At 71.7% G+C, this 114,599-nt stretch carries 111 protein-coding genes (2 of these 111 cut by a window edge); 82 read left to right on the top strand and 29 right to left on the bottom strand.

The window, feature by feature from the left end; all coding sequences use genetic code 11:
- The 7 genes from metE to G6R20_RS10515 all read left to right on the top strand — a co-directional run.
- Positions 1-2,399 carry the 3' portion of a 5-methyltetrahydropteroyltriglutamate--homocysteine S-methyltransferase gene (gene metE / locus G6R20_RS10485; RefSeq protein WP_163376347.1) on the top strand. Its footprint begins 28 nt before the window's first position, so only the last 2,399 of its 2,427 coding nucleotides appear in the window; its start codon lies beyond the left edge, outside the window; it ends in the stop codon at positions 2,397-2,399.
- A 21-nt stretch (positions 2,400-2,420) separates the two neighbouring features.
- A complete protein-coding gene (locus tag G6R20_RS10490) occupies positions 2,421-2,729 on the top strand; it encodes a hypothetical protein (protein ID WP_096906770.1) in 309 nt (102 codons plus the stop codon).
- 89 nt (positions 2,730-2,818) lie between these two features.
- On the top strand, positions 2,819-4,027 hold the full coding sequence (locus tag G6R20_RS10495; protein WP_154829813.1) for a DUF445 family protein: 1,209 nt from the start codon (positions 2,819-2,821) through the stop codon (positions 4,025-4,027).
- 141 nt (positions 4,028-4,168) lie between these two features.
- Positions 4,169-4,690 (top strand): helix-turn-helix transcriptional regulator, encoded by a 522-nt coding sequence (locus G6R20_RS10500; RefSeq protein WP_163376348.1) that lies wholly within the window; start codon positions 4,169-4,171, stop codon positions 4,688-4,690.
- A gap of 79 nt (positions 4,691-4,769) precedes the next feature.
- Positions 4,770-5,984, top strand: coding sequence for a hypothetical protein (locus G6R20_RS10505; RefSeq protein ID WP_163376349.1), 1,215 nt, complete (start codon positions 4,770-4,772; stop codon positions 5,982-5,984).
- A 148-nt stretch (positions 5,985-6,132) separates the two neighbouring features.
- A complete protein-coding gene (locus G6R20_RS10510; protein ID WP_067717117.1) occupies positions 6,133-6,414 on the top strand; it encodes a DUF2516 family protein in 282 nt (93 codons plus the stop codon).
- Positions 6,411-7,121 carry a MerR family transcriptional regulator gene (locus G6R20_RS10515; RefSeq protein ID WP_096906774.1) on the top strand — a complete coding sequence of 237 codons (711 nt, stop codon included), beginning with the start codon at positions 6,411-6,413 and terminating at the stop codon, positions 7,119-7,121. Before G6R20_RS10510 ends, G6R20_RS10515 begins: the two co-directional genes overlap by 4 nt.
- 50 nt (positions 7,122-7,171) lie before the next feature.
- Here the strand turns inward: G6R20_RS10515 and purU are convergent, their stop codons facing one another.
- On the bottom strand, positions 7,172-8,038 hold the full coding sequence (gene purU, locus G6R20_RS10520) for a formyltetrahydrofolate deformylase (protein WP_163376350.1): 867 nt from the start codon (positions 8,036-8,038) through the stop codon (positions 7,172-7,174).
- 53 nt (positions 8,039-8,091) lie between these two features.
- Between purU and deoC the strand changes: the two genes are divergently transcribed.
- Positions 8,092-8,790, top strand: coding sequence for a deoxyribose-phosphate aldolase (gene deoC, locus G6R20_RS10525; RefSeq protein ID WP_069390408.1), 699 nt, complete (start codon positions 8,092-8,094; stop codon positions 8,788-8,790).
- 72 nt (positions 8,791-8,862) lie between these two features.
- Here deoC and G6R20_RS10530 read toward each other — a convergent pair whose 3' ends face one another.
- The 4 genes from G6R20_RS10530 to G6R20_RS10545 are packed head-to-tail and all read right to left on the bottom strand — an operon-like array spanning position 8,863 to position 11,961.
- Positions 8,863-9,813: an NADP-dependent oxidoreductase gene (locus G6R20_RS10530; RefSeq protein ID WP_163376351.1), complete on the bottom strand. Its 951-nt coding sequence runs from the start codon at positions 9,811-9,813 to the stop codon at positions 8,863-8,865.
- A 58-nt stretch (positions 9,814-9,871) separates the two neighbouring features.
- Positions 9,872-10,414, bottom strand: coding sequence for a metallophosphoesterase (locus tag G6R20_RS10535; protein ID WP_163376445.1), 543 nt, complete (start codon positions 10,412-10,414; stop codon positions 9,872-9,874).
- 59 nt (positions 10,415-10,473) lie between these two features.
- Positions 10,474-11,403 (bottom strand): DUF2993 domain-containing protein, encoded by a 930-nt coding sequence (locus tag G6R20_RS10540; RefSeq protein ID WP_163376352.1) that lies wholly within the window; start codon positions 11,401-11,403, stop codon positions 10,474-10,476.
- A 57-nt stretch (positions 11,404-11,460) separates the two neighbouring features.
- On the bottom strand, positions 11,461-11,961 hold the full coding sequence (locus G6R20_RS10545) for a DUF2505 domain-containing protein (protein WP_120286060.1): 501 nt from the start codon (positions 11,959-11,961) through the stop codon (positions 11,461-11,463).
- 135 nt (positions 11,962-12,096) lie between these two features.
- Between G6R20_RS10545 and G6R20_RS10550 the strand changes: the two genes are divergently transcribed.
- The 6 genes from G6R20_RS10550 to G6R20_RS10570 all read left to right on the top strand — a co-directional run bounded on the left by G6R20_RS10550 (position 12,097) and on the right by G6R20_RS10570 (position 17,545).
- Complete coding sequence (locus G6R20_RS10550; RefSeq protein ID WP_120286121.1) at positions 12,097-13,182, top strand: UDP-N-acetylmuramate dehydrogenase; 1,086 nt, start codon at positions 12,097-12,099, stop codon at positions 13,180-13,182.
- Positions 13,183-13,316: 134 nt separating this feature from the next.
- Positions 13,317-14,465, top strand: a complete 1,149-nt coding sequence (yidC, locus tag G6R20_RS10555; RefSeq protein ID WP_096907475.1) for a membrane protein insertase YidC — start codon at positions 13,317-13,319, stop codon at positions 14,463-14,465.
- Between the two features lie 108 nt (positions 14,466-14,573).
- On the top strand, positions 14,574-15,011 hold the full coding sequence (locus tag G6R20_RS10560) for a GNAT family N-acetyltransferase (RefSeq protein WP_205475816.1): 438 nt from the start codon (positions 14,574-14,576) through the stop codon (positions 15,009-15,011).
- A 232-nt stretch (positions 15,012-15,243) separates the two neighbouring features.
- Positions 15,244-15,465, top strand: a complete 222-nt coding sequence (locus G6R20_RS18730) for an ATP-binding cassette domain-containing protein (protein WP_240341391.1) — start codon at positions 15,244-15,246, stop codon at positions 15,463-15,465.
- A gap of 57 nt (positions 15,466-15,522) precedes the next feature.
- Positions 15,523-16,881: an ATP-binding cassette domain-containing protein gene (locus G6R20_RS10565; RefSeq protein ID WP_240341392.1), complete on the top strand. Its 1,359-nt coding sequence runs from the start codon at positions 15,523-15,525 to the stop codon at positions 16,879-16,881.
- A 58-nt stretch (positions 16,882-16,939) separates the two neighbouring features.
- On the top strand, positions 16,940-17,545 hold the full coding sequence (locus G6R20_RS10570) for a dihydrofolate reductase family protein (protein WP_067717091.1): 606 nt from the start codon (positions 16,940-16,942) through the stop codon (positions 17,543-17,545).
- A gap of 175 nt (positions 17,546-17,720) precedes the next feature.
- Here G6R20_RS10570 and G6R20_RS10575 read toward each other — a convergent pair whose 3' ends face one another.
- The 3 genes from G6R20_RS10575 to G6R20_RS10585 all read right to left on the bottom strand — a co-directional run bounded on the left by G6R20_RS10575 (position 17,721) and on the right by G6R20_RS10585 (position 19,654).
- Positions 17,721-18,257 (bottom strand): ferritin, encoded by a 537-nt coding sequence (locus G6R20_RS10575; RefSeq protein ID WP_067717088.1) that lies wholly within the window; start codon positions 18,255-18,257, stop codon positions 17,721-17,723.
- Between the two features lie 107 nt (positions 18,258-18,364).
- A complete protein-coding gene (locus G6R20_RS10580) occupies positions 18,365-19,144 on the bottom strand; it encodes an SDR family oxidoreductase (RefSeq protein WP_067717087.1) in 780 nt (259 codons plus the stop codon).
- 60 nt (positions 19,145-19,204) lie between these two features.
- Positions 19,205-19,654 (bottom strand): limonene-1,2-epoxide hydrolase family protein, encoded by a 450-nt coding sequence (locus G6R20_RS10585; protein WP_067717084.1) that lies wholly within the window; start codon positions 19,652-19,654, stop codon positions 19,205-19,207.
- Between the two features lie 73 nt (positions 19,655-19,727).
- Between G6R20_RS10585 and G6R20_RS10590 the strand changes: the two genes are divergently transcribed.
- From G6R20_RS10590 to G6R20_RS10600, 3 genes are all read left to right on the top strand, one after another.
- On the top strand, positions 19,728-20,639 hold the full coding sequence (locus G6R20_RS10590; protein ID WP_163376353.1) for an alpha/beta hydrolase: 912 nt from the start codon (positions 19,728-19,730) through the stop codon (positions 20,637-20,639).
- A gap of 115 nt (positions 20,640-20,754) precedes the next feature.
- Positions 20,755-22,065: a D-inositol-3-phosphate glycosyltransferase gene (mshA, locus tag G6R20_RS10595; protein WP_067717081.1), complete on the top strand. Its 1,311-nt coding sequence runs from the start codon at positions 20,755-20,757 to the stop codon at positions 22,063-22,065.
- A gap of 164 nt (positions 22,066-22,229) precedes the next feature.
- Complete coding sequence (locus tag G6R20_RS10600; RefSeq protein ID WP_163376447.1) at positions 22,230-22,766, top strand: YbjN domain-containing protein; 537 nt, start codon at positions 22,230-22,232, stop codon at positions 22,764-22,766.
- Between the two features lie 25 nt (positions 22,767-22,791).
- Here the strand turns inward: G6R20_RS10600 and G6R20_RS10605 are convergent, their stop codons facing one another.
- A complete protein-coding gene (locus tag G6R20_RS10605) occupies positions 22,792-24,315 on the bottom strand; it encodes an AMP-binding protein (protein WP_163376354.1) in 1,524 nt (507 codons plus the stop codon).
- A gap of 41 nt (positions 24,316-24,356) precedes the next feature.
- Here G6R20_RS10605 and G6R20_RS10610 point away from each other — a divergent pair, with 41 nt between their 5' ends.
- The 4 genes from G6R20_RS10610 (at position 24,357) to G6R20_RS10625 (ending at position 28,428) form a co-directional block, all read left to right on the top strand.
- On the top strand, positions 24,357-25,103 hold the full coding sequence (locus tag G6R20_RS10610; RefSeq protein ID WP_163376355.1) for a phosphoglyceromutase: 747 nt from the start codon (positions 24,357-24,359) through the stop codon (positions 25,101-25,103).
- 114 nt (positions 25,104-25,217) lie between these two features.
- Positions 25,218-26,414: an ATP-binding protein gene (locus tag G6R20_RS10615; RefSeq protein ID WP_163376356.1), complete on the top strand. Its 1,197-nt coding sequence runs from the start codon at positions 25,218-25,220 to the stop codon at positions 26,412-26,414.
- On the top strand, positions 26,411-27,100 hold the full coding sequence (locus tag G6R20_RS10620) for a response regulator transcription factor (RefSeq protein ID WP_067717069.1): 690 nt from the start codon (positions 26,411-26,413) through the stop codon (positions 27,098-27,100). The genes G6R20_RS10615 and G6R20_RS10620 overlap by 4 nt, the downstream gene beginning before the upstream one ends.
- A gap of 236 nt (positions 27,101-27,336) precedes the next feature.
- On the top strand, positions 27,337-28,428 hold the full coding sequence (locus G6R20_RS10625) for an IS110 family transposase (protein ID WP_205475836.1): 1,092 nt from the start codon (positions 27,337-27,339) through the stop codon (positions 28,426-28,428).
- 45 nt (positions 28,429-28,473) lie between these two features.
- Here G6R20_RS10625 and G6R20_RS10630 read toward each other — a convergent pair whose 3' ends face one another.
- Positions 28,474-29,334, bottom strand: coding sequence for a hypothetical protein (locus G6R20_RS10630; RefSeq protein WP_159147904.1), 861 nt, complete (start codon positions 29,332-29,334; stop codon positions 28,474-28,476).
- A 33-nt stretch (positions 29,335-29,367) separates the two neighbouring features.
- Between G6R20_RS10630 and G6R20_RS10635 the strand changes: the two genes are divergently transcribed.
- The 7 genes from G6R20_RS10635 to G6R20_RS10665 all read left to right on the top strand — a co-directional run bounded on the left by G6R20_RS10635 (position 29,368) and on the right by G6R20_RS10665 (position 36,646).
- Positions 29,368-30,315: a Ppx/GppA phosphatase family protein gene (locus G6R20_RS10635; RefSeq protein WP_172815755.1), complete on the top strand. Its 948-nt coding sequence runs from the start codon at positions 29,368-29,370 to the stop codon at positions 30,313-30,315.
- 2 nt (positions 30,316-30,317) lie between these two features.
- On the top strand, positions 30,318-32,183 hold the full coding sequence (locus G6R20_RS10640) for a hypothetical protein (protein WP_163376358.1): 1,866 nt from the start codon (positions 30,318-30,320) through the stop codon (positions 32,181-32,183).
- A gap of 300 nt (positions 32,184-32,483) precedes the next feature.
- A complete protein-coding gene (gene proC / locus G6R20_RS10645) occupies positions 32,484-33,326 on the top strand; it encodes a pyrroline-5-carboxylate reductase (protein ID WP_096906784.1) in 843 nt (280 codons plus the stop codon).
- A 284-nt stretch (positions 33,327-33,610) separates the two neighbouring features.
- Positions 33,611-33,832 carry a helix-turn-helix domain-containing protein gene (locus G6R20_RS10650; RefSeq protein ID WP_067718677.1) on the top strand — a complete coding sequence of 74 codons (222 nt, stop codon included), beginning with the start codon at positions 33,611-33,613 and terminating at the stop codon, positions 33,830-33,832.
- Between the two features lie 182 nt (positions 33,833-34,014).
- Entirely contained in the window at positions 34,015-34,116 is a 102-nt protein-coding gene (locus tag G6R20_RS10655; protein ID WP_003855542.1) for an AURKAIP1/COX24 domain-containing protein, read from the top strand.
- A 203-nt stretch (positions 34,117-34,319) separates the two neighbouring features.
- Positions 34,320-35,516 carry an NAD-dependent epimerase/dehydratase family protein gene (locus G6R20_RS10660; protein WP_163376359.1) on the top strand — a complete coding sequence of 399 codons (1,197 nt, stop codon included), beginning with the start codon at positions 34,320-34,322 and terminating at the stop codon, positions 35,514-35,516.
- Positions 35,513-36,646, top strand: coding sequence for a lysophospholipid acyltransferase family protein (locus tag G6R20_RS10665; protein ID WP_163376360.1), 1,134 nt, complete (start codon positions 35,513-35,515; stop codon positions 36,644-36,646). Before G6R20_RS10660 ends, G6R20_RS10665 begins: the two co-directional genes overlap by 4 nt.
- A 36-nt stretch (positions 36,647-36,682) precedes the next feature.
- Here the strand turns inward: G6R20_RS10665 and G6R20_RS10670 are convergent, their stop codons facing one another.
- Positions 36,683-37,828 (bottom strand): HAD-IB family hydrolase, encoded by a 1,146-nt coding sequence (locus tag G6R20_RS10670; RefSeq protein WP_240341413.1) that lies wholly within the window; start codon positions 37,826-37,828, stop codon positions 36,683-36,685.
- Positions 37,829-38,001: 173 nt separating this feature from the next.
- On the opposite strand from G6R20_RS10670, the gene G6R20_RS10680 reads away from it, so the two are divergent.
- Positions 38,002-38,271 (top strand): glutaredoxin family protein, encoded by a 270-nt coding sequence (locus G6R20_RS10680; protein ID WP_082923762.1) that lies wholly within the window; start codon positions 38,002-38,004, stop codon positions 38,269-38,271.
- A 63-nt stretch (positions 38,272-38,334) separates the two neighbouring features.
- Here the strand turns inward: G6R20_RS10680 and G6R20_RS10685 are convergent, their stop codons facing one another.
- The gene (locus tag G6R20_RS10685; protein WP_120286044.1) at positions 38,335-38,685 is read right to left on the bottom strand and encodes an HNH endonuclease signature motif containing protein; all 351 of its coding nucleotides are present in this window, start codon (positions 38,683-38,685) and stop codon (positions 38,335-38,337) included.
- 382 nt (positions 38,686-39,067) lie between these two features.
- Here G6R20_RS10685 and G6R20_RS10690 point away from each other — a divergent pair, with 382 nt between their 5' ends.
- The 12 genes from G6R20_RS10690 to G6R20_RS10745 all read left to right on the top strand — a co-directional run bounded on the left by G6R20_RS10690 (position 39,068) and on the right by G6R20_RS10745 (position 51,644).
- The gene (locus G6R20_RS10690) at positions 39,068-40,390 is read left to right on the top strand and encodes a glutamyl-tRNA reductase (RefSeq protein WP_205475817.1); all 1,323 of its coding nucleotides are present in this window, start codon (positions 39,068-39,070) and stop codon (positions 40,388-40,390) included.
- Positions 40,387-41,385, top strand: coding sequence for a hydroxymethylbilane synthase (hemC, locus tag G6R20_RS10695; protein WP_163376362.1), 999 nt, complete (start codon positions 40,387-40,389; stop codon positions 41,383-41,385). The genes G6R20_RS10690 and hemC overlap by 4 nt, the downstream gene beginning before the upstream one ends.
- A gap of 62 nt (positions 41,386-41,447) precedes the next feature.
- A complete protein-coding gene (locus G6R20_RS10700) occupies positions 41,448-43,091 on the top strand; it encodes a uroporphyrinogen-III synthase (protein ID WP_163376363.1) in 1,644 nt (547 codons plus the stop codon).
- Positions 43,092-43,259: 168 nt separating this feature from the next.
- Positions 43,260-44,300: a porphobilinogen synthase gene (gene hemB / locus G6R20_RS10705; RefSeq protein ID WP_163376364.1), complete on the top strand. Its 1,041-nt coding sequence runs from the start codon at positions 43,260-43,262 to the stop codon at positions 44,298-44,300.
- The gene (locus G6R20_RS10710) at positions 44,297-44,953 is read left to right on the top strand and encodes a hypothetical protein (RefSeq protein ID WP_163376365.1); all 657 of its coding nucleotides are present in this window, start codon (positions 44,297-44,299) and stop codon (positions 44,951-44,953) included. The genes hemB and G6R20_RS10710 overlap by 4 nt, the downstream gene beginning before the upstream one ends.
- On the top strand, positions 44,940-45,461 hold the full coding sequence (locus G6R20_RS10715; protein WP_163376366.1) for a hypothetical protein: 522 nt from the start codon (positions 44,940-44,942) through the stop codon (positions 45,459-45,461). The genes G6R20_RS10710 and G6R20_RS10715 overlap by 14 nt, the downstream gene beginning before the upstream one ends.
- Positions 45,458-45,700 (top strand): hypothetical protein, encoded by a 243-nt coding sequence (locus G6R20_RS10720; protein WP_163376367.1) that lies wholly within the window; start codon positions 45,458-45,460, stop codon positions 45,698-45,700. Before G6R20_RS10715 ends, G6R20_RS10720 begins: the two co-directional genes overlap by 4 nt.
- Positions 45,701-45,952: 252 nt before the next feature.
- On the top strand, positions 45,953-47,875 hold the full coding sequence (locus G6R20_RS10725; protein ID WP_240341393.1) for an alpha/beta fold hydrolase: 1,923 nt from the start codon (positions 45,953-45,955) through the stop codon (positions 47,873-47,875).
- A gap of 84 nt (positions 47,876-47,959) precedes the next feature.
- Positions 47,960-49,270, top strand: a complete 1,311-nt coding sequence (gene hemL / locus G6R20_RS10730; protein WP_163376449.1) for a glutamate-1-semialdehyde 2,1-aminomutase — start codon at positions 47,960-47,962, stop codon at positions 49,268-49,270.
- A 284-nt stretch (positions 49,271-49,554) separates the two neighbouring features.
- Positions 49,555-50,175: a histidine phosphatase family protein gene (locus G6R20_RS10735; RefSeq protein ID WP_163376450.1), complete on the top strand. Its 621-nt coding sequence runs from the start codon at positions 49,555-49,557 to the stop codon at positions 50,173-50,175.
- Positions 50,176-50,178: 3 nt separating this feature from the next.
- Positions 50,179-50,787: a TlpA disulfide reductase family protein gene (locus G6R20_RS10740; protein WP_159148824.1), complete on the top strand. Its 609-nt coding sequence runs from the start codon at positions 50,179-50,181 to the stop codon at positions 50,785-50,787.
- Positions 50,784-51,644 carry a cytochrome c biogenesis CcdA family protein gene (locus tag G6R20_RS10745; RefSeq protein ID WP_163376369.1) on the top strand — a complete coding sequence of 287 codons (861 nt, stop codon included), beginning with the start codon at positions 50,784-50,786 and terminating at the stop codon, positions 51,642-51,644. Before G6R20_RS10740 ends, G6R20_RS10745 begins: the two co-directional genes overlap by 4 nt.
- 20 nt (positions 51,645-51,664) lie before the next feature.
- Here G6R20_RS10745 and G6R20_RS10750 read toward each other — a convergent pair whose 3' ends face one another.
- Complete coding sequence (locus G6R20_RS10750) at positions 51,665-53,029, bottom strand: HNH endonuclease signature motif containing protein (RefSeq protein WP_163376370.1); 1,365 nt, start codon at positions 53,027-53,029, stop codon at positions 51,665-51,667.
- A gap of 205 nt (positions 53,030-53,234) precedes the next feature.
- Here G6R20_RS10750 and G6R20_RS10755 point away from each other — a divergent pair, with 205 nt between their 5' ends.
- Entirely contained in the window at positions 53,235-53,852 is a 618-nt protein-coding gene (locus G6R20_RS10755) for a hypothetical protein (RefSeq protein ID WP_163376371.1), read from the top strand.
- A 26-nt stretch (positions 53,853-53,878) separates the two neighbouring features.
- Here the strand turns inward: G6R20_RS10755 and G6R20_RS10760 are convergent, their stop codons facing one another.
- Together G6R20_RS10760 and G6R20_RS10765 are read right to left on the bottom strand one after the other, a co-directional pair.
- The gene (locus tag G6R20_RS10760; RefSeq protein ID WP_163376372.1) at positions 53,879-54,064 is read right to left on the bottom strand and encodes a hypothetical protein; all 186 of its coding nucleotides are present in this window, start codon (positions 54,062-54,064) and stop codon (positions 53,879-53,881) included.
- 14 nt (positions 54,065-54,078) lie between these two features.
- On the bottom strand, positions 54,079-54,900 hold the full coding sequence (locus G6R20_RS10765; protein ID WP_163376373.1) for a hypothetical protein: 822 nt from the start codon (positions 54,898-54,900) through the stop codon (positions 54,079-54,081).
- Positions 54,901-54,972: 72 nt separating this feature from the next.
- On the opposite strand from G6R20_RS10765, the gene G6R20_RS10770 reads away from it, so the two are divergent.
- Entirely contained in the window at positions 54,973-56,286 is a 1,314-nt protein-coding gene (locus G6R20_RS10770) for an ISL3 family transposase (protein ID WP_163376374.1), read from the top strand.
- Here G6R20_RS10770 and G6R20_RS10775 read toward each other — a convergent pair.
- On the bottom strand, positions 56,262-56,573 hold the full coding sequence (locus G6R20_RS10775; RefSeq protein WP_163376375.1) for a hypothetical protein: 312 nt from the start codon (positions 56,571-56,573) through the stop codon (positions 56,262-56,264). The two genes, G6R20_RS10770 and G6R20_RS10775, sit on opposite strands and share 25 nt — an antisense overlap.
- A 219-nt stretch (positions 56,574-56,792) precedes the next feature.
- On the opposite strand from G6R20_RS10775, the gene G6R20_RS10780 reads away from it, so the two are divergent.
- The 6 genes from G6R20_RS10780 to ccsB all read left to right on the top strand — a co-directional run bounded on the left by G6R20_RS10780 (position 56,793) and on the right by ccsB (position 63,847).
- Entirely contained in the window at positions 56,793-57,365 is a 573-nt protein-coding gene (locus G6R20_RS10780; protein ID WP_163376376.1) for a DUF3558 family protein, read from the top strand.
- Between the two features lie 203 nt (positions 57,366-57,568).
- A complete protein-coding gene (locus G6R20_RS10785) occupies positions 57,569-59,251 on the top strand; it encodes a hypothetical protein (protein WP_163376377.1) in 1,683 nt (560 codons plus the stop codon).
- Positions 59,252-59,471: 220 nt separating this feature from the next.
- On the top strand, positions 59,472-60,404 hold the full coding sequence (locus G6R20_RS10790; protein WP_240341395.1) for a formate/nitrite transporter family protein: 933 nt from the start codon (positions 59,472-59,474) through the stop codon (positions 60,402-60,404).
- A gap of 79 nt (positions 60,405-60,483) precedes the next feature.
- The gene (gene cynS, locus G6R20_RS10795) at positions 60,484-60,933 is read left to right on the top strand and encodes a cyanase (protein WP_163376378.1); all 450 of its coding nucleotides are present in this window, start codon (positions 60,484-60,486) and stop codon (positions 60,931-60,933) included.
- A gap of 257 nt (positions 60,934-61,190) precedes the next feature.
- Positions 61,191-62,852: a cytochrome c biogenesis protein ResB gene (locus G6R20_RS10800; RefSeq protein WP_240341396.1), complete on the top strand. Its 1,662-nt coding sequence runs from the start codon at positions 61,191-61,193 to the stop codon at positions 62,850-62,852.
- The gene (ccsB, locus tag G6R20_RS10805; RefSeq protein ID WP_163376380.1) at positions 62,849-63,847 is read left to right on the top strand and encodes a c-type cytochrome biogenesis protein CcsB; all 999 of its coding nucleotides are present in this window, start codon (positions 62,849-62,851) and stop codon (positions 63,845-63,847) included. Before G6R20_RS10800 ends, ccsB begins: the two co-directional genes overlap by 4 nt.
- Here the strand turns inward: ccsB and G6R20_RS10810 are convergent.
- From G6R20_RS10810 to G6R20_RS10825, 4 genes are read right to left on the bottom strand one after another with little or no spacing between them, the layout of a single operon-like run.
- Positions 63,844-64,515 carry an ATP-binding cassette domain-containing protein gene (locus G6R20_RS10810; RefSeq protein WP_163376381.1) on the bottom strand — a complete coding sequence of 224 codons (672 nt, stop codon included), beginning with the start codon at positions 64,513-64,515 and terminating at the stop codon, positions 63,844-63,846. The genes ccsB and G6R20_RS10810 overlap by 4 nt on opposite strands.
- Complete coding sequence (locus G6R20_RS10815) at positions 64,512-66,098, bottom strand: ATP-binding cassette domain-containing protein (protein WP_163376382.1); 1,587 nt, start codon at positions 66,096-66,098, stop codon at positions 64,512-64,514. Before G6R20_RS10815 ends, G6R20_RS10810 begins: the two co-directional genes overlap by 4 nt.
- Entirely contained in the window at positions 66,091-67,116 is a 1,026-nt protein-coding gene (locus G6R20_RS10820) for an ABC transporter permease (RefSeq protein ID WP_240341397.1), read from the bottom strand. The genes G6R20_RS10815 and G6R20_RS10820 overlap by 8 nt, the downstream gene beginning before the upstream one ends.
- Positions 67,083-68,735 carry an ABC transporter substrate-binding protein gene (locus tag G6R20_RS10825; protein ID WP_240341398.1) on the bottom strand — a complete coding sequence of 551 codons (1,653 nt, stop codon included), beginning with the start codon at positions 68,733-68,735 and terminating at the stop codon, positions 67,083-67,085. Before G6R20_RS10825 ends, G6R20_RS10820 begins: the two co-directional genes overlap by 34 nt.
- A gap of 109 nt (positions 68,736-68,844) precedes the next feature.
- Between G6R20_RS10825 and G6R20_RS10830 the strand changes: the two genes are divergently transcribed.
- The 8 genes from G6R20_RS10830 (at position 68,845) to G6R20_RS10865 (ending at position 78,023) form a co-directional block, all read left to right on the top strand.
- Positions 68,845-69,132: a metalloregulator ArsR/SmtB family transcription factor gene (locus G6R20_RS10830; protein WP_096906805.1), complete on the top strand. Its 288-nt coding sequence runs from the start codon at positions 68,845-68,847 to the stop codon at positions 69,130-69,132.
- Positions 69,133-69,179: 47 nt separating this feature from the next.
- A complete protein-coding gene (locus tag G6R20_RS10835; protein ID WP_163376383.1) occupies positions 69,180-70,343 on the top strand; it encodes an XdhC/CoxI family protein in 1,164 nt (387 codons plus the stop codon).
- Between the two features lie 129 nt (positions 70,344-70,472).
- Complete coding sequence (locus tag G6R20_RS10840) at positions 70,473-71,846, top strand: aldolase (RefSeq protein ID WP_163376384.1); 1,374 nt, start codon at positions 70,473-70,475, stop codon at positions 71,844-71,846.
- Positions 71,843-73,228 (top strand): allantoinase AllB, encoded by a 1,386-nt coding sequence (gene allB / locus G6R20_RS10845; protein ID WP_163376385.1) that lies wholly within the window; start codon positions 71,843-71,845, stop codon positions 73,226-73,228. Before G6R20_RS10840 ends, allB begins: the two co-directional genes overlap by 4 nt.
- A complete protein-coding gene (gene alc / locus G6R20_RS10850) occupies positions 73,225-74,280 on the top strand; it encodes an allantoicase (RefSeq protein ID WP_163376386.1) in 1,056 nt (351 codons plus the stop codon). The genes allB and alc overlap by 4 nt, the downstream gene beginning before the upstream one ends.
- Before the next feature lie 154 nt (positions 74,281-74,434).
- Positions 74,435-75,499, top strand: a complete 1,065-nt coding sequence (locus tag G6R20_RS10855; RefSeq protein WP_163376387.1) for an isopenicillin N synthase family oxygenase — start codon at positions 74,435-74,437, stop codon at positions 75,497-75,499.
- Positions 75,500-75,516: 17 nt separating this feature from the next.
- Positions 75,517-76,296: an alpha/beta fold hydrolase gene (locus tag G6R20_RS10860; protein ID WP_163376453.1), complete on the top strand. Its 780-nt coding sequence runs from the start codon at positions 75,517-75,519 to the stop codon at positions 76,294-76,296.
- 173 nt (positions 76,297-76,469) lie between these two features.
- Positions 76,470-78,023 carry an NAD(P)/FAD-dependent oxidoreductase gene (locus G6R20_RS10865; RefSeq protein ID WP_163376388.1) on the top strand — a complete coding sequence of 518 codons (1,554 nt, stop codon included), beginning with the start codon at positions 76,470-76,472 and terminating at the stop codon, positions 78,021-78,023.
- A gap of 11 nt (positions 78,024-78,034) precedes the next feature.
- On the opposite strand, the gene G6R20_RS10870 is transcribed toward G6R20_RS10865, so the two are convergent.
- A complete protein-coding gene (locus G6R20_RS10870; protein ID WP_163376389.1) occupies positions 78,035-79,699 on the bottom strand; it encodes an HNH endonuclease signature motif containing protein in 1,665 nt (554 codons plus the stop codon).
- A 413-nt stretch (positions 79,700-80,112) separates the two neighbouring features.
- The gene (locus G6R20_RS10875; protein WP_163376390.1) at positions 80,113-80,736 is read right to left on the bottom strand and encodes an XRE family transcriptional regulator; all 624 of its coding nucleotides are present in this window, start codon (positions 80,734-80,736) and stop codon (positions 80,113-80,115) included.
- A 297-nt stretch (positions 80,737-81,033) separates the two neighbouring features.
- On the opposite strand from G6R20_RS10875, the gene G6R20_RS10880 reads away from it, so the two are divergent.
- The 12 genes from G6R20_RS10880 to G6R20_RS10935 all read left to right on the top strand — a co-directional run bounded on the left by G6R20_RS10880 (position 81,034) and on the right by G6R20_RS10935 (position 95,998).
- The gene (locus tag G6R20_RS10880; RefSeq protein ID WP_240341399.1) at positions 81,034-82,419 is read left to right on the top strand and encodes an amidohydrolase family protein; all 1,386 of its coding nucleotides are present in this window, start codon (positions 81,034-81,036) and stop codon (positions 82,417-82,419) included.
- A complete protein-coding gene (locus G6R20_RS10885) occupies positions 82,416-83,192 on the top strand; it encodes an ABC transporter ATP-binding protein (protein WP_154829864.1) in 777 nt (258 codons plus the stop codon). The genes G6R20_RS10880 and G6R20_RS10885 overlap by 4 nt, the downstream gene beginning before the upstream one ends.
- The gene (locus tag G6R20_RS10890) at positions 83,192-84,139 is read left to right on the top strand and encodes an ABC transporter permease (protein ID WP_240341400.1); all 948 of its coding nucleotides are present in this window, start codon (positions 83,192-83,194) and stop codon (positions 84,137-84,139) included. The genes G6R20_RS10885 and G6R20_RS10890 overlap by 1 nt, the downstream gene beginning before the upstream one ends.
- 161 nt (positions 84,140-84,300) lie before the next feature.
- Complete coding sequence (locus G6R20_RS10895; RefSeq protein ID WP_154829866.1) at positions 84,301-85,476, top strand: ABC transporter substrate-binding protein; 1,176 nt, start codon at positions 84,301-84,303, stop codon at positions 85,474-85,476.
- 65 nt (positions 85,477-85,541) lie between these two features.
- Positions 85,542-86,894, top strand: coding sequence for an FAD-binding oxidoreductase (locus tag G6R20_RS10900; protein ID WP_163376391.1), 1,353 nt, complete (start codon positions 85,542-85,544; stop codon positions 86,892-86,894).
- Positions 86,891-87,712 (top strand): creatininase family protein, encoded by an 822-nt coding sequence (locus tag G6R20_RS10905; protein WP_163376392.1) that lies wholly within the window; start codon positions 86,891-86,893, stop codon positions 87,710-87,712. Before G6R20_RS10900 ends, G6R20_RS10905 begins: the two co-directional genes overlap by 4 nt.
- Positions 87,709-88,314 carry a pyridoxamine 5'-phosphate oxidase family protein gene (locus G6R20_RS10910; protein WP_163376393.1) on the top strand — a complete coding sequence of 202 codons (606 nt, stop codon included), beginning with the start codon at positions 87,709-87,711 and terminating at the stop codon, positions 88,312-88,314. The genes G6R20_RS10905 and G6R20_RS10910 overlap by 4 nt, the downstream gene beginning before the upstream one ends.
- A gap of 23 nt (positions 88,315-88,337) precedes the next feature.
- Complete coding sequence (locus G6R20_RS10915; protein WP_163376394.1) at positions 88,338-89,735, top strand: amidohydrolase family protein; 1,398 nt, start codon at positions 88,338-88,340, stop codon at positions 89,733-89,735.
- Entirely contained in the window at positions 89,732-91,144 is a 1,413-nt protein-coding gene (locus G6R20_RS10920; protein ID WP_163376395.1) for an 8-oxoguanine deaminase, read from the top strand. The genes G6R20_RS10915 and G6R20_RS10920 overlap by 4 nt, the downstream gene beginning before the upstream one ends.
- A 5-nt stretch (positions 91,145-91,149) precedes the next feature.
- Positions 91,150-92,019, top strand: a complete 870-nt coding sequence (locus tag G6R20_RS10925; RefSeq protein ID WP_067713669.1) for an FAD binding domain-containing protein — start codon at positions 91,150-91,152, stop codon at positions 92,017-92,019.
- Positions 92,013-94,655 (top strand): molybdopterin cofactor-binding domain-containing protein, encoded by a 2,643-nt coding sequence (locus tag G6R20_RS10930; protein ID WP_163376396.1) that lies wholly within the window; start codon positions 92,013-92,015, stop codon positions 94,653-94,655. The genes G6R20_RS10925 and G6R20_RS10930 overlap by 7 nt, the downstream gene beginning before the upstream one ends.
- Positions 94,652-95,998: an amidohydrolase family protein gene (locus G6R20_RS10935; RefSeq protein ID WP_205475819.1), complete on the top strand. Its 1,347-nt coding sequence runs from the start codon at positions 94,652-94,654 to the stop codon at positions 95,996-95,998. The genes G6R20_RS10930 and G6R20_RS10935 overlap by 4 nt, the downstream gene beginning before the upstream one ends.
- Before the next feature lie 74 nt (positions 95,999-96,072).
- On the opposite strand, the gene uraH is transcribed toward G6R20_RS10935, so the two are convergent.
- Positions 96,073-96,396, bottom strand: a complete 324-nt coding sequence (uraH, locus tag G6R20_RS10940; RefSeq protein WP_163376397.1) for a hydroxyisourate hydrolase — start codon at positions 96,394-96,396, stop codon at positions 96,073-96,075.
- Complete coding sequence (locus tag G6R20_RS10945; RefSeq protein ID WP_143337742.1) at positions 96,396-96,923, bottom strand: 2-oxo-4-hydroxy-4-carboxy-5-ureidoimidazoline decarboxylase; 528 nt, start codon at positions 96,921-96,923, stop codon at positions 96,396-96,398. Before G6R20_RS10945 ends, uraH begins: the two co-directional genes overlap by 1 nt.
- Before the next feature lie 328 nt (positions 96,924-97,251).
- On the opposite strand from G6R20_RS10945, the gene G6R20_RS10950 reads away from it, so the two are divergent.
- The 12 genes from G6R20_RS10950 to G6R20_RS11005 all read left to right on the top strand — a co-directional run bounded on the left by G6R20_RS10950 (position 97,252) and on the right by G6R20_RS11005 (position 109,908).
- Positions 97,252-97,572 (top strand): urease subunit gamma, encoded by a 321-nt coding sequence (locus G6R20_RS10950; protein WP_067713537.1) that lies wholly within the window; start codon positions 97,252-97,254, stop codon positions 97,570-97,572.
- Positions 97,569-98,444 (top strand): cobalamin biosynthesis protein CbiX, encoded by an 876-nt coding sequence (locus tag G6R20_RS10955; RefSeq protein ID WP_163376398.1) that lies wholly within the window; start codon positions 97,569-97,571, stop codon positions 98,442-98,444. Before G6R20_RS10950 ends, G6R20_RS10955 begins: the two co-directional genes overlap by 4 nt.
- Positions 98,445-98,501: 57 nt before the next feature.
- A complete protein-coding gene (ureC, locus tag G6R20_RS10960; RefSeq protein ID WP_163376399.1) occupies positions 98,502-100,697 on the top strand; it encodes an urease subunit alpha in 2,196 nt (731 codons plus the stop codon).
- On the top strand, positions 100,697-101,557 hold the full coding sequence (locus tag G6R20_RS10965) for an urease accessory UreF family protein (RefSeq protein ID WP_163376457.1): 861 nt from the start codon (positions 100,697-100,699) through the stop codon (positions 101,555-101,557). Before ureC ends, G6R20_RS10965 begins: the two co-directional genes overlap by 1 nt.
- A 175-nt stretch (positions 101,558-101,732) precedes the next feature.
- On the top strand, positions 101,733-102,368 hold the full coding sequence (gene ureG, locus G6R20_RS10970) for an urease accessory protein UreG (protein WP_061228858.1): 636 nt from the start codon (positions 101,733-101,735) through the stop codon (positions 102,366-102,368).
- Positions 102,365-103,321: an urease accessory protein UreD gene (locus G6R20_RS10975; protein ID WP_240341401.1), complete on the top strand. Its 957-nt coding sequence runs from the start codon at positions 102,365-102,367 to the stop codon at positions 103,319-103,321. Before ureG ends, G6R20_RS10975 begins: the two co-directional genes overlap by 4 nt.
- A 444-nt stretch (positions 103,322-103,765) precedes the next feature.
- A complete protein-coding gene (urtA, locus tag G6R20_RS10980; protein ID WP_205475837.1) occupies positions 103,766-104,995 on the top strand; it encodes an urea ABC transporter substrate-binding protein in 1,230 nt (409 codons plus the stop codon).
- 118 nt (positions 104,996-105,113) lie between these two features.
- Complete coding sequence (gene urtB / locus G6R20_RS10985) at positions 105,114-105,998, top strand: urea ABC transporter permease subunit UrtB (RefSeq protein WP_061228856.1); 885 nt, start codon at positions 105,114-105,116, stop codon at positions 105,996-105,998.
- A gap of 146 nt (positions 105,999-106,144) precedes the next feature.
- Positions 106,145-107,311, top strand: coding sequence for an urea ABC transporter permease subunit UrtC (urtC, locus tag G6R20_RS10990; RefSeq protein ID WP_163376460.1), 1,167 nt, complete (start codon positions 106,145-106,147; stop codon positions 107,309-107,311).
- Positions 107,308-108,210, top strand: a complete 903-nt coding sequence (gene urtD / locus G6R20_RS10995; RefSeq protein ID WP_132063624.1) for an urea ABC transporter ATP-binding protein UrtD — start codon at positions 107,308-107,310, stop codon at positions 108,208-108,210. Before urtC ends, urtD begins: the two co-directional genes overlap by 4 nt.
- A 5-nt stretch (positions 108,211-108,215) precedes the next feature.
- The gene (gene urtE / locus G6R20_RS11000; protein ID WP_205475839.1) at positions 108,216-108,908 is read left to right on the top strand and encodes an urea ABC transporter ATP-binding subunit UrtE; all 693 of its coding nucleotides are present in this window, start codon (positions 108,216-108,218) and stop codon (positions 108,906-108,908) included.
- A gap of 403 nt (positions 108,909-109,311) precedes the next feature.
- Entirely contained in the window at positions 109,312-109,908 is a 597-nt protein-coding gene (locus G6R20_RS11005) for an EcsC family protein (protein WP_163376401.1), read from the top strand.
- A 221-nt stretch (positions 109,909-110,129) separates the two neighbouring features.
- Here G6R20_RS11005 and G6R20_RS11010 read toward each other — a convergent pair whose 3' ends face one another.
- The 4 genes from G6R20_RS11010 to G6R20_RS11025 form a co-directional block, all read right to left on the bottom strand.
- Positions 110,130-110,555, bottom strand: a complete 426-nt coding sequence (locus tag G6R20_RS11010) for a DUF3039 domain-containing protein (RefSeq protein ID WP_083249764.1) — start codon at positions 110,553-110,555, stop codon at positions 110,130-110,132.
- Positions 110,556-110,754: 199 nt separating this feature from the next.
- Positions 110,755-111,153 carry a helix-turn-helix domain-containing protein gene (locus G6R20_RS11015; protein ID WP_159147733.1) on the bottom strand — a complete coding sequence of 133 codons (399 nt, stop codon included), beginning with the start codon at positions 111,151-111,153 and terminating at the stop codon, positions 110,755-110,757.
- Between the two features lie 188 nt (positions 111,154-111,341).
- Positions 111,342-111,692 carry a helix-turn-helix domain-containing protein gene (locus G6R20_RS11020; RefSeq protein WP_163376402.1) on the bottom strand — a complete coding sequence of 117 codons (351 nt, stop codon included), beginning with the start codon at positions 111,690-111,692 and terminating at the stop codon, positions 111,342-111,344.
- A 34-nt stretch (positions 111,693-111,726) separates the two neighbouring features.
- Positions 111,727-112,275, bottom strand: a complete 549-nt coding sequence (locus G6R20_RS11025; protein WP_163376403.1) for a hypothetical protein — start codon at positions 112,273-112,275, stop codon at positions 111,727-111,729.
- A gap of 224 nt (positions 112,276-112,499) precedes the next feature.
- On the opposite strand from G6R20_RS11025, the gene G6R20_RS11030 reads away from it, so the two are divergent.
- Positions 112,500-113,033 (top strand): DUF6328 family protein, encoded by a 534-nt coding sequence (locus G6R20_RS11030; protein ID WP_067713522.1) that lies wholly within the window; start codon positions 112,500-112,502, stop codon positions 113,031-113,033.
- Between the two features lie 279 nt (positions 113,034-113,312).
- On the opposite strand, the gene G6R20_RS11035 is transcribed toward G6R20_RS11030, so the two are convergent.
- Positions 113,313-114,599 carry the 3' portion of a hypothetical protein gene (locus G6R20_RS11035; RefSeq protein ID WP_163376404.1) on the bottom strand. It continues 426 nt past the right edge of the window, so the window shows 1,287 of its 1,713 coding nt (coding positions 427-1,713); the start codon falls outside the window, past its right edge; it ends in the stop codon at positions 113,313-113,315.

A 114,599-nucleotide genomic window follows, 5' to 3' on the forward strand; every position in this document is an offset into this window, starting at 1 on the left:
CGTCGTCGTCGTCACAGTCACCGCCGCCGCCGTCGTCTCAGCCACCGTCGTTGCCCACGCCGCCGCACCTCGAACCCACCCGCGCCTCGTCCGTCCTCGGGTACCCGCGCATCGGCCCGCGCCGCGAGCTCAAACGCGCCCTCGAGCGCTACTGGCACGGTGACGGGACCCGGGCCGAGCTGCTCGCGACCGGCCGCAGACTCCGCGACGCCACGTGGGACGATCTGCGCGCCACGGGCATCACGCAGATCCCCGGCAACACTTTCTCCTTCTACGACCACATCCTCGACGACGCCCTGCTCGTGGGCGCGGTCCCCGCGCGGTTCCGCGAGCTCGTCCGCGACCTCGGCCCCGTCGACACCGTCTTCGCGCTCGCCCGCGGCCGCGCCAACGTGCCGCCGCTCGAACTCGTCCCGCTGCAGGGCACCTCCTACCTGTACCGCCAGCCGGAGTTCGACGAGTCCTCCGAGCTGGGGCTGCGGCCGGACGAGCTGCTCGCGGAGGTGGCGCGGGCGCGGGAGCAGGGGTTCGAGATCAGGCCCGTCGTCACCGGCCCGGTCTCGCTGCTGCTGCTGAGCAAGGCGGCGCCCGACGCCGCGCCGGGATTCGCGCCGATCGACCTGCTCGACCGCCTGCTCACGGAGTACGAGGCGCTGCTGGGCGTCCTGGCCGGAGCCGGCGTGACGTGCGTGCAGTTCGACGAGCCGTGCATGACGATGGAACGCACCGCCGACGAGATCGCGGCGTTGCGCCGTGCCTACGACCGGCTGGCGGCCGTGACGACGCGACCGCGCATCCTGGTGACGGGGCAGTACGGCGACCTGGGGGAGGCGCTGTCGGCGCTGGCGGCCACCGGCATCGAGGCGATCGGCCTGGACCTCGTGTACGGGCGGCGGTCGGCGGCGGACCTCGCGGCCGTGCCGGGGCTGCGCGGCAAGCGTCTCTACGCCGGTGTCGTGGACGGCCAGAACGTGTGGCGCACCGACAAGTTCGCCACCCTGGACTACCTGCGTGACCTGAAGGCCGTCTTCCCGGACGTGGTGGTGTCGACCTCGTGCACGCTGCTGCACGTGCCGTACGACGTGGCCGCCGAGACCGACCTGCCCGCCGAGCTCGCGGACTCACTGGCGTTCGCCGAGCAGAAGGTCGCCGAGGTGGTCTCGCTCGCGCACGCCCTGGTCGACGGCCCCACACCGCGCTGGCGCCGGTTGCCGGTACTGCCCAGCGCGCGCCGCGACGACGTGCGGGCGAGGACCGCCCGGGTCGACGACGACGACAAGGTCCGCGTCCCCTACGCCGAGCGGGCTGCCCGGCAGGCCGACCGGCTCGGACTGCCCACGCTGCCGACAGCGACGCTGGGCTCGTTCCCGCAGACGCGGGAGATCCGGCGTGCCCGCAGGGACCTGGCGGACGGGCGGATCGACTACGACAGGTACTGCGACTACCTGCGCGCCGAGATCGCCTCGGTGATCCGGCTGCAGGAGGACATCGGCCTGGACGTGCTGGTGCACGGCGAGGTCGAGCGCAACGACATGGTGCAGTACTTCGCCGAACTCCTCGACGGGTTCGCCGCCACCCGCAGCGGCTGGGTGCAGTCCTACGGCTCGCGCTGTGTGCGGCCGCCGATCCTGTACGGCGACGTGGCCCGACCCGCGCCGATGACCGTGGAGTGGACCGGGTACGCGCAGTCGCTGACCGACCGGCCGGTGAAGGGGATGGTCACCGGCCCGGTGACGATGCTCGCGCGGTCCTTCTGCCGCACGGACCTGGCACTGCCCGAGGTCGCCACGCAGCTCGCGCTGGTGGTGCGCGACGAGGTGGCGGACCTGGAGGCGGCGGGGACGGCGATCATCCAGATCGACGAACCCGCCATCCGGGAACTCCTGCCGCGCCGCGGCGCGGACCGACGCGCGTACCTCGACTGGGCGGTGGGCACCTTCCGCCTGGCCTCGGCCGGGGCGCGACCGGACACCCAGATCCACACGCACCTCACCTACTCGTCTTTGCGGGAGATGAGGGCGGCGATCGAGGGGCTCGACGCCGACGTCACCGCGATCGTCGCGACGCGGTCGATCGAGTGGGTACTGGAGGCCCTGGAGGACCACACACTGACCCGTCAGGTCGCGCCCGGGGTGTACGAGTCACGGTCGGGGTTCGTCCCGGACATCGACCTGCTGCACTCGAGGCTGCTCCGGGCGGTGGACGCGGTGGGGGTGGACCGCGTGTGGGCGGTGCCGGACGGGGGGCTCAAGAGCCGTTACACCTGGCAGTTGGAGCCGAGCCTGCGCAATCTGGTCGCCGCCGCGCGGCGGATCCGACGGGCGGTTGCCCCGGATCCCCGGGGTTCCAATAAGATGGGACATAGAACGAGTCTCGGGTCACGGGCCCGGGATCGGTAGTGGAGAGAAGAGGACGACATCATGGCCGGTCAGACGCTCGAGCACACTGGTGCCGCCATCGTCGAGGAGTACTACCCGTCGTACGCGACGGAGGTCGCCCCCACGTACCCGCTGTACTCGACTACGATCTACCTGGGTTCGGTGATCATCCTGCTGAGCATGAGCATGCTGGGCCTGCCCATCACCGCCATCGGGTACTACACGGAGAACGCCGGGGTCTCCCTGGGGCTGGTCATCGCGGCGGTCGTGGCGACCACCGCCGTCTTCCTCCTCGGGCTGTTCATCTGCATGTACGGCTTCCGTAAGCACGGCCGCGAGGACGCACACTGACGGTCGACCCGGTCGTGGGTGCCGGCGCGCCCGCTCTCAGGGCGGGCGACCCGGCGACCGACGCCGAGCGGAGGTCAGCCCTCCGTCGTATGAAGATGGTCGCGACGGGGTTCCTCGTCGTGGCCGGTCTGGTCTATCTGGTCGCGGAGTACGCGCTACACAACGGTGCCGACCCCTGGGTGGGTTACGTCCGCGCCGCCGCCGAGGCGGGGATGGTCGGCGGGCTGGCCGACTGGTTCGCCGTCACCGCCCTGTTCAAGCACCCGCTGGGGATCCCCATCCCGCACACCGCGCTCATCCGCAAGAAGAAGGACCAGCTGGGCACCTCTCTCGGCGGGTTCGTGGGGGAGAACTTCCTCGACCCCGAGATGGTGAGCGAGAAGGTCCGCGGCGCCCGCATCCCCGAACGCGCCGGTGAGTGGCTGGCCGAGGACGACCACCGCGCGATGGCCTCGGACCAGGCCGCCAAGGCCATCCGTGCCGTTCTGGCCGTGCTCCGCGACGACGACGCCGTCGCGATCATCGAACGCACCATCGTCTCCCGCATCGCCGAGCCGGAATGGGGGCCGCCGGCCGGTCGGATCCTCGCCGAGCTCCTCGACGAGGGACGCCACCTGCCCCTGATGGACCTCATGGCCGACCGCGCCCACGGCTGGGTGGAGGCCAACCCCGAGACCATCGACCGCTGGGTCCGCGAGAAGGCCCCCACGTGGGCGCCCCAGTTCGTCAACGAACTGCTCTCCGAGCGTGCCTACCGCGAGCTGCGCGAGTGGACCTGGCAGATCAAGGTCGACAAGCAGCATCCCGTTCGGGTGGCGCTGATCGGGTTCGTCGAGGACTTCGCCCGCGACCTCCAGCACGACCCGTCCACCATGGCCAAGCTCGAGACGTTCAAGCACGAGGTCATGGGCCGCGACGAGGTGCGCCGCGCCGCCGGATCGGCGTGGGCGGCCGCCAAGCGCATGATCGTCGAGGCCACCGAGGACTCCTCGTCCACGCTGCGGGTGAAGATCGACGATCTCCTGGGCCGCCTGGCCGACATGCTCGTCGGGGACGAGAAGATGCGGGCGCGCCTCGACGACTACATGACCCGCACCGCTCGCTACGTCGCGGAGAACTACGCCGGCGAGGTCACCTCGATCATCTCCGAGACCGTCGAACGGTGGGACGCCGACGAGGCCTCCGACAAGATCGAGTTGCTCGCGGGCAAGGACCTGCAGTTCATCCGCATCAACGGCACGGTCGTGGGGGCCTTGGCGGGGCTCGTCATCCACACCACCACCGAGCTCATCTTCTGAACCCGGCCCGAGTCTGATCCCGACCGGCCTGTGTGACCCATCGCACCGCATCGCCGTACACATAGCGCTTGCTGTAGCAAGCACTCGTTGCTAGCGTTGGGGTCAGGCGATGAGAGACGGACGCCGGAGGGAGGTGACTCCATGGCCGCACAGAGTGGACACACACACGACGAGGCTGCGGAGAGCACCGGAGCACAGGTTGATGAACCGACCGCCGCAACCCTCGCGCGTCGCAACAAGCCGACGGGTGAGGTGCCGCGTCACAGCGACCTCACCTTGCACGGTGAGGACGACAAGCGTTCGTCCGAGTCGCAGGACATCGGGTCGTTCATCCGCGCCCAGCGGGAGGCCGCCGAGGTGTCCATCCGGCAGCTCGCGGAGCGTGCCGGCGTCTCCAACCCGTATCTGAGCCAGATCGAACGCGGGCTGCGCAAGCCGTCCGCCGAGGTCCTGGGTCAGATCGCCCGAGGTCTGAGGTTGTCCGCCGAGGTGCTCTACGCCCGCGCGGGGATCCTCGAACTCAAGCAGGGGAGTCCGGTGAGGGATGCGATCCTCACCGCCCCGGACCTCACAGAGCGACAGAGGGAGGTGCTCGTGGAGATCTACGAGTCGTTCCGAGCGAACAACGCAACGGCAGCCGCCCAGGTCGTCAACGTTCCCTGAGGGAACTCCAGACGACGGCCCGCAGGGCCACGTGACACCGCACAAGAGAACACCCGCACGACACCACCGAGGAGTCAAAATGGCCGACAAGAAGCCCACTTCCAAGAAGAGCGCCGCCGAGGCCGCCGAGCAGAAGGCCAAGGGCGAGGCCGTCAAGGAGCAGGCCCTGGAGGGCCCGCTCGGTCAGGCCATCGCCGCCGTGCGCACCCCGGTCTACGCCTACGTCGGGGTCAACGACCTCGCCATCCAGGCCGTCTCCGGCATGGTCGCGGACCTGCGCCGTCGCGCCGAGGAGGCCGTCACCGAAGCGCAGTCGAAGGTCACCGAGCGCGTGGCCGAGGCGCAGAACCGCATCAACGAGCGCGTGGCCGGGGCGCAGACCCGCGTCACCGAGGTCCAGCACCGCGTGAACGAGGTCCCCGAGCGCGTCCAGGCACTGCCGGCCGAGGTCGAGGAGCTCGTCACCCGGTTCCGCCCGGAGGAGCTGCGCAAGGTCGCCGACGCGTACGTCCAGGTGGCGGCCGGGATCTACGGTGGCCTCGCCGCCCGCGGTGAGGACGTCGTGAGCCGGCTCCGCGAGGAGAACCCGCAGCTCGAGGCCGGCCTGGCCCGCGTCAACGAGCAGGTGGCCCGCGCCGCCGGCGCCGTCGAGGAGCAGGTCGAACTGGGCGAGGACGCCCTCGGCACCGTCGCCCGCCAGACCCGCACGATCGGTGTGAAGGCGGCTGGCCGCGTCTCCAAGAGCGCCCGCCAGGCGGCCGAGACCGCCGGCGACGCCGCCGACTCGGCGGCCGAGCGGGTCGATGAGGTGGCCGAGCGCGTCGACAAGACGGCGGGCAAGGCCGCCGACAACGTCGACAAGGCCGCTGGCAAGGCCGCCGACCGCGTCGACGAGGCCGCCTCCAAGGCGTCCGCCGAGGTCGCTCGCGGCACCGCCGAGGTCGAGGCCCGCACGGCCAAGAAGGCCCCGGCAAAGAAGGCTGCCGCCAAGAAGGCCCCGGCCAAGAAGGCGCCCGCCAAGAAGGCCGCCGCGAAGTCGACGACCACCAAGGCCACGGCCACCCCGTCGTCGACGGGTGCGGCGACCGCCGACAAGCCGGCCGCGACCAAGCCGGCCGCCGGTAAGCCCGCGGCGTCCAAGCCCGCCGCCACCAAGTCGACAGCTGCCAAGCCGGCCGCCGCATCGGCCGGGGGCGATTCGGACGCCCCCACGCCGATGGAGCTCGCGGACAACGATCCCGCGCTGACCACCGCGGACACCCCGTTGCCCCCCGCCGGCACCGACCGCGTCTGATACCGCGGCACCCGACGCCCCGGCCCTCCTCCTCCGGAGGGGGCCGGGGCGTCGTGCGTTGCGGTCCGCCGCAGGGGCCGGGCCGGGATCTGGACGCCGTGAACATGGTCACACCGCGGTGACATGAGTGCCGACTACACTGGGCCGCGTGATTGACACTCTTCCCGGGACGTGGGGCATGGTCCAGCTGGCTATCCAGGGCGCGCTCGTCGTGTGGGCCCTGGCGGGACTGGTGCTGGCAGTCCTCCCGCCCGCGTCGGCGTACTCGATCGAGGGCAAGTGGCCCAAGCCCGCCTGGATCGGCATCTGCGCCGTGGCCGCCCTCATGTTCGCGATCCGGCCGTTCGGCTTCCTCAGCATCATCGCGATGGTGGCAGTGGGTGTGTTCTTCGCCGACGTCCGGCCCGCTGTCGGGGGACGGCGCAGGTGACACCACCGGAGGCCGACGGGTTCCAGCGGATCGAGGAGCTGGCCGAGGACTCCGGCACCACGGTGCGCAACATCCGCGTCTACCAGGAGCGGGGACTTCTCCCGGCCCCCGTCCGCAGGGGTCGCACCGCGTTCTACGGGCCCGACCACAAGAACCGACTGAACCAGATCCTCCGGCTGCTCGACCGCGGCTACACGTTCGCCACCATCGAGGAGCTGTTCATCGCGGAGCGCCACGGCTTCACGCTCTCCGAGCTGCTGAACTCGGACGCCGTCCTACCGGAGCGACGCTCGAGCGGCACCCGCCGCCGCCTCCCTCGTGGCGGCGTGGAGGCCGTCGCGGGTTTCGAGTTCGCGGAGGAACTCCTCGACCAGGGATCGGCCATCGGCCTGGTCAGTGAGCCGAGTGCGGCCGACCATTTCTTCGCGGACCGCTACATGTACGAGCTGTTCCGCGAACTCATCGTCCTCGGGGTCGGTGAGGAGGGGATCGACAAGATCGGTCGCCTGTTCCTCAAGGGGCAGAGTACGTCGGCCGAGGCGCTCGACATCCTGGTGGAGACGATGCGCGACGCCGGGATGGACCAGTCCGTCATCATCAAGAGGGTCACGGGGATCATGCCCCGGGCCGGCGCCGCCGCCCGCCTGATCTTCCTCTCGGCGGCCGAGACCCTGCTCAGCGAGCGGCACGGCTTCCCCAAGGGCTGACCTCCCCGGGAGCGGACCTCCCAGGGGAGCTGACTTTCCCGGGAGCGGACCTAGGTGAACACGACGGTGCGTCCGCCGTGGACCAGCACCCGGTCCTCGAGGTGCCAGCGCAGCCCCTTGGCCAGGACCAGCTTCTCGGCGTCGCGCCCCTGCCGGACCATGTCCTTCACCGTCGCCGTGTGGTCCACGCGGATGACGTCCTGCTCGATGATCGGCCCCTCGTCGAGGTCGGCGGTCACGTAGTGGCAGGTCGCCCCGATCAGTTTCACGCCGCGGACATGCGCCTGGTGGTAGGGGCGGGCGCCCACGAAGCTGGGCAGGAAGCTGTGGTGGATGTTGAGGGCACGCCCGGCCCACTTCGTGCAGAGCTCGTCCGGCAGGACCTGCATGAAGCGGGCCAGCACGATTCCGTGCGGGTCGATCTCGTCGACGATCGCGGCGACCTCCGCGAATGCCGGGCCCCGCTCGGCGGGGTCGGCCGGGAACGGCACGTGGTGGAAGGGCGCACCGTGCGACTCGGCCATGCCGCGCAGGTTTTCGTGGTTGCCGATCACGGCCCGGACCCGCGCAGGGTAGTCACCGCTCTCCACACGACCCAGCAGGTCGTGGAGGCAGTGCCCCTCCTTCGAGACCAGGATGACGACGTCCTTGGGCTCGGAGGAGTCCGAGATGTGCCAGTCGGTCTCCGGGCCCAGTTCGGCTGCAACCCGCTCGAAGCGGCGCCGCAGTTCGTCGATCTCCATGCCGATCGACTCGGCGCTCACGGACTGGCGGGTGAAGAACCAGTTCGAGTCCTCGTCCGCGTGGTAGGCCGCCTCCGTGATCGTCCCGCCCAGCTCGGCGAGGAAGGTGGCGATCCGGGCGACGATACCGATGCGGTCCGGGCAACCCAGGGTGAGGACGAAGCGACGTGACATGAGTGCCCATTGTGCCAGCAGGGATGCCGGGCGGCCCCGCTAGGCTGGCCGGCATGGACGCCACTGCGACGAACGAGCTGACCCGCGCCCGGGTCGCCGCCATGATCGACCACACCCTGCTCTCGCCCGACGCCTCCCGCGACGACGTCCGGGCCTGCGTCGACGAGGCCCGCGAGCTGGGTGTCAAGGCCGTGTGCGTGAGCCCGGCCATGCTCCCGGTGCGGGGTGAGGAGCTCGTCGTCGCCACGGTGGCCGGTTTCCCCTCCGGCAAGCACCACTCGCTGGTCAAGGCGATGGAGGGCCGGCTCGCGGTGGACCAGGGGGCCCGTGAGGTGGACATGGTGATCGACGTGGGCGCCGCCATCGCCGGACTGGTCGACGAGGTCATGGCCGATGTGCTGGCCATGCGGGATGCCGTGCCGCCGCCCGTGGTCATCAAGGTGATCCTCGAGACCGCGGCCATCCACAAGGCGCTGGGCGAGGAGGCGGGCGACGAACGAATCGAGGCCCTCTGCCATGCCGTCGCCCGGGCGGGGGCCGATTTCGTCAAGACCTCCACCGGTTTCCACCCCGCCGGCGGCGCCAGCGTGCGCGCGGTCGAGGCCATGCACCGGGCGGTGGGTGGCCGGCTGGGCATCAAGGCCTCGGGCGGGATCCGTGACGCGGATACCGCCCGCGCGATGATCGCCGCCGGCGCGACCCGCCTCGGGCTGTCGGGCTCCCGCGCGGTGCTGGAGGGCTTCCCCGAATAGCCGCGTCGCCCGTCGCCCGTCGCCCGTCGCCGTCGCCCGACTGCCGACCGTCCGACTGCCGACCGCCCGGGATCAGCCCGTGGTCAGCACCATCTTGCCGGCGGTCCGCCCGGTCTGGCCGCGGCGGTGCGCCTCGGCGGCCTGCTCCAACTGGAAGACCTCGGCGATCGTCGCCCGGAGTTCCCCCTGCTCGACGAGCTCGGTGATCGAGACCAGGTCGTGGCGCGAGGAATCCACGAGCATCCGGACCGCACGCACCCCCAGCTCCTCGGCCTCCCGGAAGAAGTCGCCGGACCCCACGGGCAGGATCGACACCACGATCCCGCCGGGGCGCAGCGTCCGCAGGGAGTCGAGGGACGTCTGACCGCCGATCGTGTCGAGCACGGCGTCCACGTCGCTGACCGCCTCGGCGATGTCGACGTCGTGGTAGTCGATCGCCTCGTCGACGCCGAGCTCGCGCAGGAAGTCGTGCTTGCCGGCGCTGGCGGTGCCGATCACGTACGCGCCGCGGGCCTTGGCGATCTGGACGGCCACATGCCCGACCCCGCCGGCGGCGGCGTGGATGAGCACCCGCTGGCCCGGCTGGATGTCGGCGTACTCGACGAGCGCCTGCCAGGCGGTGAGCGACACGAGCGGCAGGGCGGCGGCCCGCACGTGGTCGAGGGAGGCGGGCTTGGGGGCGAACCAGGCCGCGGGGGCGGCGACGTACTCTGCGTGGGCGCCGTGCCCGAACGGGTACGAGAGCATCCCGAACACCTCGTCACCGGGGGAGAAGCGCGCGACGCCGATGCCCACCTCCTCGACCACACCGGACAGGTCCCATCCGAGCACGAAGGGGGGCTTGCCGAGGAAGCCACCGTTCTCACGGTGCTTCCAGTCGGTGGGGTTGACGCTGGCGGCCTCGACGCGGACGAGGACCTCGTTGGTGCGCGGGGTGGGGCGGGGGAGGTCGACGACGGCGAGGACGTCCGGCTCCCCGAGGGTGTCCTGGTGCACGGCGCGCATGGTGGTGTCGTTGCTCATGGACCCAGGGTAGGCAGATTCCGCGGTCGCCGGTCGGGCGCGGAGCGGTGGGGAGTCGTCAGAGCCGGTGCAGCTCGACGTCACCCAGCGCGCCGCCGTCGATGGTCGCGGTCATGTAGGTGCAGTGCGGTTGGCGACGCCGGTCGGTCGGGGAGCCCGGGTTGAGCAGTCGCAGGCCGCCCTGGCCGGACGCCCTCGGCGCGGTGGTGTCCCACGGGATGTGCGAATGCCCGAACACCAGGACGTCGGTGTCCGGGTAGGCCTTGGCCATGCGGGTGTCGCGGCCCGCGGACGCGCCGGCCTCGTGCGTCACCACCAGGCGCACGCCGTCGATCGTCTCGCGGGCCACCTCGGGCAGGCGCTCGCGCAGTTCCGGGCCGTCGTTGTTGCCCCAGCAGGCGATGAGTCGAGCCGAGCGTTCCTGCAGCGAGTCGAGGAGTCCCACGTCCATCCAGTCGCCCGCGTGGATCACGATGTCCGCGGCGTCGACCTCGTCCCACACCCGGTCGGGCAGGTCGCGGGCCCGCGTCGGGACGTGGGTGTCGGCGATGAGCAGCAGGCGGGTGCCGCCGGCCTTGCTGCCAGCGCCCTGGCCGCCCACGGCCCCGCCGCCCGAGACCCGGCCGCCCGAGACCCTGCCGTCCGCATGAGGCGCAGGGGTCACTCGGTCGCCTCGAGCACCACATCCTGCCCGGCGATGTCGACGGTCATGCCGCCCGGCACCACCCGGACGCCGGTCAACTGGACCCCCTCGGGCAGTTCGGCCAGCGCCGAGTCCATCATCGAGACGGTCCCGCCGAGGAACTCGGAGGGCAGCGGGAAGCCGAGGATCGACGCCTGCTCCGGCTGCATCTCGAGGTCGCCACCGATGAGCCTCGGCGTCACGACCGCCTCGGCCAGGCCGCTGATCGAGACCCGCAGGGTGCCGGCGGCGGGGTCGGCGATGATCTCCTGGACCTGGATCAGCCCGCCGAGCAGGGTGTCGCCGGCCGCGCCCTCGGACTGGGCGGCGGCGGACATGGTCTGCTCGGAGACGAACGCGGTCCCGGTCAGCGAGTCCACGTAGGTCAGGTCGCCTTCGGTGCGCACGCCGTCGGCCCGGATGTCGATCTGCGGTGCCGGTCCGGTCGCGCCGTCGGCGGCCGAGCCGTCGGTGGTGATGCGCACGGAGCCGAGGTTGCCGTCGATGTAGGACAGGATCACCGGGCGCGCGCCGAGTTCGACCTGGGCGGGCGACCCCAGGCTGGCGGTCACCTCGTCACTCATGCGGTTCTTGATGGCGTTGCGCATGCCGAACTCGAGACCGACCAAGGCCGCGACGAGACCGACGGCGAGAAGCGCCGCGATGAGCGCGATCAGCGGCCCGCGTCCCCGCCGGCTCCCGCCCTCAGCGCCGGATCCGCCCGAACCGGGCCCGCCCGAGCCGGGCCCGCCCGGGCCGCGCTCGGCCGTCCAGGGTCCACCCGTGTCGGAGGCGCCGGGGCCCTGCGAGCCGGTTCCGGAGGCTGCGGCGAATTGCTGCGTCTCGGCGTGCTGGACGCCGGGTCGGTCGTAGGCGGGGAGGCGTTGGGTGTCGTGCGGCTGCTGCATTCGTCCGATTGTCACCGATCCGGGCCGGTCGTGCAGTGCCCACGTCCCCGCCGCAGGTCAGCGGGCGGCGGTCCAGCGGCGCAGGTGCTGGTACTCGGCCTCGAACAGTCGGTCCAGGTGCCCCACGACGAGCTTCTCGAGCTTGCCGCCGAGCAGCGGCACCGACACCTTGACCTGACCGGAGACGGATTCGTGGGCCGCCCCGTCCCGGTGGACGGCCTCGGCGCCGCCGTCGATCATCCCGAGCCCACCGGCGGCCTCGGCGCGGGCCGATCCGGTGAACCGCTCGCCGTCGAAGTCGCCGAAGGTGCTGGTCCGGACGATCACCAGCTGCCCGGGCAGGACCTTGCGCGCCAGGTCGGGGATGTCGGAGTCGGGGATGTGCTGGGTGACGGTCACGGTGATCGTGTCGCCGGTGGTGGAGAAGTCGTCGAGGGTGTCCTCGGGGCTACCGACGGCGGCGATGCGGTCGCGCCAGAAGGCCTCGTCGCCGTAGGAGGTGAACACGTTCTCGACGTGCGTGTCGATACGTGCCGTGTGGGAGAAGCGGGTCGCCATGGGGTCAGACCCTACAAGCCGCCGGTTACCCTCGGTCGTGTGAACCCGTCGTCGCCCGACCCCGCCGGCACCGCGCCGACCCCCGCGGGCACCCATCCGCACCCCGCCGACCCGGTCGTCGCCGAGCTGTCCCACATCAGCGGCATCGACGTGGCGCCCGGTGCCCGCCTCGCGGACCTGACCACCCTGCGCATCGGCGGCCGCCCCCGCGCGCTGCTGGAGTGTGCGACCCCGGACGCGGTCGTCGCGGCGGTCCGCGCCCTGGACGCCGCGGACGTGCCGGTGCTCGTGTTGGGGGGCGGTTCGAACCTGGTGGTGGCCGGCGGCGACCTCGACCTGGTGGCGGTGGCGGTGCGCAACCGGGAGATCGACTACCTCGCCGGCCCGACCGAGGACCAGCTCGTCGTCCGCGCGGGCGCGGGCCTGACCTGGGACGATCTGGTCGCCGACACGGTCGCGCGCGGGTACGGCGGCCTCGAGTGCCTGTCCGGCATCCCCGGATCCGTGGGCGCGACGCCCGTGCAGAACGTCGGCGCCTACGGGGTGGAGGTCGCCCAGATCCTGCACCGCGTGCGCTGGTTCGACCGCGCCACCGGCGTCGACGAATGGGTCACCCCCGACGCCCTCGGCCTCGAGTACCGCACGTCCATCCTGAAGAACACCGACCGCGCCGTGGTCCTCGAGGTGGAGTTCCGCCTCGATCCCGCCGGACGCAGCGAACCGATCCGCTACGCCGAACTCGCCGGCCGCCTCGGTGTCGCCCCTGGTGACCGGACCGACCCGGCCGTGGTGCGGCGCACGGTGCTCGACCTGCGCCGCGGCAAGGGGATGGTGCTCGACGACGACGACTCCGACACCTGGTCCGCGGGATCGTTCTTCACCAACCCGGTGATACCCCAGGACGAACTCCCCACGGTGCGATCCCGGGTGGCCGCCAGGCTCGGCACCGCGCAGTCCGAGCAGATGCCCGCCTTCTCCGCACCCGGGGGCGTCAAACTCTCGGCGGGATGGCTCATCGAGCGGGCCGGTTTCTCCAAGGGGCATCCCTCGTCGTCGTCACCCGCTCGTCTCTCCACCAAACACACGCTGGCGCTGACCAACAGGGGTCAGGCCACCGCGGACGACGTGATCGCGTTGGCGCGCGAGGTACGTGACGGGGTGCGGGAGGCGTTCGGCGTGGAGCTGCACCCCGAGCCGGTGTGGGTGGGCTGCCACATCTGACCCGGGCCGCCCGGCGCAGCCGCGCGACCCTGATTCCCCCCTGCGCCGCCCACCCTGGCACGCTGGAGCCCGACCTTCGTGGTCTGTCCCGCCCCGTGCGCCCGATCCGGCGCCGCTCGTCGTTGGAGAAGCCCGTGGACCTGTTCGCGTATCCGGTGTCACTCGTCATGAAGTTCTGGCACTGGGCGTTGAGCTTCGTCGTGGACCCCGACTCCGGCATCGCATGGGTCGGCTCGGTGTTGCTGCTGGTGGTGACCGTGCGGCTGCTGCTCATGCGGTCCATGTGGCGGCAGCAGTACTCGATGCGCAAGATGGCGCAGCTCGCTCCCAAGATGAAGGAGCTGCAGCTCAAGTACAAGGATCGCAAGTCCCCCGAGGACCGCCAGGCGCAGGCCAAGGAGATGCAGGAGCTGTACTCCGGCGCCGGCGTCAACCCCGCGGCCGGGTGCCTGCCGCTGCTGGTGCAGATCCCGGTGTTCCTCGGCCTGTACTACGTGCTGCTCAACTTCTCGCCTCCCGGCAAGTCCATCGAGGAGGCCTCGACCATGACCAACGGGGCGTTCCAGCCCGAGCAGGTCGCCTCCTTCCTCAACGCCGAGATCTTCGGGGTGCCCCTGGCGTCCTACATCCGGATGCCGCAGGAGGTCATGGACTCGCTGCACCCGGGGCTGCAGCAGAGCGACATCCTCATGCTGGCCGTGCCGCTGTTCGTCCTGGCCGGCATCGCCACGTTCATCAACATGTGGAACTCCTTCCGCCGCCAGAAGGCGGCCAAGGCGGCCGAGCAGGCGGCGATCGCGCAGGTCGAGGCCGAGGACCGCGCCGGCGGGCCGTTCGTCGACGGCGAAGTGGTGGAGATCGACGGTGAGAAGCCCGCCACCGCGGCCGACGCCGACGTCGGGTCGGAGGGCGGCTCCACTGCCGCCGACCGCCGCGATGGTACGGCCGGCACCCCGGGCACTCCCGCCACCGCGGGCGCTGCCGGCGCGGCCGGTCCGGGCGCTGGAGCAGGCGCTGATGCGGCGGCCAAGCCGCAGGACTTCCAGTCGATGGCCGAGTCCATGACCGAGTCGATGAACCAGTCGATGAAGATCATGATGTACCTGTTCCCGTTCTTCCCGATCGTGGGCGCGTACTTCTTCAACTTCCCCATCGCGATCGGCCTGTACTGGCTCACCAACAACATCTGGACCGCGGTGCAGTCGCACTTCTTCATGGAGCGGCTCGAGAAGGAACTGCCCATGAGCAGCCGCGAGGGCCTGCCGCCCAGCGCGTTCATGTAGCCCTCGCCGTCCCCCCTTCGCCGGCACACCCGCGCCGTCACACCCGCGCCGTCACACTCGCGCCGTCACACCCTCGGCAGGAGTCCCGGCCGGGTCTACGCTGGAGCCGTGGAGACCGCCGCTCCAGAGGTGAGGTTCCGTCCGCTGACCCGCGACGACCTGCCGACGCTCGCGCGCTGGCTGGCCGAGCCGCTCGTCGCACGATGGTGGTCGGAGAACTCGCCGGACCGGGTCGAACAGGACTTCGGCCCCTACCTCGATGACGCACAGACGGAATGCATCGCCGAACCGGCGGCACGCGGCAGGGGCGCCGGTGCGGCGATGGCGGCCCGGGCGGTCTCAGAGATCTGGGCTCACCACCCCGGCGCGAGCTGCGTGATCGTGCCCGTGAACATCGAGAACCCGCGATCCTGGGCTGCCCTGCTCCGGGCCGGGTTCCGGCGGTTGCCGGACGCGGAGCTCACACCCGACAACCCCGGTGACACGCCCCTCCACGCGATCTGCCGCATCGACCGTCCCGCCCGCGGAGACGCCGGAACTCCGTGAACGGGCGCAGGGTCGTGGTGAGCGGGCGCGGGTTCGTGCAGAATCCGGCTCTTGCCGCCGCCGGGACCGCGGTGTAGCTTCAGCGTGAACGTCGGTAGGGCGCACGGCGCGACTCCGGGGAGACCCGGGGCCGCGAGGGGCGCGGAGCCGAGGGGAATGAGACGAGGAGATCGAAGGACAGTGCTGAACCACAGGTGAGTCCCGGCCACACGCCACCTCTCCTGGAGCACGCATGTCTTTCCTCGTCCTGTCGGACGTCGCGTACGCGTTTCCCGACGACACCCCACTCTTCGACGGGCTCGACCTCGCCGTCGGTCCCGGCCTGACCTCCCTCGTCGGTCGCAACGGCGCCGGCAAGAGCACCCTGCTCCGCCTCATCGCGGGCGAACGTCGGCCGACGCACGGTTCGATCACCGTCGACGGCGATCCGGCGGGCCCGCCCACCGTGGGATAGCTGCCGCAACTGCTCGCCGACGCCCCGGCGGAGCACACCCTCGCCGATGAGCTCGGCGTGGGCGGGCGACTGGAGGCGCTGGCGCGGATCGAGGCGGGGGAGGGCGACGACGACGACTTCGAGCTCGTCGGCGATGACTGGGCCGTGGCCGAGCGCACGGTCGCGCTGCTCGACGACCTGGGCCTGCCGACCGAGTTGGACCGACCCGTGGTGGCGCTGTCCGGCGGGGAGCGCACTCTGGCCGCGGTGGCGGGTCGGCTGCTCGGGCGGCCCCGGGTCCTCCTGCTGGACGAACCCACCAACAATCTCGACGGGCGGGCTCGGGAGCGGCTGTTCGCGGCGATCGGCGGGTTCGTGGGCGGCGGCGATCGCGTGGTCCTGGTGGTGAGCCACGATCTCGAGCTGTTGGACCGTGCCGGCAGGACGGTCGAGCTGCGCGCCGGCCGCTGTCGGGTGTTCGGCGGGCCGTACGCGCACTATCGCGAGGTGATCGAGACCGAGCAGGCGGCCGCGGTGCAGTCGCTGGCCGGGGCGCGGAACGATCTGCGCGCCGAGAGGCGGGACAGGGTCGAGGGGGTCGAGAAGGCGAGCCGGCGGGTCGCGCAGGGGCGGCGGGTGCAGGCGGCGGGCGGAATGCCCAAGATCCTCATGAACGCCCGTCGCGCGTCGGCGCAGGAATCGGCCGGCAGGTTGCGCGCGGTCCACGACCAGGGCGTCGAGCAGGCGCGGGAGCGGATGCGCTCGGCCAATGCCGCGGTTCGGCGCGAGGAGCGGCTGCGGGTCGAGCTGCCCGACCCAGGGTTGCCGGCCGGCCGGGTGGTGCTGGACGTCGATGACCCCGTCGCGGGCCGGGTCCATCTCGCGGGGCCCGCGCGCGTGCGCCTGGCCGGGCCGAACGGCAGCGGCAAGACGACGCTGCTGCGACGCCTCCTCGGCGCTCGCGGTCCGGACCGCGCCGGCGGCGTCGACGAGGGGTTCGACGATGAGGGGTTCGTCGACGAGGGGTTCAACGACGAGGTGGTCCACGTCCCGTTTGCCCTGCTGCCGCAGGAGCTGCGCGTCGAGCATCCGGAGTGGTCGGTCATCGACGCGATCCTGGCCGTCCGCCCCGACGCGTCGGAGGAGGAGGCCCACGCCCACGCGGCGCGGCTGCTGTTCACCGGCGGCGCCGGGTTCCGCAGGCTCGCTGACCTCTCCGGTGGCGAGCGACTCCGTGCGGCGCTGGCGGCGCGGCTGTTCGCCCGCCCGGTCCCGCAGTTGCTGGTCCTGGACGAGCCGACCAACAACCTCGACCTCGACGGTGTAGAGGTGCTCGCCGACGCGCTCTCGCAGTGGCGCGGTGCGCTGCTGTTGATCAGTCACGACGACGGATTCTGCGATCGAGTGGGGGTGGACGACGTGATCACCCTCGGCTGACCCCGCTCCGGCGGGGTGGACGCACGCGAACACACCTATCCCCGAGAGAGGGCCCACCATGCGCAAGCTCATTTACTACGTGGCCGTGAGCGTTGACGGTGTCATCGCCGACCCCGACGGCGGCGTCGACGCCTTCCCCGTCGAGGGCGACCACATGCCCTGGATCATCGAGCACTATCCGGAGACGATCCCCGGCCACCTGCGCGAGCCGCTCGGGCTGGCGCGGACCCCGCACCGGGCATTCGACACCGTGATCATGGGCCGCACCACCCATCAGGTGGCCGTGGACGAGGGACTGGCCAGCGGGTACCCGCACCTGCGCCAGTACGTGGTGACCCACCGGCCGGACGAGCTGCCGGCCGAGGAGGGGCTGACGGCGTCCGACGAGGACCCGGTGACGCTGGTCCGCCGGCTCAAGGCCGAGGGCTCGCCGCTGGCCATCTGGCTGTGCGGGGGCGGGATGCTGGCCGGGCAGGTGGTCGACGAGATCGACGAGTTCCGCCTCAAGGTCAATCCCGTCGTCCTCGGCGCGGGCATCCCGCTGGTGGCGCGGGCGACGGGCGGGCCGGGCGCGGCTGGCGGGGCGCTCCCGCTGGCGCTGACCCGTCGGACGCGTCGAGACTTCGAGAGCGGGGTGAGCTACGTGGAGTTCTCCCGCGGCTGATCGCAACGCCCGCCGCGCCGCTGCCTCCCCGCCACCGCGCCTGCCACCGCGCCGCCGTCGAGAAGAGTGTTTCGCGCGTATCTGTCGAGTAGAGGCGCGCGAAACACTCTTCTCGACGGCGAGGTGGCCAGGTGGCGCGGTGGCCCGGCGGCGTGGCGGCGCAGCCGGCGCAGGGTCAGACGGCGCCGCCGGCCACGGAGGGCGGGGTGCCGGTGTTGGTGGAGGAGTCGGTCTCGCGGGCCAGGTACTCCTCGATGCGGAACCAGTCGTCGGCGGCGCGCTCGGCGATGGTCACCAGGGTGTTCATGTTGGCGACCTCCTCGACCTGCTCGCGGAGGAACCACAGCATGAACTGCTCGCCGAGCGGGTCGGATTCGGCGCGGGCGGCCTGGAACATCGCCTCGATCTGCCGGGTGACCTGCTTCTCCTGCTCCAGTGCGGCGCGCAGCGCATCGGCGGGACCGCGGAACTGGGCCTCCGGCGCGGGCACGGCCGGGATCGTCACGGCGATCTCCCGGTCGAGCATGTACTGGACCATCATCATCGCGTGGTTCCGCTCACCCAGGCTGTGCGAGTAGAAGCGCGACGCCAACTGCGGTAGGTCCTGCGCGTCCGCCCACACGGCGATCGCGATGTACTGCTGACTGGCGGCGAACTCGTGACCGACCTGAGCGGAGAGGAGTTCGACGAATGAGTTCTTGTTCCTGGCCATGGAGGAGGCCCCTTTCGGTAGGGGGCCAGCCTATGTTCGCCGGCGACGTTTCACCAGGTCAGTAAGCCTAACCTGGGTACACCATGGCCAGCCTCACCTACCGCACATCAGCCCCGGTGGGCGCGCATCGCGGAGTGCTGGTCCCGCGGCTTCACCACGATCTGGTCCAGGTTGACGTGCGAGGGCCGGCTCGCCACGAACCCGACGATCTCCGCCACGTCCTCGGCCACCATCGGGGTGAGCCCACGGTAGACGGCGGCCGCCTTGTCGTCGTCGCCGTCGAACCTCACGCGGGAGAACTCGGTATCGACCATGCCGGGCGCGATCTCGGTGAACCGCACCGGCTGGCCCAGGTGCTCCCCGCGCAACGTCCGGTGCAGGACCGCTTGAGCGTGCTTGGCCGAGGTGTAACCGGAGCCGTTGTCGTACGACTCGAGGGCCGCGATCGAGGTGATGGTGATGACCAGCCCGTCGCCCGTATCCACCAGCACCGGCATGAGACCGCGGACCATGCGCAGCGTGCCGATGACGTTGGTCTCCCACATCCAGCGCCACTGGTCCTCGTCGGCGTCCATCACACTGGTCGTGCCCTTGGCGCCGCCCGCATTGTTGACCAGCACGTTCAGCCGGGGGATGGCCGCGCAGAACGCCTCGCACGAGTCGGCGTCGGTGACGTCGAGGGGCAGGGCGGTGCCGCCGATGTCCGCCGCGAGCGCCTCCAGCCGGTCGACCCGCCGCGCCCCGACGACCACGTGGAACCCGAGGCCGGCCAGCTCGCGCGCGGACGCCTCACCGATCCCCGACGACGCCCCCGTCACCACCGCGATGCGGGTCTCGGCGGGCAGGGCGGCGAGCCGCTCACGGGCGGCGGAGTGGTCGATGCTCATGGCCTAGAGACTAGGCGGCGGGTCCGACACGGTCGATGGGGGAGGACGACAACGACGAGGTCAGCGACCCCGACCGGTGACCATCTCGACGAGTCCGCGCACCGCGCCCTTGGCCATGTCGGCCTTGGAGAAGTAGTCCTGCCAACCGCACACCCGGCCATCGCGGACCTCGAGGCGGCCGCACACCCAGAAGCCGACGCGGAACCGCCCCACCCCCAGGTAATCGGTGCGCTCGGTGAGCACCACGACGGGGGCCGCCGGGTCGGTCGGGTCCGCGGGCGCCGACACCGCGAGGTGGTGGATCTCCACGCCGAAGCGGATGCTGCGGTTCATCGAGGAGATCGCGCCGACTACCGCGCGCTTGCCCCGGATGGTCGGCAGGCCGATGTTGGCCCACCAGACGTCCTCGCTGAGCAGGTCCGCGGCGGAGGCGGTGGAGCCGGTCATCAGGGCGTCGAAGAACGTGCGGACCACGACATCGGGGTCGGTCCGGGTGCTGGTGGCTGCCATTGCGCAACGGTAACCGCCGCGGGCGGGGTCTGGGGGCCGGATCGCGGCGATCGGCTCTGGCACCATGAGGTTCATGACCTCAGCCTCCCCCTCCGCCTCGCCAACCGACGCCCGTACCGACGCCCCCGCCGCCTCGACGCCCGCGCCCACCCTCCCGTCGCCCGCCCTCGCCTCGGCCGTTTCGTCCGACGGCACCGCGATCGCCTACCGCGTGCTCGGTGACCCCGCCGCCCGGCCGCTCGTGCTCATCCACGGTTGGGCGCAGTCGAGCGCGAGCTGGGGGCAGGACGTGCTGAACGACCTGGCCCCGCGTTTCCGCGTGGTGGCGATCGACCTGCGCGGCCACGGGCATTCCGACGTCCCGGCCGGCGGCTACGACTCGGCACCGCAGTGGGCCGACGACGTCGAGGCCGTCCTCGACTCCGCCGGGATCACCGAGGGCTCGGGCGCGATCCTCCTGGGTTGGTCCTACGGCGGGGTCGTGGTCGCGGACTACCTGGCCGCCCGCGGTGAGGGCCGGGTCGGCGGGATCGTGCTGTGCGGTGCGGTCACCTCCCTCTCCCGCTCGGCGGGCGGCGCGATCGGCCCGGCCATGAAGGAGGTCACCTCGGGCGGGGCGTTCGACGAGAAGCCGTCGGTCGCGCTGGCGGCGTTCACCAGCTTCGGAGCAGCCATGATGCGCTCGGGATCGGGCTCGGACGGGCAGCGGATCCTGGGCCTGTCGCTGGCCACGCCGCCGACGGTCCGGCAGGCGCTGCTCACCCGCAAGGTGGACAACGACGACACCCTGCGCGGCCTGTCGATCCCCGCGCTGGTCATCCACGGCGCCCACGACGGGGTGGTGCTGCCGTCGGCCGGGCAGGCGAACGCCGAGATGATCCCCGGCGGCCGCTACGTCGAGTTCGCCGAGTCCGCGCACGCGCCGTTCCTCGAGGAGACGCCGCGCTTCCTCGCCGAGCTCGACGAGTTCGCCGCCTCCCTGTAGCCGTTCGTGGCGGGCGGGCCCGGCGCGCTGGAGCCCACCTCGTCGTCGTCACCTCAGGGCGGGCGGGGGCACGGGCGACGTGCACCCCGGCGCGGGCGGGGGCACAATCGGACGGGTGACCGTAACCGACCTCGACCCCGGCGCCGCGCACCCCCTGCCCCGGCGCATCGCGGTCCTGTCCTTCCACACCTCGCCGCTCGCCCAGCCGGGCACGGGCGACGCGGGTGGGCTCAACGTCTACGTCCTGCAGACCGCGCGCCGCCTGGCCCGCCGCGGGGTGGAGGTCGAGATCTTCACCCGCGCCACCCACTCGTCGCAGCCGTCGGTCGAGCAGGCGGGCGACGGCGTGCTGGTCCGCAACATCGTGGCCGGACCGTTCGAGGGCCTGCGCAAGGAGGACCTGCCCACGCAGCTGTGCCCGTTCGTCGCCGGCGTGATGCGGGCGGAGGCCGGGCAGGCGCCGGGCCACTACGACCTCATCCACTCCCACTACTGGCTCTCGGGCCAGGCCGGGCTCGTCGCGTCCGAGCACTGGGGGGTGCCACTGGTGCACACCGCGCACACCCTGGCGGCGGTGAAGAACGCGGTCCTCGCCGAGGGGGACACCCCCGAGCCCGAGTCCCGGCGGATCGGTGAACAGCAGATCGTGGACGCCGCCGACAGGCTCGTCGCCAATACCACCGACGAACTGCGCGAACTCGTCGACTACTACGACGCCGACCCCGCGCATGCCGACGTCGTCCCGCCCGGCGCCGACCTCGAGCAATACACCCCCGGCACCCAACGCGGGACCGAGCGGGCCCGCCGCGCGCTCGGGCTGGGGCAGCATTCCGAGGTGATCGCCTTCGTCGGCCGGATCCAACCGCTCAAGGCGCCCGACGTGATCGTGCGGGCGCTGGCCGAGATGGTGCGCGCCCAGCCCCGCCGCGATGTGCGTCTGATGGTCGTCGGTGGGCCCAGCGGGTCGGGGCTCGAAAGGCCGCGCTCGCTGATGGAGCTGGCCGAGGAGCTGGGTGTGGCCGACCGCGTGTGCTTCCTGGCGCCGCGCCCGCCGTCGGAGCTGGTGGACGTCTACCGGGCCGCCGACATCGTGGCGGTGCCGTCGTACTCGGAGTCGTTCGGGCTCGTGGCCCTCGAGGCGCAGGCGTGTGGGACCCCCGTCGTCGCGGCCGCGGTGGGCGGGTTGCCGACGGCCGTCGGCGACGGCCGGACCGGGATCACCGTCGACGGGCACGATCCGCGGGAGTGGGCGCGCGTGTTGTCGGGATTGTTGGACGACGACGAGCTGCGCCTGTCGATGTCGCGGGCCGCCCCGGTACACGCCTCCGGGTTTTCCTGGGACTCCACCGCCGACGGGCTGCTGTCCTCGTATGCGGGCACGATGGCCGCATACCGGGCCCGACGTGCGGAGGCCACCGCGTCCTGATCTCCCGTCCGCAGGAGCCGCCGCGTCGAATCGCCTACGAGGCCCGGCCGACGCCTGGCCCGGCCGACGACAAGTCTTTGCCGACGACAGGCCCCAGCCGACGAGAAGTCCCAGCCGACCACCCCGAAGGAGTCACGATGATCGACCCCACCGAGAGCAAGCGCATGGACGACGACGGGCCGGCCCCGCACCGGGACGATGTCGACGCCCCCACCGTCGAGCGGATCCGCACCTTCCTGGTGGAGCGGGAGATCGAGTCGACGCTGGCCGACGGACGGACCTTCGTCGTGATCCTGCCGGGGGAGAAGCGCCTCAAGACCGCGTGCCACCTGACGGTGAACCGGGAGAGCGTGCGCATCGAGGCGTTCGTGTGCCGCCGACCCGACGAGGACTTCGAGAAGGTCTACAACTACCTGCTGCGGCGCAACCGGCGGCTCTACCAGGTGGCCTACACGCTGGACAACAACAGCGACATCTACCTCGTCGGCCGGATGCCGCTGGTCGCGGTGACCGAGGAGGAGCTCGACCGCGTGCTGGGTCAGGTGCTCGAGGCCGCCGACCACGACTTCAACGTCCTCATCGAGCTGGGCTTCCACACCTCGATCCGCCGCGAGTGGGAGTGGCGGGTGTCCCGGGGCGAGCCGCTGCGCAACCTCGACGCGTTCCGCCACCTCACCGAGGACCTGCCCCAGCCCGAGTAGCCCGGGGGCCGGGACAACCCGCCGGTCAGGGGTTGATCTGCTGCGCGACCTTCTTGCGCAGGACCTTGCCCATCGGGTTGGTGGGCAGTTCGTCCAGTTCGACGAACTCGCGCGGGACCTTGTACCCGGCCAGCGAGCCCTTGCAGTGCGCGCGCAGGACGTCGGGGTCGAGTGAGGCGCCGGGTTCCGGCACGACCGCGGCGATGACCTTCTCGCCGCCGTCGGAGCTCGGGCGGCCCACCACGGCGCAGTCCGCGACGCCCGGGGCCGTGCGCAGCACCGCCTCGACCTCCGACGGGTAGACGTTGAACCCGCCGGTGACGATCATCTCCTTGATCCGGTCCACCACGTGCAGGAAGCCGTCGGAGTCCTGCACCACGACGTCGCCGGTGCGGATCCAGCCGTCGTGGAAGGTCTCGGCGGTCGCCTTCTCGTTGCGCCAGTAGCCCGGGAACACCTGCGGCCCCTTGACCAACAGTTCACCGGGCTCGCCGGCCGGTGCGTCGACCGAGGGGTCGTCCTTGTCCGCGACACGGATATCGGTGTCCGGGAACGGGACGCCGATGGAGCCGGCCCGCCTCGCCGTCGACATGGGGTTGCCCACGGTGATGGGGGAGGTCTCGGTCATCCCGTACCCCTCCACGAGCAGTCCACCGGTGGCGGACTCCCACCTCTCGATGAGCTCGGCGGGCAGGCTCATGGCGCCGGACAGCGAGTGCCTGATGCCGTGCAGGGAGATCTTCCGCCTGTCGGCCTCCTCGAGGATCTTGCTGTAGATCGGCGGGACGGCCGGGATGAAGGTCGGCAGGTCCTTCTTCAGGATCGGCATGATGAGGCCCATGTCGGGGGTCGGGACCAGCTGGAGCCGTGCGCCCTCGGCGATGCCGAACACCACGCACAGCGTGACGCCGTAGGCGTGGAACATCGGCAGCGAGGCGAGGAACTTCTCTTCGCCCGGCGTGAGTTCGGGCACCCACGCCCGGCCCATCTTCGCGTTGGCCACCAGGTTGGCGTGGGTGAGCACCGCGCCCTTCGGGGTGCCGGTCGTACCCGAGGTGTAGAGGATCAGTGCGATGATGTGCTCGATCGCGGTGCCGGGCCGGTCGGCGAGGTCCCGCACCACGGGCGCGACGACGTTCCAGGTCACGACCACTTTCGCCCCGTGGTCGGCGAAGGGGCCCTCGAGCTCGTCGGCGGTGTACAGGGGGTTGTGCTCCACGACGATCGCACCGATGCGCAGGGCCGCATAGAAGACCGCGACGCCCTGGGGACAGTTGGGCAGCAGCACGGCGACGCGGTCGCCACGGTCGACGCCCAGGCGCCGCAGGCCCTCGGCGGCGCGGCGCACCCGCCTGCCCAGGTCCGCGTAGGTCGTCAGGCGGCCGAAGAACTCGGTGGCGGGCCGGGACGAGTAGGTGCTCACGGCGTCGTCGAACTGGTCGATCAGCGTGGTGGTGCCGTAGTCGAGATCCTGCGTGGTCCCCGGCGTGTAGTGGACGGTCCACGGCCGCCCGGTCGATTCGGGGGTGTCTCCGGCGTGTGTGGTCATGTCTGCACCGTAGTCCTCCGCACGCGGGTCATAATGGCCTTATGGCTTACGGAACTCTCGTCCTCCTGCGTCACGGGCAGTCCACGTGGAACGCATCCAACCAGTTCACGGGCTGGGTCGACGTCGACCTCACCGATCTCGGGCGGGAGGAGGCGGTCCGCGGCGGAAAGCTCCTCGCCGAGGCGGGGATCCTGCCGGACATCCTGTACACCTCGCTGCTGCGTCGCGCGATCACCACCGCGAACATCGCGCTGGACGCCTGTGACCGTCACTGGGTGCCGGTGATCCGGCACTGGAAGCTCAACGAGCGCCACTACGGCAAGCTCCAGGGCCTGAACAAGGCGGAGATCAAGGACCAGTTCGGCGACGAACAGTTCATGCTCTGGCGCCGCAGCTACGACACCCCGCCGCCGCCGATCGACCCGGACAATGAGTACTCGCAGACCTCCGACACGCGCTACTCCGACCTGCCGGAGGTGCCGTTGACCGAGTGCCTCAAGGACGTCGTGGACCGGTTCATCCCGTACTACGCCGCCGAGATCGCCCCCAAGCTCGCGGAGGGCAAGACCGTGATGGTGGCCGCGCACGGCAACTCGCTGCGCGCCCTGGTCAAGCACCTCGACGGCATCTCCGACGAGGATATTGCCGGCCTGAACATCCCCACCGGGATCCCGCTGGTCTACCACTTCGACGAGACCGGGCTGGTCGCCAACCCGGGCGGCACCTACCTCGATCCGGAGGCCGCCGCCGCGGGCGCGGCCGCCGTGGCCAACCAGGGCGGCAAGTAGTAGGTGAAGGCCCGGTGAACGGGTCGCGAACCCCCGGCAGCCTGCGAACTTCGCGCAGGTGGCCGGGGGTTTGGCGATTCGGGCGCCGGAACGCCACACCGTAGGATCGGGGTCGTGCAGGTCAGTCTGGGGATCTTCCTCGCGATCGTCGCCGGGATCATCGGCTTCATCGTGGGCGGCTTCGTCGTCCCACTGATCCACCGACGCGGTGAGCGTCGGCGCGCGGAGCAGGCCGGACCCAGCCGGCTGGATGTCCTGCGGGGCGTCTATCAGCAGGCGCCGTACGCACTGGCGGTCGTGGATCGCCACCAGGACGTGGTCCTCTACAACCGTCGTGCGGCGGAGTTGGGGATCGTCGACGACCGCTTGCTGGTGGAACCGGTCTGGCGCGCGGCCCTGTCGACGTTCACGGACGGCCACCCCACCCGGTTCGACCTGCCCGCCAAGATGGCCCCCGGCCGCCGCCGCGTCCCGTCGGTGAGCGGGCGCGGGGAGATCCTCGAGGGCAACGGCGAGCAGTTCGTCGTGGTCTTCGCCGACGACGACTCCGAGCACCGTCGTATGGAGGCGGCCCGCCGCGACTTCGTCGCCAACGTCTCGCACGAGCTCAAGACCCCGGTCGGGGCGATGGCGGTGCTCGCCGAGGCGCTGCTGGAGTCCAAGGACGACCCGGACTCGGTCGAGTACTTCGGCGGACGCGTGGTGAGCGAGGCCCAGCGGCTCGGCAAGATGGTCTCCGAGCTCATCGAGCTCTCCCGACTGCAGGGCGCCGAACGGATCCGCGACCCGGAGCCGGTGGACGTGGACGACGTGGTGGCCGAGGCCCTGCGCCGGTCCGCGTCGGCGGCGGAGGCGGCCGGGATCGAGCTCATCACCGATGCGCCGTCCGGGCTGGAGGTCAAGGGGGACTGGACCCTCTTGGTCACGGCGGTGGCCAACCTCATCTCGAACGCCATCAACTACTCGCCCGACCACACCCCGGTGTCGATCACCCGGTCCGCGACCGGGGACACCGTGACGCTGCGGGTGACCGACCGCGGGATCGGCATCGCCCCCGAGCACCAGGCCCGCGTCTTCGAGCGGTTCTTCCGCGTCGACAAGGCCCGTTCCCGCGCCACCGGCGGGACCGGGCTGGGTCTGGCGATCGTCAAGCACGTCGCCCAGAACCACAACGGCGCCGTCAGCCTGTGGAGCCGCCCCGGTACGGGGTCGACCTTCACACTCGAACTTCCGGCTCATGTGGAGCCGGGTGGCGCCGGGGGGACCCCCGGCGCCGAGCACGCCGACCAAGGAGAGGACCAGGTGCCGTGACCAGGGTGCTGATCGTGGAGGACGAGGACTCGCTGGCGGATCCGCTGGCGTTCCTGCTCCGCAAGGAAGGCTTCGAGGTCACCGTCGCGGGGGACGGCCCGACCGCGCTGGAGAACTTCGAGTCCGAGGGCGCGGACATCGTGCTGCTGGACCTCATGCTCCCCGGGATGTCCGGCACCGATGTGTGCAAGCGACTGCGGACGACGTCGACCGTCCCGGTGATCATGGTGACCGCCCGCGACAGTGAGATCGACAAGGTCGTCGGCCTGGAGCTGGGCGCCGACGACTACGTGACCAAGCCCTATTCGGCCCGCGAACTCATCGCCCGCATCCGGGCGGTGCTGCGCCGCGGCGCCGAGGCCGAGGCGGAGCCGGTCAGCGACATCGGCGTCCTGGAGTCGGGGCCGGTGCGGATGGACATCGAGCGGCACACGGTGCTGGTCCGCGGCACGGCCGTCACGCTGCCGCTCAAGGAGTTCGACCTGCTGGAGTACCTGCTGCGCAACTCGGGCCGGGTCCTCACGCGCGGACAGCTCATCGACCGGGTGTGGGGGTCGGACTACGTCGGCGACACCAAGACCCTCGACGTCCACGTCAAGCGTCTGCGCTCGAAGATCGAGTCCGATCCCGGCAAGCCGGTGCACCTGGTGACCGTCCGCGGGCTGGGCTACAAGTTCGAGGGCTGACAGTGATGATGTGTGTAGTGGTTCTTCGGGCGGGTCTGACTCACGGGCTGACCGTCGCGGTGGCTGACTAGAAGCGGATTTGTCGGCCCGCTCGGGGGATCGCTACGCACGCGACCGGACGGGCGTTTGTGACCTCATAGGAGCTTGGTTCAGAAGCCCCGCCACTGTCTTGTCCGCCCGCCTGGCCGGCGCGTGCTGCCCCACCGGGATCAACGAGAAAGGCAGCAGTGACCATGATGTCCGATCAGCACGTGCATGTCATCGCCGGAGTGGATACGCATGGCCAGACCCATCACGCGGCGGTGATCGACTCCCTCGGGCGGCATCTGGCCGACCGAGAGTTCCCGGCCACGGGTTCCGGGTACCGGCAGCTACTTTCATGGCTCGGCGGCCACGGCTCCGTGCAGGCCGTTGGGGTCGAGGGCACCGGAGCCTACGGCGCCGAGCTGTCTCGGGTGCTGGCCCGGGCCGGACTACCGGTGGTCGAAGTCGACCGACCCGACCGCAAGACCCGGCGGATGAAGGGCAAGTCCGACCCGATAGACGCCTATGCCGCTGCTACCGCGGTCGCCTCCGGGCGTGCCACTGGCGTGCCGAAGACCCGCGACGGGATCGTGGAGGCCGTCCGGGCCTTGCGTGTGCCTCGGCGCTCCGCGGTCAAGGCCCGCACCCAAGCGATCAACCAGGCCAGGCAGCTGGTGATCACCGCTCCGGAGGAATTGCGAGCCCAGTTGCGTGGCCTGCCCGCCCGCGAGCTGGCCGCAGTCTGCGCCCGGTTCCGTCCCAGCGACCTCGCTAGTCCCCTCGGCGCGACCAAGGCGGCACTACGCATTCTGAGCCGCCGGATCCTGGCACTGAGTGAGGAGATCGCCGACCTCGACGTCGAGCTAAAAGCCCTGACCGCGCAGACGGCTCCGACCCTGATGAACCGCATGGGCGTGGGACCTGACGTCGCCGGGCAGCTTCTGGCCACCGCGGGCGACAACCCAGACAGGCTGCGCTCCGAAGCGGCGTTCGCGCACCTGTGCGGCGTGGCCCCGATCCCTGCCTCTTCAGGACGACGAGACCGACACCGACTCAACCGCGGTGGCGACCGGGCCGCGAACCACGCCCTGCATACCATCGCACTGAGCCGCATGCGATGGGACGAACGCACCCGCTCATACGTTCACCGACGAACCGCGCAAGGCCTGTCCAAGAAAGACATCATGCGCTGCCTCAAACGCCACATCGCGCGCGAGATCTACCATGCCCTGATCAACGACCTACAGGCTCGCGACCCCGCCACCAAAGCACCGACCACCGCCGACCTCGCCAAAGCCGCTTGACATCCATAGGAGCATCCGCCCCCGCTGGATTCCGGACTTTCCCGGTCAGGTCTCGCTGGCTCGTTCGGTCTGCGCCCGCTCGGTCGCCGGGTGCACGGCCACGATCCCGAGCTGCCGCCGACGCCGGCACGCCGCGGCGAGCACCTCGTAGCACTGCGCGCCCAGGAGCTCGACGAGTTCGTCGTGCAGGGAGATGTAGACGGGGTCGACGCCGACGTGAGCCTCGGGCGAGCCTGTGCAGTACCAGTCGAGGTCCAGCCCGCCCGGGCCCCAGCCGCGGCGGTCGTACTCGCCGACGCGGGTGTGGAGGATTTCCACCTCGTCGGGACGGGTCTCCCATTCGCGGGTCACGTGGATCGGCAGCTGCCAACACACGTCCGGCTTGGACTCGGGCAGGCTCCGCCCCGTCCGCCCGGCCAAGTGGTGCAGGGCGCAGCCCGACCCGGTCGGCCATCCGACGTCGTTGAAGAATACGCACCTCCCGCCCAGGCGGCGCGTCCTGAGAGCGGGCTCCATCTCGCCGTCGTCGCCGGTCAGTTCGTCCTCCTCCAGCCACGCCTCCTGCGCGGCCCCCTCCGCCGTCGCGGCGGCGTGGGCGGCCTCGCGGTGCTGCCATTCCTCCGGACGCAGCAGGGCGACGTTGGCCTCGAGCCGTTGCCGGTCGGAGTCGTCGGAGAGGAAGGCGCCGTGCGTGCAGCAGCCGGAGTCGGGCTGGTCGCGGTCGATGCCGTGGCAGGCGGGCGTGCCGAAGACGCACGTCCACGACGACAGCAGCCAGGTCATGTCGGCGGAGATCAGATGTTCGTCATTCGCGGGGTCGGGGAACGTGTACCACTCCCGCGGGAAGTCGAGGGGGACCTCGGGCTGAGGGGCGCCCGGGGTCGGGGGGCGTTCGGTGGCGGTCACAACCTGCGACCGTAGACCGTTTAGGGTGGTCGTGTGAGATTAGGTGTCCTGGACGTGGGAAGTAACACGGTCCACTTCGTGGTGGTCGATGCCCACCGGGGTGGTCATCCCACGCCCATGAACGATTCCAAGACCCGGCTACGCCTGATCGAGTACCTGGACGACGACAACAATATCTCCAAGACCGGCATCGCCCGGCTCATCGACGCGGTCAACGAGGCCGCCGAGCTCGCCGAGGCCACCAAGTGCCGCGAGGTCATGGCGTTGGCCACCTCCGCCGTGCGCGACGCGGCCAACTCGGACGACGTGTTGGCCAAGGTGGAGAAGGAGACCGGCATCGAGCTGCGGGTGCTCTCCGGTGAGGACGAGGCGCGCATGACGTTCCTCGCCGCGCGTCGGTGGTACGGCTGGAGCGCGGGGCGGATCATCAACCTCGACATCGGTGGTGGGTCGTTGGAAATGACCCACGGGGAGGACGAGCTGCCCGAGCAGGCGTTCAGTCTGCAGCTGGGCGCCGGCCGGCTCACCCACGACTGGTTCAAGACCGACCCGCCGGAGCGCAAGCGCATCAACCAGCTGCGTGACTACATCGACGCCGAGCTCGACGGGCCGGCCCGGGAACTCCGGGCGGCCGGTGAGCCCGACCTCGCGTGCGCCACCTCCAAGACGTTCCGTATGTTGGCCCGGCTCACGGGTGCGGCGCCGTCGTCGGAGGGCCCGCGCGTGGAGCGGGTCCTCACGGCCGCCGGTCTGCGGCAGGTGATCGCGTTTATCTCCCGCATGACGGCCGCCGACAGGGCAGAGTTGGAGGGCATCAGCTCCGACCGCTCGCATCAGGTGGTGGCGGGAGCGCTGGTGGCGGAGGCGTCCATGCGTGCGTTGGGTCTGGAAAGTGTGAAAATCTGTCCGTGGGCTCTGCGAGAGGGGCTCATCCTGCAGCGTCTCGACCGGGACGTGGGCGGCGACGGGAAGGGGAGCTGACGATGGCCGAGGATTCAGACGGTCAGCAGATCACCGTGGCGGAGTTGCTCAAGCGCATGGGCGCGGAGCAGCAGGACGCCCCGGCCGGGCGTCGGCGTCGCCGGGCCGACGAGGGCGGCGGACTCAGCGTCTCCGAGCTCACCGGTGAGATCCCCAAGATCACCGACGACACCGTGCTCGGTGGTCGCGCGGCGCGGCGTCGGGCGCGGGAGGCCGAAGAGGCCGCGGCCGCCGGTGGCGACGCCGAGCGGGACGCGGAGTCGGGTGCCGACGGTGGTGCCCCGACGGGCGCCGGGGAGACCCCGGGGACGACGACGAGGTCGTCCACCTCTGAGGCCCCGCAGACCCCGCGGCCCTCGGGACGGCGGCGGGCCCCGGAGGCAGGGGCGCCCGCGTCCACGCCGGCCGGGTCGGCCGAGAAGTCGTCCGCGGCGAAGGCCACCACGCCATCGGGCACCACCACGCCGCCGGCCTCGTCGACGGCCACCACGACGCCGTCCACCCCGCCGTCGGCAACCACACCGCCGGCTTCGCAGCAGGCCACCACGCGGATGCCGGCCGCCTCACCGCAGCAGGCCCCGACGTCGGCGACTCCGTCCGCGCCCGCCCCGTCGCGCTCCGCCTCCGATGACGCCGGCCAGCAGGGAAAGAAGGGCGGTCTGCGCGGGCTGTTCGGCCGCAAGCGCAAGGATGCGGAGCAGTCGGGGTCCGACGCTCCCGCCACCCGCCCGACGCCCGCTGATCGTGGGGGCGTGGGGCCCGCCGGCGCCGCGGCCGCAGGTGTTGCGGGCGCTGCTGCTGCCGGTGTCGCCGGCACCGCAGCCCCGGGCTCGGGCGACAAGTCAGCTCCGTCCGCAGCGGCCGGAACGGCAGACAAGGCCGCGCCGGCCTCGTCCACCGCCCCGGCGGTCAAGCCCGGCACCGACAAGCCCGCCACCGGCAAGTCCGGTACCGGCAAGTCCGGTACCGACAAGTCTGCCGCGACCTCCGGTTCTGCCGAGGTCGGCAAGGCTTCCGGGGCCACCGACACGGCCGTCACAGCAGACAAGCGCGTCACCGAGAAGTCCGCCGGGACCCCCGCCGCTCCGGCGGCCGACAAGCCCGCCGCCGCAGACAAGCCCGCCGCAGGGGCCGATGCCTCCGCATGGGGTGTGCCGTCGGGCAGTGGCTCGACCGCCCGCCGCGCCCCCGAGGCGACCGCCGAGCAGTCCGACGATTCCGACTCCGCCACGCGCGGGGGTGCCCTGGGTGCGGCGACCGCTGCCGCCGCCGGAGGTGCGGGAGTCGCGGGAATGGCCGCGGCAGTGGCCGGCGCGGGCACCGGAACCGAGCGGCCGAAGCTCGACGAGACGAAGTCCGGCGCGGCGCAGACCGACGCGGCGCAGACCGAGGCGACGAAGGCCGGCGCAACGACAGCGGACCAGCAGCCGGTCGCCCGGCCCGGGGCCGACGCCCCCGTCGCCGACCGGACGAGCACAGACCAACCCGGCGCCGACCGGGCCGACGCTCCGACCCCCGCGCCCGCGTCGCAGCAGACCCCGGCGGAGCCGGACAGCTCGCAGTACCGTGACATCGACGACGCCCCCGGCGGAGCCGAGCCCGAGCGGTCGCCGGCGTCGCAGTGGCTGATCCTCGTCGCGCAGGTGCTCGCCTCCGCGGTCGCGGGCGCGGCACTGTTCATCGGCTTCCAATTGCTCTGGCGCGACCTGCCGTGGGTGGCCTTTGCGCTGGCGATCGTCGTGATCGTCGGACTGGTGGCCATGGTCCGCGTCCTGCGCAGGAGCAACGACTCCGTCAGCATCGCCCTCGCGGTGATCGTCGGCCTGGGCGTGACGTGCGGGCCACTCCTGCTCAGACTCGTCTCCTAGCCGCATCCCGGCCACGACCCGCACCCCGCCCGCGCCTGCTCCAGGTGCGGGCGGGGCCGTTTCAGCCGCGGTGCGCGAGCGGGAACCGGCGACGGGCAACCGAATCCCTCCCGCCGCCCATCCGATGTCGCTCCACCCACCGGATGCGATAGGTGGAGCGACATCGAATAGGCGGCGGTGGCGGCGGGCGCGATTCGATGGGTGGCGCGAGCGGGCGGCCCCGTTCGACCGCGGCCGGCGGGCAGCCCCGTCCCCCGCGGCCGGCGGCCGGCCGCGCACGCGTGTGGCACTGTAAAGGGCATGACGAGAATCGCAGTGGTCGGTGGCGGACGCATCGGCGAGGCCCTCATCGCGGGACTCCGTGAGGCCGGGACCGAGCCGTCGGACATCGTGGTGATCGAGGCCGTGGAGGCCCGCGCCGAGCAGTTGGCCAAGAAATACAACATCCTGTCCACCAGCCTCGACATCGGCTGCGAGGGCGCCGACGTGATCGTGGTTGCCGTCAAGCCCCAGGACGTGCCGGCGGTGGTCGGCCGCATCGGCGACGCCATCTCCGACAGCGTCCACGAGTCGATCGTGGTCTCGCTCGCGGCCGGCGTGCCGACGACCGTGCTGGAGAACAAGCTCAGCGCCGGCTCGCCGGTCGTGCGGGTCATGCCCAACACGGCGATGCTCGTCGGGCACGGCGTCTCCGCGCTCTGCAAGGGCCGCTATGCGCGCGATGAGCATCTCGAGCAGGTGTCCACGATCATGGAGAGCGTGGGCCTCGTCGTCGTCGTCACCGAGGCCCAGATGGACGCGGTGACCGCGGTGTCCGGGTCCGGCCCCGCCTACTTCTTCCTCATGGCGGAGGCGATGGTCGACGCCGGCGTGGAGCGCGGGCTGCCGCGCGACGTGGCGCTGAAGCTGGCGGCCGGCACGGCGCTCGGCGCGGGCGCGATGCTCACCGGCGGCGGCGAGGGACCCGCCGAACTGCGCTACAACGTCAGCTCCCCGGGCGGCACCACCGCCGCGGCGATCCGCAGGCTGGAGGCCGGGGGACTGCGCTCGGCGGTGGCGGACGCGGTCGAGGCGGCGGCGTCGCGGTCGCGGGCGTTGGCACTGGCCTCCACCGATGGCGACGACGACGACGAGATCGACTGACCCCGCCACCCGGGCCCGTCGCCGAGGCGACCGAACGGGCCGGGTGTGCGCGTACCGAACCGGCCCGCCGGGTGAGATGTGACCCACCCGGCGGGTCGCTTATGTAGCACAAGCCCAGTTCAGGGCGGGTGAGGCGCGGATCGGGCGGCGTGTCGTCGATGTAATTCGCCCACTCCCGTCGCATTGATCACACCATTCACGCTAGGCTCATACCCAGCACGTGCGTGTCCGTACCGCAGGAGGGGAAGCCTGCGGCACGACGCGTGCCACGAAGGGTTGTGACGATGGCGACTACCGACAAGACCGATAGCGGCGCACAGGCGGCGGGGGGCTCGCAGTTCCTCACCGTGGCCGAGGTCGCCGCGCTGATGCGCGTGTCCAAGATGACGGTCTACAGGCTCGTCCACTCGGGCGAACTGCCCGCCGTGCGGGTGGGGCGGTCGTTCCGGGTCCACTCCAAGGCCGTGCACGAGTACCTCGACACGTCGTACTTCTCCGCGGGCTGACGCACTGAACCGCCCCGGCGGGGCGGTGTCCGGCCCGTTTTCGTGGCCGCGGGGAGCGAGAGGTAGTCTGGATGGGTTCCGTCCCGGCTTTCGAGCTCGCTCTCAGGCGCCGGAGCGCAAGTCAAGGCCCTTCGCGGGCTGTAAGGCCCCAGACCAGTAGTCGACAGGTAGGTGACCCCGATATGGGTTCTGTGATCAAGAAGCGCCGCAAGCGTATGTCCAAGAAGAAGCACCGCAAGATGCTCCGCCGTACCCGCGTGCAGCGTCGCAAACTCGGTAAGTGAGTCCGGCGGCGCCTCGGTAGCGCCCGGACTCACGCCTGTAGCGGATGCCCGTCACCCACAGTGGTGGCGGGCATCGGTGTATTTCGGGGCGGGGTGTCGACTCGGGGCAGGGCGGGGCAGGGCAGGGCGGGGCGCCGCTCGGCCGGCGTCGGCGGCGAGGTCCGCGCACATGGGCAGGGGGGTCCGCAGTTAGACTCGGCCGGGTGGACACCGAACTGCCAGCCCGTAGCCCGGCTCGCGCCGTCGCGGTCGTGGGCGGTAGCCGGTATCTCGGCGCCCACCTGGTCGGCATGCTGCTGCGCAACGACTCCGTCGAGCGCGTCCTGGCGATCGACTCGGTCAAGCCGTCGCCGCAGCACCGCCGACGGATGCGCGACGCCGAATTCGTCCGCCTCGACCCGCAGTCCCCGCGCCTGCAGGGGATTCTGCGTGAGGCCGGCATCGACACGGTCGTGCACGCCGGGCTGCACCACACCGACTTCGCCCCCGGCGGCCGCGCGGCCGTCAAGGAGGCCAACATCATGGGCTCCATGCACGTGATCGCCGCGTGCGGACGGGCCGCGACGGTCAAGCGATTCGTGCTCATCTCCTCGACCTCGGTGTACGGCTCCTCGGGCGTCGACCCGGCGATGTTCACCGAGGACATGGCCGCCCGGCGCCTGCCCAGCGGCGGCATCCCGCTCGACCACTCGTCGGTGGAGGGCTACGTGCGGGGGATGTCGCGCAAACGCCCGGACATCGACGTGACGATCCTGCGCATCCCCGCCATCCTCGGGCTGCCCGAGCCCACGGTGGTCGGCGAGCTGCTGCTGCCGTCGGTGGCGCCGGTGCTGGCCGGGTACGACCCGCGCATCCAGCTGCTGCACCCGCAGGACGCCCTGGACGCGCTGCTGCACGCCGCGACGGGCGCGCCCCCCGGGACGTACAACATCGCCGGTGACGGCATCCTCACCCTGACGCAGGCCATCCGCCGGGCCGGGCACATCCCGCTGCCGGTGATGCCGCAGACGTTCAAGCTGGCGGCCCGGTTGCTCTCCAGCCAGGGACTGCGCGACATCGGGCCCTCGCAGCTGCGCTACCTGCGGTACGGCCGCACCATGGACACCACCCGGATGCGTACCGTGTTCGGGTTCACGCCGCGGTACACCACCGAGGAGGCGCTGCACGCCTACCTCGTGGACTCCGGCGCCGAGCCGCTGATCACCCGCGCCTCGCTCGAGCGCAAGACCGCCAAGATCGCCAGCAGACTGCCCGGCCCGGTGGCCAGCCGACTGCGCGCGGGCGTGAACTCGACCATCGGCGAGCTCGAGTCGATAGGGGCCCTGCCGGAGCCGATCGAGCCCGACCCGAACCGGCCGGAGACGAACGAGCCCGACCCGATCGAGGAGGGGGCGCCGTGAAGGGCCCGGAATTCGACCTGTCCCAACCACTCGGCGGCCCCCGCTGGGGAGAGGGCCGACGCGACGCCCGCGGCGACCGCGCGGTCGGCGAGGGCTTCGTCGGGGAGACCACCAGCAGCGACGCCGCGGCCACCGAGCTCGGCAGGATCGTCGACCGGTTCCTCACCTCCCTGCGCAGCTCGCTCGGGCAGGTCGTCGACGCACTGCCCCTCGACGCCGAGGTGCTGGCGCCAGTCCGCGAACTGACCCGCGGTGTCGACACGATGCTCGCGACCGGCGACATCAGCGCCCTGTCCACCCTGGCGGACGCCGTCAACGCCGCCGGCGAGCTCCTGGCCTCCCGTGTCACCGGCGGGTACGAGGTCGACGAGTTCGGGTTCGACGAGCACTTCCACACCAACGTGTGGTTGCCCCTGTGGCGGCCGCTGTTCGAGCACTGGTTCCGGGTCGAGGTGATCGGTGCCGAGAACATCCCCGCCGACGGCGCCGGCCTGATCGTCTCCAACCACGCGGGCGTCCTGCCGCTCGACGGGATGATGACCACCGTCGCCGTCCACGACCACGCCGGACGCGCCCTGCGTCTGCTCGCCGCCGACCTGGCCATGTCGCTGCCGGTGTCCGCGCCGCTGGCCCGCCGGGCGGGGGCGACCCTGGCCTGTGCCGCCGACGCCGAGCGCCTGCTGGAGAGCGGTCACGTGGTGGCCGTGTGGCCGGAGGGCTTCAAGGGGCTCGGCAAGCCGTTCGCCGACCGCTACCGCCTGCAGCGTTTCGGCCGCGGCGGGTTCGTGGCCACCGCCCTGGCCGCCGGCGCGCCGATCATCCCGTGCTCGGTGGTCGGCTCCGAGGAGATCTACCCCAAGATCGGTGAGGTCCCGGCGCTCGCGCGGCTGCTCGGCCTGCCGTACATGCCCGTCACGCCCGCGTTCCCGCTCCTCGGCGCGCTCGGCGGCATCCCGCTGCCCACCAAGTGGACGATCGAGTTCGGCGAGCCGATCGAGACCTCGCACCTGGGGCCCGACGCCGCAGAGGACCCGATGGTGGTCTTCGAGATCACCGACCAGGTCCGGGAGACCATCCAGAACACGCTGTTCCGCAACCTCGCCCGCCGCGGCAGCGTCTTCTTCGGCTGAGCTGGCGGCGGGGGAGCGCCCCGGCGCGGACCCGCGTCAGAAGATGCGGCGCGCCCGGTCCATCGCGCGGCTGGCGTAATCCGAGCGCGCGGCCGCCCGGGCGCCCGCGAGCCCGCCGACGGCGAGAACACCCGGCATCGCCTTCTTCGCGGCCTTGCGGACGGTGCGGAAGTCCTTGATGTTCCAGCCGTTCTCCGAGGCGTACTTGCGCAGCTTCGAATCCGGGTTGATGGCGACCGGGTTGCCCACCATCGTGAGCATCGGCATGTCGTTGAAACTGTCCGAGTACGCGTAGCACTTGGCCAGGTCGAAGCCCTCGGCCTCGGCGAGCTTGGCGATCGCGTGCGCCTTGCCGGGCCCGTGCAGGATGTCGCCCACGAGCCGGCCGGTGTAGACGCCGTACTCCTCCTCCGCGACCGTGCCCAGCGCACCCGTCAGGCCCAACCGGGCGGCGATCACCCGCGCCAGCATCACCGGCGTCGCGGTGACCAGCCAGACCTGCTGCCCGGCGTCCAGGTGCATCTGCACCAGCGAGCGGGTGCCCGGCCAGACGCGGTCGAGCATCGAGGTGTCCACGACCTCCTCGCTCAATTCGGTCAGTTCGGCGACGGTGCGACCCTTGACGAAGCTCAGGGCCTTGTCGCGTCCGGCGGCGACGTCCTCGGCGTTCTCCTCCCCGGAGATCCGGAACTTGGCCTGCGACCACGCCAACCCGGCGACGTCGCGCGCGGTGAAGAAGCGATGCTTGGCCAGCCCGCGGGCCAGCAGGATGATCGACGCGCCCTGGATGAGGGTGTTGTCCACGTCGAAGAACGCCGCGACCCGCGGGTCCGGCACAAACGGCTCGAGCGACTCGTCGGTCTCGGCGGCGGCACGGTCGGCGGCGGCACGGTCGGTTGCCGCACGCTCTGCGACGGCGTCCGCGGGGCGGTCGGCGACGGCGGTCCCGGCACCCGCGCCCGCGCCGGACCCCTCGCCCTCGCCCTCGGCGGGGTCGTAGTCGGCCAGCGGCGGGCCGGGCTCGGCGCCGGGCTCGAGTTTGACGGCGTGCTGGGCAGAGGCCTCACCGGCGCGCCGCTGGATCCGCGCGTCGCGGCGCCGCCACAGCAGCCGACCCAGAGCCGAGCCGAGATCGGCACGACCGGGAAGCCGCGGGCCGGACCGGGAGCGGTGGGACTCCACCGGTTCGGCGGCGTCCTCGGAGGCCTCGCCGCCGGGGGTGGGCGCGTTGTCGTCGTCGTTGTCGTCGGCGTCGTCGTTCACCGAGCGGGAGTCGTTCACCGGGCGGGACCTCCTCAAGGGGCGCGGGGACCCCATCCTAGGGCAGCCCCGAGGGGGTGGTGCACTATCGAGCCATGGTGCACACGGTGACCCTGTTGACCCGCGAGGGCTGCGGCAGCTGCGTCCGCGTCCACGGCCAGTTGATCCCACTGTGCGAGGGTGCCGGCGCCCGGCTCGAGGTGACCGACGTCGACCACGCCGCGGACCGCGAACTCGCCGCCGAATACGGCGACCGCCTGCCGGTGGTGTTGGTCGACGGCGCGGAGCATTCGTGTTGGGAGGTCGACGACGACGAGCTGCTGGCCACCCTCGCCGGGGCCGGCCCGTTCCCGGGATGGGACTGAACCGGCCGACGGGCGCGGGCGGTGCCGGGGGGTGCGCGCGGCGGTGGCCGCGACGGTGGGCGGTCACTCCTCCCGCGGCGCGTCGCGCAGGTCCCGCAGGATGGTCGCGTGCCGGAGCAGGAACGCGCCCTCGTCGAGCTTCTTGCGCCGCAGCCACCCGGTGACCTCGCTGTTGTGCTTGCTCGCGTTGCACGACGCGCAGGCCGGGACCACGTTCTCCAGGGTGTAGCGCCCGCCGCGTGAGATGGGCTGGACGCAGTCCTTCTGCAGCGCGGGCCCGGTCGCGGAGCAGTAGGCGCAGGCTTTCCACGCGTCGAGGATCCGGGCCCACTGCGGGTCGGTGAGGTCGTTGTCGACGCGGGACAGACGCCGCTGACGACGCTTCGCGTATCGGGCGCGGGTCGCGGCGGACATGGTCGACGAGGACCTGCGGCGAGGGGGCACGGATGTCACCGTACTGCGGTCCGTGCTGTTCACGGTGCGCGCGGGAGGGCGGCCGGATATAGCATCCGCCCCTGTCACGGTTTTGTCCCGGGGTGTCAGGCGGGTTACGGTGGAGCCCGTTACGGGTCGTACGCAGGCTTGAGGCCACGGCCGTCCCGGCAGGGTGTTTCCGCCATGGGAGCGCCTTGTACGCAGCCGTGCACACCGACGGGAGACGACCGACTGTGGACCAGCGTTCCGCGAGTTCGTCCTGCGGGGCCCCGTCTGTTCTCCGACCGTCTCCTCGCCGAGTTGACGAGTCGGCATCCATTCTGGCATGGGCCCCCGAGGCCCTGGCGTCCGGGGGTCGGTTGTGAGCATTCTCCTGGTGGGGCTGTCCCATCACAGTGCGCCGGTGTCACTGCTCGAGGCGGTCGCCGTCTCCGAGTCCGAGCGCGACGGGCTCACCGAGGAACTCATCGCCGGCGAGAACGTCGACGAGGCGATGATCGTCACCACCTGCAACCGCGTCGAGGTCTACTCCGCCGTGGACGCGTTCCACCCGGCGCTCGACGACGTCGTGACCCTGCTCTCGCGCCACTCCGGCCTGGGCGCCGACGAACTGAGCCGCCACCTGTACGTGCGCTACTCGGAGTCTGCCGCCGAGCACCTGTTCTCCGTGGCCTCGGGCCTGGACTCGATGGTCGTGGGTGAGCAGCAGATCATCGGCCAGATCCGCACCGCCTACCAGTCGGCGTCCGAGATCGGCGCGGCCGGCACCACCCTGCACCGGCTCGCCCAGCAGGCGCTGCACGTGGGCAAGCGCGTGCACACCGAGACCGGCATCGACTCCGCCGGCGCGTCGGTCGTGTCCGTCGCGCTGGACCGCGCGGCGGAGATCCTCTCGGACGGCGCCAGCCGCAGTCTCGACGGACGCCGGGCGGTCGTGCTCGGGGCCGGCGCGATGGGCGGCCTGGCCGTCGCCCACCTCGGCCGCGGCGGGATCTCCCACATCGAGATCACCAACCGCACCCCGGAGCGCGCCGACCGGTTGGCCGAGATCGCCGGCGACTCCGGCACCCCGGCCACGGCCTTCCCCCTCGACGGGCTCGCCGAGGCCGTCGCCCGCGCCGACATCCTCTTCACCTGCACCGGGGCCGTCGGCACCGTCGTCACCCTGGGCGACGTACACACCGCGCTCGCGGGCCGCGGCGACCGCGGCCCGCTCGTCATCTGCGACCTCGGCATGCCGCGCGACGTCGACCCCGCCGTCGCCGGCCTGCCCGGCGTGACCGTCCTGGGAATCGAGGCGCTCAAGGCCGACCCCGCCACCTCCGCCGCCGCCGCGGACGCCGACGCCGCCCGCACCATCGTCGACGCCGAGCTCACCGCGTACACGCAGGCTGAGCGCATGGCCGGCGTCGGGCCGCTCATCGGGCAGCTGCGCGGGCGCGGTGGGCAGGTCGTCGCGGCCGAGATGCGCCGGCTCGAGTCCCGACTGCCCGACATGGACGAGAAGGTCCGCGACGAGGTCGCCAACACCGTCCGCCGGGTCGTCGACAAGCTTCTGCACCCGCCCACGGTGCGGTTCCGGGAACTCGCCGCCCAACCGGACGGCGAGAACTACGCGGCGGTCGTACGCACACTGTTCGACCTGGACAACACCGTGGACGGTAGAAGCGAGGAGGCGTCATGAGCAGGACCCTGAAGGTGGGCACGCGGGGCAGCACCCTGGCCACCACCCAGGCCGGGCACGTCCGCGACGCCCTCATCGCCGCCGGGTACCCCGCCGAACTGGTGATCGTGCGGACCCGCGGCGACGTGGTGATGGCCCCGGTCGAGCGCATCGGCGTGGGCGTGTTCACCCTCGAACTGCGCGCCGCCCTCGAGCGCGGGGACTGCGACATCGCCGTCCACTCGTACAAGGACCTGCCGACCGCGCCCGACGACCGGTTCGCCCCCATCGCCGTGCCGCCGCGCGTCGACCCGTCCGACGTGCTCATCGCCCGCGACGGGCTCACCATGGACACGCTGCCCGAGGGTGCCCGGGTCGGGACCTCCGCCCCGCGCCGGCGCTCCCAGCTCGCGGCCCTGCGCCCCGACCTCGACCTGCACCCCCTGCGCGGGAACATCGACACGCGGATGGGATACGTCACCAGTGGCGACCTCGACGCGGTCGTCCTGGCGGCGGCCGGCCTCGACCGCACCGGTGCGGGAGAGCGTGCCACCCACCGGTTCGGCATCGACGAGATGCTCCCCGCCCCCGCGCAGGGCGCCCTCGCCGTCGAATGTCGCGCCGACGACACCGAGGCCGCCGAGGCCCTCACCGTCGTCGACCACCTGCCCTCCCGGGTCCGGATCACCGCCGAGCGCAGGCTCCTGCGCGACCTCGAGGCCGGCTGCACCGCCCCCGTCGGCGCGCGCGCCGAACTGGAGGGGGGCGAACTGACGCTGCACGCGGTGGCGGCCGCCCACGACGGCTCCACCGTCCTGCGCACCCACGGCAACACCGCCACCGCAGACCACCCGGACGGACCGATCGCCGCCGCCGACGAGCTGGGCCGCCGACTCGCGGCCGAACTGCTCGACCGCGGCGCCCGTGACCTCATGGCCGGGGAATCGCCCGAGCAACGCGCCCCACTCGTACCGAGGGAATCCACGACGGCACCACCGACCGTCACCGATCCCTGATCCCCGAACTCCCATCTCGCGCGCAGCCAGCGCGCGGCACCCACCCCACGGAGAGACGAACAATGACTCGAGCACGCACCACCCGCCCCGGAACCGTCCGCTTCGTCGGCGGCGGTCCAGGCAACGCGGGGATGCTCACCTGCCGGGCCCAAGATGTCCTCACCGGCAACCCGCTGGTGTTCGCCGACGCCGACGTCTCGGCCGACGTGCTGGCGTTGGTCGCCACCGAGGTCCCGGTGCCGCAGGAACTGCTCGACGCGCGCCGGGCCGAGATGGACGCCGCCGTGGCCGCCGAGGACAAGGCCGAGATCAAGCGTCTCAAGGCCCTGCCCGCGCCCACCGCCGCCGACGTCCGCCCCGTGCTCGGTGAGCCCGCCGCCGTGGCCAAGCAGCTCGTCGCCGAGGCCAAGAAGGGTCGCGACGTGGTCCGTCTCGTCACCGGCGACCCCATGACCACCGACGCCACCGTCACCGAGATCGCCGCCGTCGGCCGCACCGTCGTGCCGTTCGAGGTCGTCCCCGGCGTCGCCGAGGCCACCGCCGTGCCCGCCTTCGCCGGCATCGCGCTCGGCTCCGGCTACGTGTTCGCCGACGGCCGCGGCAAGGTCGACTGGGCCGCCCTCGTCGGCTCGCCCGGCCCGATCGTCCTGCGCACCACCGGTCGGCACCTCGCCGAGGCCGCCTCCAGCCTCGCCGAGCAGGGCCTCGCCGCCGGCACCCCGGTGACCGTCACCTGCTCCGGTTCGCTCTGTGCCCAGAAGTCCGCCGACGGTACCCTGGCCACCATGGCCGAGGTCGGTCGAGACATGGACGGGGACCTGGTGGTCACCATCGGCAAGTCCGCCGGTGAGCGTCACCGCCACCAGTGGTGGGAGTCGCGCGCCATGTTCGGCTGGAACGTGCTCGTGCCCCGCACCAAGGCGCAGTCCGCCGAGATGAGCGACCGCATCGCCGAGCACGGCGCCGTGCCCGTCGAGGTGCCCACCATCGCCGTCGAGCCGCCCCGCAGCCCCGCCCAGATGGAGCGCGCCGTCAAGGGCCTCGTCGACGGCCGCTACCAGTGGGTCGTGTTCACCTCCTCCAACGCCGTGCGCGCCGTGTGGGAGAAGTTCGTCGAGTTCGGCCTCGACGCCCGCGCCTTCTCGGGCGTGAAGATCGCCTGCGTCGGCGAGGGCACCGCCGCCCGCGTCCGCGAACTGGGCATCCAGCCCGAGCTGCTGCCCAGCGGCGAGCAGTCCAGCCTCGGCCTGCTCGAGGTGTTCCCGCCCTACGACGACGTGCTCGACCCCGTCAACCGGGTCCTGCTGCCGCGCGCCGACATCGCCACCGAGACACTCGCCGAGGGCCTCATGGGCCGCGGCTGGGAGATCGAGGACGTCACCGCGTACCGCACCGTCCGCGCCGCCCCGCCGGCCGCCGAGATCCGCGAGATGATCAAGACCGGCGGGTTCGACGCGGTGTGCTTCACCAGCTCGTCCACCGTCCGCAACCTGGTCGGCATCGCCGGTAAGCCGCACGCGCGCACGCTCATCGCCTGCATCGGGCCGCGCACCGCCGAGACCGCGGCCGAGTTCGGCCTGCGCGTGGACGTCCAGCCCGAGAACGCGTCCGTGCTCGACCTGGTCGATGCCCTCGCCGCGCACGCCGACCACCTGCGCGCGGCCGGCGAACTGCCGCCCCCGCGCCGCCGCGCCCGGCGCCGCTGAGCCGCAGCCCCGCCGCCCGCACCGCCAGCACCGCCAGCACCGCCTGCCCCGCCCGGCCGACCAGCCGCGCGGGGCAGGCGCGTGTTCAGGGGTCGACGAGCCCGCGTCCCGGCGCAGCGCGGGTGAGCGCCGCGCCCGACCACCGGCGACTTTCGTACAGTGGGGGTCGTGACGACACCGCCTGACGAGACCACGTCCGTTCCCGCGCCGCTGGTGCGCCCGCGTCGACTCCGCTCGACGCCGGCCATGCGCAGGCTCGTCGCCGAGACCACGCTCGCCCCGCGACAGCTGGTGCTCCCCGCGTTCGTGGCCGACGGGATCGAGGCCCCGCGCGACATCTCGTCGCTGCCCGGGGTCGTCCAGCACACCGTCGACTCGCTGCGGCGCGAGGCCGTCGCCGCCGCCGAGGCGGGACTGGGCGGCATCATGCTGTTCGGCGTGCCCCTCGACGCGGACAAGGACGCCACCGGCAGCTGCGGCGCCGACCCCGGCGGCATCCTCAACCGCGCGCTGTCCGCCGTCCGCGCCGAGGTCGGCGACGACCTCGTGATCATGGCCGACACCTGCCTCGACGAGTTCACCGACCACGGCCACTGCGGTGTGCTCGGCACCGACCCGCGCGGCGAGCAGATCGTCGACAACGACGCCACGCTCGCCGCCTACAACGACCTCGCCGTCGCCCAGGCCGCCGCCGGAGCCCACGTCGTGGGGCCCAGCGGGATGATGGACGGCCAGATCGCCGCCATCCGCGAAGCCCTCGACCGCGAGGGGTACCAGGACGTCGCGGTGTTGGCCTACAGCGCCAAGTACGCCAGCGCCTTCTACGGCCCGTTCCGCGAGGCCGTCGGTTCGTCCCTGCGCGGCGACCGGCGCACCTACCAGCAGGACCCGGCCAACCTGCGCGAGTCGCTGCGCGAGGTGCAGCTCGACCTCGAGGAGGGCGCCGACATGGTCATGGTCAAGCCCGCCATGTCCTACCTCGACGTCCTGCGCCAGACCGCCGAGATCTCCGACGTGCCGGTGGCCGCCTACCAGGTCTCCGGCGAGTACGCGATGATCTCCGCCGCCGCCGAGCGCGGCTGGATCGACCACGACCCGGCCGTCATGGAATCGCTGACCTCCATCCGCCGCGCGGGCGCGGACATCGTCCTGACCTACTGGGCCCTGCACGCCGCGCGCCTCCTCGCCGACGGGTGGGGGACCCGGTGACGCGCCCCAGCGGGCCGTGGCACCCACCTGCCCGGACCGGACCGGGCCCCGAGGGGTCGGGAGACACCACGAGCGGAGACCACCCCGGCGACCCGCACGCCGACGCACCCGCCGAGCCACCCGTCGAGCCGGCCGGTCCGCCGCCGGAGGAGATCCACACCGCGTGGGTGCTGTGGCTGGCCGCCGCCGCGTTCGGACTGCTCGGCATGCTGATCAACTCCGCGACCGCCAGCTTCGGGGACCTGCCCACCGCCACGCGGGACGCCTTCCGCGACGCGGTCGCCAACACCGGGTCCGCTGACGTCTCCGTCGAGAGCATGTTCTCCATCGCCCTGGCGGCCGGGGCGGTGCTGGCGCTCATCGTCGCCGCCGTCACCGTGTGGCTGGCCTTCCGGCTGCGAGCGGGCAAGGGGTGGGCCCGCACGATGCTCGACATCGTCGCCATCTTCCTCGTCGTCGACGCCGTGTCCGTGGTGATCGGTGTGTTCGGCGGAGTCGCGACCGCGGGGGAGCGGGGAGACGTGGTCAGCTTCGTCGTCATCGCACTCCAGATCCTCGCCGGACTGTGCGCTGCAGCCGCCGTGTGGCGCCAGCACAAGGCCGAGGCCATCCAGTACACGACCCCTGGAGGCGGCGCGCGTGCCGGCAAGTGAACCCACCGCTGCCCGGCCGGGAATCGAACCCGAGGGACCGATCCTGTACGCCGAGGACGGTTGGAGCTGGGCCTGGATCCTCGCGGCGCCCGCGTTCTGCGCCGCCGCGGCAGGGTTCGAGCTCGCCACCGGCGCCCCGGTGCACTGGCTGATGCTCACCGTCTGCGCGATCGCGACCGCCCTCTGCCACGGCGTGATGATCGGCGCCACCCGCGTCCACGGTCGCGTCCGCCTGACCCCAGACGTGTACCTCCAGGGCACCGAGGAGCTCGAACTGCGCCGGATCGAGGAGGTGCTGCCCCTCCCCGCCGCCGACGATTCCGAGGCCTCGTGGGAGACGGCCCGACTCCTCGGCGAGCTGCGGGAGATGCCCCGCCGCCGGGCGGCCGTGGGCCTGCGACTCGACACCGGGGGCGAGGTCCGCGCCTGGTCCCGCAACCCCGCGGCCCTGCACGCCGCCCTGGCCGGCGCTGTCGCCGGTCTCCCGCGCGAGCCGGGACCCGAGTGAACTCGCGTCGCCTCGGCGTGGCCGCGGTCGCCTGCGCTGTACTCGCCGTGGTGCTGTGGTGGTTCGCCAGGGACATCGTGACGGGCGCGCCGCCGGTCATCGACCCGCCCGTCGAGGGCAGCATCGAACGCATCCACACCGATCCCCGGCTGCTCCTGGCCGCGACGGTCCTGGCGGGGTTGACGATGGTCCTGACCACCCTCGCGGTCCTCCGACGTGCCCCCCGGGTCAGATCCTGACAGATCTACTTCTGCCAGGGCTTTTGCGGGCGACGCGATCGCCGCGGTAACGATCGGATGACGGTTTTCTGAGTGTGCCCGGGGCGGTGTGTCGTGGCGCCGGCCACAGGCTACATTTGGGGCGGTTCGGACGCATGTGACGCTCGTAAAAATGAGTGGTCGATGCGTCCGATTCGCCGGAGTAACGCCTACAGCACAGGGAAACGGGGATCGGTGCAGCCTTCCAGCACTTTCGTTGGCACCACCGCGGTCGTGGGAGCGATCGCACTTCTGGGATCGGGAGTGGCCTCGGCCGCCCAGGTCGAATGGCAGGACTGTACCGAGATGCTCGGCATCGAGGCCGAGTACGTCCCCGCCGGTCTCGAGTGCGGAACCGTCGAGGTCCCCGTGGACTACACCGCGCCAGACGCCGCCAAGACCCAGATCGCGCTCACCCGCATCAAGGCCTCGTCCGGCCGGGCGCGCTCCACCGTGTTCGGCAACCCCGGCGGGCCCGGCAACTACGCCCTGAACTTCTGGAGCCCGGCCCTCGACGGCGCCAACCCGGCCGGCCTGTACGAGAACCACGACCTCGTGGCCGTCCAGCCCCGCGGGCTCTACGGCTCCAACCCCATGGTCTGCAACGTGGACTATGTGGGCCCGAACACGGTCAACCCGCTCCACGACGCGTGCTACGGAACCGACCCCGAGTACATGAAGTCCATGACCACCGAGAACGCCGCCCGCGACATGAACGCGGTCCGTGAGGCGCTCGAGCTCGCAGAGGTCGACTACGTGGGCGTGTCCTACGGCACCGCGATCGGCACCGACTTCGCCACCCTGTTCCCCGAGGCCACCGGCCGCATGGTGCTGGACTCCAACACCCACCCCGACTGGCGCTGGAACACGCAGGCGGAGCAGGGTGCGCTCGCCCAGGAGCAGCGGGTCAACGACATCTTCGCCTGGATCGCGGAGCGCGACGACTACTACGGCCTCGGGGACACCCCGCTGAAGGTCTTCCACTCCTGGAAGTGGGTCACCGACCAGGAGGTGGGCGGCCCCGCCAACCTCACCCCGCCGCCGGCACAGACCGGCGACCTGCCCGTCGAGCTCCGCGGCAGCGCCGTCGAGAAGCCCGCGCTCGACGTGATCAACGGAACCGCCCCCGCCCGCGCACGCGTCGAGGGTTTCGCCCGCGCCGCCGCGCTGCAGGGGCTGACGAACAACGCCACCACCGGGCTGTACGACGCCACGGTGGGCGCCACCTACTCCGAGCAGGCCTGGCCGATGCTCGCCCACATCCTCAAGTACTACAACGACGGCGGCACCATCGCGCGCGCCGACTACGAGACCGTGGGCCTGATCCTGGCCGCGCAGGAGAACCGCTCGCCGGTGTACCGCACCGACATCGAGATGAACTCGATCATCACCTGCAACGAGACCGCTGCCCCGGCTGACCAGCTGGGCGTCATCGCGGCCAAGGCCGACAAGTACACCGGCGGTAACCGCCTCACCGCCCGCGCCGCCGTCGAGGCCGCCGGCGACGACTGCGTGGGCTGGCAGCCGGTCGCCAGGACCATCAGCCCCAACGGTGACGCCCTCGACGAGAAGCCGCTGGTGCTGCACTCCGAGGACGACGCCATCACCCCCATCGCCGGCGCGCACCGCGTGGCCGAGGCCATGGGTGGCGCACTGGTCACCGTCGGCGGCGGCGACCACGGCACCTTCCGCATGGGCAACGAGGCCATCGACAAGCTCGTGATGGAGTTCCTGGAGACCGGGATCGCCGAGCCGGGCCACGTCGCGGGCAAGCCGTCGCCGGAGCCCCTGCCGAAGTGGGGCCAGGCCGAACGCATCGCCGCCGCCCAGCAGGGCATGTCCGCACCCGTCGACGGCGCTGACGACTGGTACGGCACCCACCGCGACGCCGGCACCGGCGCCGTGAACGCGGCCGGGACCGGGTCCGTCAGCGCCCCGGCGGTCGGCTCCGCGGCCGCGCCCGCCCCCGCCTCGGGGTCCGTCGCCGCGCCGACGCCCGCACCCGTACCGCTGCCCACGCCGCAGGAGCTGCAGCAGCAGGCGGAGACTGCAGTCGCCGACGCGGAGAAGGCGGTACACGAGTTCGCCGGACAGGTCGACGCCGCCGCGAAGTCGCTGTTCGCCCCCCTCGCCCCGCCGGCTCCGCCGCAGGGCTGAGACCGCGAGGGGGTGCTCGCGGCCGGACTTTGAGACACTGGTCCGGTGACCTCTTCGAGTGATGCCTTCAAGACCCCGTCCGGCATGTCCGGCACCACCCGATCGGCCGAGCTCTTCGCCGAGGCCCGCGAGCTGATCCCCGGCGGAGTCAACTCCCCGGTCCGTGCCTTCAACTCCGTCGGCGGAACCCCGCGTTTCATGCGTGAAGCGCGGGGTTCCCGCATGACGGACGTCGACGGCAACACCTACATCGACCTCGTCTGCTCCTGGGGCCCCATGATCCACGGGCACGCCCACCCCGAGATCGTCGACGCCGTCCGCGACGCCGCCACCCGCGGACTGAGCTTCGGTACCCCGACCGAGGGTGAGGTCGACCTCGCCCGCGAGATCGTCGCCCGCACCTCCGTCGACGAGGTGCGCCTGGTCAACTCCGGCACCGAGGCCACCATGAGCGCCGTGCGCCTGGCCCGCGGATTCACCGGCCGCTCCAAGATCGTCAAGTTCTCCGGGTGCTACCACGGACACGTCGACGCACTGCTCGCCGACGCCGGATCGGGCCTGGCCACGTTCGCGCTGCCGGACTCGCCCGGCGTCACCGGCGCGACCGCCCACGACACGATCGTCCTGCCGTACAACGACATCGACGCCGTCAGGCTGGTCTTCGCCAACCACGGCGACGAGATCGCCTGCGTGATCACGGAGGCCGCCGCCGGCAACATGGGCACCGTCCCGCCGCTGCCGGGCTTCAACGAGGAACTGCGCACCCTGTGCTCCGACAACGGGGCACTGCTCGTGATGGACGAGGTCATGACCGGATTCCGCGCCGGGGACCGCGGCTGGTGGGGGATCGACGGTGTCGCCGGCGACCTGACCACCTTCGGCAAGGTCATGTCCGGAGGACTGCCCGCCGCCGCGTTCGGTGGTCGCGCCGACGTCATGGCCGCCCTCGCCCCCGCCGGCCCCGTCTACCAGGCCGGCACCCTGTCCGGGAACCCCGTCGCCGTGGCGGCGGGCCTGACCTCCCTGCGGCTGGCCGACCACTCCTGCTACTACACGCTGCAGACCAACGCCGACCGGCTCGAGGCGCTGATCAGCAACGCTCTGCAGGCCGCGGGTGTCGCGCACACCATCCAGCGGGCGGGCACCATGCTCAGCGTGTTCTTCTCCGAGGGCCAGGTCACCGACTACGCCGGGGCCAAGGCCGCCGAGACCTTCCGCTACGCGCCGTTCTTCAACACGCTGCTCGACCGCGGCATCTACCCTCCGCCCAGCGCGTTCGAGACCTGGTTCGTTTCCACCGCGCTCACCGACGACGACTTCCAGCACATTTCCGACGCACTGCCGGTGGCCGCGGAAGCGGCCGCCGCGGCGTCCGCCCCGGAGACGAGCCGATGAGCAGCAACGGGCGAGGACTGCGCGGGCGGCTCGCCGTCCCGTCGACGGGACCCACCTCACTGCCGATCCCCCTCCGGGGAGATCATCCCGCCCCCGCCGTGGCGCCGCCGTCGCTGGGCGGGTCCGGGGCCACCGCGGTCCCGGCTGAGCCTCCCCTCGAGTCGCAGCCGGAGGGGTCCGCGGCCTACGGGGCCGAGCCGGGAACGATCGCCGCTCCGGGACAGCCGGTCTCGTCGTCGTCGACCCCTCGTGACACCTCGGCTCGCGCCGGCGAGACGCAGACGATCGTGCACCTGGTGCGTCACGGTGAGGTCCACAATCCCGAGGGCATCCTCTACGGGCGGCTGCCCGAGTTCCGACTGTCCGAGCTGGGGCGGAGCCAGGCCGAGACCGTCGGCCGGGTGCTGGGACAGGGGCACGACATCGTGTCGATCGTCGCCTCGCCGCTGCAGCGTGCGCAGGAGACCGCGGCCCCCCTCGCCGAGTCGCTGGGCCTTCCGGTGGGGATCGACGCCGACATCATCGAAGCAGACAACCGCTTCGAGGGGCGCAAGGTGGGCGGCCCCGGCGGCGCCCTGCGCGACCCGCAGTACTGGCCGATCCTGCTCAACCCGATGCGGCCGTCGTGGGGTGAGCCCTACCTGCAGATCGCGCACCGCATGATCGGCGCCGTGTACTCCACCCGCGACACCGCCCGCGGGCACGAAGCCGTGCTGGTGAGCCACCAGCTGCCGGTCTACACCACACGCCGCTTCCTCGAGGGGCGACGGCTCTGGCACGACCCGCGCAAGCGGCAGTGCTCGCTGGCCTCGATCACCTCGCTGGTGTTTGAGGGCACGACACTGCGCGACATCGTCTATTCGGAACCGGCGGGGGCATCCGACCCGTCGCAGACTGGAGCCTGAATCATGCGCAAGACCAAGGCTGCCCTTGGCGCGTTGCTGTTGACCGGCGCTCTCGTCGGCGGCTGTGCGACCGGCGACGACGCCGTGGTGGTGGGCCCGGAGACGTTCGAGTTCGTCAGCCCCGACGGGCAGATCGAGATCCACTACGACCCCCCGGCCGAGCGCAAGCCCGTCGCCACGCTCACCGGTCCCGACCTGCTCGACCCGGACCGCACCCTCACCGTGCAGGAGGACTTCGCCGGTGAGGTGGTGATCCTCAACCTGTGGGGCCAGTGGTGTGGACCGTGCCGGGCCGAGTCCGACGACCTGCAGCGCCTGCAGGAGGAATTCGAGCCCCAGGGTGCCACCGTGTTCGGCATCAACCTGCGCGACCCCAACCGGCAGAAGCCGGTGGACTTCGTCAAGGACAACGGCATCACGTTCCCCTCGATCTGGGATCCCAGTAACGCCGCGGTCGCCGCGCTGCGAGGCTTCCCGACGTCCGTGGTGCCGGCGACAATCATCCTCGACAAGCAGCACCGGGTGGCCGCCGTGTATCTGGCCGAGATCACCGACGACGAGCTGCGCGAGACCGTCAGCGAACTCCTCGCCGAGGAGGTCGACCAGACGTGAACCCGGAGACGATCCTGCTCGCGCAGAGCGTGGGGGAGACGTTCCAGCAGACCGTGGCCAGCGGCCCGATCCTGCTCGCATTGGGCGCGTGCATCCTGGCAGGACTCGTGTCGTTCGCCTCGCCGTGCGTCATCCCGCTGGTGCCCGGTTATCTGGCGTACCTCGCCAGCGTCGTGGGCGCCGAGCGTCCGCCGGCTACTGCTGCCGCCGCCGAACGCCAGCGGGCCGCCACCGCCACGCTGACGATGGAGGAGCGCCGCACCCGTCGATCCTCGCGGGCACGGGTGGTGGGCGCGTCGCTGTTGTTCGTTGGCGGATTCACCGTGGTCTTCGTGATGCTCAGCGCCATGGTGCTGGGCACCGTGCAGTACCTGGCACCCCAGCAGGAATTGCTGCAGCGTCTCGGGGGCGTGGTGACGATCCTCATGGGGCTCGTCTTCATCGGCCTCGTTCCCACTCTGCAGCGGGACACCCGCATGCAGCCCAAGTCGCTGTCCACCTGGATCGGCGCCCCGATGCTCGGCGCCGTGTTCGCCCTGGGCTGGACCCCGTGTCTGGGTCCGACCCTGGCTGCCGCGCTCTCGGTCGCTGCGGGCACCGGGGTCGACGCGGCGCGCGGAGTGCTGCTGATCGTCGCCTACTGCCTCGGCCTGGGCCTTCCGTTCATCATCGTGGCGTTCGGCTCCACCTGGGCGATGCGGACCGTCGGCTGGCTGCAGAAGCACACCCGGACCATTCAGGTGTTCGGCGGCGTCATGCTCATCATCGTGGGCCTGCTGCTGCTGTCCGGCGGGTGGGCGCTGTTCATCGACTGGCTGCGCGACTTCGCCATCTCGGACACCACGCTGCCCATCTGACCCACCCACGCCGGGCGTCATCACGCCGCCTCCCGGACTGCGTCGTGGCGTCGCGTGATCGCGGCGTCGAGGTCGTGGAGGAGCGCGAACGGGAGTATCGGCGCTTCCAGCGGTGTCGGTGGTGGTGGTCCGGGTTTGGGCCGTGGCGGGTCGGCCGCGCGGGGGGTTCCGGCGGGTGGGATCCACCTGACGCCCTGGGGCGCGCACGGGTCGGGGATGGTGGACCAGCCGGTGTCGTGGATCATCGCGTGGCAGTCGCCGCTGGCCAGGGCGAGTTCATCGATGTTGGTGAGGCCTCCGGCGGCCCAGGGTCTGCCCGCGTGGTGGGCTTCGCAGTGTCGGGCGTCCTGGTCGCAGTCGGGGTGTGTGCAGCCCCCATACGCGGCGAACAGGGCCAGGCGTTGGTAGCGGGACGCGGTGCGGCGACTGCGGAACAGTCGCAGGTCGATTTCCTTGTCGCACAGGGCCAGGAACCAGTGGTTGCCGCGGGCCATGGCCAGCGCCTGCGGCACGGGCACGCGGATCCCGCCGTCGGTCTCGCCGCAGCCGGCGAGCGTGGCGAGCTGGTCGAGGTCCACGCGGACCACGATCGCCGCCGGTGCGCCGGTCTTGGCGGCATCTGCGGACAGGGCCAGTTGTAGGGCGTGGACCATCGCGTCGTGCATGCGTTGACCGTCGGTGCGGGTGTCCTTCTCCTCGGGGTCGGGCCACAGGCGGCCGGGCTGGCCCCAGCGGGCGTGGACTTCGCGCATCAGCGCGGCCAGTTGTGGGTCCATGGTCATCGCCGCGCGGGCCATCAGGTCCAGTCCCTGGCCGCCGCACGTGACCGAGCGGCGGCGGGCCCGCTCTGCTGCGCCGCGCTCGGTGCGCCCCGGATCGACAGCGTCCAGGAGTAGGTGCGCGTGTTCCTGGAGGTGGCGGGTCGTGCACTGGTCGGCGGCCAGGGCGATCAGCTGCGCTTCCAGGTGTGCGCGCGCCTCGTCGTCGTAGTCGTCGGGCAGGGCTGCCAGGGCGGCGTTGATGATCCTGAGGTGCCCGGCGGACAGGGTGCCCTCGGCAGTGGCGCGCATGCGGGCGGTGTCGGCGATGGCGGAGTCGTCGAGTCGACTGCGCGCTTCCCCGGGGGCCAGGCCCAGGCCGCCGGTGAGCATCTGTCGCTCGTTGACGAACCCGATCTGCCGGGCGGTACCCGAGGTGCGGGCGGCGGCCAGGACACGGGCCTGCGTGGCCCGGATGCGGCGTTGTGCCTGCTCGAGGGCGACCAGCTCGGCATGCAGCTCCGCCGGTGACACTCCCGTCCAGTCGCGCTCAAGGTGGGAATCGAGCGCGGACATCATGGCGCTCAGCTCACTGCTGGCCGTGGCTCCCATCCCGGTGTCGCTCATGTGTTCGATTAGATCACCCGGGTACGACACGAACGCGTCGTCCCAGTTCGCGCCGGCGAAAGGGGAACGCCGATGCCATCACCGCCGAGTGCTCGCGGACTACTCGCCCGATTGCCTCCGGGCTCAGCTGGCCTTGCTAAGGGAGGGTGCGAACTGGTTTGTGCAAGAGGCCTCCCACCACGATGACGGTGTCAATACTGATCACATGAACGTGGCCGCGGAGCGAGTGAGAGTGACCGGTGTGCTGACGGCAGTGCTCATCGTTGTGTCCGGGTGCGGCGACTTCGGAGGAGGTGCCGATGATGCGCCGGGGCTGGCGCCCACATCCGCCACTTCGTCGGCATTTACTGTGACCACGGCCGAAAAGGCCACCTCGCAGGAGATCGCAACACCGACCTCCACACCGCTCTACGAGACACCCCACAGTCCTGCTGCGCCGACCCCGGCGATCGTGACCGAGGGTGCTGAGTGCGGGCCCCGCGGTGCGTTGGCCGTCTTCGCTGACGGCGTGACCGCCTACTGCGCCCGTTTGCAGTACACCGACGGTGCCGCGTGGTCGCGTGACCCGCAGTTGGCGCCGAATCCGGCAGTCGAGGAGGCGATGCGGCAGTCGGGGCCACGCCTCGGTGCGCAGTGCATGGGAGCGGATATCGGCCGCAGAGCGGTCGACGCGAGTGGCGTTGCGATCCTGTGCGACAACTACGTGTGGCGTCAGGATGTCGGACAGGAACCGCGGCATCCCTGGGTTGACGACCAGGTTCGGTGGATGGAGTGCCTCGAGCAATCGACCGAAGAGGAATGCAGAGAGCTTCTCGACGAGTGATACGAGCCTGCGCCGCTGGCCCCCAGTCAGGCGAAGAACTCGCCCCAGATGATCACCCCGCCGATAACCGCCAGACTTCCGAAAATTCGAACGAGGACCGAGGGGTCGTTATCTACTATTAGGCGGATGTTGTGTGTGAATGCAGCCCAGGTTGGCGGTCTTAGCCAGATCCAGCGAATTTTGTGTTCATCGGCAGGTTTGTCGTCGTCCATTCGGTTCCTCCTAGTCACGGGGTGAAGTAACGGTCGAACACCGCACTTCCCCCCTTCTTTCCCAAGTAGCTGCCGACCGCTGCGCCGACGCCAGCGCCGAGGATCGCGCCAAGTGGGCCGACAGCACCGCCCGTCATGGCCCCGAGCGCCGCACCGCTTGTGGCGCCACCGGCGAGAGCGCTTACTGTCTCCAGTGACGCTTCAGTAGCCGAGGTTTCGCCCCTTGCGTATCCCTCGACGCCGTCGTAGATGGTGACGGCTGCGCCGGCAGGGCCGGCCGCTCTGCCGAGGCCGCGTAGGACGCCAGCCCACGCCTTTCCGGGGGCGTCCGCAACAGGATTGAGCTTGTGTTTTCCACGAGTTTCGGGGTCCAGCTCGTCGGCCGCTATGGGGAACCCGTAGCCGGCCGCGCCGGTCACGGCGTCGACTGCGCCAAACCAACCGTTTCGTGACCCTCCCGGTATCGGTCGCCGGTCGACTTCTGGCGGGATCGCATCGTGGAGCCGGGTGGCCACGAGATCGATCTCGCGGCCGTAGTGCTCGTCGAGCGACTGCACGGTGTCCAGGGCCATGCGGATCGTTTCGGCATGGGCGTTGACGGTGTCCTGGGTGATGTCGTCGCGGCCGGGCCCGGGGCCGACGGAGTCTTGGCCCACCACCAGGCCGGCTCGGACGGCGTCCCGGACTCTGTCGCGTACCGATTGGACTGCGGGTTGCAGCGCTGCTTCGGCTCGGGTCAGGGCGTCGGTGAGGTCCTCGAGCCCGCCCACGAGCTTTGTGGGCTCTTCCGGATTCGGAGTGCGTAGCTGGGGTTCGCCGGTGATGCGGTGAGGCACAAGATGTAGGGGTCCTGGGGCGTGTGAAGATGCAGGTTCCTACGCCACGCATCGAACACCCCAGGACCCGCTTTGAACGCTACCGCCAGCCTGCTTGCCGACACCATCTGCCGCACCGTCGAGTTGGGGGTGACCATCGCCGACGCCGCCGTGGCCGACGAGCTCACGCACCTGTTCTGCGCCCCGGTCACACTGGACCCGATCTGCGCCGAGTGCGGGATGGCGGGGCGCCTGCGAGACCACGTCGAGCGGAAGGTGACCGATCTGCCGATCGTCGGGCATCCCACCAGGCTGCATGTGCGAGTACCGCGCTTCACCTGCGACAACATCGAATGCGAGACGCGCATCTTCCAGCAGCGGATGCCGGCGTTGGCTGAGCCGCGGGCCAAGACCACGCGTCGCTGCAGCCGCTGGATCCTGCAGCGTCTGGCGATCGACCGCACCAGCGTGTCCGCGGTCGCGAAGGCCCTCGGGCTGGGGTGGGATCTGGTCAACGATCTAGCACTGTCGGAGACTCGCACGATCGTCTACGACCAGCCCGGCCACTTCGACGGCGTCCGCATTCTCGGAGTCGACGAGCACAAATGGAAGCACGTGCGCGGTGACGGCAGCAGCTCATTCGTCACCGTGCTGGTGGACCTGACCCCGGTCGTGGACGGCACCGGCCCGTCTCGCCTGTTGGACATGGTCCCGGGGCGTTCGGCGAAGGTGCTCACCGAGTGGCTCGACGCCCGTGACCAGGTGTTTCGAGACCGAGTCAAGGTGGTCACGATGGACGGGTTCGCCGGCTACCACTCCGCCGCCGCCAAAGCCGTTCCCGCTGCCCGGACGGTGATGGACCCCTTCCACGTCGTGCACCTGGCCGCCGACAAGCTCACCGTGTGCCGCCAACGCATCCAGCAGGCCACCACCGGGCACCGGGGCCGCACGGGCGATCCGCTGTACGGCATCCGCCGGACCTTGAACACCCGAGCCGAGCTGCTCACCGACAAGCAGAAGGTGCGCCTGTTCAAAGCATTCACCGCCAACGATGCGCACGCGGCGGTCGAGGTCACCTACGGCGTCTACCAGCGACTCATCGCCGCCTACGACGCCGCCGGCAAGCGGGAGGGCAAGATCGCGATGTACAAGCTCCTGCGCTCGATCCGGACCGGTGTACCCGCAGAACTCCCGGAGCTCGCGCAGCTCGGCCGGTCATTGTGGAAGCGGCACCGCGAAATCCTCGCGTACTTCGACGTGGGCGCCTCCAACGGACCCGTCGAGGCCATCAACGGCCGACTGGAACACCTCCGCGGGATCGCCCTGGGCTTCCGCAACCTCAAGCACTACATCTTGCGGTCACTGATCCACTCCGGCCGGCTTCAGGATCGGATCAATGCACTCTGATTCCGGAAGAGCCGCTTTGTGACGTGTGACTTCTCGGTCTCTGCCGCGTCGAGGACCGCGTTTGCTGTGACGCCGGACCAGCCCTCGGCGAGCGTGTCCCGCCCGTCGGCCAAGGATGTCCGTAACCCTTCTGCAGTGGCACGACGGGTGGCAATGGCGTCCCCGGCGGCGGTCAGCGCGGTGGTGTCCCAGCGACCGATCTGCCCGATCGTGTAGCTCACGCCTCGCCCTTCCTGCAGGTTGTCCGTCACCAGGTACGACGTGGCGAGCCCGCCGTCCGGTTCCATACCCGGCACAGAAATCTCTGGGCCCGGCACTGTGATGACCCACCCGTCGGCCGGCGACGACTGCGATGATCTCTGATCGTGAGCGCCTACCGACCTGACGACGCCCCTTCCGACCTGCGGCGACGCGATTTGGCGCCGCGAACCTCAGGTCGGGGGAACCGTTCGACGGCTCGGCCCGTCGTACAGATTGTGGGGAAAAGTAGAGCGTTCGGAGCCGCGGTGGTGGCCGCCGGTGTGGTGCTGTCCGGGTGCGCGTCGGCTGACGGGGGAGAAGATACGTCGACGACGACGAGCCCAGCCGCTGCCGAGGAGCCGGGCAATCCCTGGGATCTGCCGATCGAGCAGAGGCCCGCCCTGTTCGACCCGTGTGCCGAGATTCCGGTGGAGGCCGTCGAGGAGGCGGTCGGTGCCGCTGTTCAACCGGACGATCTCGTCCACCATCACCGGCCGGATGAGCTATATGCCTGCGGATGGAAGAACGATGAAGTTCTTTTCGGGGTGGTGGGAACTTGGCAAGACCGACAGGGATTCTTGGACCACTCAAGACTCGTTCCCATCGATTCACAATCGATCGTTCAAGGAAGACCGAGTCTCCGGGCGGCGGAAGTTGGAGACCGTGGAGCTGAAAATTGCTACCAGGTGTTTTTTACCTCGCGAGGCGGAGTAGTACTGAACGTCGCACTGATGTCAGTGCTGCGCGAGTTTCGTGGCGAGCGGTCAGTGAACGCCTGCGATGTGCTCGATCAAATCATTGAACCCGTCATGCAGTATGTACCGGAGGGTGACTTCTGATGGTAGTAAACCTCGAGCCTGGGATGGCGGAAGCGTGTTCGGAGGCATGCAATCGCTTTGCGAACGTTGTAAGAAGCCTCGTTAAGCGACACGTCTATGAATCCTTTTCGGCGACCGGTATCTCGTTCCAGACTGCCCGTCAGATAGGGACTGTGTACTCGCTATTCGCCGACGAAGACCTTGCAACGCTGCTAGATGGCTTCGTGAGTCAAGCCGACGCCATGCGACTGCTCTTCGCCGCCGCCGGGGGGCTCATCGAGGCGCAGGATGAGGCGTTGGCGGGGGCGTTGTCGAAGGCGGCTGAGGAACCTGCCGGGCTGCAGAGCCTGGGGCTGATACACGCAAGCGAATCGGACGTCTTCGCACTCCAGGACATGTGCGTCATGGGCGCCTACGGGCGAGTGGGGCCGGAGGATGTGTCGGATTCGCCGCTGGAGCGCATCGCCCAGTGTGCTGAGGGACTGCAACCGAGCCAGTTCAGCGACATCGATGAGCGGGCCACCAGAGTCTCGGAGGCACTGAACTCAGCTGCGGAACAGCTCAACAGCGACCTCAACAACATCCTCGGTAGCAGCTGGCAGGGGCAGTTCGCATCGAGTGCGCAGGACTCGGTGACGGGCCTGGTCAACTCGGCGTTCGCTTTGTCAGGGGAGTTGGAGCAGGTCGCAGCCAAGGCCAGGCGCGCGCACGACGGGTTCGTCACCACCCGCACCAACGTCGCCGAGCAGGCAGCGCAAGCCAAGATCGCGCAGCTCTCCGGTCGGGAGCACGGACCTGCGGGGCTGACTGCCGCTGCGGAGTCGCGGGCCCGCATGGCGGCGGCGGAGGAGCAGGCCAGGGCGATCGTCAACACCGAGTACAGCCCCGCAGTCATGGACGCCAACCTCGATGACCTCGACTTCACCGCCGCGTACCGGGTGGTGTCGACCTCGGCGCTGGGCGGACAGAACGGCATCGACATGGCGCGCGTCTGGAACACCGAGGGCATCCCGCGGCCGGCCCAGCCGGCGGCGCCGAATGCTGCCGCAATCGCCGCCCTCACGGGTGGTGCGAGCGGAGCGGGCAACGAGGCGCAGGTGGCCGCCGGGACCGCGGGCGGCGCAGCGCCGGGGATGACGACGACGAGCACTCCCACCGCAGCCGTGGATGCCGCCACTGAGCAAGCTCTCCTGGCTGCGAGGGCAGGCGCCGCCGACGGGGGAGGAGCGGCAGCGCCGTCAGCGGGACAGGCAGGGGCGGGAAGTGGTGTCAACGCCACGACGACCGCAGCGGGGGCGCCGTTCGCGCCGATACCGGGCGCACACGGTCAGCAGACCGGCGCTGGCGCCGGAGCCGGCGGCGCGGCCGGAATCCGTGGGATCCGAGGCGGAACCGTCGGCGACAGCAACCGCAACCGGGATCGCGGGTTCGGCTCGACAGCCGGGCTGGTCGGCGGCGGCGGGGCTGCGGCCGCAGGTGCAGGAGCCTCACGCATGGGCGGCGCCGGCACCCTGGCCGGATTCGGTGGCGGCGGCCCGGCCGCAGGAGCTCCCGGGGCCGGTTCGGCAGGCGCAGGTGCCGCGGGACCGGGTGCAGGGGCGTTTTCGTCGTCGTCACCAAGTACGGCACACGCCGGGCGAGCTGGGGCAATGCCGATGGGTGGAGTGATGGGCGCGGCAGGGGCCGGGCAGAACAACGACCGCCGCGGCCACACCCCCGCGAGCTACCTGACCAACGCCACCAACACCACGGCGATCATCGGCGATCCGGTCAAGGTCGCGCCCGCGGTGCTGGGCCGCGCACCCGTGGAAGACGCAACCTCGGCCGTGCGGTCGGACCAGCCCGAACCGTTCCGGGGGCGCGTGATCGGCCGCGACTACACCGGCGGGGGTGCGGACCGGCACTAAGCAACGCGAGCGGCAGGCGAGGATGCGACCCAAGGCGCCGACCTGGGAACACCGGCGCTGCCGGCCCGCGTGTCCGCCCGAGCGGCGCCGGCCTCACGGGCGATCCCCCGCGCGGTGAGCAAAGGGTAACCAGCCCACACAACGAGGTCACTGCCCAGACACACAGACCTCCCAGACTTGGCGCGGTACGACCACCACCGCCGCACAGCTGGAGGCACCCGTGTCCTACGTCCAACCCCAGGACTTCACCCGCGCGATGATCGACGCCGGGGCGAAGAAGGTCCACATGTCCACCCGCGACACACTCATCCGCGGATTCATGGCCGGCGCGATCCTCGCGCTCGCGGCGGCATTCGCCGTCACCGTCACCGTCCAGACCGGCAGTGCACTCCTCGGAGCAGTGCTGTTCCCGGTCGGCTTCATCCTCCTGTACCTGCTGGGCTTCGACCTGCTCACAGGCGTGTTCACCCTCGTGCCACTGGCCCTGCTCGACAAGCGCCGCGGCGTCACGGTCGGGGGCATGCTGCGCAACTGGGGACTGGTCTTCGTCGGCAACTTCGCCGGCGCGCTGACCGTGGCGTTCCTCATCGCGTTCATCACCACCTACGGATTCAACGTCGCCCCGGACCAGGTGGGCCAGCGGCTCGGCGAGATCGGTGAATCCCGGACGCTGGGCTACGCCGAACACGGTGCAGCCGGGATGCTGACACTGTTCTTCCGCGGCGTGCTGTGCAACTGGATGGTCTCCACCGGCGTGGTCGCCGCCATGATGTCCACCAGCGTCAGCGGCAAGGCACTGACCATGTGGATGCCGGTGATGCTGTTCTTCTACATGGGCTTCGAGCACTCCGTCGTCAACATGTTCCTGTTCCCGACCGGACTGATGCTGGGCGGCGACTTCTCCCTCGGCGACTACCTCGTGTGGAACGAGATCCCGACCGTCGCCGGCAACCTCGTGGGCGGGCTGCTGTTCGTGGGACTGACCCTCTACGTCACCCACGCGCGCACCAAGGCCCGGCGGACGTCGTCCCCTGACACGGACACGGCAACGGTCGGTGCTCCGGACACCGACAGCGAGCCCGCCACCACCGAGCTTGTGACGACCGGAACCGCCAAAACTGAGCGCGCGACCACCGAGCCCGCCGCAGTCTGACCCCCGCACGCGCGCGAGTCCACCTGCCGATTCGCCCACCCGCCGACCAGCCCACTCGCCCACCGAGAGGATCCGTTCGATGACCCCCATCATGTCCAGGCACGAGGCCGCGGCGCTCGTGGACTCCGCCCGCATCCGCCAGGGCCGCACCTGGGCCGACCTGGCCGAGCATCTGGGGACCCCGCTGGTGTGGACGACCGCGGCGCTACTCGGCCAGCACCCGCTGTCGACCGAGCAGGCACGGTCGGTGTGCGACCTCCTCGGCCTCGACGACGCCGTGGCGGAGAGCCTCGCCCTGCAGCCGAGCCGCGGAACGCCGGCAGAGGTGATGGCCGATCCGACGATCTATCGGTTGACCGAGGCGATGTCGGTGTACGGCCCGGCGCTCAAGGCGCTGATCCACGAGGAGTTCGGAGACGGGATCATGAGCGCGATCAACTTCACGGTCGACATCAACCGTCGCGGCGACCCTGACGGGGACCGGGTGGTGATCACGCTGGACGGGAAGTTTCTCGACTATCGGTGGTGACGCCCCCGACCGAACCGGACCCCCGACCGAACAGGAACCTCCCGACCGAAGAGAGACCCCCGCGACCCCCAGGAACCCCCGCGGCGGGGGAGACCCCGGCGGCCGGCCCGAGACCCCCGCCACACCCGGCGCAACCTCCCCGCAGTTGGCCATACCCTGCCAGGATCCGCTCAGGTTCGCCCCACTAGCCTGGGTGCGACCGGCGCCGAGCCACGCCCCGAGCCGCCTCGGCGCGCCGCGACCCGCAGATGGACCCCATGCCCAGAACCGCTGCCGTCACCGCGTTCCTCCGCAACGCGTGGCGCACCCTCACCGCCATGCGCACGGCGCTGATCCTGCTGTTCCTGTTGGCCGTCGCCGCCATCCCGGGCGCGCTCCTGCCACAGCGCAGCCTCAACGAGGGCAACGTCAACGAGTACATCGCCGAGAACGGGTGGCTGGGCGAGACCTACGACAAGCTCCAACTGTTCGACGTCTTCAGCAGCTGGTGGTTCACCGCCATCTACGTCCTGCTGTTCGTCTCGCTGGTCGGCTGCCTCACCCCGCGCTGCTTCGAACTGGTCCGCCAGCTGCGCACGCCCCCGCCGCTGACCCCGCGCAACCTGTCCCGCCTGCCGCACCACGCCGCGTACCGGACCACGGCCACGCCGGAGCAGGCCGCGGACCAGATCCGCCGCGAGCTCAAGGGCCGGGTCCGCCGCAACGACGGCGACGGCCGCGTCCCCGGCACCATCGAACTGTCCACCGAGCGCGGCTACTCGCGGGAGGTCGGCAACATCGTCTTCCACTTCGGCCTGCTCGCGCTGCTCGTCATGTTCGCGGCCGGCAAGTTCGTCTACGCCGAGGGCATGCGCGTCATCGTCGCCAATGAGGAGTCCCCGGCGTTCTGCAACACCACGCCCAGCGCGTACGACTCGTTCCGCGCCGGGCTGCTGGTCGACGGCACGGACCTCGAGCAGTTCTGCATCAAGGTCGAGGACTTCCGCGCCGACTATCTGCCCAACGGGCAGGCCGAGATGTTCACCTCCAACGTGCGGTACACGGAGGAGGTCACCACGACCGACCCGGACACGTGGGAGCCGTTCGAGATGCGGGTCAACCACCCGCTGCGCATCGGTTCCACGCGCGTCTATCTGCAGGGTCACGGCTTCGCGCCGACGTTCACGGTGACGTACCCGAACGGCGAGACCCGCACGGACACCCAGCACTGGACGCCGACCGAGCTGCAGACGTTCCTGTCCTCGGGCATCATGCGCTTCGACCCGCCCGCTGGCATGTACCCCGATCTGGCCGAGCGGCGGACGCAGCAGATCGCCATCCAGGGCCTGTTCGCGCCGACCGCGCAGTTCGAGGGCACCCTGCTGAGCTCGCGGTTCCCGCGCATGGACGACCCGGCGGTGGCGATCGACGTCTACCGCGGGGACGCCGGCCTGGACACGGGCCGCCCGCAGTCGGTCTTCTCGCTCGAGCCGGACCTCATCGAGTCCGGCGCGCTCAACCGCGAGGCCCGCGTCAACCTCAAGCCCGGCGAATCCACGACCCTCCCCGACGGCACCGAGGTCCGCTTCGACGGCGCCGAGGAGTTCGTCAACATCCAGGTCTCCTCCGACCCCACGCAGATCTGGGTGGGGGTGTCGGCCGCCGTGATGATGGCGGGGTTGGTGCTCAGCCTGATGGTGCGGCGCCGGAGGATCTGGGCGCGGGTGAGTGTCGACGACGACGAGGTCACCCGTGTCGATCTGGGTGGCCTGGCCAAGACGGACCGATCGGGCTGGGGGAGCGAGTTCGACGAGCTCCGGGACCGGCTGGTCTCGGCGGCGGCTGCCACACCCGTGTTGCCGGGTGAGGCCGACACGGGCCACACTTCAACTAGTCGCGGTACCGCCGCCGACGCTGCGCGGAAGGACGACACCCGGTGATCACTTCGACCCTCGCACAGGGCCTGCCCATCGACGAGACGCTGGCCACCTACTCGGACCTGGCGTTCCGGACGGCCTTCGGGATCTACGTACTGGCGCTGATCGCGTCGCTGATCTACTACGCGGGTTTCCGCGTGGCCAAGGTCTCGGAGAAGGAGCTGGTCATGGCCGGCGGGACCGGGCTGACGGAGTCGCGGTCCCTCACCGACACCGGCGACGAGGAGCGGGCCTCGGCCGGCAACGTGCGCTGGGCGCGGATCGCGCAGCTGTTCGTGGTGCTCGGGTTCGTGTTCCACGCCGCGTCCCTCGTCCTGCGGGGGCTGTCCACGGAGCGGTTCCCGTGGGGCAACATGTACGAGTTCATCCTGGGCTCAACTCTGTTGGCGGTGGCGGCGGGGCTGATCTGGCTGCGCAAGCCCGCACTGCAGGTGGTGTGGCCGTATCTGCTGGTGCCGATCCTGGTGCTGCTGTTCGTCGGCGGGACCCACCTGTACTCGGACGCCGCGCCCGTGGTGCCGGCGCTGCGCTCGTACTGGCTGCCGATCCACGTGTCGATCATCGCGCTGGGCTCGGGCATCCTGCTCATCCCCGGTGTCGTGTCGATCATGTACCTCATCCGAGTGTGGCAGCCGCAGGGGCAGGAGCACGGGTGGGGCGCGCGCCTGGCCCGTCCACTGCCGGCCGCCGAGACCCTCGACCGCCTCGCGTACCGCACCACGGTCATCGGCTTCCCGGTCTTCGGCGTGGGCATCCTGCTCGGCGCCGTGTGGGCGGAGAGCGCGTGGGGCCGCTTCTGGGGCTGGGACCCCAAGGAGACGGTGTCGTTCATCTCCTGGGTGCTCTACGCGGGCTACCTGCACGCCCGCGCGACCAGCGGCTGGGGCCCCAAGAAGGCGGCGTGGATCAACATCGCCGGCTTCGCTGTGCTGGTGTTCAACCTGTTCTTCATCAACATCGTGGTCTCGGGCCTGCACTCCTACGCCGGGCTGAACTAGCTCCCGGCGGCGTCGCCCATCGTGTGGACGACGTCGGCCCAGTCGGCCGCGAGCCGCTGATCATGGGTGATCGCGAGGACGCCGAGCCCCCCGTCGGCGCGGGCCCGCAGGACGCCCGCGATCGCGTTCGTGCTCTCGGGGTCCAGATGCGCGGTGGCCTCGTCGGCGATCAGGTAACGCGGCCGCTGGGCCAGCGCCCGGGCGAGGCAGGCGCGGTGGAGTTGTCCGCCGGAGACCTGTTCGGGCCGTCGGTCGAGTAGGCCGGGATCCACACCGACCTCGAGGGCGAGCGCGCCCACGTCCACCGGTATCCCGCGCAGCCGTCCGGGAAGCGCGATGATCTGCCGGAGCGTCATCCGGGGGTCCGCCGACGCCATCGGGTCCTGATTCAGCAGCGCCGTGTGCCCGGGCAGTCGGCCGCGCCGGCGCCGCACCGCCCGCACACCCGGGCCGTTGGTCGGCGTCCCGGGCTCGTCGGTCACCGTCACCGCCCCGGCTGTGGGCGTCAGCAACCCGGCGAGCAGATGCGCGAGGGTGGTCTTCCCACTTCCGGAGGGACCCACGAGCGCGGTGATCCGGCCCCCGCGCACGGTCAGATCGGTCGGGGGCAACGTGAATCCGTCGGCCCCGGCGTGCCGGAAGGCGACCCCGCGTGCCGACAGCGTCATGGCGACACCAGCTCCGCGATCGGCCGGAGCCTACCGCCACGCATCTCGAGGACCTCGTCGGCGACGCCACTCTCCGCGAGCGCGGCGTGGTCGTGGGTCACGAGCAGCACTGCGAGCCCGGTGTCGTCGGCCAGTCGGCGGAGCGTCGTCAGGACGGCCCGGGCCAGGTCGGCATCCAGGCCGGTGGTGGGTTCGTCGGCGAGCAGGACGGTGGGGTTCGTGCTCAGCGCGGCCGCGATCGCCATCCGGCGCAGCTGCCCGCCCGAGAGCTGGTGCGGGTACCGGTCAGCCAGGGCGGGGTCGACCCTCGCGAGCCGGCAGAGGACGTCGACGTCACGGGTGCAGTGGTCACCGCGGTCACCGCGGCCACGGCGCCCGACGGCGAGTCCCTCCTCGAGCTGCCCTCGCAGGTGCCGGGTCGGGGTGAACGCGGCCGCCGCGGACTGGGGGACGTGTCCGGTCGACCCGCCGGGGCCCGCGTCCACGCGGCCTGCGGTGATCGCGCCCGCCGGGGTCAGCCCGGCGCAGGCGTCGAGCAGACTGGACTTGCCGGCGCCCGACGGCCCGATGATCGCCTCGACCCGGCCCGTCTCGATCCGCAGGGATGCCCCGTCGACCGCCCGCACCGAGCCCGGATCCCGGTGCGCCACCACGAGATCGTCCACCGTCAGGCTCGCCCGGCTGGCGCCCACCTCGTCGTCGTCGCGGTGGTGGTCGCCGGGGTTGTGGTCACCTACGGGGACCCCGCGTCGCACCGCCCCGCGTCGTGCCGCCCTGCGCCCCGGCGTCCCGGGCCCCAGCAGCGCCACCGCCACGGTCACCGCGATGAGCGCGGCGGTGGGGAAGGCCAGCGGCCACCACCGGCCGAGCAGGAGGCCGGGCTGGGACAGCGCGACGAGTGTGCCGAGGCTCGGCCGTTCGGGCGGCATGCCGATGCCGAGGAACGACAGGGTCGACTCGTGCCACACGGCGTGCGGGACCATGAGCACCGTCGCGAGGCCGGCCTGCCCGACCACGGCCGGCAGGACGTGCCACCGCGCGAGCTGCAGCGGGGACGCCCCGGCGACGCGGGACGCGGCGACGTACCGCGACGCCATGATCGTCTGCGCCTCGGCCCGCACCACCCGCGCGACCGCAGGCCAGTGGGTCAGCGCCAGGGCCACCACGATGGCGGCGAGCGACCCCCGGAACAGGGCCACCACCACCACCGTGGCGAGCAGGTGCGGCACGGCGGCGACGGCGTCGGTGCACCGCATGAGTGCCGCGTCGACCCGGCCACCGCACGCCGCCGCTCCGGCGCCCACCGCCACGCCGAGCACCCCGGCGAGCACCGCAGCGCCCGCGGCGACCGCCAGGGACACCCGCAGCGCCTGCGCCACCCGCACGGACAGGTCGTGCCCGAGCCCGTCGGTGCCCATCGGGTGCGCCCACGTCGGCGGCAGGTCGGCCGACAGGTACCCCGACGACACCATGCCCGCGGGCGCGATCACGGGCCACACCAGGGCGAACGCCACCACGGCCACGAGCATCACCCCGCCCGCCGCCCGCAGGCCAGCCACCCGCCCCACCGCCCGATCACGCATCGATCCGCACCCTCGGGTCGGCGACGAGCAGCAGGCAGTCGGCGAGCCACGTGCCGACCAGGACGGTGAGCGACGCGGCGACCGTCACCGCGGCGAGCAGCGCGAAGTCGGCCCCGAGCGCGGCGTCGACGGTCGCAGCCGCCACCCCGGGCCACGCGAAGACGGTCTCCACGACCAGCGATCCGACCATCACTTCGGGCACCCGCGAGCCGAGCAGCGCGATAAGCGGCGCCCACGCGACGGGTGCGACGTGCCTGCTCAGAACGGTCCATTCGCCCAGTCCACGGGCCCGCGCCTCGGCGACGGCCGGCGACGCCTCCGCGTCGAGCACCGCCCGCCGGAACGCGAGCAGCATCCACGGCACCTGCCCGGCGGCCAGCACGAGCGCGGGCAGCATGCCGTACCGCACCACGCCGCCCACCGTGGCCGCCTGCCCGGGCGGGGCCGCGCCGGAGACGGGCAGCCACCCCAACGCCACCGAGAACACCGCCACCGAGCCCAGGGCCAGCGCGAACGTCGGGATCGAACTCAGCGTGACCGCCGCCCCGGCGAGCGCCCGGTCGACCGCGCCGTGGGGGCGCGCCGCCGCGATGAGGCCGGAGAGGACGACGACGACGAGGGCGATCCCCAGCCCCACCGCCGACAGTCCCACGGTCCACGGAAGCCGCTCGGTGAGCACGTCGAGCACCGGTTGGCGGAAGGTGGGGGAGTAGCCGATATCGCCGGTCGCCAGTCCCGCGATCCACTGTGTCCAGGCCTGCCACCAAGGCCGATCGGTGCCGAGGGCGGTGGCGGAGGCCGAGCGTTCGGCGGCGGTCAGGCGTTCGTAGCCGTCGCCGAGGTGGGCGGCCAGCGGGTCGAGCGGTGAGGCGTCGGCCATGATGAACGCCGCCAGCGTCACGGCGAGCACGACGATCGGCGCGGCGAGCGCCCGGCGGACCGTGACGCGCGCGAGTTCGGCTCGTCGTTCACGCAGTCGCCGGATCACGGGCGGGCCGTCCAGTGCGCGATCGCCCACCACGGCCCCCAGGTCGTGCCGTGGGAGTGCGGTTCGAGGATCGGGGCGGGGCCGGTGTGGCCGGTGTCGCGGACGAGATAGGTGTGTTCGAGCGTCACGAGGAACAGGTGCCCGGGGTCGCGGTGGTACGCCCGGAGGGCCTGCCGGTAGAAGTGGGTCCGTTCGGCCGGGTCGGAGGCCCGGCGGGCGGCGTCGAGGGCGCGGTCGACGTCCGCGTTGCCGTAGCCACCGGGGTTGTCCAGCGGCCCGGACAGCGGGGTCCGCGAATGCAGGGTGCGGTAGGCCTGGGTGTCGACGGTGTACGGGTTGTCGCCGCCGCCGAGCAGGACCGCCACCTCGCCGGCGCGGGCCTCGATCTCGTCCCACGTCCCGCCCCACAGTTCCACGGCCACGCCCACCTCGCGCAGTTGGTCGGCCACCGCCGAGGCGAGTTCGCGGCGCAGCGAGTCGGCGACGGGATAGGCCAGCACGAACTCTGCCCTGTCGGCGGAGCCCCCGCGGACCAGCACCCCGTCCGGCCCCGGCCGCCACCCGGCCTCCGCGAGCCGGCCCCGCGCGTCGGCCCGGCGCACGGCCGGGTCCGCGTCGGGCTGCACGCCGGCTACGCCCACCGGTTCGAACTCCGGGTAGGCGTCGGTGATCGGGGAGGTGGCGGGCCGGCCGTGCCCGGCGAGGACGTGCTCGACCAGCGACTCGCGGTCCACGGCCAGCGTCAGCGCGCGCCGGACCGCGGGGTCGCCGGTGAAGGGGTGCGCGGTGGGCAGGGCCACGGCCCGCCAGTCCGCGGTGTTGACCGACACCAGCTCCAGCCCGTCGCGGTCGGCCAGCCCGGCAGCCAGGGCGGGCGGCAGGACGGTGCCGTCGACCTCGCCGGTGACGATCATCTGGGCGCGGGCGTTCTCATCGGGCACCGACCGCAGGACAAGGGTGTCGACGTCGGGGGCGCCGTCGCGGTGGTCGGGATCGCCCACCAGCACGGCCTCGCCGGGGGAGAGGCGCTGGAGCCGGTAGGGGCCGGTGCCGACGGGTGCGGTGTTGAGCGTCGATTCCGCGGCCGGCCCCGGCGCGAGCAGCTCGGACGGGGCGATGCCCAGCAGAAGTCGCGCGGGCATCCCCGGGTCCGCCGCGTCGAGCCCGAACTCCACGGTGAGCGGATCCGGCGTCCCGATCCGCGCGATCGACGTGTAGTCCGACGCGATCGGCGAGCCCGACACCGGATCGGCCACCGCCCGGTAGGTGGCCGCGACGTCCCCCGAATCCAGCGCGGTGCCGTCGTGGAACCGCACGCCCTCGCGCAGCCGAACGGTCCACGTGAGCCCGTCGTCGCTGACCTCCGGTTCGGCCGCGGCGAGCGCGGGCACGAGGTCGGGTAGCGACTCGTCGTCCGTGGCCGCCGGGCGCAGCAGCCCCTCGTACAGCGGCGAGACTCCGGTGGAGCCGTAGCCGGAGACCGGGTTGAACTCGTCCAACGGTGTGGAGTCGGCCAGCACGACCCGGCCGCCGGTATCGCCGCTGCCACCACCCTCCCCGCCGTCACCAGCGGCGGACGGCATCGCGCATCCCGACGCTGCCAGGGCCACTGCGAGGCCCACACCGGTGACGGCGTAGAACGGTCTCAAGGCGTCTCCTACCCACGGGAGATACGTGTCCGGTCGGACACCTAGTGCGCCCGAGCGTAGAGGCGGAATGTGTCGCGGCTGTTACGGAGGAACCGATGGACGTGAACCGATGGACGTGAACGACTGGGCCGCGCGCTTCGACCTCCTCGCCGACCCCACCCGCCTCGGCCTCCTGGCCCACATGCACCACGCCGGGCCGGGCGTCGCGACGGTCTCCGACCTGGCGGAATCCGTGGGCATCACCCGCAACGCGGCGTCCCAGGCGCTGCGGATCCTGCGCGACGAGGGCTGGGTCAGCGCGACCCGCGACGACGCCGACGGCCGCATCGTGCGCTACACGCTCGTCGACGACACCGTGCACCGGATCCTGCACCTCATGGGCGCGCGCCACGACTGAAGCCCGGCGGTAACACCTCGGCAATGTGACCTCGCCATCCTGAGCGCATGGACATCCCCGTCACCGAGACCCTGGCCCGCTGGCGCGCTGCCGGCGTCGCGTCTGCGCTGGCCCGGGTCGTCGCGACGGGCGGGTCGGCGCCGCTGGCCCCGGGCACCGCGATGGCGGTCTCCGCGACCGGCGAGGTGGTCGGTGGCGTCTCCGGCGGCTGCGTGGACGCGGCGGTGTACACGCTGTGCGAGCAGGTCATCGTCGACGGCGGCCCCGCCCTCGCGCGCTTCGGCCCCGACGGCGACGAACTCCCCGACCGACTCCTCGACGTGGGCCCGACCTGCGGCGGATCGCTCGAGGTGTTCGTCGAACCCCTCGCCCCCGCGCCACCGCCGGGCCCCGCGCACCCCGTTGACCGACTGCTCGCCGCCGCGCGCGAGGGCCACGCCGTGGTCGCGGCCACCGTTCTGGACGGCCCGTGCGCCGGGCAGTGGATGGTGGCGGGGGGAGACGGCGGCACAGGGGTCGACGACGACGAGGCCCCGCCCTGCGCCGGCGGGCCGGTGGCCGCGGCGATCGCCGAGGGGCGCGGAACCGGCGTCATCTTCGCCGACCCTGCCGCCGACCCTGCCGCCGACCCTGCCGCCGACCCTGCCGCCGACAGCACTGCATACGGCGCCACCCTGCCGACCCGCGTCTTCCTGCACCGGCTCGACCCGCCGCGGTTGCTGGTGTTCGGCGCGACCGCGTTTGCCGAGGCCCTCGTGCCGATCGGTGCGCAGCTCGGGTACCGGGTGACGGTGTGCGATGCCCGGCCGGTGTTCGCCGCGGCCGAGCGGTTCCCGGCGGCCGCCGAGGTGGTGCGGCGGTGGCCGCACCAGTACCTCGCCGGGACCCGCGTCGACGCCTCCACCGCGATCTGCGTCCTCACCCACGACCCGAGGTTCGACCTCCCGCTGCTGGTCGAAGCGCTGCGGACCCGCGCCGGGTACATCGGCGCGATGGGCAGCCGACGCACTCACACCCAGCGGATGACGGACCTGCGCGCGGAGGGGGTCCCCGAGGCGGGGCTGCAGCGCCTGCGCTCGCCGATCGGGCTGGACCTCGGCGCGCGGACTGCCGCGGAGACCGCGCTGTCGATCGCGGCCGAGCTCGTCGCCCATCGCCGGGGCGGGACCGGGGCACCGCTGGCGGGGATGGACGCCGCGATCCACCGGTGAGCGCCGTCGGACGCGTCCTCTCGCGGCGTAACACGGGGGACACGCGTGGGTGACCAAGGCGGAACCGGGCGTCGATAGACAGGTGTAGCGGGCGGGTCACGCCCACCCCCTCGTTCCCAGGAGTACCCCGTGAAGCCACCCCCCACACCGGTCACGGGCCCCGGCCCGGACCCAGACGTCGTCCTCGCCGGCGTCGACGCTCGCCTCGCGGCCCACGACACCGAGCTGGCCGAGCTGTTCCCCGGGCCGCCCACCGGTCGCCAACCCGTCCACACCCTGTACCTGCCCGCGGATGGCGTGCACGCCCGGATCGTCAGCGACGTGGGCGCGGTCGCCCTCGCCGCGTTCGACGAACACCTGCCGGACCCCGCTGCCCTGCAGAGGGTGTTCAGGGCAGCCCAGGTCAGCGGTGATTCCGGCGGCGGCGATCTGGTGGCCCCGGCGGACGCCCCCGCGATTCACGCGTTGGTCCGGGCAAAGCTCGAGGTCGAGCCGGTCGAGGACCTGCGCATCGACTTCGAGGACGGCTTCACCCAGCGGGATGTGCCCCCCGGGAGGCGGGACCGCGACGAGGACGGGCACGTGGACCGGGTGCTGGCCGAGGTGATCACCCGCTGGTCAGGGCGGTCGTCGTCGCCGCCGTTCTGGGGCGTGCGGTTCGGGTCCCTCGACCCGGCCACCCGCCGCCGGGGTGTCCTCACGTTCACCCGCGTGGTCGCCGGGCTGGCCGCCGCACCGGATCGCGACGCGCTGTTGGCGGGGTTCCGGCCCACCGTGCCCAAGGTGACGTCCGTCGACCAGGTGCGCGCGATGGTCGGGATCTGCCGCGACCTCGAAGCGGCGTGCAGCCTGCCGGAGCGCGCCCTGCGGTTCGAGATCCAGATCGAGACCCCGCAGTCGATCTGCGCCCCCGACGGTTCGGCACTGGTCGCCCGGCTGATCCACGCCGCCGACGGGCGCTGCATCGGCCTGCACTACGGCACCTACGACTACTCGGCCGCCTGCGGGATCGCCGCCGAGTACCAGGCCATGGACCACCCGGCCGCCGACCACGCCAAAGCCGTCATGCAGGTCGCGGCGGCGGGCACGGGCGTGGCGCTGTCGGACGGCTCGACCAACCGGCTGCCCGTCGGCGACGCGGAGGCCGTGCACGCGGCGTGGCGGCTGCACGCGCGGCTGGTCGACCGCTCCCTGCGCCGCGGCTTCTACCAGGGCTGGGACCTGCATCCCGCCCAGCTGGTGTCCCGGTACGCGGCGACGTACGCCTTCTACCGGCGTTCGTTGCCGGCCGCGTGCGAAAGGATCGCCGCCTACCTCGGCACCGGCCCGAACACCGGATACCTCGACGAACCCGCCACCACCCGCGCCCTGGCCGCGTTCTGCCAGCGCGCCCTGGACTGCGGGGCCGTCACCGCGGACGAGATCACCTCCCGCGCCGGCGTCGATCGCGCCGACTTGGCCGCGCTGACACACCCGAGAACCGACCACGAGGAGAGCAGATGACCCACCCCGACCTGGTGATCCGGGCCCACCGGGCGATCGTCGATGGTGCCGAGCGGGAGGCCCTCGTCGTCGTCGTCGACGGCACCATCACCACCGTCGACGTGGCCCCGGGCGCACTCGACCGGGCACCCACCGGCGCCCCCACGGTGACCCTGGCGCGCGACGTGGTCCTGTTGCCCGGCCTGGTCGACACCCACGTGCACGTCAACGAACCCGGCCGCACCGACTGGGAGGGCTTCGCCAGCGCCACGCGCGCCGCGGCCCGCGGAGGGGTGACCACCCTGATCGACATGCCCCTCAACTCCAGTCCCGTCACCACCGGCCCCGCCCCGCTCGACGCCAAACTCGCCAGCACGGTGGGCAAACTGCACGTCGACGCCGGCTTCTGGGGCGGCGCGGTGCCGGAGAACCTCGGCCGGCTGCGTGAACTGTGGGACCGCGGCGTGTTCGGGTTCAAGTGCTTCCTGCTGCACTCCGGGATCGACGAGTTCCCGCCGCTGGACCCGGCGCAGATGCTCGCGGCCATGGCGGAGATCGCGTCGTTCGACGGCCTGTTGATCGTCCACGCCGAGGACGCCGGGACCATCGACGCGCAGCCCGCGCCGTCCGGGCCTGCCTACACGGGATTCCTCGACTCGCGGCCCGTGACGGCGGAGGTCCGCGCGGTGGCGCAGGTGATCGACGGCGTCCGGCGCACCGGGTGCCGCGCGCACATCCTGCACCTGTCCGCCGCCGACGCACTGCCACTGATCCGCGCCGCCAAGGCCGAGGGGCTGCCGATCACCGTGGAGACGTGCCCGCACTACCTGTCGCTCTTCGCCGAGGAGATCCAACCCGGTGCCACCCACTACAAGTGTTGCCCGCCGATCCGGGAGGCCGGCAACCGCGAGGGACTGTGGGAGGGGCTGCGCGACGGGACCATCGATCTGGTGGTCTCCGACCACTCCCCGTGCGTGCCCGAGCTCAAGCGATTCGACACCGGCGACTTCGGTGAGGCGTGGGGCGGGATCGCCTCCGTCCAACTGGGCCTGCCGATCATGTGGTCCGAGGCCCGGCGCCGGGGGATGGGGCTGCCCGACGTGGTGCGTTGGATGGCCTCCGGGCCCGCCGCGTTCGCCGGCCTGCCCGATCGCGGGGCTATCCGCCCCGGCGCCCGCGCGGACCTGGTGGTCCTGGCCCCCGACGACGCCTTCGTGGTCCTGCCCGAGCGGCTGGAGCACAAGAACCCCGTGACCGCCTACGCCGAACGGGCCCTGGCCGGCGTCGTGCGCGAGGTCTACCTCGCCGGCCACCGCGTGGACCTGGACCGCCCGGCTGCGGGCCATCCGGTGCTCCGCCCCATCCCTTCCCTGGCCTCGTCCAGAATGGAGACCCCCGCATGACCGCGACCCCGTCCACCACGCCTGACTTCCTCACACTGCCGGATCTGGCCTCCCGCACCCTCGCGGGCGCGGTCGTCCACGCCGACGACGAGTTCTTCGCCGAGAAGGAGAATCTGCTCCTGCCCGGCGAGCCGGTCTTCGACCCGACCCTGTTCGGGCACAAGGGCAAGGTCTACGACGGTTGGGAGAGCCGTCGCCGTCGAACGCCGGGCGAGGACGCGGCGATCATCCGGCTCGGGGTGCCGGGCGTGGTCCGCGGCGTCGTGGTGGACACCGCCTTCTTCCGCGGCAACTACCCGCCGCAGGTCGCCCTCGACGGTGCGTGGGTCGAGGGCTACCCGGACGCCGAGCAGCTCGCCGCGGCATCGTGGCGGCCTCTGGTCCCGCCGTCCCCCGCGCAGGGCGACACCCGCAACGCCTACGCGGTGGCCGACGAGACGCCCGTGACCCACGTGCGGCTGCGGATGATCCCCGACGGGGGCATCGCCAGGCTGCGGGTGCACGGCGAACCCGCGCCGGACCCCCGGTTCCTGGCGGGCACAGTCGACCTGGCGGCGGCGGAGAACGGCGGGCGGATCGTCGACTGCTCCGACCTGTTCTACTCGTCACCGGCCAACATCATCGCCCCCGGCCGCTCCCGCCACATGGGCGAGGGCTGGGAGAACGCCCGCCGCCGCGACGACGGCAACGACCACGTCACCATTGCCCTGGCCGGCCCGGGCACGGTCGATCACGTGGAGATCGACACCTCCTATTACGTCGGCAACGCCCCCGGATCGGCGTCCCTGCACGGCATCCGCAGGGCCGAGGACCTCGACCGCCCCGAGACCTGGGTCGAGTTGGTCCCCCGCGCCCCACTGCAGCCCGATTGCCGCCACCGGTTCCTCGTCGGGGCCCCCGCCGGCCCCGACACGCCCGGCACAGACCCCGACCCCGTCCGGTTCGTCCGCATCGACGTCTTCCCCGACGGCGGCATCGCGCGACTCCGGGTGCACGGGCGGCTCACGGCGGACGCGCTCGAGGCGATGGCCGCCCGGCTCCCGCGGAGCTGACCGTTAATGCGGTGGTCACACGCGGGTGACGGCGACGGAACCCGCCCTCGGTAGACATGGTCGTGCACCGGCCCCCACCCCGCGTGGTGGGCGCCGCGGCCCGGCACACCGGCCCCCGTCACCTCGGCCGGCCACTCCGCCACAGGAGAAGCTCATGACCACTGATCACCCCGGTTTCCACGTCCCCACGGTGGACCTGTCTCCCTACGTCGTCGGCGGGTCCTCCGACGACCGCGCGCGGGTCGCCCGCGAGATCGACGAGGCCTGCTCGACCGTCGGGTTCATGCAGATCGTCGGACACGGCGTGGCACCCGCGGTCATCGACGGTCTGGCCGGCGCGATCGACGACTTCTTCGCACTGCCCCTCGAGGCCAAGAAGGCCTACCGCGTGGCCGATGCGAACCGCGGGTACAGCCCGCCCAGGAGCGAGTCGCTCAGTTTGAGCCTCGGGGTGGAGTCCGCGGGGCGGATGAACGACTTCTTCGAGGCGTTCAACGTGGGGGTCGAGGCACGCTCGTTCATCGGTCTGGACCTGTCGGAGGACGACTACGGGATCAACGTGTGGCCCGATCTCCCCGGTGGCCGGCGGCCCGGTTTCCGCGAGCGGGTCGATGCCTACTTCGCCGAGGCCTCCCGTGTCGCGCGCACGCTCACCCGCGTCTTCGCCGACGCCCTCGGCCAGCCCGCGGGGTATTTCGAGCAGCTCACCGACCACTCGATCGACGTTCTCCGCATGGTCAACTACGCCCTCGACGAGGGGCCCGTCTCGCTCGACGGCGAACTCAAGGGAATGGGCGAGCACACCGACTTCGGTCTGGTCACGGTCCTGTGGGCCGACCGGGTTGCCGGTCTCCAGGTCCTCGGCACCGACGGAGGCTGGCACGACGTCCAGCCCGTGGAGGACGGCCTGCTGGTCAACCTCGGCGACCTCACCGCGCGGCTGACCAACGACCGGTGGATGTCGACCCTGCACCGCGTGGCGCCACCGATCGTCGACGGCCGCATCGTCCGCCGCCGCTCTGCCGCGTTCTTTCACGACGGCAACGTCGACGCCGTGGTGGCCACCCTGCCCGAGTTCGTGGGCACCGACGGCGACGCCTACGAGTCCGTCACCGTCCGCGAACACATCGCAGCCAAGCTCGCCGGGTCCCGGCACGGCAAGGCCAATACCGCGGCGGTTCGCGAGGCGGCCCGGGTTCTGGCGGCGTCGGCTCAGTGACGGGGGGCGACACCGTGATGGACGTGGTGTTGGTCCACGGCGCGTGGGCCGGCGGCTGGGTGTGGGACACCGTCACCGGTCCGCTCCGTGCGGTCGGCCTCCGCCCCCTCGTGGTCGAGCTACCGGGCGTGGGTGGCGGCGACGACGACGAGGTGGTCGACCTCGACACCCTGGCCGACCATGTCTCAGCACTCGTGCGGCTTCTCGAACGACCTGCCGTTCTCGTGGGGCATTCCGGCGGCGGGGTCGTGGTGACCCGGGTCGCCGAACTGATTCCGGACCGGGTCGCCGGGGTCGCCTTCGTCGCCGGGATGATGTTGCCCTCGGGGGTGGACTTCGCGCAGCTCTGCGCCGGGATCGGCCTGCCCACGGACGTGGGGATCACGCGGTGGCTCGAGTCGAGTGCCGACGGCCGCACGACCTCGGTCCCACCCGAGGCCGCGGCGGCGGTGTTCTTCCACGATGCTCTGGCGGGGGAGGCGATCGCCGCCGCGCGACGGTTGCGGCCGCAGCGGGAGAGCGCCCGGTTGATCTCCGCCGCCTGGACCCCTGCGCGCTTCGGCGCCGTGCCGCGGTTGTACGTCGAAGCCACCGGGGATCGCACCGTGCCGATCATCGTGCAGCGCCGCATGCAGCAGGTCACCCCCGGTGCCCGGGTGGTCACGCTCCACACCGGCCACGTCCCGCAGCTGTCCGCACCGGGCCACTTGTGCGCAGTGCTGGCGGGTTTCGCCCGGGAGGTGGCCGCCGGAACCGACGAGCGGGCGGCGCGCCACACCGCCCTCACGTCTGCGTAACACGGCGGAAAAGCGCTGGTGCCAGACTCGGAGGCGACACCGCGACGGTGCGGTCGGCCCAGCCGACCCGGCCGCCGGGCGACCGACGCCCCGGCGGCCGAGTCATCAGTCAGGCAGCGGCGCGGTGTCCGCCCGGGCACAGGACCCGGGTCCCGATGCCGCAGGAGACGTCCATGACCTCCGTGATGCCCGACGCGCCCACGCTGCCCACTCCGGGCGACACCAGCCCCGCCACCGCGGGCCGCAGCCCCCGTCGTCTCGCAGACGCCGACGCCAGGCTGGCCGCGCTGACCGCGCGCGTCCGCGAGGACATCGCCACCACGAGCCATGCTCGCGACTGGATTCCGCGCGAACCCGGATGCGCGCAACTCGACGTGCTCGTCATCGGGGGCGGACAGGCCGGGCTCGGCACCGCCTTCGCCCTCGGCCGTCAACGGATCGACAGGGTCCTGGTGGTGGACGACGGGCCCGCCGACCGGGTGGGCTGCTGGGACCGCTATGCACGCATGCACACCCTGCGCAGCCCCAAACACATGCGCGGCATCGAGTTCGACGTCCCGTCGCTGCACGTTCGCCGCTGGTTCGAGGCGGTCTACGGCGAGCAGGCGTGGCAGGAGATCGACCTCGTTCCGCGCCTGGACTGGAACGACTACCTGCGCTGGTATCGCGAGGCAGCGGGGATCGAGGTCCGCCACGAGACGCGGGTGACCGCCGTGCACCGACCCGCCACGGCGGATGGCCCGTTCGTCGTGGAGGTGGCCGCCGCCGACGGGGCCACCACCCAGACCGTGACCGCCCGGCGGATCGTGTTCGCCCTCGGCCTCAGCGGCGGCGGCGGACAGCGAGTGCCGGAGATGGTTCGCGCGCTGCCGCGCGAGCGCTGGTTCCACACCGAGGACCCGATCGACTTCGAGGCCCTGCGCGGCCGGCGGGTCGCCGTCCTGGGCGGCGGAGCCTCCGGGTTCGACAACGCCGCCACCGCGCTCGACCACGGCGCCGCGCGAGCGGAGGTGTTCATGCAGCGGGACACCGTCCCGGACTCCAACCCGCTGCGGTGGATGGAGTTCCCCGGCATGCAGGAACGCTTCTACGACCTCGACGATCGCGCGAAGTGGGACTTCACCCTCCTCAGCGGGGGCTTGCCGCAGCCGCCGACCCAGCACACGGTGTGGCGGTGCTTCGCCCATCCCGACTTCGCACTGCGCACAGGCTGTGCCTGGGACTCGGTCGCGGTGGTCGACGACGGCGCGGGCGGGACCGAGCTCGCCATCGTCACCCCCGCCGGCCGGTTCCACGCCGATGTGGTGATCGCCGCGACCGGGTACGAGGTCGACCTGCGACTGCGCCCGGAGCTCGCGGAGTTCGTCGACGACATCGCCCTGTGGGCCGACGTGCACGACTTCGCCGCCGACCACCCGGCAGGACGCAACCCCTACCTCGGACCGGGTTTCGAGTTCACCGAACGCCGACCGGGCTCCGCGCCCTGGGTGACCAGGCTGCACCACTTCTCGACCGGCGCGCGCACGTCCATGGGCGTCACCGGAAACCAGCTGTCCGGCATCTACGGAGGTGTCGGTCGCATCGCGGGGGCGGTCACCACCGCGATCACTCGCGAGAACTGGGACCGCCTCGCGGACGACTTCGCGGGCTTCGAGTTCCGCGAGGTCCGGTCGATCGGCCCGCACCGCCCCGACGACGGCTGGTACCCGACGAGACCCCGCTACTGACGGCCCCGCCATCAGAACGGCGGCTCATCGTCGAACGCCGAGGACCGCGGCTGGTCCTGCTGGGGCCGGTCATCCTGCGGGGGAGCCGAGCGCTGCGGACGCCCTGACCGGGGTTCCTGTCGACGATGGTGCGCCTGGGCCCGCAGCCTGCTGCGCTCCGCCGCGCGGCGGTGACGCAGGTGGGGGCGCCTCCTCGACGCCGGTGAGCCGCTGCCGGTCCTGCCGGCTTCGGCCGCGTCCTGCTGCCGTCGGCTGGACTCCGGATGCCGCGGCGGGGCGAGCGCGGCCAGCGGTCCACCGGGGGCCGTCGTGATGCGCGTTCCCGGATCGGCCTCCGGGTGATTGGGGCCGTGGAGCCAGACGTAGGTTCCGTCGATGTCCCGGTAGTAAGCCCAGATTCCCTCGGTCTTGAGTCGGTGGTGGAAGCGGCAGAGGGAGCCGAGATCATCGGACGTGGTGTGCCCGCCGCACTCCGGGTTGTCATGGTCGAACGGGATGATGTGGTCGAGGTCGGTCTTCTCGGCCGGCGTCTGGCAACCGGGGAAGACACAGGTGCCGTCGCGGCCCTTGCAGAAGCGTGCCAACGCCTCGGAGGGCGTGTACCGCCGGGCCGCGTAGCAGTCGGGGTCCGCGAGATCTGCCAGTGAGTCGATCCGGCGACGAGCGCTGCGCTCCAGCTGGTCGGCGGTGTGACCGGTGATCGGCCCGTAGCCGGCCAGCGTGAGGCCACGGTTGTCCGGACTACCGTCGTCGTAGGCGTAGATGGTCACCCGCCGAGCGGCCGCCTGTCCGTCCGGGTCACCGGGGTGTTCGCCGTCGACGTCGGGCAGGCAGGCCCACCCGCGACTCAGCGCCAAGAGGCCCGCGGCACGCAACTCACCGAGAGAACGCGGGTCGTCCTCGGAGGCGGTGCGCGCGAGGGCCTCGATGCGGTCGGCGATCTCCACGGCGGTCTCTGCGGTGAGGTGCGCTGTGATGAGGGCCCTGTCGTCGGCCAGCGGCACCATCTCGACATCCTGGTCCCGCCGCGCCTCCCTCGCCCTGGCGTCGGCCCCGACCGGGTCGCACGCCGAGACGGCTTTGGTGAGCATCTTTCGTAGCGGACCGAGTCTCGGTGGGTGAGTGCGGCGTCTGGTGGGAGCCAGTGCCTCACTGATCCGCCTGTCGAGTTCGGGCATGAGTTCATCGGAGACCATCGCGGTCTCCTCGGCGATCGTGTGGGCGGCGAGGATGCCGATCCATCCGGTCGCGAGCAGGGCGGCGGTACGGGGGAGCCGCTCGGTCAACTCGACCGCGGTGGTGACCAGACGCGAGGCGCCGTGCCGGGACAACGCCATCGAGGCGCTGACCATCGAGGCGGCGGTCTCCCACGGGTCCCGGTGGCGGTCGCGCTGTCCCGCGACCCGGACGCAGTCATAGGCGAAGGCGACGGTGCGTCCCTCCGCCGCGTTGATCAGGCGTTGGGCGAGATATCCGCGCTGTTGATGTGGATCCCACCGGGCGTAGGCCTCTGGGACGATCACGTCGACGGCGGGACCCGTGGCGGTCGTGAACCCCTTCGGCGGCACGAGTGGGGCAGGCGCGGCGGGGGCTACGGGGTCGCCGGTTGCATCGGGGTCGCCGGAGGCGTCAGGGACGGTGGAATCGTGGGCGTCGGGCGTGGAGGTGGTGGTCATGATTCGACCGTATGTTCTAGGTACGACAGTGTGCGCATCACTCGTGTTATCGAAAGTGCTGTCGAGTACGACCGGCGTGGGAGGAGAGGGCCAAGCCAGTCGTCGTCGTTTCCTGACCGCCACGCCCGGCGCCCACTGACTGCGGTGCCCTCTGACCTGCGGTGCCCTGCGCGCCCCTCGCAGGGCACCGCAGGTGGGAGGTCTGCGCGAGCCGGCGCCGGCGAGCTCGGGCTGCCGGTGTCGTGGGGAATCGGGGGAGGTGAGTCGGACGCGGCGAATCGCGCGCGGAGGGGTCGGGTGGTCGACGCTGCGGTACTGGCAGGCGCGGTACTGGCAGGAGTGCACGCCGTCTGACCTGCGGTGCCCAGCTCGCCGTCTGCAGGGCGCCGCAGGTCAGCGCGTCGGGGCCGGTTTCAACCCGGTCGGGCGACGATGAGGCATGCCTCGCTGCCGTCGGGGACGTACCAGCGATGGGGGAGGGCGCCGTTGTACCTCGCGACGTCGCCCGCCTCGAGTCGGGTGAGCGAATCGCCGACCTCGAGCAGGACGGTGCCCCGGGTGACGTAGAGCCATTCCTGGCCGGGGTGTTCGAAGAACCGGCCCGGGACGTGGTTGGTCTCCACGAACTCGAGGAACTGCGTGCCCCCCGGGCCTCCGGGCAGGAGTCGGGTGTGACCGCCGACCGTGCCCTCCGCCCGGGTCAGGGTGGCGCCCTCGGTGGAGCGCTGGACGTCGACCCGGTCGGAATGGGCCGGGTCCTGGCCGGAGCCGCCGGAGCCGCCGGCGCCGCCGGGGTCGGAGGCCCCGCCTGTGTTGACCGCGTCGAGGAGGTGGGCCTGGGTCGTGCCCAGGGCGTGGGCGAGCCCCTCGAGCGTGGACATGCTCGGGGCCGCCTTGCCGCGCTCGATCTGGCTGAGGAAGGGCTGCGAGATCCCGGCCTGGTCGGCCACCTCAACGAGCGTCAGTCCGAGTTGGCGGCGGTGGTGCCGGATGCGCGCGCCGAGACGGTCCAGCGAGTCGCCTCGTGCGGTGGTCATGGGGCCTCCCGTGCGGTTGGGGCGGGTCGGGGTCTGGCGGGGCGGGATCTGGTGGGACGCGGTCTGCCGGGGTCAGTATTCGTGCAGGTAGTCGCGTCGGCGCGGAACTGGCGGACACCGGAACCACGCCGGAACAGCGGGGTAATGCCGCCGAAACACGGGGCCACCACACTCATCATTATTGATCCGATCAATACCCGGGGTCACTATCCCGCCCCGGGGTCGGATGCACAAGTGCCGCAGGCGATCAGGGAGACCGGGCCGGTGGGACGGAGCCGACGGCAGAGGAGGGGAACGATGGAACCACGACGAGCGACACAGCGCGATGCACAGCGCGGAGTCGGGGCCGAGCGAGCCGCGGCGCGCCACGTGGACCGCATCGCGGGGGCGCGACTGCAGGGCGGTCGGGTGGTCGACGTGGACATCGTCGACGGGGTGGTCGTGGCCGTGACGGACGCGGGGGCCACCCCGACGCGCGGTGGTCCTACCGGGGGCGAATCGGTGATCGACGCCCGCGGCTACATGGTGCTCACCGCGCCCGCGGAGCCGCACGCCCACCTCGACAAGGCCCTGAGCTGGGGCGCCACGCGGCCGCCGGGCTGCGATCTGGGCGCCGCGATCGACGCGTGGCGGGCCTACGCCGCGACGGTCGACGAGGACGAGATCCACGCCCGCGCCCTGGCCGCGGCGCGCAAGCTCGTGGCCAACGGGACGACCGCGGTGCGCAGCCACGTGGACCTGCACGACGACCACGACCCGCTGCGCGGCGTCCGCGCTCTCGTCCGCGTCCGCGACGAGCTGGCCGGCGTGATGGACCTGCAGATCTCGGTGATGGTCAACGAGGTCGACCCGGCGGACCGGGCGCGCGCCGCGATCGCGGCCGGCGCCGACCTCATCGGCGGGGCCCCGCACATCTCCACCGACCCGGTCTCCGAGACGCACCGGCTGGTGGACCTCGCCGAGGAGCTGGGCACCGGCATCGACCTGCACGTGGACGAGTTCCTCGACGGCGACCACGCCATGCTCGAGGTGTTCACCGAGCGCGTCGCGTCCTGGCCCGCGGGGCAGATCCGCACGGCCGGGCACTGCTGCCGGATCGGCTCGCTCGACGCGGCGGGCCAATCCCGCGCGGCCGGCGCGCTGGGCAGGGCGGACGTCGGGGTGGTGACGCTGCCGATCACCAACCTGTACCTGCAGGGCCGCACCGGCTGCACCTCGGTCCCGCGCGGCCTGCCCCCGGTGCGGGCCCTGCTCGAGACCGACGTGACCGTCGCCGCCGGCGCCGACAACGTGCGCGACCCGTTCAACCCGGTCGGCCGCTCCGACGCCACCGAGACGGCGATGCTGCTGATCGTGGCCGCCCACCTCGACATGGACACCGCCTGGCAGCTCGTCACGGGCGGCGCCCGCGAGGTCATGGGTCTGCCGCCCGCCGGCCCCTCGCCCGGCCTCCGGGCCGACCTGCTGCTGGTCCGGGCGGGCGGGCTCGACGACGTGATCGCCGACGCGCCACCCGACCGGATCGTGTTGCGCGCGGGCTGCGTGGTGGCGGCGAGGGAGGTCCTCGTCGTCGTCGACCCCGGTGTCGCGCCGTGCGGCGTCACCTCGCCCCGTGCCCAGCCGCCCGACGGCCGAACCCCCACCACCCACCGACCGACACCCACCTACGAGGAGACCCGATGACCACACCCACCGACATGCGGGCGGCGCAGGCCGCCCGGCCCGGCAGCGAGATCCTCGGATTCGACGGCGTCGGCGTGACCTACCCCAACGGTACCCGCGCTCTCGACGGCGTGGACCTGCGGATCCGCGCCGGCGAGTTCGTCAGCGTCGTGGGCCCGTCCGGCTGCGGCAAGTCCACGCTGCTCAGCCTCGCGTCCGGGCTCGCCACCCACACCGACGGCTACATGCAGACCGGCACCGACCGCATCGGCTACGTCTTCCAGGACGCCACCCTGCTGCCGTGGCGGACGGTCGAGCAGAACGTGGAGATGCTCGCCGAGCTCGACGGCATCGGCCGCACCGAACGCCGTGACCGCGCGGCGGCGGCGATCGAACTGGTGGGCCTGGCCGGGTTCGAGAAGTCGCTGCCGCGGGAGCTGTCGGGCGGCATGAAGATGCGTGTCTCGCTGGCCCGCTCGCTGACCCTCGACCCGGAGTTGTTCCTGTTCGACGAGCCGTTCGGCGCGCTGGACGAGATCACCCGGCAGCGCCTCGGCGACGAGCTGCTCGGGCTGTTCGCGGCCAAGCGGTTCGCCGGGCTGTTCATCACGCACTCGGTCGCCGAGGCGGTGTATCTGTCCACGCGCGTGGTGGTGATGTCCGGCCGGCCGGGGCGCATCACACATTCGGTGGACGTGCCGTTCGGTCCGGAGCGCGACCCCGAGATCCGCTACACGACGGACTACATGAACCTCGTCGGCGAGGTTTCCCAGGCACTCGAGGAGGCGCACTGATGAGAGGCACACTGATGAACGGAATCACCGCCCGCGCGACCGTGAAGAGCGACGACGACGACGACAAGGTCACCGCCGCTGACGTGGGCCGCGGCCCGGTGGCCGAACCGGCCGGGGGAGCCCCCGCCGCCGGCCCCGCCCGCCCCCGGTTTCGCCTCTCGGCCGACGGGCCCGTGGTCCGCTACGGCGGCCCGTTGGCGGTCCTGGCCGCGGTGCTGGGCCTGTGGTACTTCGTGAGCTACGGGGTGCTCGAGCCGTCGCGGCGGTTCCTGCTGCCGGCGCCGCACGTGGTGGTCACCGACGGGCTGTTCGGGCCCAGCATCTCGGGCATGCTCGAGGCGCTCGGGCGCACCGCGACCGTCGCGCTGACGGGGTTGGCGATCGCGTTCGTGATCGGCGTCGCGTGGGCGATCATCATGAGCCAGGAGAAGTGGGCCGAGCGCTCGCTGTTCCCCTACGCGGTGGTGCTGCAGTGCATCCCGATCCTCGCGCTGGTGCCGCTGATCGGCTTCTGGTTCGGGTTCGGGTTCACCGCCCGGGTGTTCGTGTGCGTGTTGATCGCGCTGTTCCCGATCGTGTCCAACACGCTGTTCGGTCTCAAATCCGTGGACCCGGGCCTGCGCCGGCTGTTCACGCTCCACCACGCCGGGCGTCTGACGGTGCTGCGCAAGCTCGAGGCCCCGGCGGCACTGCCCGCCCTGTTCGAGGGCCTGCGCGTGGCGGCCGGCCTGTCGGTGGTCGGTGCGATCGTCGGCGACTTCTTCTTCAAGCAGGGCGACCCGGGCATCGGCATCCTCATCGACACCTTCCGCGCCCGCCTGCAGTCGCCGGAACTGTTCGCCTCGATCATCCTGGCCTCCCTGCTCGGTGTGGCCGTGTTCCTGTTCTTCGGTCTGCTGTCCCGCCGGGTCGTGGGGCGCTGGTACAACCCGGACGCCGACCGCTAGTCGTAACGCCCGGCGACCAGCCGTAACGACTCCCGAGCGAACCCGCAACACCACTGAAACACGGCAGCGGTTCACTCTTCTTTATTGATCACATCAATACGGCAATTCAGTCTCACCGCACCTCACCTCTTCCCTTCCGTCACCCACACCCAGGAGTACCCATGCGACGCACCACCGCCCCCCGTACCGCCGTCTCCGTGGCCGCGCTCTGCACGCTAGGCGCCGTCACGCTCACCGCCTGCGGCGGCTCCGAGTCCGCGGAGGCCTCCTCCGGGTACAGCGGGGAGATCGGCGCGGTCGACCTCAGCGAGGTCTGCCCCGAGAAGGTCGTGGTCCAGACGGACTGGAACCCCGAGGCCGAGCACGGTCACGTCTACGAACTCCTCGGGCCGGATCCGACCATCGACGCCGGCGCCAAGTCGGTCTCCGGGCCGCTGTTCGCCTCCGGTGAGTACACCGGAGTGGACGTGGAGGTCCGGGCCGGCGGCCCCGCGATCGGGTTCCAGCAGGTCACCGCGCAGATGTACCAGGACACCGACATCATGCTCGGCTACGTGGACGCCGACCAGGCGGTCCAGAACTCGCTGAACAACCCCACCATCGGCGTCTTCGCACCGCTGGACATCAACCCGCAGATGATCATGTGGGACCCCGAGACCTACCCGGACGTCGAGACCGTCAGCGACCTCAAGGACGAGAACACGCGGGTCCTGTACTTCGAGGGCAACGCCTACATGGACTACCTCCTCGGCGAGGGCATCCTCGACCCCGCCCAGGTCGACGGCAGCTACGACGGTTCGCCCTCGAACTTCGTCGCCTCCGGCGGTGCGGTCGCCCAGCAGGGCTTCGCCAGCGCCGAGCCGTTCATCTACGAGAACGAGGTCGCCGAATGGGGCAAGCCGGTGAAGTACCAGCTGCTCCACGACCTGGGCTACCCGATCTACAAGTCGATGATGGCCGTGCGCAGCGCCGAGCTCGAGGACAGCGCGGCGTGCCTGGAGAAGCTGGTGCCCGTACTGCAGCAGGCCGAGGTCGAGTACTTCGAGGACCCGGCCCGCACCAACGCCGTGATCGTGGACGCCGTCGAGCAGTTCAACACCGGCTGGGTCTACAGCGCTGAGCTGGCCGACTTCGCCGTCGAGGCCATGCTCGAGCGCGAACTGGTGGGCAACGGACCCAACGCCACGATCGGTGACTTCGACGACGCGCGCCTCGCCGACATGGTGGCCAAGGTCAAGGGCGTCTACGAGGCCGCCGACGTCGCGATCGCCGAGGACGTCTCGCCCGAGACCGTCGCCACCAACCAGTTCATCGACCCGGCCATCGGGATGAACTGATCCGGCTCCTCAGCCCGGTTCACCCCTTCAATTCTCGCCGCCCCCGCACCCGATCGGAGCCCCTCGTGACCGCGACCTCCACCGCACCCGCCACACCCACCCCGCCCACCGGATCGCCCGGACCCACCGCAGATGTCGCCGGCCTGGTCGACGACCTGCTCGAGCTGCTCGGACCCGATGCCGTGCACACCGACGACCGCGCCCTGGACAAGGCGTCGGTGGACGGGTCCTACCTCAGCCCGATCCTGCGGGCCCAGTGGCCGATCGGGCGGCCCGAGGTGGTGTGTCGGCCGACGGAGGTGGACCAGGTGCCCACCGTGGTCCGAGCGGCTGTCCGCCATCGGGTGCCCATCACCTCCCGGGGCAAGGGCACCGGCAACTACGGCCAGGTGGTGCCGCTGCACGGCGGGCTGGTCCTGGATCTGACTGCGCTGCGCGGGGTCGACCACGTGGACACGGAGGCGGGTGTGGTCACCGCGGAGGCCGGGGTCCGCATGCTGACCCTCGAGAAGCGGCTGGCCTCCCACCATGACAGCCAGCTGTGGATGTACCCCTCCACCGTGCAGTCGACGCTCGGCGGGTTCCTCGCCGGCGGGTCGGCGGGCACCGGCACGATCGTGCACGGTCGCAACCACGAGGGGTTCGTCGAGGCGCTCGATGTGGTCTTCGCCCACGACGACGCCGAGATCGTGCACCTGGAGGGTGCCGACGCCCAGCCGTTCGTCCACACCTACGGGGTGGCCGGGATCATCGTGCGCGCCACGGTGCGGATCGAACCGTTGCAGGACTGGCGGTGCGTGTACGCCAGTTTCGACGACCACCACGACGCGTTCGCCGCTGTACGGCGTGTCCACCTCGTCGAGCCCGCGCCGCGCCTGTGCTCGGCGGACGGCGCCCACGTCTCCTCGTGCCTGCCCGCCGACGAGGCCATCCCCGCCGGCCGGGCGAGCCTGCGGGCGATCGTCGACGCTGCCGCGGTGGACGAGGTGCGGGCGATCATCGACGGTGCGGGGGGAGTGGTCGAGGCGGTCCGCACGGGCGTCAACGAGACGATCAAGGTCTCGACCCTGTCCTACAACCACCCCACCCACTGGCTGCAGAAGGCCGAGCCGGACACCTGGTTCCACATGGAGTGCCAGGGTGACGCCCTGGTGGAACGCCTCGACGAGGTGGAGGCCGTCTACGCGGGCGGGACCCTGCACCTGGAGGCGGGACACGGGCGGATGTTCGGGATGCTCAACGGTCACTACACCTCGCCGGAGGCCGCGTACGCGGGTGTGCCGGTGCTGGAGGAGCTGGGGGTGCGCGTGCACTCACCGCACCAGTACCGCGTGGACCACGGCACCGAGGCCGTCCGCGCGCTGGCTGCCCGCACCGACCCGTTCGGCCTGCTCAACCCCGGGCGGTGGGAGGCATGATCGGCCCGCAGCGGCGCTACGCCGAACTCACGACCGTCGAGGCGGGCCGGGTCGGAACCGGTGACCCCGTCGCCGTCATCCCGGCCGGGGCGATCGAACCCCACGGTCCGCACCTGCCGCTGGCAACCGACCTCCTGGTCGCCGAGCACGTGGCCGCCCATGCGGTGGCCGCCGCGGCGGAGGCGGACGTCGACGCCTGGCTCATGCCGGCGCTGGGATATACGAAGAGCGACGAACACGCCAACCTCGCCGGGGCGCTGTGGATCTCCGGGGAGACGCTGATGCGCGAGGTGATCGAGCTCGGCTCGGCACTGCGGGCCAGCGGGTTCACCCGGGTGCTGTTCGTCAACTGCCACGGCGGCAACTCGGCGCTGCTCGAGGTCGCGCTACGCGAACTGCGCCGCCGCTTCGGGCTGCGCACCTTCCTCTACGCCGGGCGTGCGGTCCCGGGCCCCACCGAACTGGGGATGGGCATCCACGCCGGGTGGGCGGAGACGTCGATGATGCTGCATCTGCACCCCGAGCTCGTCGACATGTCGGCGGCCGAGGCGAGGGTCCCGGCCGGGATCGCGGAGTGCCAGCACATCGGGTTCACCGGCCCCGTGAGGTTCGGCTGGCTGGCCGACGACCTGTCCGACACCGGGGTGATCGGCGACCCCACCGGGGCCGACCCCGAGACCGGGCGGCGGTTGGTGGCCGATCACGTGGACGCCGTGGCCGGGGCGCTGGCCGAGATCGCCGAGTTCGACCCGGCGCGCGGGGTGTCCGCCGCGGCCACCGTCACCGCCGCGGCCACCGTGATGGGAGGTGCACTGTGACCGCCGTCGAGATCTCCGTGGTCACCATGCCCGGCCCCGCCGATGACCCGCTGGAGGCGATGGTCGCGTGGCTGGCGATCGATCCGGCGGATCCGCCGCTGGGGGTCCTGGCCACGGTCGGCTCGGACGGGACCCCGCACTGTCGGCACCTGCTGGTCTCCGGGGCCACCACCGACGGGCCCACGTTCCACACCGATTCGCGGTCCCAGAAGGCCCTGGACCTGGCCTCCGACCCGCGCACGACGCTGGTCGTGGTGTCCGCCGACCGGACGCGGCAACTCACGGTCACCGGGGTGGCCGAGCCGACCGATCGGGACGAGCACCTGGCGAGCTACCACCTGCGCAGCGAGTACCTCAAGCTCCTGGCCTGGACCAACGACCAAGCGACGGCGGAACTCGCCCCGCCGGGCAGACGCCGGGTGTGGGCCGCGGCGGTGGAGCGGTTCGGCCCGTCGCCGGCGCAGCCGCCCGAGACGTGGCTGGGCATGCGACTGCGGCCAGAGTCCGTGACGTTCTGGGCCGCCGGACGCGACGAGCCGTCCCATCGGCGCCGCTTCGTGACGGACGGGCAGCGGTGGCGGGCCGAGGAACTTCCGGGCTGACACACGAGAGAACGAGAGAACCCATGATCACCTTCACCGACGCGCTGGTCCTGCCCGTGTCCGCGGACCCGGCCGCGCCCGCCTGGTTCCACGGCTGGGTCCACGTGGACGCCGCCGGCCTCATCGCCGGACTCGGGCCCGGCGACCCGCCGCCCGGCCTGCCGGGCGAAGTCCACGACCTCGGCGGCGCCATCCTCGCCCCCGGGTTCGTCTCCGCGCACAGCCACCTGTTCACCGCCGGGATGCGCGGCACCGCCCCCGACGACACGCTCTACGGCTGGGTGTCGACGCTGGGCGAGATGATGGTCGGGGCGGAGGCCGAGGACCTGTACTGGTTCACCCTCGCCGGCTGCCTGGACTTCCTGCGCAACGGTGTGACCAGCGCCTACAACTTCACCCAGAGCCGGGTCGTGGCGGTGTTCGACCACGCCTCCTCGACCCTGGTCGCCGAGCGGGTCCACGACATCGACTTCCTCACCCGGCAGATCGACGCCCAGGCCGACTCCGGGCTCCGCTGCGTCACCTCCACCCGCCTCGACGACGAGCAGCTGCCCGAGGCCGAGTGCTTCGACGCATTCGCCCACGTCACCGAGCACCGACTGCGCACCGTTCCCCGCGAGCTGGACCTGGGCGGGTCGGTGTTCGGATCCGTGCAGTGGTCGTCCTCGCCGGCCACGGCCGAGCGTGAACGCCACGCCATGGCCACCCACGGCGTGGGCAACCAGGCCCACTTCGTGGAGACCGCCGAGCACCTCGAGATACAGCGGGCCAAGTTCGACTGGTACGACCGCGCCGGGGTCCTGGGCCCCGACTTCGCGTTCGGCCACTTCGTCCACCCCACCGACCACATGGTCCGCCGGGTCGCGGAGACCGACTCCGCCGTGATCTGGCAGGCCACCTCCAACGGCCGGCTGGGCTCGGGCATCGCCGACATCACCCGGTACCGGGACGCGGGCATCCGCGTGGGGATGGGCCTGGACGACCAGTCCTGCACCGACGTGTCCGACCCGTTCCAGAACATGCGGATCGGCCTGTACACCCAGCGCGCCGTCCACTCCGACGCCGCGGTGCTGGCCGCCCGCGAGGTCCTGCACATGCACACCCTGGGGGCCGCGGAAGCCCTCGGCCTGTCCGACCGGGTGGGCAGCGTGGAGGTGGGAAAGCACGCGGACCTCGTCGTCGTCGACCCCACCAGGCCTGCGACCGGACCGATCTGGGACCCCGTCGCCACGTACGTCCTGGCGTGCTCGCTGCGCAATCTCACCCGCGTCTACGTGGGCGGACGCCTTGTCGCGGAGGGCGCGCGCAGCCTGCACCCGCTCGCCGACGAGGCCGACGCCCAGCTCACCGAGCGCATGATCCGCTCGGCCCGGGCGCGGGGGTTCGCGCCGGCGTTCACGCCGGGCCTGGTGCGGGCATGACCTCCGGAGCCGCGGCGGTGCTCATCGAGAACTGCGCGGTCGCGACCATGGGCGGGGCCGGGGCCGGGGCCGGGGCTGGGGACGGGGACTGCGTCGGCGCCGAGTACACCGCCGGCCACGTGCTGCTCGAAGGCGGCCGGATCACCGCGGTGGGGGAGGGGCCGTGCGATCCGGCGCTCGTTCCGGACGGCGCGGAACGTGTCGACGGCACGGGTTGTCTGGCCACCCCGGGCCTGATCAACACCCATCACCACCTGTACCAGTGGCTCACCCGGGGGCTCGCGGCCGACGCGACGCTCTTCGAGTGGCTCACCGCCTCGTACCCGGTGTGGGCGGGCATCGACGCCGACGACGTCCGCACCGCCGCGCTGGGCGGGCTCGCGCACCTGGCCCTCGGCGGCTGCACCACCACCACGGACCACCACTACGTGGTGCCCGCCGACGCCGGGGACGTGTTCGCCGCCGAGATCGAGGCGGCCGCCGCCGTCGGCCTGCGCTTCCACCCCGGCCGCGGGTCGATGGATCTGGGCCGCAGCTCGGGCGGGCTGCCGCCGGACTCGGTGGTGGAGGGCATCGACGCGGTCCTCGCTGGCACCGCCGACGTGATCGATCGGTTCCACGACGCGGGCCCCGACTCGATGTGCCGCATCGCCGTGGCGCCGTGCTCACCGTTCTCCGTGACCGGCGACCTGCTGCGCACCAGCGCCGAGCTCGCCCGCGAGCGGGGCGTGCGCCTGCACACCCATCTGGCCGAGACCGACGACGAAGAGGAATTCTGCCGCGAACGCTTCGGCAGCACGCCGATGGAGTACATGGAGTCGGTGGGCTGGGTGGGCCCGGACGTATGGTTCGCCCACACCGTGCACCTCGACGACCCGGCGATCGCCGCGATGGCCGCCGGCGGGATGGCGGCCGCGCACTGCCCCGTCTCCAACGGCCGCCTGGGCGCCGGCATCGCCCGCGTCCCGGACATGCTCGCCGCGGGGATCCCGGTGGGGCTGGGCGTGGACGGCTCGGCGAGCAACGAGTCGGGCGTGCTGTGGGAAGAGATGCACACCGCGCTCCTGCTCGCCCGCGCCACCCGCGGGCCCCGGGCGATGGACGTGCGGACGGCGCTGCGGATGGCCACCGTGGACGGTGCCCGCGCGCTCGGGCGGGAGGGTGAGATCGGGCGGCTGGCCGTCGGATACCAGGCCGATGTCGCGTTGTGGCGCCTGGACACCCCGGCCCACGCGGGGATCGACGACCCGGTGGCCGCGCTCGTCCTGGGGTCCCGCCCGCCGATGGCCGGGGTGTGGGTGCAGGGCCGCCGGGTGGTGGCAAACGGGCGCGTGCTCACCGTCGACACCGACGCCGTGGCCCGCGACGTGGTGGCCGCCCGCCGGCGGCTGCTGGCCCGGGCGGGGTGAGGGCGGTGGACCTGGTCAGCGTCACCGCACTCCACCGACCGCGCAGCCGGGGCGAGGCGCACGCGGCCCTGCTCGCCGGCGCCACGGCCCTGGCCGGCGGGACCGCCCTGCACGGGGAGGCGCACCTGCACCCGGCCGGCGCCGCGGCCCCGCCGGGGGAGACCACCCCGCTCACCGCGCTCGTGGACCTGCTCGACCTGCGCTGGCCCGACGTCGAACCGCTGCCCGACGGCGGACTGCGGGTCGCCGCTACCGCCACGCTGCGGACCGTGCTCGACCACCCGCTCACCGCGCCCCTGCGCCCGTTCCTCCACGACGCGTTCTCCTGCCTGCTCGCCTCGTGGAAGATCTGGGGCCGCGGCACCTGGGGAGGCAACCTCTGCGCAGCCCTGCCGGCCGGCGCCGGGACGGCCGCGGCCTGCACGCTCGACGCGACCACCGAGATCTGGACCCCCGACGGCGGCACCCGCACCGTCCCCGCCGCCGAGGTGGTGGTGGGTCCGGGTCGCACCTGCCTGGCCCCGGGCGAGATCCTGCGCGCGCTCGTCATCCCCGCGGCGGCGAGCCGGGCGCGCTACGCGGTCCGGCGGCACTCGCTGGTGCCCAGCGGCCGCTCCGGCTCGCTGGTCACCGGGCGACTGGACCCCGGCGGCCGTTGCACGCTCGTCGTGACCGCCGCCGTGCCCGCCCCGGAGGTGCTCACCTGGGACCGGCCCCCCACGCCCGACGAGGCCGAGGCCGCCGTGCGCGACCTGCCCCGCTGGCACGACGACCCCCAGGGCGACCCGGGCTGGCGGCGTCACGTGGCGGGAATCGCGGCCCTCGCCGTCGTCGCCGAACTCACCCACCCCATCTACCGGGAGGCACCATGCTGATCACCGTCGACGGACGCGCGCTGGAGACCGACCCGCGCCCCGGACAGTGCCTGCGGACGCTGCTGCGCGAGTCGGGGGTGCACGCGGTGAAGAAGGGCTGCGACACCGGCGACTGCGGCGCGTGTTCCGTGCTGGTCGACGGCGTGCCCACCCATTCCTGCGTGCTGCCCGCGCACCGCGCCGAGGGCGCCGACGTCCGCACCGCCGCCGGGGTGCCCGACGAGGTGCCGGCCGCGTTCGCCCGCGCCGCCGGGTTCCAGTGCGGGTTCTGCACGGCGGGGATGGTCACCACGGTCACCGGGCTGGGGCACGCGCCGTGCGCCCGGGACGGCGGGCCGGCGCCGAGGATCGCCGCCATGAAGGGCAACCTGTGCCGTTGCACGGGCTACCGGGCGGTCGAGGACGCCCTCGACGGCGCCCGGAATGCGTGCGCCGCCGGGGGGATCGGGAGCCCGGTCGCAGCCCCGGCCACCGAGCGCGTGGTGCGCGGCGCCGAACCCTTCACCCTGGACACCGACCTGACGGGCTGCGCGCATCTCGCGGTGCTCCGCTCCCCGCACGCGCACGCCCGCATCGTGTCGATCGACGCCTCCCGCGCCCTCGCGATGGACGGCGTGGTCGCCGTGCTCACCCACCACGACGACCCCGACGTCCTGTTCTCCACCGCCCGCCACCAGCGGCGTACCGACGATCCCGACGACACCCGCGTGCTCGACCCGGTCGTGCGCTACCACGGTCAGCGCGTGGCGGCGGTGGTCGCCGAGTCGGAGGCACTAGCCCGGCGTGCCTGCCAGCTGATCGAGGTGCGCTACGAGGTGTTGCCGTCGGTCCTCGACCCGCGGGCGGCGCGTGCTCCCGGAGCGCCGGCGATCCACGGCGACAAGGGGCCGGACTCCCGGATCGCCGACCCCGCGCGCAACGTGGTGGCCGACTGGTCCGGCGAGGTGGGCGACGTCGACGCCGGGATCGCCCGCGCGGCGCACACGGTGACCGGCACGTGGAGCACCTCGCGGGTCCAGCACACGCACCTGGAGACCCACGCGGTGATCGTGCGGCACGTCGACGGCGGGCCCCGGGTCGGTGGGTCGCTCGACATCCGCTCCTCTACCCAGGTGCCGTTTCTCGTGCGCGACGAGTTGGCGTGGATCTTCGGCCTCGACCGCGATGAGCTGCGAGTCCACGCCGCGCGGGTGGGCGGCGGGTTCGGCGCCAAGCAGGAGATGATCGTCGAGGACCTGGCCGTGCTCGCGGCCCTGCGCACCGGCCGCGACGTGGTGTGGGAGTACTCGCGCGCGGAGCAGTTCACCTCCGCCACCGTGCGCCACCCGTACCGCACCACCGTCACCGTGGCCTGCGACGACGACGGCCGGCTCACCGCTCTCGAGCTGGACGTGCTGTCCGACGCCGGCGCCTACGGGGGCCACTCCGCGGGCGTGATGTTCCACTCCATCACCGAGTCCGTGGAGCTGTACCGCTGCCCGGCCAAGCGGGTGACCGCCGAGGCCGTCTACACGACCACCGTGCCGTCGGGGGCCTTCCGCGGGTACGGGCTGGGGGAGGTGGGGTTCGCCCTGGAGAGCGCGCTGGACGAACTCGCCGACGCCGCCGGGCTGGACCCCGTGGAGCTGCGGCGGCGCAACGTGGTGCGCCCGGGTGACGCGTTGGTGAGCTCCGCGGGCGACGACGACGAGCTGGCCCTGTCCTCCTACGGAGTCGACCACTGCCTGGACCTGGTGGCAGGTGCCCTGGCCTCCGGTCGCGGGGAGACCGCGCCGCCCGGGTGGGCGGAGGGGACCGGGATCGCGCTGTGCATGATCGCCACCAATCCGCCCGGGGGGCACCACGGTTCGGCCCGCGTCGAGATCACCGCCGACGGCACCGTGCACGCCTACGTGGGCACGGCCGAGTTCGGCAACGGCACCGCGACCGTGCACACCCAGATCGTCGCCGAGGCGCTGGGCGTGCCGTCCGACTCGGTGGTCCTGCACGCCTCCGACACCGCCCTGCTCACCCACGACACCGGCGCGTTCGGCTCGGCCGGCACCGTGGTCGGTGGGCGCGCCCTGCACCGCGCGGCGACCCGGGTCGCCGAGCTGCTCCGCGCCGGAGCCCACCTGCCGGCGTCCGCCGAGGGGTGCGCCGACGGGCTGGGTCGGCAGGCCGCGTTCACCGTGCAGGGCGTGCGGGTGGCCGTGTGCCCCGACACCGGGACGGTGAAGGTCCTGCACAGCGTCCACGCCGTCGACGCCGGGCGGGTCCTCAACCCGCAGCAACTGCGGGGACAGGTGGAGGGCGGCGTCGCCCAGGCCCTCGGGGCGGCGCTGTACGAGCAGGTGATGCTCGACGAGACCGGCGCGGTCACCAACGCGACCCTGCGGCACTACCACCCACCCCGCATGGGCGACGTCCCGCGCACCGAGGTGTTCTTCGCCGACACCGTCGAGCCCGAGGGCGTCCTGGGCGCCAAGTCCATGTCCGAGGCCCCGTACTGCCCGGTCGCCGCGGCCGTGGGGATCGCCGTCCGGCGGGCCACCGGCGTGCGGCAGGACCTCATCCCCCTGACCCCGGACCTGGTGTGGATGAGGTCGTTCGCGCGTCGCGACGGCCGGGCTCTCACGGCGACGGGCCAGGCGTGAGCGCGCGGGTGTTGCGGGTGACCGGTGCCTCGGCGGTCTGGTCGCCGGGGCTCGAGTCGGCGGACGTCTCCACGGTGGAGTGCGTGGACGGGCGGATCGCCGCCGCGCCGGACGATGCTGCCGCCGCGCCCGACGGCGCTGCCGTGGTCGAGACCCTCGACGCCGACGGCGGCGTCGTCACCCCGGGCCTGGTCAACGCCCACCATCACCTGCTGCAGAGCGCGTTCCGCACCCTGCCCGGGACCCGCGGGGTGGAGATGGCCGTGTGGCTGGCCCGGATGCGCGAGGCCTACGTCGCCGCGCGGGTCGACGATGAGCTGGTCGAACTGTCCGCCCGCGTGGCGCTGGCCGAGTCACTGCTGTGCGGCGTCACCACCGTGGCCGACCACCACCTCACCTGGCCGGCGGGCGCGGACCCCATGCAGATCGCCGGTGCTGCGTACGCCGGCGCGCAGGCGCTGGGATCGCGACTGGCCTTCGTCCGCGGCACCGCCGGAGACGACCCGGATGCCGCAGCGGCGTCGGTCGAGGCGATCCACGCTGCGCACCTGCCCGGCGCGTCCGGCGGGACCACCGCCGACGGGATGCGCCAGCTGGCCGTGGGGCCGTCGGGTGTGCACGCAGACGGGCCCGCGACCTTCGCCGCCATGGGGGAGGTCGCGCGCCGGCTCGGTCTGCGGCGGCGCACCCAGGCCAACGAGCAGGTCGACGTGGCCCGGGCCGCCGAACTGTACGGCCGTCGCCCCCTGGACCTGCTGGAGGAGTGGGGCTGGCTCGCCCCCGACGTCACCCTCGCCCACCTCTGCGACATCACCGACCCCGAGATCGCGTCGATCGCCGGGAGCGGGGTCACCGCGACCCATGCCCCGGCCTGCGATCTTCCGATGGGGTGGGGCGTGGCGCCGGTGGCCCGACTGCGCGACGCCGGGGTGACCGTGGGACTCGGGACCTCGGGCGGTGGCAGCAACGACGCCGGACACCTCCTGGCCGACGCGCGCCTGGCGATACAGGTCGCCCCGCTCGCCGGTAGGCCTCTGGACGCGCTCGAGGTGCTGGAGATGATCACCGCCGGCGGCGCCGACGGCCTGGGGCGCCCCGAATTGGGCCGGCTCACCCCGGGGTCGGCGGCGGATCTGGTGGTGTGGGACGTCAGCGGGGTCGCGGACGCCGGCGTCGCGGATCCGATCCGAGGACTGTTGTGGGCCGCACCCGGGCGCCGGCCCCGCCACGTGGTGGTGGGCGGCCAGGTGGTGGTGCGGGACTTCGAGCTCGTCACCGCCGACGAGCGGGCCCTGGCCGCGGATCTGCGCGAGCAGTGCGCCCGGCGGGGCATCGGACGCTGACCGGCGCTGACCTGGGGTGCCCTGCAGGCCCGGTGCAGGGCGCCGCAGGTCAGAGCGTCGGAGAGCCCCGCGCCTCAGGATCCGCGGTAGGTGCTGTACCCGAACGGCGACAGGATCAGCGGCACGTGGTGGTGCGCGGCCGGGTCCGTCACCTCGAAGCACACCACCGCCTCCGGGTAGAAGCCGCTCACTCCGGCGGCCCGGTGATAGTCGCCCGTGTCGAAGGCCAGTCGGTACACCCCGGCCCCGACCTCGACCTGCGCCAGATCGGGGCCCCGGCCGTCGACGTCGGTGACCCCGGAGGCGAGGTCAGTGCCAGCGGAGTCGGTGAGCCGGTAGCCCAGGCCGACCGCCGGGGTGCCGGTGGCGGTGTCCAGGGCGTGGGTGCTCAGCGACATCAGAGGGCTCCGGTCTCGAGCAGTCGGTCCAGCCGCAGGGCGTTGATGGCGGCCAGGTGGTCACGGGTGGTCGCGAGCTCCTCTGCCGGGGTGAGGTCGATCCGCCGGTCGAGTTCGGCCACGATGTCCCGGGCCGACAGCCCGGTCGCGCACACGAGGAACGCGTGGCCGAAGTGCTCGGCGTGCCGACGTTGCCCCTCGGCGAGCCGGCGCGCGAGCTCGGCGTCCGCGGTGGCGGCTGCGCTCTGCTCCCGCGCCGAGGCCTGACCGACCTCCCGGGGCGCGCCCGTGTCTGCGCCGCCGCCCGCGCCGCCCGAGCCCGCGCCGATCGGCGGATGCGCGTCGACCGCGGCCAGCACCTCGGCGTCTTTCTGCTCGTCGAGCACCCGCCGGGCCGCCGCATGTAGCGCGTCGCGGGAGCCGTACGGCCGCCCCTCCAACACCGCGCGCGCCCAGGTCTTCGACCCGGAGAGTTCGGTCAGGACCGGCATCAGTTCCTCTGCGCGCGCGGCATCGAATCCGCTCACGGCGGGATCGACGGTCTCGGCAGAATCAGAGGAAACGGGGGGTGTGGTGGTCTCGGGCACGGGCTCATCATCGCAGCGGCAGGGGCCCGGAACACCGCCGACGCGGCAGTCGTAACACGGCGTAACAATCGGCCCCGGCGCCCTGACCTGCGGTGCCCTGCACGCCGCCCGCAGGGCACCGCAGGTCAGGGGCTCGCGCGGCGAGGGCGCGGCGAGGGCACGGCGGGAGGAAGGGCCGGACCGGAGGCAAGTAACACTGCCGACACACAACGTCGCTAGCGTTCAGAAGCGTCGACGCGCCGTCGCCCGAGCACGAGAGGACCCCAGGATGAAGCTCACCCCCCGCGAGTTGGACAAGCTCACCCTGTTCACCGCGGCCGAGGTCGCGCGCCGCAGGCTCGAGCGCGGGGTGCTGCTCAACGTCCCCGAGGCCACCGCGCTCATCTCGTGGGAGATCGTCGAGCACGCCCGCGACGGCCGCACGGTCGCCGAGTGCATGGACCTCGGTCGGCAGGTGCTCGACGCCGGCCGGGTGATGGACGGCGTGGTCGAGCGGCTGGCGATGATCCAGGTCGAGGCCACGTTCCCCGACGGGACCAAGCTCGTCACCGTGCACGACCCCATCGGGCCGGTGGAGCAGAGCGCGTGAGCGGCCACGGGCACGGCGACGCCCACGGGCACGGCGACGCCCACGAACACAGCCACGGGCACACCGACCCGGCGACCGCCCGGATCGTCCTCGCGTTGGGCCCGGAGTCCGAGCAGATGCCGGACCTGGACATCCCCGCCGCACGGCCGGGCCGCGACCTGGCCGACCTGGTGGAGGAGCAGGCGCGAAGGCCCGGGGGACCGGATTCGGCGGGAGAGGGTGCCGGTGTCGTCGTCGTCCCCATGACGTTCGGCCGCGCGCCCGCGATGGTCGCCGACTGCTCCCGGACGTTGCGCGACGTCCGGGGCAGCACCGACCGCGCACGGCTCGCCCCGGGCTCCGCTGGTTCCATGGGCCCGGTGGCATTGGCCGCTCCGCTCGGCGACGCGACCATGCTCGTCACCCGCCTGCGCGCGGTGATCCGGCGGCACGGCGCGGTGTGCTCGGCGCTTCTGGTGAGCCGCGCGATCGACCCGTTCGCCGACGCCGAGCTGTACCGCCTCGCCCGGCTCGCGCGGCAGTACGGGCAGCCCGGGCTGGTCGAGGTGGCGTTCCACGGCGGCGACGAACCCGACCCCGACCTCCCCGAGGGGCTCGAGCGCGTCCACGCCCTCGGTGGCCGACGGCCGGTGGTGGTCTCGGCGACCCTCGCCCCCGCGCCGGTCACCGGACTCGACCTGCCCGGCGAGGGCGAGTACCTGTTCGGCCCGGCCGTGCTGCGCAGCGTGATCGACACCCGCGTCCGCGAGGCCGTGCACCGGCTCGACCACGGCGACGACGGCATCGACGCCGCCCTCGACGCCGAGGACGGCCACGGTTACGCCCACTCGCACGTCGCCGCCGACGGCACCGTCTACACCCACTCCCACTAGCCGCCCCAGCCACTACACCCCGACCTCACCCCACCCCGACGACCCCAGGAGCCACATATGTCCGGTTCGGTGCACTACCTCTACGGCGACGGGGACATCGAGCTGGGCGCCGGCCGCGCGACCCTCGAGGTGCGCGTGACCAACACCGGCGACCGCGCCGTCCAGGTGGGTTCGCACTATCACTTCTTCGAGGCCAACCGGGAGCTGCGCTTCGACCGGATCGCGGCGTACGGGCGGCACCTGGCGATCGGCGCGGGCCTGGCGGTGCGCTTCGAACCGGGCCAGACGCGGACGGTGCGACTGGTCGACTTCGCGGGCGAGCGCGTGTGCCACGGGTTCTCCGGGTTGGTCGACGGCCCGCTCGACGACCCGGCCGTGCGCGAGCGCGCGCTGGAGCGGATGGTCGCCGGGGGGTTCCTGCACAGCGGCGGGGGCGGCGACAGCCCTGACAACAACGACGACGACGAGGTCGCGCCCGCCCCGGACGCTGTGCCCGCAGCCGAGGGCCCGCCGACCGTGCTCTCGCGCGCCACCTATACCGATATCTACGGACCCACGGTCGGCGACCGACTTCAGTTGGCCGACACCGACCTGGTGATCGAGATCGCCACCGACCACAACGCGGTGACCACCGACGGCAGCAGCGGCTACGGCGACGAGGCCGTCTACGGCGGCGGCAAGGCGATCCGCGACGGGATGGCGCAGGACCCGGCGGGCACGCGGGCGTCGGGCGCGTTGGACCTGGTGATCACGGGCGCGATCATCGTCGACGCGGTGCTCGGTGTGGTCAAGGGCGACATCGGTGTGCGCGACGGGCGGATCGTGGCCGTGGGCAAGGCAGGCAACCCGCACCTGCAGGACGGGGTGCATCCGGAGCTGGTGATCGGGCCCGGCACCGAGGTGGTGGCGGGTGAGCACAAGATCGTCACCGCCGGCGGCGTGGACACCCACATCCACTACATCGCGCCACAGCAGGTCGAGGAAGCCTTGAGCAACGGCGTGACCACCCTGTTCGGCGGCGGCACCGGCCCCGCCGAGGGCACCAAGGGCACCACCTGCACCCCGGGCGCGTGGAACATCGGGCGGATGCTGCAGGCCGCCGACGGGCTGCCGGTGAACATCGGGGTGCTGGGCAAGGGCAACACGTCGCAGCCGGAGTCGGCGGTCGAGCAGATCGTGGCCGGCGCGGCGGGGTTGAAGATCCACGAGGACTGGGGGACCACGCCCGCGGCGATCCGCTGCGTGCAGGAGGTCGCGGACTCCTACGACGTGCAGGTCGCGATTCACACCGACACCCTCAACGAGTCGGGCTTCTACGAGGACACGCGTGCCGCGTTCGGCGATTCCACCATCCACACGTTCCACTCCGAGGGCGCAGGCGGCGGCCACGCCCCCGACATCCTGCGGGTGTGCGGCGAGCCCAACGTCCTGCCCGCCTCGACCAACCCGACGCTGCCGTACACCGTGAACTCGGTGGACGAACTGCTGGACATGGTCATGGTGTGCCACCACCTGTCGCACGACATCCCGGAGGACGTGAGCTTCGCCGACTCCCGCGTGCGCGCCGAGACGATCGCCGCCGAGACCGTCCTGCACGACGAGGGGATCATCTCGATCTTCTCGTCGGACTCGCAGGCCATGGGCCGGATCGGGGAGTCGTGGCAGCGCGCGTTCCAGACCGCCCACCACTGCCGCGTCGAGCGGGGCCCGCTGCCGGAGGACAGCGACCGCAACGACAACGAGCGCGTCCTGCGCTACGTCGCCAAGATGACCATCAACCCCGCCATCGCCGCGGGCATCGCCGACCACCTCGGCTCGATCGAACCCGGCAAGCTCGCCGATCTCGTGTTGTGGCCGGTCGACTCGTTTGCCGCCAAGCCGTCGTTGATCATCAAGGGCGGGATGATCGTGTGGGCGCCGATGGGCGATCCCAACGCGTCGCTGCCCACGCCGCAGCCGGTGATCTACCGCCCGATGTTCGGCGCGTACGGCGGGGCGCTGCAGTCCACGCGGGTGACGTTCCTGTCCGCCGCCGCGATCGAGGCCGGCGTGCCCGAGGAGCTGGGCCTGACCTCGCCGTGCCTGCCCGTGCGTGGCTGCCGGGGGATCGGCAAGAAGGACATGGTCCGCAACGACCGCTGCCCGACGATCGAGGTGGATCCCGAGACCTACGTGGTGACCGTCGACGGCGAGCCCGCCACCATTGCCCCCGCCACCACGTTGCCGCTGGCCCAGCTCCACTACCTCGCGTGATGACCGACCACGACGACCACCACGACCACGACGACCACGACGACCACGACGACGAGGGCCGCCGCGTCCCGGATGGTGTGCCGGATGCGGGTCGTGCCGAACTGGCGACTCTGCTGTTAGCGCTGCAGTTCACCGACTCCTCGTTCCCCTCGGGCATGTACACGCTCTCGCACGGGCTCGAGGGGCTCCGGCAGTTGGGCGCTGTGGAGGGAGGCGCTGTCAAGGGCGGCGCCGGGGCCGGGGCGCGGTCCGTGGCCGAGGCCGTGCACGGGATCCTGCGGTATTCCGCTGGCCCGGCCGAGGCGACCGCGCTGGCCCTCGCCTGGGCGGCGACCCACGAGCTCGCCCCGCCGCCGGCCGCCAATCCTGCTTGCACTGACACTGCTGCTCTGCTCGCCGCGCTGACCCGCATCGACCGGCGGCTGCACGCCACCCGCTTGACCCGCGAGTTCCGCGACGGCGCCACCCGCACCGGCAAACAGGTGCTCGACCTGGCCGCCGAGCTACTCGACGACCCGGTGGTGTCCGCATGGAACGACCACGTCCGGGCCCGCCGGTCGCCGGGGTCGCAGTCGGTGGTCATGGGCGTGGTCTACGCCCGCGGCGGGCTGAGCCGGCGGGAGGCCGTGGCCGCAGACCTCACAGCGTTGGTCATCAGCCTGTCCGGCGCCGCGCTGCGACTACGACTGGCCGATCACCGCACCGCGCAGGCGCTGGTGCGCGGGGCGGCTCCGGTGATCGCCGAGGTCGCCGACGCCGCGGTGGGCCGGTCGCTGGAGGAACTCGGCGGGTTCGCGCCAGTGCTGGACCTGGCGTCCTGCCACCACGAACGCGCCGACGCCCGGCTGTTCGCCTCGTGACCCGGCCTCCACCCTCCTGACCGGAGTACCTGCGTACCCGGTAGCGCTCTGACCTGGGGTGCCCTGAACGTGCGCTGCAGGGCATCGCAGGTCAGGGCGGATCCCGCCGAGGGCAGGGCCGCGCTGCGTACGCCGCGCAACACTGCCGAAACACGGCTGCACTAGCGTTCGTTGCATGGCAGAGGCACAGCAGGTGTTGCGGATCGGGATCGGTGGGCCGGTGGGCTCAGGCAAGACCGCTCTCATCGAGGCGCTGGTCCCAGAGTTGATCGCCCGGGGACGCACCCCGGCCGTCATCACCAACGACATCTACACGCAGGAGGACGCCGAGCACGTCCGCCGCACCCTGGCCGGAGTCCTCGATCCCGCCCGGGTGGTGGGCGTGGAGACAGGCTCGTGCCCGCACACCGCCGTGCGCGACGACCCCACCATGAACCTCGCGGTGGGGGCGGAGATGCTCGAGGACCACCCGGACGTCGACACCCTCATCTACGAGTCCGGCGGCGACAATCTCACCCTGACGTTCTCGCCGGCACTGGTCGACCTGTTCGTCTTCGTCCTGGACACCGCCGAAGGCGAGAAGATGCCCCGCAAGCGCGGGCCCGGCATCACCGAGTGCGACCTGCTGGTGATCAACAAGATCGACATCGCCCAGTACGTGCGCTGCGATCTGGGAATCATGTCCTCGGACGCTGACCGCGTCCGCTCGGGCAAGCCCGTCGCGCTCACCGACTGCCTCTCCGGGACCGGCATCGCCGAGGTGCTCGACTACTTCGAGTCCCGCCGGGTGGAACTGCTGCCCGCACGGTGAGCGACCGGCTGACCCGGGCCGCCGACCCGGGGTTCGTGTGGCCCGCCGTCGCCGCCGGACCGCAGTCCGGGCCCGGCGCGCTGCCCGTCGGCTCGCCCGGCAAGGTCGGCGTGCTGGACCTGGCCTTCCGCCGGGACGGCCGCGGCCGCACGGTACTGGCCGAACGGTTCCAGAAGTCGCCGCTGCAGGTGATGCGGTCGCTGTACATCGACCCGGTCCTCCGCGAGATGCCGACGGTGTACGTGATGTCGACCGGCGGCGGGATCGTCGGCGGCGACCGGCTGGACATGGAGGTCCGTCTGGCCGAGGGCGCGCAGGCGCTGGTCACCACGCAGGCCGCGAACCGGGTGCACCGGATGGACGTCGGCTACGCCACGCAGACCGTCTCCCTGACGCTGGGCGAGGGCGCGGTGTGCGAGTGGCTGCCGGACCCGCTCATTCCGTACGGCGGCAGCAGGTTCCAGCAGCGGCTGCGGGCCGAGGTGCCCGAGGACGCCGTGCTCATCGCCGGCGACGTCCTCACCGCCGGACGCGTGGCCCGCGGGGAGAGCTGGGACGTGGCCGCCTACGTCTCGGCCGTGGAGATCTCCCGCCCCGACGGCACCCTGCTCGCCGTGGACACCACCCACATCACTCGCGACGAGGCCGGCCACCCGCTGGTCACAGGAGACGCCGACGCGATCGGGACCCTGTTCGTCGTGGCGCCCGGCCCGGCGGAGGAGCTCGCGGCGGTCATGCGCGACGCGGCCGAGGCGATCGGGTCCGCGACCCCGAACTCGGATGGCCTTGATGCGGTGCGGTGCGGGGTGAGCACCCTGCCCGACGGCTGCGGCGCCTGGCTGCGGGTGCTCGGCCGCGGGCAGGAGAACGTGGAGGCAGCGGTGCGCGCGGTCTGGTCCGCCGCGCGAGTGCATCTCCTCGGTGCGCCGGCGCCGGACCTGCGCAAGAGCTGAGAGCCGGGCCGGCCCCGAGAGACGACGGCCGCCGCCCAGCCCGCCGACGCCCAGGTATGCGCCCTCTATGGACCGTTCCGCCAGCACATCCCGCGCGTACGCGTACATAGAGGCATCACAAGCCGAAGGGGACGCGTAACCCCGCGCAGGAGCGGCGTGCGGGCTCAGCCGGCCGCGCCCGCGCACTTGTATCGCGGGGTGGACGAGAAACACAGCGTTCACACAACGCCGGTAGAGGCAACGGTGGCGAAACACCGGCGACTCAGCTGACTCACATCATGTCCTTACCTTTATCCACATCGCGCTTCGAGCCCCGCAGCCCGCGGGAGCACTCGACAGCCGGTCAGTGAAGGTCAGGTCAACCACGTGAACTCCACCTCCATCTCCTCTGGGAAGACAGCTCGCGCGAGCCAGACGCCGCGCTCGATCCGCACCCGGCGTGCACTGGCCACCGCCGGCCTCGTGATCCTGGGTGCGGGTGCGCTCACCGCCTGCGGAAGCCGGACCGGCGACACCGCCGCGGCCGCCGCCGAGTCCTGCGTGGACACCTCCGGCGACACGATCAAGGTGGGCTCGTTGCATTCGCTGTCGGGCACCATGGCCATCTCCGAGAAGACCGTGCGTCACTCGGTGGCGCTGGCGATCGAGCAGATCAACGCCGAGGGCGGGGTGCTGGGCAAGCAGATCGAACCCGTGGTGGAGGACGGCGCCTCCGACCCGGCCGTGTTCGCGGAGAAGGCGCAGAAGCTCATCACCAGTGACTGCGTGGCCGCGATCTTCGGCGGCTGGACCTCGTCCTCCCGCAAGGCGATGCTGCCCGTGGTCGAGGACGCCAACGCGTTGCTCTACTACCCGGTGCAGTACGAGGGCCTCGAGGCGTCGGAGAACATCTTCTACACCGGCGCCACCACCAACCAGCAGATCGTCCCCGCCCTGGAGTACCTCAAGGAGCAGGGCGTGGAGTCCATGTACCTCGTGGGCTCGGACTACGTCTTCCCGCAGACCGCCAATCGCGTCATCAAGGCGTGGGCCGAGGCCAACGAGGTCGAGATCCTCGGCGAGGACTACACCCCGCTCGGCTCGACCGACTTCTCGACCATCGTCAACAAGGTGCGCACCGCCAACCCGGACGCCGTGTTCAACACGCTCAACGGCGACTCCAACGTGGCGTTCTTCCGCGAGTACTCCAACGCCGGCCTGTCCGCCGAGGACACCCCGGTGGTGAGCGTGTCGATCGCCGAGGAGGAGGTCCAGGGCATCGGCGCCGCGAATATTGACGGCCAGCTGACCTCGTGGAACTACTACCAGACGATCGACTCGCCGGAGAACACCGCGTTCGTCGACGCGTTCAAGGCGAAGTACGGCGCGAACCGCGTCACCTCCGATCCGATGGAAGCCGCGTACACGTCGGTCTACCTGTGGAAGAACACGGTCGAGAAGGCGGACTCCTTCGCCGTCGACGCCATCCAGGACGCCGCCGACGGCGTCAGCTTCGACGCCCCCGAGGGCACCGTCACCATCAACGGCGAGAACAACCACATCTCCAAGACCGCGATCGTCGGCGAGATCCGCCCCGACGGCCTGATCTACGAGGTGTGGAGCTCCGGCGAGGCGATCGAGCCCGACCCGTTCCTCGAGTCCTACGACTGGGCCGGCGACCTGTCCGGGAACTGACGCCCGACCGTCAGCCCGGATCACCCAGCCCCGCCCACCCCGCCCGACCCACCCCGCTCCCGGCCCGTCAGTCGGGAGCGGGGGAGGGGGAGGGCGGGACCCGGAGAAAGGAGCCGATGTGGACATCCTCATCGGACAACTCGCGACCGGATTGAGCATCGGCTCCATCCTCCTGCTCGCCGCCCTCGGCCTGAGCCTGACGTTCGGCCAGATGGGCGTCATCAACATGGCCCACGGCGAGTTCATCATGGCCGGCTGCTACACCGCCTACGTCGTCCAGCAGATCACCGCCGCCTCTGGGATGAGCCTGCTGTTGTCCCTGGCCCTGGGTTTCGTCGTCGGCGGCCTGCTCGGCGTGCTGCTCGAGGTGACGCTCATCCGGCGCCTCTACGCCCGTCCACTGGACACCCTGCTCGTCACGTTCGGTGTGGGCCTGGTCCTGCAGCAGATCGCCCGAGACATCTGGGGCGCGCCGGCCGTCAACGTGGCGGTGCCGGAGTTCCTGCGCGGCAGCGTCGAACTGCTCGGTGCGTCGGTGCCTCTGACTCGCGTGTTCATCTTCGTCCTGGCGATCACCTGCGTCGCCGCGGTCATGGCCGCGATGAAGTTCACGCCCATGGGCCGCCGCATCCGGGCGGTCACGCTCAACCGTGACCTCGCCGAGTCGTCGGGCATCAGCTCCCGCCGCACCGACATCACCACGTTCTTCATCGGCTCCGGCCTGGCCGGCGTCGCCGGGGTGGCGCTCACGCTCATAGGCTCAACGAGCCCGACGATCGGCCAGTCGTATCTCATCGACGCGTTCCTCGTGGTGGTCGTGGGTGGTCTCGGCCAGCTGCGGGGCGCCGTGATCGCGGCGTTCGCGCTCGGGGTCCTGCACTCGTTCTTCGAGTACTCCACCACCGCGTCGGTGGCCAAGGTGCTCGTGTTTGTCGCCATCATCATCTTCCTGCAGGTGCGCCCGCAGGGCCTGTTCGCCGTCAAGACCAGGAGCCTGGCATGACCAAGACCATCTCCGTCACCCGAGCGGCTGGCGGCGCCGACTCCGCCGACTCCGCTGCCACCACCGCCCCCGATCCCGCGGCCTCGCCGCCCCGGCGCACCCGCGCCCGACGCCTGCTCACCGGCGACGCCGAGCGGCCACGGTGGATGTTCTGGGCCGCGCTCGCGGTGGCCGCGCTGATCATCTTCGGCCTCGCGCCCGCGCTGCTCAGCGACTTCCGGCTGAGCCTGCTGGCCAAGTTCTTCTGCTACGCGATCGTCGCCAGTGGCATCGGTCTGGCGTGGGGGCGCGGCGGCATGCTGACCCTCGGCCAGGGCGTGTACTTCGGCGTGGGCGCCTACGCGATGGCGATGTTCCTCAAGATCTCCGACGCCCGCGACCGCGGAGGCGCCGACGCGCTGCCCGACTTCATGCAGATCGCCGGGATGCGCGAGATGCCCGGGTACTGGGTGCCGTTCGCCTCGCCCGGGTTCACGCTCGCGGTGATCCTGCTGGTCCCGCCGCTGCTGGCGTTCGGGTTCGGCTACCTGGTATTCAACCGCAAGGTCAAGGGCGCCTACTTCGCGATCCTCTCGCAGGCCCTGGCGGCGGCCGCCGCGATCTTCCTCGTGAGCCGGCCGGAGCTGGGCGGGTCCAACGGGCTCAACCGCTTCACCGGGTTCTTCGGGTTCGCGCTGTCCGACCCGGCCAACCGGCGGATGCTGTACTTCCTCGCCGGCGGCGCGCTGCTTCTCGTGGTGCTGCTGGTGCGCCAGCTCATGAATTCCCGGTTCGGCGAGTTGCTCGTGGCCGTCCGCGACCAGGAGGAGCGCGTGCGGTTCCTCGGCTACGACCCGGCGATGGTCAAGTCGTTCGCCTACGCCGTGGCCGCCTTCGCCGCGGGGCTCGCCGGGGCGCTGTTCGTGCCGATCGTGGGGATCATCTCGCCGTCGGCGATCGGTATCGCGCCCTCGATCGCGTTCCTCATCGGCGTCGCGATCGGCGGCCGCGCCACCCTGCTCGGCCCGGTGCTCGGCGCGATCGGGGTGGCGTGGGCGCAGACCGCGTTCTCCGAGGCCTACCCGTCGCAGTGGACCTACCTGCAGGGCATCTTGTTCATCGTGGTGGTGGGGTTCCTGCCCGGCGGCCTGGCGTCGCTGTTCGTGATGCGACGTCCCCGCGCGAAGGGCACCCCCGCAATGACAACGACAACGACGACGACAACGACGACGACGAGCGCCGCCACCTCTGACCGGCCCGCCACTACCGGCACCGCTGAACCTTCCGGTCCCGCCGCCAACACCGCTGCCGCTTCCCCCGAGGAGTCCCGATGACCCCGTCCACCGCCTTCGGCATCGGTGCCGCGCTGTCCGCCGGCACCCTGACCGGTGCCGAGATCGGCCTGCCCGGCTCCGCCGCCCGCGCGTCCGCCCGCACTCGCTCCGGTGAAGGAGGCGCAGGCACCTACCTCGAGGTCCGCGACCTGACGGTGACGTTCGACGGATTCAAGGCCGTGGACGGTGTCGACCTCACCCTGATCCAGGGCGACCTGCGCTTCCTCATCGGCCCGAACGGCGCCGGCAAGACGACCGTCGTCGACGCGATCACCGGGCTCGTGCCCGCCACCGGCACCGTCGACAAGTCCGGCCAGCCGGTGCTGGGGCTCAAGACGCACAAGATCGCCAAGATGGGCATCGGCCGCACGTTCCAGACGGCGTCGGTGTTCGAGGACCTCACCGTCGAGCAGAACCTCGACATCGCCGCCGGCGCCCGCCGCGGCCCGCTCACCCTGCTGCGGCGCCGCCACGGCCGGGAGGACAAGGTGACCGAGGCGCTGGAGACCATCGGGCTCGAGCACCTGGCCGGCACCAAAGCCGGGGTGCTGGCGCACGGGCAGAAGCAGTGGCTGGAGATCGGCATGCTGCTGGTGCAGGACTCCGACGTCATGCTGCTCGACGAGCCCGTCGCCGGGATGGGCGCCGAGGAGCGGCAGGCCACCGGGGAACTGCTGCAGCGGATCGCCGCCGACCGCACCGTCGTGGTGGTGGAGCACGACATGGATTTCATGCGGGCCTTCGCCACCACCGTCACCGTCCTGGCCGCGGGCAAGGTGCTCGCCGAGGGCACCGTCGCCGAGATCCAGGCCGACCCCAAGGTGCAGCAGGTCTACCTGGGCACCGCCGCCGCGACCGGCACCGAGCTGGCAGACGAGACCGAGGAGACCCCACGATGACCGCACTGCTCAAGATGACCGGCGTCCGCGCGGGCTACGGCGGCTCGGAGGTCGTCCACGGTGTCGACCTCGAGGTTCCGGCCGGGGGAGTGGCTGCGATCCTCGGTCACAACGGCGCGGGCAAGACGACGCTGCTGCGGACCGCGGTGGGACTGTTGCCGTGCAAGGGCGGCACGATCGAGTTCGACGGCGAGGACATCACCTCCCTGCGTCCGCACGCGCGGGTGGCCCGCGGGATCGGCTACGTCCCGCAGGGGCAGCAGTCGTTCACCCAGCTCACCACGGCCGAGAACCTGCAGCTCGTCGCCGATGGGCGCAAGCGCGGCAAGGCGCTGATCGACGAGTCGCTGGACCTGTTCCCGGCGCTGAAGGAGCTGCTCGACCGCAAGGCCGGCCTGCTCTCCGGCGGCCAGCGGCAGCAGTTGGCGATCGCCCGGACGCTCATCACCGAACCCCGGATGCTGGTGCTGGACGAACCCACCGAGGGCATCCAGCCGAACGTCGTCGCCGAGATCGAGCGCATCATCGTGGATCTCGCATCTCGCGGCGACCTCTCGGTCCTGCTCGTCGAACAGCACGTGGGTTTCTCGCTGCGGGCCTCGGACGTCTACTACGTCATGGAGTCCGGGCGGATCTCGCACTCAGGCGCCTCTGATGCGACCGCCGCCCACGACGTCTCGTCGGCACTGGCGATCTGACACCGCGCCCGCGCGCCTGCGCCGGCGCCTGCATCCGGACCGCCGCCCGCCGATACCGCCTCTGACCTGGAGTGCCCTGCTCAGCCCGTTCAGGGCGCCCCAGGTTAGAGGGGTCGGACCGGCCACGCCGCGGGCGCGCGTCCCACACCGAATTGTCGACACCGTTAACCGCTCGGGGCAAAGACTGCTTGTTCTCTTCTCGGCGCCGAGACTCCCTCCCCGGCGCCGCGGGCTCACTGATCGGCCGCAGTGAGAGCGAACCGTTCCCTCAGGCCTGTGCGAAAGGCGCCCCCTCATGGCGATTGCCCAACCCAAGCGTGTCAAGGAGATCACCAAGTCGATCTCCGAAGGCGATATGGAAGCGGCGGCCACGTCCACCATCAACTTCATCCTCGATTCGTGAGTGAACGGCTTCGGACCGGTCAAGGGTGCGGAGACCATCGCCGACGAGGCGCTCAAGCACTCCGGTGGCGACGCCGAGAAGGCCATCAAGCGGATCATCGCCACGCACACCAGGGTCGTGGGCGCGTCGGGGTTCGTTTCCGGGCTTGGCGGGCTTGCCACGATGGCGGTGGCCATTCCCACGGATGTCACCGTCTTCTACACCCGCGCCACCCGGATGATCGCGGCCGTTGCGCACCTACGCGGATATGACGTCGACAGCGACGAGGTCCGCAGTGTCATCGCGGTGTCGCTGATCGGATCCGCCGGTGTGGAGGCGATGTCCAAGGCCGGCGTCGAGATCGGCACCAAGACGGCCGTCGCGGCCCTGAAGAGGGTGCCGGGCACCGTCCTGACCAAGATCAACAAGGCGGTGGGCTTCCGTCTGGTCACCAAGTTCGGCACCACGGGGTCCATCAACCTGGTCAAGGTCGTGCCCGTGGCGGGCGCGGCCGTCGGCGGGACGATCAACATCGCGGGCATCCGATCGATCGCCGGCTACGCGAAGAGCAACTTCCCGGCAGTTGACCCGGTGGTCGTGCCGGGCACTGTGGTCTGAGCCTGCCGTCTGACAGTCGGCCCCCCCCTGCCGCGTTGCGTCGAAACCACCGCTGAACTGCGGTGCCCTGCAGGGCCCGTTCAGGGCATTGCAGGTCAGCGCCTCCGGGAGAGCGGGGCCCGCGTCTCCAATCGGTTCGCTGGTTGTCCACTGGGGGTCGGCGGCGCAGGGCCATGAGGCCACCTCAGCGTGTGTCACTATCCTGATGCCCTGATGCCTACTCAGAGTGCCGCGTATCTCTCCGCGCACTTCGGACAGAGGGGCAAAGAGTGATGGTCTTGCCGCGGGACGAAAAAAGGGCCGCAGAGTGCGCGTACGGCTTCCCCGTTAATCGTCTTGCCCGCAAGGTGCTCACGATGGGTGTAGTGGCTCATCGACCCCGGCTCAGAGAGAGCCAGGTCGCCCGCTGTCACCAAAGTCGCCAGCGCCTCCCGTCGCTTCGCCCATGCCCCCGGGTCCGCGATGTTGGAGTAGATATCCCCGTAGCGATCCCAGCCCTGCTCTGGTGGATCAATCGAGATCAAAATTCGAATCGTCAATTGCCATAAGAGATCACTCGCAGCGAAGCGTGGCTCAGGCGTGATCTCCACGGTGATTTCGTCCGCTCGATAGTCATCTTCGCGCACGGCCTCCACGCTGAAGCTCACGTGAGCGAGATCGCCTACTCCGGGGATCGGATGGTGGACTCGGGCTCGGTACTCCCCACCGGAGTGAACACTGCGCAGTGCGTCAAGAACTGTTCGCTGGGCCTCCAGTTCCCACTCGGTGCGGAGGCGTGCTGCAGTCTCCTGCTTGAGAAGTCGCACATCAGCGTCGTTCTGAAGAGAACCCAGGGCGAGGTCTTCGTCAGAGCAGGTCGGCGATTTCGTCCTCGACAGAGGCGGCGGTCTTCTGCTGGTGCGCGAAGCGCTCGGCGAGCTCGCGCTGATCGCGGTTATGGCGTGACTGGAATTCGAGAAGGTCGCGCACGCGAATGCGTCGGTCGCGGCCCACTCGATGGAAGAGGATCTCCCCGCGGTCCAGCAGTTTGTAGAGGTGGGAGCGGCTCATCCCGAGTCGCTCGGCCGCCTGGTTCGGGGTGAGCGTGGAATCAGCGTCAATTGTGATGACTTCATCGCCGTCACGCACCCGGCGGGTCAGGTCGAGGAGAAGGTCGCGCAGTTCAGGGCCAGCGTCGGATCGCGCGAAATCTTCGAGGGCGTCGAGTTGGTCGACGGGAACGTTCTCGGTCGCGAGAGCATGCATTAGAGGTCACTCCTGCTCGCCGCTGACAAGGCGGAATTTCGTTGAATGCAGATGTTGCACGTGTCGTACATGTCGCAGATGACGCAAGCGTACGGCAGGCGAGCGCCCATGCCAAGACCATCCGTCGCTCGTGAGGGGGCGGGTGCGTGGATCACTGGGAGCCGGCCGCGGCCCTAACACCCCGCGCCTCACGCCCCCCGCAACTCCGCCAAGCGCAGCGCCAGCCGCAGCTCCAGCGCGCGGTCGCCGCGGCGCCAGCCGGTGCCCAGTACGGAATCGAGCCGGTCGAGCCGCTGGTACACCGTGTTGACGTGCACGAACAGTCGCTCGGCGGTGGCGGAGGGGCTGCCGTCGGCGCCGAACCACGCCTCGAGGGTGTCGAGTAGCGCGGTGCCGCGGGTGCGGTCGAAGTCGCGCACCGGGCCGAGGTTGCGCTCGATGAACTGCGTGACGAACTCGCGGTCGACCTCACTGAACAGCAGCGCGTAGCCATCGGGGGAGTACGACGACGACAACGGCCGCCACCGCCGCCCCCGCACGCAGTCGCTCGCTCCCGCCGAACCGGCCGGGCGGTCAGCTGAGCTGCGCCAACAGCTCCTTCCACACCGGCCGCCAGTAGGCGATCGCCTCGGCCGAGTCGAGCTTGGTGTGCGCCAGCCCCACGCTGGCCTTGCCGCCGGCCTTGTCGCTGAAGTTGACCGCCACGCGCGTGCCGTCGGCCAGCGGGACGCGCCAGTAGCGCCACTTTTCCGACCGCGTCACCGACGCCTCGCCGTCCACCGGGATCCCGCCGAACTCTTCGCGCCCGGCGACGAGCTCGGTCCACGCCTGCAGTGCAGAGTCCTTGTCTCCGGCGACGGTCCGCGAGGTGGAGAGCTGGAAGTCGCCGTCGCAGGACTGCCCCGGAACGCGCAGGCCGGCGTGCTGTTCGTAGGCGATGGCCGTGCCCTGCGCCCACCACTCGGCCCGTTCCACCGACCCGGGCATGTGCTCGAGCGTCAGCTGGGCGATCGCGGTGTGGTTCTTCTCCCGCGCCCCGGCTTGCTCGAGCAGTTCGACCCACTCGTCCCACGGGCGGCCGGTGGCGGAGGCGATGGCGGCGGTGTTGGACGGCTTGACCATGCGCTCATCGTGCCGCACCACCGGGCCCGCGGTCGTCGATTGCCGTCGCCACCCACTGCCACGCCGCCAGCCGCGACCGACAACCGCGCTGACCTGGGGTGCCCTGCAGACCCCGTTCAGGGCACCCCAGGTCAGCGGCCCGGCCGGGCGAATCGCCGGTTGGACCCCACCGCCGCGGCAACCGGACGATCATCGAGGGCACGCGTAGGAGGGAGGGGAGCGGCATGGACATCGAAGGAGCCGACGAGCCCGGACGGGCCACCGAACACCACGAGGCCTCTGAACGCAACGAGACCGAAGCGCAGCGCATCGACCGCAACTGGATCGAGCTGCTGCAGGAGTTGCGCATCGTCCAGACCGGCGGCCAGGTGCTCACCGGCTTCTTGCTGGTGTTGCCGTTCCAGGATCGTTTCGCTGAGATCGGCGACGGCGCTCGCGCCCTCTACCTGGCGGTGCTCTCGCTGACGCTGGCGTCGACGGTGCTCCTGCTGGCGCCGGTGATGATCCACCGCGCGGTGTTCCGCTCCCACCGCAAGGATCGGGTGCTGCGGCTGTCGGCGAGGCTGGCCCGTACCGGGTTGGCGATCCTGGCCATCGCGCTGGTGGGTCTGGTGGCGCTGGTGTTCCCGTTGGTTCTGGGCACCGCGTGGGGCCTCGTCGCGGCGGCCGTGATGGCCGCGTTCGTCGCGGTCATGTTGTTCGCGGTCCCGGTCCGTGTCGGCCGTCATGCCGCGACGAATCCGTACGTCTCTGACTGACCGCCGAGCCGGACCGCGGCACACGACGCCCCCTGAACACTGCCCTGACCTGCGGTGCCGTGAAGGGCCCGTGCAGGGCGCCGCAGGTCAGCGACTTGTGGGTGACTACTCGTCCGCGAGAGCGGTCCTGGTTCGGGGCTGTGGGTGCGTCGCCGGAGAGTACGACGACGAGGTCAGCTCCGGCCGCCGTTCGCCGCCACCCGGTGTGCGGAACCGGCGGACGGGCTCGGCCCCGACCACGATCCTTCCGTGGCCGGGGCAGCTTTCCGTGCGGGGCTCCTACGCTTCGGTTGTCTCGACCGCGCTCGTCAGCTCGGTGCCGGTGTCGGTACTCGCGCCGGGGGCCTGCTCGGTGGCGGTGGCGGCCGTCGGGCTGGTCGTCACGGCGACAGTGGTCAGCGACGGTAGGTCGAAGATCCACCCGGCGGTGCCGTCGGGCCGGAGCATGGCCTGGTCGGCGGAGTCGTCGAGCTGGAAGGCGATGACGATCTCGTAGTCCCGTCCCGGTGACAGGGAAGTGGTCGTCGAACGCGCGGCTCGCTCGCAGTCCGAGCTGATCCGTGAGGCCTCGCGGGTAGACCCGCCGGGGCGAACCTCGGCGAAGTCGTCCGGGGCGACGGACGCCCACCGGTCCGGGCCCGCCTCGGCGGAGGTGGTGATGCTCAGCGTGAGCTCGACTCCGCAGCCGGGCGTCCGCACGATGTCGTCGACCTTCGCGGTGCCCAGTTCGACGCCGTCGCGGTTCACGACTGCGAATTCTCGCCCGACGCGCACTGACTCAGGCTCCTGGGGGCCGGTGGGGGCGGTGAGGGCTGTAGTCGGCTCGCTGGTTGTGGGCGCAGCGTTCTCTGTCGGGACTGCGGTCTCCGCGCCGGCGGACTCGCCTGACTCGGCTCGGGGATCAAGATCCGCGGTCTCGGCGTCGAGCGGACCCGGGGATTCGGCGGATGTGGTCGCACTCGTAGTGGCACCGGTGGCCGAGTCGTTCGCGGCGTCGTCGAGTGACGGGAGGGAGTTCCCGTCGTCAGGGCCTTCGGGCGCATCCTCGTCGACGATATCGATGATCGGCTCGAGCGCAGTGAGTGCCTGAGCGGTGCGGAAGGACGCAACTGACGGTGCCAAAGACTGGAAGTTCGTGGCGGTCGGTTGTGCAAGGTTCTCTTCAATCCCCCGCGAGACACCACACTCGGCGTTGGCCAGGATGAGGTGGAGAGTCCAGGGATCACCCGTAGCACCATCTGCGGTCACGTGGAGTCTGAGCTCAGCTCTGGCGTACCCGAGTCCGCTCACTTCAGTGCGTTGTAGGCGGGCGGTGTAAGTGACGCTCCCGTACGTCCGTTGCTTTCGCGTCTCGCTGTTCCGACCCGGCATTGGCACTTCTACAAGGCTGTTCCCGCGTCCGAGATACACGGACTCATATACGGAACCGTTCTTTGTAAACCCTGTCACTCCCGGCTTTCCCGGCGTACATGCTGCCGTTGCGATGGAAGGCCTGGCGTCGTCCGCGGTGGCGTAGCGAACGAGTGGTAGGCCCAGACTCGACACTTCCAGTTTGGACGACTGCGC

Origin of the sequence: Dietzia sp. Alg238-R159, from assembly GCF_900537145.1 — a bacterium.
In the GTDB taxonomy this organism is placed as follows: Bacteria; Actinomycetota; Actinomycetes; order Mycobacteriales; family Mycobacteriaceae; genus Dietzia; species Dietzia kunjamensis.

Excerpts from the sequence above, each read along its gene's own strand:
- G6R20_RS18730 (WP_240341391.1), top strand. The coding sequence starts at position 15,244 with ATGTCTTTCCTCGTCCTGTCGGACGTCGCGTACGCGTTTCCCGACGAC.
- G6R20_RS10495 (WP_154829813.1), top strand. The coding sequence starts at position 2,819 with ATGAAGATGGTCGCGACGGGGTTCCTCGTCGTGGCCGGTCTGGTCTAT.
- deoC (WP_069390408.1), top strand. The coding sequence starts at position 8,092 with ATGGACGCCACTGCGACGAACGAGCTGACCCGCGCCCGGGTCGCCGCC.
- G6R20_RS10890 (WP_240341400.1), top strand. The coding sequence starts at position 83,192 with ATGAGAGGCACACTGATGAACGGAATCACCGCCCGCGCGACCGTGAAG.
- G6R20_RS10755 (WP_163376371.1), top strand. The coding sequence starts at position 53,235 with ATGAACGTGGCCGCGGAGCGAGTGAGAGTGACCGGTGTGCTGACGGCA.
- ureG (WP_061228858.1), top strand. The coding sequence starts at position 101,733 with ATGGCAGAGGCACAGCAGGTGTTGCGGATCGGGATCGGTGGGCCGGTG.
- G6R20_RS10545 (WP_120286060.1), bottom strand. The coding sequence starts at position 11,961 with ATGGCGACCCGCTTCTCCCACACGGCACGTATCGACACGCACGTCGAG.
- G6R20_RS10895 (WP_154829866.1), top strand. The coding sequence starts at position 84,301 with ATGCGACGCACCACCGCCCCCCGTACCGCCGTCTCCGTGGCCGCGCTC.
- G6R20_RS10580 (WP_067717087.1), bottom strand. The coding sequence starts at position 19,144 with ATGAGCATCGACCACTCCGCCGCCCGTGAGCGGCTCGCCGCCCTGCCC.
- G6R20_RS10965 (WP_163376457.1), top strand. The coding sequence starts at position 100,697 with ATGACCGACCACGACGACCACCACGACCACGACGACCACGACGACCAC.
- G6R20_RS10740 (WP_159148824.1), top strand. The coding sequence starts at position 50,179 with ATGCGCAAGACCAAGGCTGCCCTTGGCGCGTTGCTGTTGACCGGCGCT.
- hemL (WP_163376449.1), top strand. The coding sequence starts at position 47,960 with ATGTCCGGCACCACCCGATCGGCCGAGCTCTTCGCCGAGGCCCGCGAG.
- G6R20_RS10760 (WP_163376372.1), bottom strand. The coding sequence starts at position 54,064 with ATGGACGACGACAAACCTGCCGATGAACACAAAATTCGCTGGATCTGG.
- G6R20_RS10650 (WP_067718677.1), top strand. The coding sequence starts at position 33,611 with ATGGCGACTACCGACAAGACCGATAGCGGCGCACAGGCGGCGGGGGGC.
- G6R20_RS10855 (WP_163376387.1), top strand. The coding sequence starts at position 74,435 with ATGACCACTGATCACCCCGGTTTCCACGTCCCCACGGTGGACCTGTCT.
- G6R20_RS10920 (WP_163376395.1), top strand. The coding sequence starts at position 89,732 with ATGACCTCCGGAGCCGCGGCGGTGCTCATCGAGAACTGCGCGGTCGCG.
- G6R20_RS10505 (WP_163376349.1), top strand. The coding sequence starts at position 4,770 with ATGGCCGACAAGAAGCCCACTTCCAAGAAGAGCGCCGCCGAGGCCGCC.
- G6R20_RS10930 (WP_163376396.1), top strand. The coding sequence starts at position 92,013 with ATGCTGATCACCGTCGACGGACGCGCGCTGGAGACCGACCCGCGCCCC.
- G6R20_RS10585 (WP_067717084.1), bottom strand. The coding sequence starts at position 19,654 with ATGGCAGCCACCAGCACCCGGACCGACCCCGATGTCGTGGTCCGCACG.
- G6R20_RS10530 (WP_163376351.1), bottom strand. The coding sequence starts at position 9,813 with ATGAGCAACGACACCACCATGCGCGCCGTGCACCAGGACACCCTCGGG.
- G6R20_RS10600 (WP_163376447.1), top strand. The coding sequence starts at position 22,230 with ATGGACGACGACGGGCCGGCCCCGCACCGGGACGATGTCGACGCCCCC.
- G6R20_RS10680 (WP_082923762.1), top strand. The coding sequence starts at position 38,002 with ATGGTGCACACGGTGACCCTGTTGACCCGCGAGGGCTGCGGCAGCTGC.
- G6R20_RS11025 (WP_163376403.1), bottom strand. The coding sequence starts at position 112,275 with ATGGTCAAGCCGTCCAACACCGCCGCCATCGCCTCCGCCACCGGCCGC.
- cynS (WP_163376378.1), top strand. The coding sequence starts at position 60,484 with ATGACCCCCATCATGTCCAGGCACGAGGCCGCGGCGCTCGTGGACTCC.
- uraH (WP_163376397.1), bottom strand. The coding sequence starts at position 96,396 with ATGTCGCTGAGCACCCACGCCCTGGACACCGCCACCGGCACCCCGGCG.
- G6R20_RS11030 (WP_067713522.1), top strand. The coding sequence starts at position 112,500 with ATGGACATCGAAGGAGCCGACGAGCCCGGACGGGCCACCGAACACCAC.
- G6R20_RS10870 (WP_163376389.1), bottom strand. The coding sequence starts at position 79,699 with ATGACCACCACCTCCACGCCCGACGCCCACGATTCCACCGTCCCTGAC.
- G6R20_RS10655 (WP_003855542.1), top strand. The coding sequence starts at position 34,015 with ATGGGTTCTGTGATCAAGAAGCGCCGCAAGCGTATGTCCAAGAAGAAG.
- G6R20_RS10540 (WP_163376352.1), bottom strand. The coding sequence starts at position 11,403 with ATGCAGCAGCCGCACGACACCCAACGCCTCCCCGCCTACGACCGACCC.
- G6R20_RS10830 (WP_096906805.1), top strand. The coding sequence starts at position 68,845 with ATGGACGTGAACGACTGGGCCGCGCGCTTCGACCTCCTCGCCGACCCC.
- G6R20_RS10835 (WP_163376383.1), top strand. The coding sequence starts at position 69,180 with ATGGACATCCCCGTCACCGAGACCCTGGCCCGCTGGCGCGCTGCCGGC.
- G6R20_RS10605 (WP_163376354.1), bottom strand. The coding sequence starts at position 24,315 with ATGACCACACACGCCGGAGACACCCCCGAATCGACCGGGCGGCCGTGG.
- hemC (WP_163376362.1), top strand. The coding sequence starts at position 40,387 with ATGAGCAGGACCCTGAAGGTGGGCACGCGGGGCAGCACCCTGGCCACC.
- G6R20_RS10640 (WP_163376358.1), top strand. The coding sequence starts at position 30,318 with ATGGCCGAGGATTCAGACGGTCAGCAGATCACCGTGGCGGAGTTGCTC.
- alc (WP_163376386.1), top strand. The coding sequence starts at position 73,225 with ATGACCGCGACCCCGTCCACCACGCCTGACTTCCTCACACTGCCGGAT.
- ureC (WP_163376399.1), top strand. The coding sequence starts at position 98,502 with ATGTCCGGTTCGGTGCACTACCTCTACGGCGACGGGGACATCGAGCTG.
- G6R20_RS10700 (WP_163376363.1), top strand. The coding sequence starts at position 41,448 with ATGACTCGAGCACGCACCACCCGCCCCGGAACCGTCCGCTTCGTCGGC.
- G6R20_RS10905 (WP_163376392.1), top strand. The coding sequence starts at position 86,891 with ATGATCGGCCCGCAGCGGCGCTACGCCGAACTCACGACCGTCGAGGCG.
- G6R20_RS10865 (WP_163376388.1), top strand. The coding sequence starts at position 76,470 with ATGACCTCCGTGATGCCCGACGCGCCCACGCTGCCCACTCCGGGCGAC.
- G6R20_RS10950 (WP_067713537.1), top strand. The coding sequence starts at position 97,252 with ATGAAGCTCACCCCCCGCGAGTTGGACAAGCTCACCCTGTTCACCGCG.
- G6R20_RS10685 (WP_120286044.1), bottom strand. The coding sequence starts at position 38,685 with ATGTCCGCCGCGACCCGCGCCCGATACGCGAAGCGTCGTCAGCGGCGT.
- allB (WP_163376385.1), top strand. The coding sequence starts at position 71,843 with ATGACCCACCCCGACCTGGTGATCCGGGCCCACCGGGCGATCGTCGAT.
- purU (WP_163376350.1), bottom strand. The coding sequence starts at position 8,038 with ATGTCACGTCGCTTCGTCCTCACCCTGGGTTGCCCGGACCGCATCGGT.
- G6R20_RS11015 (WP_159147733.1), bottom strand. The coding sequence starts at position 111,153 with ATGCATGCTCTCGCGACCGAGAACGTTCCCGTCGACCAACTCGACGCC.
- G6R20_RS10915 (WP_163376394.1), top strand. The coding sequence starts at position 88,338 with ATGATCACCTTCACCGACGCGCTGGTCCTGCCCGTGTCCGCGGACCCG.
- G6R20_RS10610 (WP_163376355.1), top strand. The coding sequence starts at position 24,357 with ATGGCTTACGGAACTCTCGTCCTCCTGCGTCACGGGCAGTCCACGTGG.
- G6R20_RS10880 (WP_240341399.1), top strand. The coding sequence starts at position 81,034 with ATGGAACCACGACGAGCGACACAGCGCGATGCACAGCGCGGAGTCGGG.
- G6R20_RS10575 (WP_067717088.1), bottom strand. The coding sequence starts at position 18,257 with ATGGCCAGGAACAAGAACTCATTCGTCGAACTCCTCTCCGCTCAGGTC.
- G6R20_RS10590 (WP_163376353.1), top strand. The coding sequence starts at position 19,728 with ATGACCTCAGCCTCCCCCTCCGCCTCGCCAACCGACGCCCGTACCGAC.
- proC (WP_096906784.1), top strand. The coding sequence starts at position 32,484 with ATGACGAGAATCGCAGTGGTCGGTGGCGGACGCATCGGCGAGGCCCTC.
- G6R20_RS10500 (WP_163376348.1), top strand. The coding sequence starts at position 4,169 with ATGGCCGCACAGAGTGGACACACACACGACGAGGCTGCGGAGAGCACC.
- G6R20_RS10750 (WP_163376370.1), bottom strand. The coding sequence starts at position 53,029 with ATGAGCGACACCGGGATGGGAGCCACGGCCAGCAGTGAGCTGAGCGCC.
- G6R20_RS10490 (WP_096906770.1), top strand. The coding sequence starts at position 2,421 with ATGGCCGGTCAGACGCTCGAGCACACTGGTGCCGCCATCGTCGAGGAG.
- G6R20_RS10625 (WP_205475836.1), top strand. The coding sequence starts at position 27,337 with ATGTCCGATCAGCACGTGCATGTCATCGCCGGAGTGGATACGCATGGC.
- G6R20_RS10775 (WP_163376375.1), bottom strand. The coding sequence starts at position 56,573 with ATGGAACCGGACGGCGGGCTCGCCACGTCGTACCTGGTGACGGACAAC.
- G6R20_RS10875 (WP_163376390.1), bottom strand. The coding sequence starts at position 80,736 with ATGACCACCGCACGAGGCGACTCGCTGGACCGTCTCGGCGCGCGCATC.
- G6R20_RS10885 (WP_154829864.1), top strand. The coding sequence starts at position 82,416 with ATGACCACACCCACCGACATGCGGGCGGCGCAGGCCGCCCGGCCCGGC.
- G6R20_RS10810 (WP_163376381.1), bottom strand. The coding sequence starts at position 64,515 with ATGACGCTGTCGGCACGCGGGGTCGCCTTCCGGCACGCCGGGGCCGAC.
- G6R20_RS10570 (WP_067717091.1), top strand. The coding sequence starts at position 16,940 with ATGCGCAAGCTCATTTACTACGTGGCCGTGAGCGTTGACGGTGTCATC.
- G6R20_RS10860 (WP_163376453.1), top strand. The coding sequence starts at position 75,517 with ATGGACGTGGTGTTGGTCCACGGCGCGTGGGCCGGCGGCTGGGTGTGG.
- G6R20_RS10815 (WP_163376382.1), bottom strand. The coding sequence starts at position 66,098 with ATGCGTGATCGGGCGGTGGGGCGGGTGGCTGGCCTGCGGGCGGCGGGC.
- urtC (WP_163376460.1), top strand. The coding sequence starts at position 106,145 with ATGTTCTGGGCCGCGCTCGCGGTGGCCGCGCTGATCATCTTCGGCCTC.
- G6R20_RS10800 (WP_240341396.1), top strand. The coding sequence starts at position 61,191 with ATGCCCAGAACCGCTGCCGTCACCGCGTTCCTCCGCAACGCGTGGCGC.
- urtD (WP_132063624.1), top strand. The coding sequence starts at position 107,308 with ATGACCCCGTCCACCGCCTTCGGCATCGGTGCCGCGCTGTCCGCCGGC.